Source organism: Pseudarthrobacter raffinosi, assembly GCF_023913835.1.
Lineage (GTDB): Bacteria > Actinomycetota > Actinomycetes > Actinomycetales > Micrococcaceae > Arthrobacter > Arthrobacter raffinosi.
The window spans coordinates 1-115,343 of the sequence record NZ_JAMXBG010000012.1 but is presented as its reverse complement, the minus strand read 5'-3'; the positions used below and the strand labels follow the sequence as shown (position 1 = coordinate 115,343).

Here is a 115,343-nt window from a genome sequence, read left to right as displayed (position 1 = left end):
CCGCTGTCCTTCTTGTGGATCGCTGTGGCACTTGCGGCCGCACTTCTCGGACATAATCTGTCGTCAATTCGCACAGTGCTGGTGACAAAGTCCTTCCAGCTGTCAGCACTAATTGTTGCTTTGTCGTGTCTCTTCGCACTTTGGTGGAGCATTACCGCCAGGAGCCTGGACAGTCTCTTTGCGGTGACGCCGCCAATCCCGGCTGACGAAGCAGCCCTCCTCATGCTGGACCGGACGGTCGGGTATATGCGCGAGTATGTTGGCGTGCTGGGCTCACTCGACACCAATCCTCCGATGGCCGTCGTGTACACATGGGTGCTCGGATTTGGGGCAATGCTCTTGTTGTCGTTCACTGCCCGACCCACCAGGCTCCGCTGGCCAGTTGCTTTGCTCACTGTAGCCCTCGTTGCAATCCCACCTGCTCTTCAGGCCGGCTCCAGCGAAACTATTGGGTGGATCTGGCAGGGCCGTTACGCGCTGGCACTGGTAGTCCTGCTGATTTTAGCTACAGGAGTCGCTGCGCGGTTCCTGCCCTTCAAAGTGACACCATGGTCGACTTCCATCGTCCGTTGGAGCCTAGTGCTCGGTGTCGTCGCACACACCTACCTCCTGCTCGAGGGTCTCCGCCGGTACACCGTTGGGATCCGAGGCGACCACATTAACTGGAGCGAAATGTTCGATCCAGAGTGGCAGCCGCCGTTTTCCTGGCAAGGTCTAACGGTCGCTTACATTGCGGTCCTCTCCGTTGCTGGCGTTTGCCTCTATCGTCTGCTGACAACTCGCCAGACCCCGGCTCTCAGCGGCCGGACTACTTCCGAAAGTTAAGACGAGCGGCGCCCCCACAACAGTGGGGGCGCCGCATTCATGCAATCTGCCTGGGCTCAGCGGTCCAGGCCGAAGGTCTTCCGCCAGGCTTCCATGGAAACCAACTCCGGCAGTGCTGAGCGGTATGCCTCCGCCAATGACTCCCACGACTTATACAAGCGCGCGTGCTGGCTCCCGGCCCGCGCGAGCATGGCCCTCATCTTCCGCGGGTCCCGTTTGTACCATGAGGCCGCTGTCCCCTCCGCATTGGAGACCACAACGGAATCGTAGTGAGCCAGGCGGAACCAGCGATTGTCCACATGGGCTAGGTGGCTTTGCGGCCTTGCCAGGGCCTCTTCGGACGGCCGGCTAACCAGTTGGCGTGCCACCGTTGTCAGGCCCCACTTGACCATGTCCTTCTTGTGGGGCATCCCTATCCGGGACGCGGTGGACGGGCCGCCACCCAATGACGGCGCCGGGAAATCGTCAAGGTCCTCCCGCATCTGGGCGTCGGAGTGTTCGGCCTGCATGCTAATGATATCGGGCAGTTTGGTCGCCAGCGACGGGTGAAGATGCCCCGGCCCCTCGAACAAGTCCGCCATCGCCTTCAGGCGGCTTTCTTCGGTGAAGTACTGCATGGAGACAAGGTGCTTGATGTCGGATTGCAGGGACTCACGGATTACGCCGCCACCTTTGGCGTGCGGGCTGTGTAAGAGCGCCGTGATCAGCCTGTTGCGGCTATGGAAATACGCCTGCCACCCGACGAGGTCGTCCTTGTCAATCCACGAAATATGCCACAAAGCGGCCCCCGGCAGGGACACCGTGCGGATACCTGCCGCCCTGGCGCGAAGGCCATATTCCGAATCGTCCCACTTGAGGAACAGCGGAAGCGGCAGCCCGATTTCCCTGATGACTGACGTCGGGACCAGGCACATCCACCACCCGTTGTAATCAACATCAAAACGGCGATGCATCCACGGTGTCTGCCGAAGGTTCGACACGCTGAAATCGTGGCGCATCTGCATGTCCTGGTGGGGCTGATCAGGCGAAATGCGGTGGGCATCGATGATCTCACCCATCGAATACAAAGTGCTACGGCTGTAGAGGTCGAACATGTGCCCGCCAACAATCGTTGGCGTCTTGCAGTGGGCTGCAAATGACATCAGCCGTGCGATGCTCTCCGGCTCAAGGACGACATCATCGTCCAGCAACAGGACGTAGTCGCTGCCGTTCTCTACGGCCTCGTACATTCCGCGTGCGAATCCGCCGGAGCCGCCCAGGTTGGCCTGCTCAATGATGCGCAGCTTCTCGCCGAGCCGACTGGCCAATTCTTCGAATCCCGGTTGATCAGCGACCTTGTTCGTTCCCTGGTCGACGATCAGTACTTCATGCGCCAGGTCCAGAGCTTCAGGATGATCCGCGAGGATCCGGGCATTTGCAAGGCAAAAGTCCGGCTTGTTCATCGTCGTAACCTGAATTGTCACGCTTTGGGCCGGTCCCGCGGTTTGCGGGCCCTCCCAGCGCGCACGGTCCAGCACCAGATCCTCCTGGCTTGAGGCCAGGTCAAACCAATACCAGCCGCCATCCCCGAATGGCTTCAGCGACAGCAGGAACTCGGTAGAAGATTCCCCTTCGAGCCTCGATCCGTCAACACGCTGAATGGTTCCCCGGGCATTGGACTTGTAGACGGAGATGGTCCCGTGGCCGCGTGTCTCTACGACGAGCCGCACCTCACGGACCTCGGTCCACCGCCGCCAATATCCTGCCGGGAAGGCGTTAAAGTACGTGCCCAACGAGAGCTGCTCCCCCGAACGCACCCTGATCGAGTGCCGGGACATAACGTCGTCAAAGTGCACCTCGCGTGGGCTTGAGCCAACGAGATGGAGTTTATCTTCGGTTCGCTTGGGATTCCGGGCAAACTCGTCGCTCTCCCTAATGCGCACACCCGCTGCCGGGCCGGCGTCGGCGTAGAGCGACATCGTGTCCACGCCTGACTCCGGGGGGAATATCACCCTTTGGAGCGTCGCCCAGCCCGGCGCTTCACTCACGCGTCTACGCCTCCGCTTTCGATCGCTGCGCCGCTTTCAAAGTGCGGACGGATCTTGTTGTCGAACATTGACAGCGCAGACCCAATGGCCATGTGCATGTCGAGGTACTTGTAGGTGCCAAGCCGTCCGCCGAAGAGGACGTCCTTCTCCGCAGCAGCGAGGTCACGGTACTTCAGCAGCCGTTCCCGGTCCGCGGCAGTGTTGATCGGGTAGTAGGGCTCGTCGCCCTTTTCGGCGGCACGCGAGAATTCGCGCATGACGACGGTCTTTTCCGTCTGGTAGTCGCGCTCGGGGTGGAAGTGACGGGGCTCAATGATCCGCGTGTAGGCCACTTCGGCGTCGTTGTAGTTGACCACCGACGTTCCCTGGAAATCGCCGACGTCGAGCACTTCCTTTTCGAAATCGATCGTGCGCCACGAGAGGTCGCCCTCTGCGAAGTCGAAGTAACGGTCCACCGGACCCGTGTAGATCACGGGGATGTTGCCGACGACCTTGTCCTTGCTGTATTCGTGCGACTCGTCGAAGAAGTCGGTGTTGAGCCGAACTTCGATGTTCGGGTGTTCCGCCATCTTTTCGATCCAGGCCGTGTAGCCGTTAGTCGGCAGACCCTCATACTTGTCGTTGAAGTACCGGTTGTCGTAGTTGTAGCGCACCGGGAGGCGGGAGATGATGCCCGCGGGCAGGTCCTTGGGATCGGTCTGCCACTGCTTGCCGGTGTAGTGCTTGATAAACGCCTCATAGAGCGGCCGTCCAATGAGCTGGATGCCCTTGTCGTTCAGGTTCTGCGGATCGGTCCCGGCGAGCTCGCCAGCCTGTTCCTGGATCAGAGCCTGCGCCTGGCCAGGCGTCAGGTTGGCGCGGAAGAACTGGTTGATAGTGGCCAGATTGATGGGCAGGGAATAGACCTCGCCCTTGTGCACGCCATAGACCTTGTGGACGTAGTTCGTGAAGGTGGTGAACCGGTTCACGTACTCCCATACACGCTCGTTGGAGGTGTGGAACAGGTGGGCGCCGTAGCGGTGCACCTCGATCCCGGTCTGTTCTTCCTTTTCGCTGTACGCGTTCCCACCGATGTGGTGGCGGCGGTCGAGGACGACCACCTTCAAGCCGAGCTCAGTGGCGGCCTGTTCTGCGATTGTCAGGCCGAAAAAGCCAGACCCTACGATGACGAGGTCAGCGGTCACAAAATCTCCTGGTTCGAATGCGGGCAGCGCAATGTTGCGCATTGTCTGCTGCACCAGCCTACCCGAGACCCCCTCGTGACCTACTAATCCGGCAGCTCAGTCCTTATCCACATACGGCACCTCGCCCCACGACACCGTCCCACGTGATGGCTAGTTTTAGAGACAAGCTGACCGTTAGGACGTACACATCATGCCGCTGCACTGCACGCTCGTTCGGAGCCCGGGCGCAGCTCTCCAGGCGCCGCCCGTGGAGCTGACCATCGAGGGTCCACACGGGGGTGCCGGTGCGGAACTGCAGGCCGCGCTGACGGCAAGCTTCGGGACCGGGATTGTCTCTGTCGCCGGCCAGCACGTCGCTGACCTCAGGCTCGGACAGCCTCCGCTTGTCAACGGAGCCACGCTCGTCGACGGGGCGGACCTGACGGCGCGCAGGTCCCGGCAGCGCACCTCCGAGCCTCCGGCGTCACTGGCATTGGCCGTCCACAGCGGTGCCGGTGCGGGGACGGTTGTGCCGCTGCGGCGGGGCATGTACACCATCGGCCGCAGCAATGCCGATATTCTCATCCCAGACGCCGACGTTTCGCGGGCCCACGCACACCTGGTGGTCACCGAGACAGCCATAGCGATTGTTGATCTGGACAGCGCCAACGGCACTGTTGTGGACGGCGAGCGCGTGCGGAATGCCTCGATTTCGACGGGCTCCACCATTCGTTGCGGCAACTCCACCATGTCGTTGGTGTTCCTTGAGCGTTCGGGTGACGGCCTGGCCGACGCGGGGATGGATGTCCATGAGCCGTTGGTTGTTAGCCGGCGCGACGATCCCACGAACCGCGCGGCCCTGCTTCTGACGGCTGTGTTGCCGGTGGTCATTGGCGTGGGGCTTGCCGTCGTGACCGGAATGTGGATGTTCCTGGCTTTCACGGCCGTCTCGGCGATCTCCATCTTGGTGCCGGTGATCGGCGGGCGCCGGCAACGCCGCGATCTCGCTGCCGCGGTCAGAGCCGCGGTCACCCAGGACCAGGAACGACGACGGCGGGCCGCGCCGCCGCTCTCGGACCTGACCATCGGGGATACAACAGGTAGGGACCGTGCCGGGCCGCGCACCAGCAAGGGCATCTGGCTGCGGCTGGGCCAGGCAAACCAGCCGGCCAACCTCCGGTTCGAGCCCACGGATCCGGGACGCGCTGTCCCTTCAGCCGGCATGCTGCCACTAACGCTGAGTCCGGCCAGACCCCTCACCACCATCCGCGGGCCACGCGCCGCCGTCGACGGGCTGGTGCGCGCACTCCTGATGCAGTTTGCCGGCTATCCGCTGGGCCGGAACACCCGGGTGGTCGTCCACGGCAAGGCGGAGCATCTCCCCCTCGCCGCACGGTATCTGGACGGTGTCACGCTTTCCAGTAACTCCAGGACCATCGGAGCCTTGCTCGAACGCGGCGTCGGGCCTGCCCATGGACACGGACTGCTCCTTCTTGTGGACGGCACGGAGTCCTCGGCCAGGATCACAGCAACGGCCTTGGAACACGGTTGGCAGGTCATCCATGCCCCCGAAGACGGGTCAGCGCTGACGAATGCTGACGTGGAACTCGGTGAACGCTTGTCTGTGTTCAATGACGGTGATAACAGCATCCGATTCGCTCCTGATCTGGCGCCCATTGAGGTCTTCAACAGGTTTTGCCGTCGACTGGCGCGGGAGGCAAACCAGCCAGTCGGTGCGGGACGGTCCATCCCCACGTCCTGCCGGCTTGCAGAGCTGCTCCCCCACTCCACGCCCGAAACATCCAGGCGATGGTCAGCAAACAACAGCTTGCCCGGGCTTACCGTTCCCATCGGGCGCGGTCTTGAGGGTCTACGGACACTCGATCTCCAAAACGACGGACCCCACCTGCTGGTCGCCGGGACCACCGGCTCAGGAAAATCCGAACTCCTGCGCAGCCTCACTGTTGCTCTCGCCCTCAGCTACGCGCCGGACCGCATCACCTTCCTCTTTGTGGATTTCAAGGGCGGCTCCGGACTCGGCCCCCTGACCGGGCTCCCGCACTGTGTGGGTATGCTCACCGACCTGAGCAGCCATGAGCTCGAACGCGCCCTGCAGTCCCTCCGCGCCGAGATCAGATTCCGGGAACAGAGCCTTGCGGCAGTTCAGGCACCGGACCTGACGTCATTCCGGGCAACGTCGGCGGGCCGCGCGTCGCCGCTCCCCCAGCTTGTAATTGTCATAGATGAGTTCCGGATGCTGGTGGAGGATGCTCCCGAATCGCTCCGGGAATTGATGAGGATCGCCGCCATCGGCCGTTCCCTGGGCATCCACCTGATCATGGCCACACAACGGCCCCAGGGCGCGCTGACGGCGGACATCCGCGCCAACGTCACCACCAGCATCGCGTTGCGCGTCCAGTCGGAGATGGAATCCGTGGACATCATCAATTCGAAAGCCGCGGCCGGGATCAGCGTCGATACTCCGGGCCGGGCTTATCTGGCTCGCGGAACGGAGGCTCCGCTGGAGTTCCAGGCCGGATCGCTGACAGCCGGAGCCATCCGATCCGAACCCGCCGGAATCTCGGTATGGTTGGCGTCCGAGTACATCGATGCCCATGCAGTGCTGGGGGGTTCCGGATCCGCCGGCGATGACCCGACGCCTGCCGAGGCAACCGCCCCGTTGATAGCTTCCATGTCCGCGTTGTGGGAGACCATGAACCGTCCGGCCATCCGGAAGCCGATTGCTGCACCACTCCCCTATCTCCTCCCCGAACCTGCAGGCTCGTCTACCCCCGGGACCGTTGAAGGCGACGCTGACGACCACGATGGCGCCAGTGACAGGACCAAGGCCGACGCCGGTGCCACCAGCTGGTCCGTAACGCTCGGCCTGATGGACCTGCCCGCCGAACAGCGAACCGCACCCTTGATCTGGGAACCTGCCGGCCACGGACACCTGGCCCTTGTTGGCGGACCGGAATCAGGAGTGCCCGAGGCCATCCTGCTGGCAGTCCTCGGTTTGGCATCCCACGCCCGGGAATCCCATTTGTATGTGCTGGACCCGGACAGTTCGTTCGTGGGGTTGGCTTCCCACTGCCGGGTGGGCGCCACGGCAGGACTGCACGAGCTTCGCCGTGCCGTACGCATCCTGGAGCGTCTGGCACGGGAGCAGTCACTCCGGCTGGGACGTCCCGCCGCTGACGACGACATACCGCTCGTGCTCGTGATCGCCGGCTGGGGATCCTGGCTCTCGACCTTACGTGCCGGGCCGTTGGTGTGGGCCGAGGACGTTCTCCATGACCTTGTCCGGGATGGAAACCGGGCCGGTATCACGGTGATCATCTCGGGACAGCGGGAACTGGTCACTTCCAGGTTCTTCGCAGCCGTACCCAACCGCGTGTACTTCCCGACGGGATCCAGCGACGACAGCCGGATTGCCTGGCCGAAACTGCCTCCGACAGCGCCCGCGGTGGGAAGAGGCGTCGCTGTGGGCGCGCTGTCGAATGGAAGAACTACAGTCTGCCAGTTCTTCACGGCTGGCGCTGAGGCCGCAGATCCGGGGGTAGCCCAAGCGCCGGAGCCCTCCCTGCGGCGTCGACCATTCCGAGTGGAGCCCCTGCCGGCCGTGGTTCCGGCGGCCCGGATCCTGAACCAAGCGGCCCCTCAGATCCCGGCTGAACTGAAAGGCAGGATCCCAATGTGGCAGCGCGTCCTCCGCATCGGCGTGGGCGGCGACGAACTTGAACCGATATCCGTCCGGGCGCCTGCGGGTGGGGTGCTGGCCGTGCTGGGCGGCCCTTCGTCTGGCAAGTCGTCCTTTCTCCGGCTCCTGCCAAAGGTCAACCCTGAAGCAGGACCGTGGCTTATGCCGGCGCAGGACACCGAACCGGGTGCCTATTGGTCCGGGATCCTCAGCCAAGCCACCACGGGCGGTCTGGAACGGAACTCGGTGGCATTGGTTGACGATGCGGACCTGTTGCTGCAGGACGTCACCCGTGACCTTGCCGACCTCAACACGCTTGGAATCACGGTGGTTATGACTGTGGGATACAGTCCGATACTCGCCCAGCGGGTTCCACTGGCGCTCCAGGCACGCAACTTGGGCTGCGGCATCCTGATCGCGCCCCGGACCTTTATGGACGGCGACCTCTTAGGGGTCCGCTTCGAGGTGGAACCCAACCCGCCACCGGGACGGAGCGTTCTCATCCAGAACGGCCGCGCCACCGCCGTCCAGTTGGGCTGGGTACCGCTTGATCAGTCGAAGGACGGATTGGCCGCCTAAAGTGCCGGTGGCGCCTAGAACGCCGGAGGCGAATCGCCTGTCCGGGATGCGTAGCTGATGACGCGTCTGTCGAACAGGAGCACTATGGCCGCAAGCGCCGGCACCACCATGGCGATCCCCGCCCAAATGACGCCGCCGGTAAGGGTCGGGACGCCGATAGTAAGGACAAACAGCTGGGCGACCAGCGCCGCTGCCCTCGTCCACCGGCGCCCACGGAAGAGGAAGTGCCCCACCGAATAGAGCCAGGCCGAGAAAGCGAGCAAGAGGACCAGAGTAAATACGGCTCCCCAAAAGGACAGGACCGGTGCACCGGTCAGGAGTTCGTAGCCGTACCAGGCGGCGGCAACCAATAGCGCGGTGGCCTCGGCGGCAACAACAAGAGCTATCGCCACAATGCCGCGCGGGCGCGTGGATGGCGACGGATCTGCAGGGTTCGTGGGGGGTCTTGACACACTGGCACCCTACCGGAGATAGTCGGACAGTGGCGGGGGTCGGCAATGCCCGTGTGATGTATCGCTCAGCTATCCGGGGATTTCAAGCTGTATTACCCCTTGTTTACACAGCGTTAACATGACAGGCTTGACTGAGATGACCAAGGGGGCCCCTCAGGGCCCTTTTCCTTTGTAGCTACTAGTGAATTATTTCACAAAGAGCTTTTCCCAGAATTGGAGCAACTGATCAGCATGGATTGGCGTAACCGCGCGGCGTGCCTCGACAAGGACCCGGAACTGTTTTTCCCCGTAGGAAACACAGGGCCTGCCCTCCTCCAGATTGAGGAAGCCAAAAGCGTTTGCCGCCGCTGCCCCGTCGTTGACACGTGCCTCCAGTGGGCTCTCGAGTCCGGCCAGGACGCCGGCGTCTGGGGCGGCATGAGCGAAGACGAACGCCGTGCCCTTAAGCGCCGCGCCGCACGGGCCCGCCGCGCCTCCTAGGCTCGGTCCTTAAGGCCCTAGCACCAACAGCCTCACACAACGATGGCCGCAACCCTTCCGGGTTGCGGCCATCGGCTGTTAAGTCACGTGCAAGGTCTCCGGGCTACCTGGCCGCCAGGCTGAGGCGGATCTGGACAGCCGTTCCGCCGCCGTCGCGCGGGTGCCACGCGATGGTGCCGCCCAGCTCACTGGTGACCAGCGTGCGGACAATCTGCAGCCCCAGCCCCTCGACGTGCGGCGTATCCGGCAGTCCCACACCGTCGTCGGCAATGGTGACGGTCAGCAGTTCCTCGCCGTCTTCCTCCTCGGAACGGTCCGCGATGAGCCACACGGTGCCGGTCCGTCCTTCGAGCCCGTGCTCGACGGCGTTGGTCACCAGTTCGTTAATGACCAGTGCCAGCGGGGTGGCGAAGTCGCTGGGCAGTTCCCCAAACAGTCCGGACCGCTCGGTCTTGACCTGCTGCGATGGCGAGGCGACCTCTGCGGAAAGCCTGAACTGGCGGCCGATCAGCTCGTCGAAGTCAACGCTCTGCGCCAATCCCTGTGAAAGGGTCTCGTGGACCAGCGCGATGGTGGCCACGCGCCGCATCGCCTGCTCCAGGCCCTGCTTGGCCTCGTCGCTGACCATCCGGCGGGACTGCATACGCAGCAGGGCCGCTACGGTCTGCAGGTTGTTTTTCACCCGGTGATGGATCTCGCGGATGGTCGCATCCTTGGTAACGAGTTCCATCTCCCGGCGCCGCAGTTCGGACACGTCCCGACACAGCACCAGCGCACCAAAGCGCTGCTGCTCATCCCGCAGCGGGATGGCCCGCAGCGACAGGCTCACACCACGGGATTCAATCTCACTACGCCACGGCATCCGCCCCGTCACCACCAGCGGCAGCGTCTCGTCCACCAGCCGCCGGTCCTTCAGCAGGCCGGCGGTCACCTCGGCCAGGGAACGGCCTTCCAGCGACTCGCCGTCGCCCAGCCGCCGGAAGGCCGATACCCCGTTGGGGCTTGCGTACTGCACAATTCCTTCGGCATCGAGCCTGATCAGGCCGTCCCCCACACGAGGCGCGCCGCGGCGCGAACCGGTAGGCGAGGCAAAGTCAGGCCACAGCCCCAGCGTTCCCATCCGGAGGAGATCGTAGGCGCACTGCCGGTACGTCAGCTCCAGGCGGGACGGCATCCGGGAACTGGACAGGTCCATGTGGGTGGTCACCACAGCCAGGGTCCGGCCGTTGCGCACCATCGGCACAGCCTCCACCCGCAACGCCATGTCAGTGCTCCAGTTGGTCTCACTGGACCGCTCGATGGCACGGCTGCTCCAGGCCTTGTCCACCAGCGGCTGCAGGTCCTGCCGGATGGGCTCGCCCACAAAGTCGCCGTGGAACACGGTGTGCGTGGTGGACGGCCTGACGTGGGCCAGCGCCACATAGCCGTGATCCGGGTGCGGGAACCATAACGCCAAGTCGGCGAACGCCAGGTCAGCGACCATCTGCCAGTCGCCCACCAGGAGGTGCAGCCATTCGGCATCGCCCGGCCCGAAATCAGCGTGTTCCCTGATGGGGTCCGTAAAGATTGCCACTGCACCTCCAGTTACGACGCCGGGATTCCTAGCGTCGGACGATTGACCTCAAGAGCCTCAATGCTACCGACAGTGAGGCCATGTCGTCGGCCTCGAGCGAGTTGACCTCGTCAAACATGCTCTTTGCCCTGCCCAGCTGCTCGGCATTCTGGCGTTCCCAGTCCTTCAGCCTGTCCTCCGCGGAGTCCCCTGACGCCGTCGACTCGAGTACCGCCGTCGTCATGTCCGACACAGTGGAATAGAGGTCATCCCGGAGTGCGGCCCTGGCCAGTGCCTGCCACCTGTCCTGGCGCGGCAGGCTGCTGATCCGTTCCAGCAGCCTGTCAGCGTGGAAGCGGTTGAACACTGTGTAGTAAACGGCCGCAATCTCCTCCACCGGCTCCTTACGGGCATGCACGATCTTGGCGATGTCCAGCAGGACAAAGCTCTCGAAGAGCTCCGCCCACCGGAAGGCAAGCCCCTCCGGGAGTTCCCACGCGCGCGCGGTCTCCAGCCAGTCCGCAACGCGGTCACGGTCATCGCCACGCAGGTAGTCCAGGAGCCGGGCCCGCATCGGGTCCAGGAGCGGCTTGAATTCGGCCACGGTGTCAGCGATGGGCCGGGACGTGCCGCCCTGCGCCAGCAGCCACCGGACAGCGCGGTCCAGCAGACGACGGATGTCCAGGTGGACGGTGCTCCAGTGCTCTGTGGGGAACGACGCCGGCAGGCTGTTCAGCTCCCCCACCATGGTGTTCAGGTCGAAAATCTCGCGGAGCGCCACAAAGGCCTTCGCCACAGCCACTTCCGTGGCCGACGTTTCCTCCATGGTCCGGAAGGCGAACGTGATGCCGCCCAGGTTGATCATGTCGTTGGCCACCACCGTGGCAATAATCTCGCGCCGCAGCGGATGGGTGTCCAGCTCGGCGTCGAACCGTTCGCGCAGCTGCTGCGGGAAGTACGCCCGCAGCGTCCCCCGGAACCACGGATCGTCGGCGAGGTCGCTGTCACGCAGCGCCGAGGCCAGCTCGATCTTCGCGTAGGCCGCCAGCACCGAGAGCTCTGGTGACGTCAGCCCCTGGCCCTGGCTTAGGCGCTCCCGCAGGGTTTCGGTGCTGGGCAGGGCTTCAAGGTCACGCTTCAGGTCAGCCGACTTTTCCAGCCAGTCCATGAGTCGCTCATAGCTGGGACTCCACTCGGCCACCCGCATCCGGTCGTTCAGGAGCAGGATGTTCTGGTCCACGTTGTCCTCGAGGACCAGCCGCCCTACCTCGTCCGTCATGGAGGCGAGGAAGCCTGCCCGTTCCTCCGGGGTCAGTTTGTCCGCAGCCACCATCCGGTCCACAAAGATCTTGATGTTCACTTCATGGTCGGAGCAGTCGACGCCGGCCGAGTTATCGATCGCGTCGGTGTTCAGGATGACCCCTTGCAGGGCGGCTTCGATGCGGCCGCGCTGCGTCATGCCCAGGTTTCCGCCTTCGCCAACCACCTTGACCCGCAGGTCCTTGCCGTCCACGCGAATGCTGTCGTTGGCCTTGTCACCCACGGAGGCGTTGGACTCGGTGCTGGCCTTGACGTACGTTCCGATCCCGCCGTTATAGAGCAGGTCGGCGGGGGCGAGCAGGATAGCGCGGAGAAGCTCCGGCGGGCTGAGCTCGGTGGTCGCCGCGGGCAGGCCCAGGGCCGCCCGGACCTGCCGCGAGACCGGAATGGACTTGGCCTGGCGGGCGTACACGCCGCCGCCTTCGCTGATGCGGGATTTGTCGTAGTCGTCCCACGAGGACCGCGGCAGTTCGAACAGCCTCCGGCGTTCCACGAACGACGATTCCGTTTCCGGTGCGGGGTCAAGGAAGATGTGCCGGTGGTCGAACGCTGCCAGCAGCCGGATATGCCGGGACAGGAGCATGCCGTTGCCGAATACATCGCCGGACATATCACCCACGCCCACTACGCTGAACGGCTGGGTCTGGGTATCAACGTCGAACTCGCTGAAGTGACGTTTGACCGACTCCCAGGCGCCACGGGCCGTGATGCCCATGGCCTTGTGGTCGTAACCCACCGAACCTCCGGAGGCGAACGCGTCACCGAGCCAGAACCCGTATTCTGCGGCCAGCCCGTTGGCAATATCCGAGAACGTGGCCGTCCCCTTGTCCGCCGCCACCACAAGGTAGGAATCGTCGTCGTCGTGCCTGACAACGTCCGACGGCGGCACAACAGTTTCGCCCTCGGCTCCGGTGACGAGGTTGTCAGTGAGGTCCAGCAGGCCCCGGATGAACGTCTTGTAGCTTTCAACACCCTCCGCCATCCAGGCGGCACGGTCCGCGGCAGGATCGGGCAGCCGCTTGGCGAAGAAGCCGCCCTTGGCCCCGGTGGGAACGATGACCGCGTTCTTGACGGTCTGCGCCTTCACCAGGCCAAGGATCTCCGTCCGGAAATCCTCGCGCCGGTCAGACCAGCGCAGGCCGCCGCGGGCCACCTTGCCGAAGCGCAGGTGGACGCCCTCAACCCGCGGGGAATAGACCCAGATTTCGAACATCGGCCGCGGGAACGGCAGCCCCTCAATCCGGGCAGGATCGAGCTTGAAGCTCAGGTGCGTTTTGTACTGGTAGTAGTTGGTGCGGAGGGTCGCCTCGATCAGGTTCGCCAAGGTCCGCAGCACACGGTCGGCGTCGAGGGTTGCCACCTCTTCAATGGCAGCTGACAGCTCGCCGCGGGCTTTCTCCTGCGCCGCAAGGCGCTCGGTCCCGCTCAGGGCGGGATCGAACCGGGCCTCGAAAAGAGCTGTCAGGGCCTTGGTGACATCGGGATTGGCGAGCAGCGTGTCCGCCATGAAGCCCACCGAGTTGGTATTTCCCATCTGCCGCATGTACCGGGCATAGGCCCGCAGGACAGTGATCTGCCGCCACTGCATCCCCTCACGCAGCACCAGCCGGTCAAAACTGTCCGACTCAACGGCGCCGGATACGGCGGCACCGAACGAGTCAGCCAGCAGCTGTCCCGTGGCCAGCGGATCAATGCCGGCAGGGTATTTAAGCCCGAGGTCATAGAGGAAGAAGTCCCGCTGGTCAGCCGTCTCGATCTCAAAGGGCCGCTCATCCAGCACCTCGAGTCCCAGATTGTGGAAGAACGGCAGGATCTGGCTCAGGCTCTTGGGCTCCAGCATGTACAGCTTGACGCGGGCGTCCTCCTCCAGGACTTCACCGGCGCCCTTGGGCAAGTACACATGGACGCCCGGCCGTTCCTGCCTGGCACCGGCCGTGCGTTCGGCTTCGGCCCCGTATTTCTCGAACCGGGCGATGTCCTCCAGCGCGTCTTCGACCTCGTAATCCACCCGGTAGCCGGCCGGAAAAGCCTCCGACCAGATCGCGGCAAGCTCCTTCGCCTGCTCATCGGCGCCGCGTTCCCGCAGGACTTCAGCGATGCCCTCACTCCACGAACGGGCTGCCCGGACCAGCCGCGCTTCAAGCTCGTCGGCGTTGAAGTGGCTGACCTCGCTGCCCTTGGGCAGGCGGATCCGGAAGAACAGGCGGGCGAGGGCCGATTCTGTCATCCGCGCCTCGTAGTCGATGGACTCAGCCTTGAACGTGGTCCGTAATTCTTCCTCGATGCGGAGCCGGACATTGGTGGTGTACCGGTCACGCGGAAGGTAGACCACCGCGGACATAAAACGGCCGTAGATGTCCGGCCGGAGGAACAGCCGGGTCCGCCGCCGCTCCTGCAATCTCTGGATGCCGGTTGCGGTGGCCGCCAGGTCCTCGGTCTCGATCTGGAACAGCTCGTCGCGTGGGTACGTCTCCAGGATCCCCAAAAGGTCCTTGCCGGAGTGTGAGTCCGGCGGGTAGCCGGCATTGCCCAGCACGGCGTCCACTTTTTCGCGCACGACGGGGATGTTCCGGACGGATCCGGCGTAGGCACTGGTTGCGAACAGGCCGATAAAGCGGCGCTCGCCGTTGACGTTGCCGGCCGCGTCGAAACTCTTCACGCCAATGTAGTCAAGGTACGCGGGGCGGTGGACGGTGGACCGTGAGTTTGCCTTGGTGATCACGAGCGCCCGCTTTTCGCGGGCCTTTTTTCGGCCGGCGTCGGTGAGATGCTGCATATGCGGCGCGCCCGGCTTCGCCCGGAGCAGTCCGAGACCGCTGTCTTCACGCAGTTCCAGTACATCTTCACCGTCGACGTTGACGAGGTGGTACTCACGGTATCCAAGGAAAGTGAAGTTGCCGTCGTCGAGCCAGCGCAGAAGATCCTGCGCCTGCCGCAGTTCGGCAATCTGGGCCGGGTGGGACACCTGGTCGAGGCTCGCGGCAATCTGTCGGGCCTTGTTGCGCATCTTGGGCCAGTCTTCGACGGCGGCGCGCACGTCTCCCAGGATGCGGTCCAGCCCGTCCAGCAACGACGCCTTTGCCTCGTCGGAGACACGGTTGATTTCCACGGCGATCCACGACTCCATGTGGGAGGCGTTTTCGCCCTGCGCGATGAGGTGCGACAGCACAGGCATCGCGGCCGTATCACCGCTGGAGAGACCGATGTGGGACGGGACGCGGTCAACTTTGACCAGCTGTCCCGTTTCCCGGTTCCGGGTCACCACGAACAGTGGATGAAGCACAAGTCCGATGGCGGCGTTCTGGCGAACAAGCTCGGCGTTGACCGAGTCAACAAGGAAAGGCATATCGTCCGTGACGACGTAGACGACGCTGCTGTCCGCCTCGTTGACGATGGAAACCTTCGCCTGGCCCGGCTGCCGGTTCGCGGCGACACCGCGGTGGGTTTCCGCCCGGCTGGCCAGCACCTCCGGGGAATAAGTCCGGGCATCTTCTTCGGCAAGGTGCTGGTAATAATCCGCCAGGAACCCCTCCCGGTCACCAATAGCCAAGGCTTGATCCTCCACGCTGGATCCAGACGACATCAACAAACGCCTCCATCACAAGTTTGATGCTGCACCGTTGCAGCTCCTACGGTGAGCCTAGCCCTTTCGCCGAAGCCTCGGTGTGGAAGAAAATACAGAGGATCGGGAAGATCGCTGGACAGCTGCACAAACCAAATCGGCGATCGCCCGCCTGAGCTTGGAATCCGGCGCTGTTTCGAGCAGCAAAGAGCCGCCGAGCAGCGCGGCGTCAGCTGCGGGGCTGTCCGCCGGCAGGAAGGCTGCGATCTCCGCCGACGGGCCATACCGCCCCCACGCATCCTTCAGCTGTCGTTCCGGGGATCTCCCCACCGCCGCCGCCCGGACCTTGTTCATCACTACAACAGGCGACACGTGCGGCACTGCCAGCTCGAGCTCCGCGAGTCCGCGGACCAGCCGGGGAACCCCCACCGGATCGGCGGCCCCCACGGCATAGACGGTGTCCGCCAGTTCCAGGGTCCGCAGGGTCGCGGCATTCCGGCGCGGAGCCATCGTGTCGAAGCTGAGTTCCTCGTCCGCCTCCAGGCAGAAGCCGGTGTCCACAACCACGACGTCGGCAACCTCCTTGGCGCGTTCCAGCACCAGCGACAGTGCTGCTGCCCGTAGTTCGGTCCACCTGTCCGCCCGGGTGATCCCGGTCAGGACCCGGAAAGTTCCAAGTTTGGTGGTGACAGGTGTGGCCACCTTCAGCAGCGCATCGGCGTCGAGCAGTCCCTGGTCCGCAAGCCGGCAGGCCTGCGCGATCCCCGCAGATTCATCCAGCAGGCCCAGGACTGCGGCGATGCTGGCCCCGTAACTGTCGGCGTCGACGAGGAGCACGGATTTCCCATCCGCAGCCAGTTCCCCCGCGATGTTGGCCGCGACGAAGGTCCGGCCGGGTGAACCGGCGGGACCCCACACGGCAATGATCTTTCCCGCCCCGGAGGCCGGCGGCACGTCCGCCTGGGCTGCGGGACGCTGACGCAACGCAGCGCTGGTGTCCCCCAGCCCGCTCCCGAACGTTGCATCCCTGGCGGTGCCTGTCAGCTGGTCAACGGCCTCGGCAATCCTGCCGGCCAGGGCGGCGGACTCTACGCGGGTCAGTGCGGAGGCCACACCGATCCCGCGCAGCCTGGCAGCCTCGTCGGCGTCATCCGTGAGGGCGATGATCGCCACGCCCACGGCACCGAGCCGATCAACGAGCGAAGCAGTCAGGCCCTCGCAGCCGTCAGCCACAACCGCGGCCCGTGCCAGGCCGCTCTGGCAGGCCGCCAGCAGTTCCGTCAGTTCAGTGCAGCGACGGACCACCGTGACCGGACCGTGGAGCCGCTCCAACCCGCCCACCACGTCCTCGCGGGCCTGGCCCACAGTGACCACGGGGATACTCATGAGGCCCCGCCCGGGTTCCACACCACTGAAATCTTGGCCTGGTTCGCCTGCGCGCCGAGGATGGCCGGCATCTGGCCGTCGGCAACCAGCACCATCAGCACTGTATTGCGGGAGGACCCCAAGGCCGTGGAGCCGGCGGTCACCTGTGCAATTTCCGCGCCGGGCAGCAGGAGCTTCGGCTCACTGAAGCCGTTGCGGGCATCCGGCAAGGCAACCCAGACGTCCACCCGGGTCCCGGCAACCGCCTGCGGCGGCAGTGCTTCCTCAATGGTCACGGCCACGGGCTTGCGGTCCAACGAATCCACGGTGGCCAGACTTTCCTTGGGCACCAATTGGTTCTTGCCGATTCTTTGGACTGCGACCAACCCGTCGGGGAGCCCTGCTTCAACGGTGACGTAATGCTGTTCGGTCTCACCCAGGCGGACCTTGGCCCGGACCACATTGTCCGCGGTCAGCTTCTCACCCACCGCAATGGAGTCCCGGGCGGCGTAAACCTCGGTGGTCTGATCAGCGCTGCCAACCAGCGAGATCACTCCCACCACCGATGCCAGGACCAGCAGCACGCCAACCAGCAGCCGGGGATCCTTCCACGACGGCGGTTTCAGCCTGGCACCTGTAGTAACAGCATCGTGGCTCATGCTCTTCTCCCCCTAGCTCCGGTCCAGGCGGCTGGCTGCGTCCGGACACCTCATTGTTACGGCATGGGCCCCGGAACAAAAGTCAAAAGACCAAACAACATCAAACTGTGGATAACCGCACCAGATGACGCCTTCAATGGCAAAATGGAGCTATGCCCAGATTCCTGACTCTCGCCGATGTTGCTGAACAGCTGCAAATCAACTCGCCGGCGGCCTATGCCTTGGTCCGCAGCGGAGAACTGAAGGCCATCCAGGTGGGTGGGCGCGGGCAGTGGCGCGTCGAGGAAAAGATGTTGGAGCAATACATCGAAGAGCGTTACGCCGAGGCCAGCCGCATGATCCTGGAAGCCAAAGCCAAGCAAGGCTGATTTTGGCTTTGCGAGTCAGCCCTCGCAACCGCTTGTCCGCTGAGTTTTTGTCCAGGTAATCGCCTCAACGGGCGGCAAAGTCCCATTAGGTGAACAAAGACTCCGGCTCGCGGCTACAGTTCCCCTGCACTCCGTGACCGCAGGGCACCCAGCGCCGCAAACGGAATCGTGGCTACCTGCCGAACCTGTGATGCACGCCGGGACTCCCCGGGGCTGACCAGCGCCAGGTCCAAAAAGTCACTGCCCACCCGGTCGATGACTCCGGCCAGCCCGGTATCCCTTTCCGGCGCGTGGCGCAGAGTGACTGCAAGTTCGGCCCGGTCCCGCGCCAGGCCCCGCAGCGCATGCGCCAATCCGATCCGGCGCCGCACCTGCGAAGTCTCGGCCACGGAGCCGCGGCCAAGGCCCGCATAGCGTGCCACCGCGCCGTACGGGACCAGGACCTGGCGACGCAACTCGTCCAGGACCAGCGCATCGGCGCCGGCATGGCTCAGGGTTCCTTCGAAGGCGCGCCCACACGCCAGGTACACGGCCACGTGGCTGTTCAGGGAACCCCGCAAGCGGTCGGCCAGAACGACGGAGGCCGTTTCCGCTCTTGCCCGCTCAGAGATCTCGGCATCGACGGCCAGCCGCTCGCCCTCGGCGAACTGTGCCTCCATATCACTGAACAGAGCATCCCAACGCATGGGGCCAAGCGTAGGGTGCGGGTTTGTTCGCGGTCAATTCACCAACGACTTCACTCCAGTCTCTGGACAAATCCAGCATAAGTGCCTCAAACTGAACCTAGATTTATCAAATGGCATCAAGCAGTATCAAACAGCATCAAACATGAGATAGGAACATCATGACGGCAGCTACAGCACGTGGGCTCCGCGCAGACGCCGTCATGGCGGCGTCCATCCTCCTGTTGGGATTCTTCCTCTGCGTTGCCGGCGGGGGCATGGTGGGCCGATGGCAACTGTCCACAGCACGCCGGCAAGGCCCGGACCTCGATGACCTACTCGGTGCCGTGGCTGTCGCCGCAGGGCTGGCCATCGTGGCGTGGTGGATCTTCTCGATGGTTTTGGCGTCAGCGGCTGCCGTCCTGGACAGGTGCGGCAGGCGGCGGGCCGCCGACAGGGCCGGCAAGTGCTGCCCGGCATTTATGCGCCGGCTCACTGTGGCCGCACTGTCGGTGCAACTACTGTCGGCACCGCTGGCTCACGCAGCCGTCCCACCGGCCGGACCCGCCTGGGTACCCACGCAGGAAGTGGCGGTCCAGGACGTACCGGTCCACGGCGCAGCCATCCAGGCCCAGTGGTCTCCCACAAGCGGCCACCGGCAGCTCCCGGAACCGGAGGGCAAACACCCTGCAGACACGGGAGGACAGACCACCGAAACTCCTGCGGCGGCGGTCCGGCCAGACTGGCGTCCCAGCCCGCCGGTCCCGGACCCCGGCCTGCTGGCGGCCCAGCCCGTCCGGGCGGAACAGGGCCCAAGGTCGCCATTGAGTGAGGTCACGGTACTGGCGGGCGACACACTCTGGGACATCGCTTCCCGCCACTTGGGCCCGGCGGCTTCGGATGTGGATGTCGCCTTGCACTGGCCCCGCTGGTACGAGGCCAACAAATCCCGGATCGGCGAAAGCCCGCATGTCCTGCTGCCCGGGCAGATTTTGAAAGCACCTTCCACGGCCTAACCGACGTTCCGATATTCATCAGCTCACGATTAAGGGGAATCACATGTACGCAGTTACGCCAATCCGCTCCGCCACGGTCAACCCGGGCGGCGCGGCAGCAGTCCGCCAGGTTCCTCCGCGCACCACTACCGCGCCGGTCGTGCCGCTGCGTGCGGCAGACGAAGCCTCCGAAATCCTGGCGATCACACGCAATACCGTGCAGGCGGCCATGGAAGTCCTCGCCGGCATCCGGCCGATCCACCAGCTCGCCCGCCGTCTGGATCCGCGCTGCCTCGCGGTGCTGCAGCACCGCGCGGCTTTGATCCGTCGCGAACAGTCGCGCTCTGCCTCGCCGTCCCTGGCCCGGCTGCACAAGAACTCCATCGTGCGTTCAGTCCGCGCCTGCGAGGTCGCCCCGGGCATCTATGAGGCAAGCGCCGTGGTGGTTGATGACATCCGGGCACGGGCTGTAGCGGTCCGGCTTGAGCGCAGCAAGCAGGTCTGGCGCGTGACCGAGTTTATGGTCGGCTGAACCGCTTGCCCACGAATGCAGAAGTGCCCGGAGCTGAGGCTCCGGGCACTTCCAGTGTCGAACTATTTCAGCGACGATCTATTGCAGTGCCGACCTATGGCTGATCAGCCACGATCCCTGCTGTCAGCGGCGCTTTTTCCTGGCCGGACGCTTGGTGGCGTCCTGCGCTGCAGCCTTTGCGGGATTTCCGGACCGTGAAGAGACACGACCCTCCACCCGGGTCTGGGATGCGCCGTCTTCGCCGGGAGCCGTGTACTGCAGCTGGGCCGGCTTCTCCGGCGCTTCCAGGCCGGCAGCGTGGATCTGCGGCTCAACGTGCTCGGTGTGGCCACCTGCTGCGTCGGGCACCACCACATCCTGGGCTGGGGTCACCTCAACTTCAAGGTTGAACAGGAAACCGACGCTTTCCTCGCGGATGGCCTCCATCATGCTCTGGAACATAACGAAGCCCTCGCGCTGGTATTCCACCAGCGGGTCACGCTGTGCCATGGCGCGCAGGCCGATGCCTTCCTTGAGGTAGTCCATCTCGTACAGGTGTTCCTGCCACTTGCGCCCGATGACCGAGAGCACCACGCGGCGTTCCAGCTCGCGCATGCTCTCTGCGCCGATGGTCTCTTCCCGGGCCTGGTAGACCACACGGGCGTCGGAGAGCAGCTCCTCCTTGAGGAATTCAACAGTGAGCTTGGACTTGCCGCCGGCTTCCTCGACGATCTCTTCCGCTGTGACGCTGACGGGGTAGAGCGTCTTGAGGTTGGTCCACAGCTGGGTGTAATCCCAGTCGTCGCCATTGCCTTCGGCCGTGGCGGAGTCGATCAGGGCGGTGATGGTGTCCTCCACGAAGAACTGGACCTTCTCGTGGAGGTCGTCACCTTCGAGGATCCGGCGGCGGTCACCGTAGATGGCTTCGCGCTGGCGGTTCAGGACGTCGTCGTACTTGAGGACGTTCTTGCGCTGCTCGGCGTTGCGGCCTTCAACCTGGCCCTGGGCAGACGCGATGGCCCGGGAAACCAGTTTCGATTCCAACGCCACATCATCCGGGACGGAACTGTTCATCAGCCGTTCGGCCGCGCCGGAGTTGAAGAGCCGCATCAGGTCATCGGTCAGGGAGAGGTAGAAGCGTGATTCGCCGGGGTCGCCCTGGCGGCCGGAGCGGCCACGGAGCTGGTTATCGATGCGGCGGGACTCGTGCCGCTCAGTTCCCAGGACATACAGCCCGCCGAGGTTCAGTACTTCCTCGTGTTCGTCCTTTACGGACTGCTTGGCCGCCTCCAGGGCAGCCGGCCACGCGGCCTCGTACTCTTCGGAATTCTCTTCCGGGTCCAGCCCGCGCTTGGCCAGATCGGCCACCGCAGTGAATTCGGCGTTGCCACCCAGCATGATGTCAGTGCCGCGGCCTGCCATGTTGGTGGCCACCGTAACAGCACCCTTGCGTCCGGCCTGCGCAACGATGGCCGCTTCACGGGCGTGGTTCTTGGCGTTCAGGACTTCGTGCCTGATGCCCTCCTTGGCAAGCAGCCCGGAAAGGTATTCGCTCTTTTCGACACTCGTTGTGCCCACAAGGATCGGCTGGCCCTGTTCGTGACGCTCGGCAATGTCCTTCACGACGGCGTCGAACTTCACCTTTTCATTCTTGAACACGAGGTCCGACTGGTCGATCCGCTGCATGTCCCGGTTGGTGGGGATGGCCACCACGCCGAGCTTGTACGTGCCCATGAACTCGGCGGCCTCAGTCTCGGCCGTGCCGGTCATGCCTGCCAGCTTGGAGTACATCCGGAAGTAGTTCTGGAGCGTCACCGTGGCCAGGGTCTGGTTCTCGGCCTTGATCTCCACGGCTTCCTTGGCCTCGATGGCCTGGTGCATGCCCTCGTTATAGCGGCGGCCAGCCAGGATTCGGCCAGTGTGTTCGTCAACGATCAGCACTTCGCCGTCGAGGATGACGTAGTCCTTGTCCCGCTTGAACAGTTCCTTGGCTTTGATGGCGTTGTTCAGGAACCCGATGAGCGGAGTGTTCGCGGATTCGTAGAGGTTCTGGATGCCCAGGTAGTCCTCCACCTTTTCGATGCCGCTCTCCAGGACACCGACCGTGCGCTTCTTCTCGTCCGCCTCGTAGTCCTCGCCGGCCTTCAGTCGCTGCACCACCTTGGCAAATTCGCTGTACCACCGGTTGGTGTCGCCCTGGGCAGGGCCGGAAATGATGAGCGGCGTGCGGGCTTCGTCGATGAGGATGGAGTCGACCTCATCAACAATGGCGAAGTTGTGGCCACGCTGGACCAGCTCTGACTGGTCCCACGCCATGTTGTCGCGCAGGTAGTCAAAGCCGAATTCGTTGTTCGTGCCGTAGGTGATGTCCGCGGCGTACTGCTGCCGGCGCACCGCGGGATCCTGGTTGGACAGGATGCAACCGCTGGTCAGGCCAAGGAAACGGTAGACCCGGCCCATAAGGTCTGACTGGTACTCGGCAAGGTAGTCGTTCACCGTGATGACGTGGACGCCGTTGCCGGTGAGGGCATTAAGGAAGGCGGGCGCGGTGGCCACAAGGGTTTTGCCTTCGCCGGTCTTCATTTCGGCGATATTGCCGAGGTGGAGGGCGGCGCCACCCATAAGCTGGACGTCGAAGTGACGCATGCCCAGGGTGCGGGATGAGGCCTCACGCACGGCCGCGAATGCCTCCGGGAGGAGATCGTCCAGGTGCTCGCCGTCCCGGTGGCGGGCGCGGAGGTGGTCAGTTTCCTCGCGGAGCTCAGCATCCGTGAAGGTTTTGAACGAGTCTTCGAGCGCATTGATGGAGTCGGCATAGTTCCGCAGTTGCCGCAGGGTTTTTTTGTCACCCGTGCGGAGAAGTTTTTCGATAAGTGATGCCACGTGAAGATACTCCCAGTCTTATGCTGCCGAATTCTGGCGTTTTTAGTCTACGGGAGAGACACAGGCCACGCGGCCGGTGTTCCCTGAGAGCGGACCGGCGCGGTGACGCAGGGCGGCGCCGAGGGACTCCGCCAGGTCCCCGATCGGGCTTACCACAATGTTGTCCAGCTCCAGCCATTCGGCCATCAGTTCCAGCTCGGCGGCGAGCTCGACGGCGGTCCCTGCCGGTGCGTCCGGCTCACCGTAGGCGGACCTCACCAGCAGATTTCCCGCCGCACGGTCCGCTTTAAGATCCACGCGCGCCACGATGGTGTCACCCAGGAGAAAGGGCAGGACGTAGTACCCGAAGCGTCGGAGGTGCGCGGGCGTGTAAATCTCGATCCGGAAATGGAACCCGAAGAGCTCCTCAAGCCGGCGCCGCTCGAAGACCAGGGAGTCAAAGGGACTGAGCAAGGCCCGCCCTGCCGCCCGCCGCGGCAATGTGGCGTCGGCATGGAGGAATACCTTCCGGTCCCAGCCTGCGACAGCCACCGGCTTCAGCCTCCCTATGCTGACCAGATGGTCCACAGAGGCGGCGGCCGCCTTGCCCGGTGTCCGGAAGTAGTCCGCGAAGCACTTCACGGTTCCGATGCCATGGGCTTGCGCGGCCGCGTCGATGAGCCGATGCATGGCCTCAACAGGGTCCGGCGTGGCTTCGAGGGCCAGTCGGCGCGGCAGCACCCTAGCCGTCAGCGTGTACTTTCGCTCGAACTGTTCGGTTCTGGACGCCGCGGAAATGGTGCCCGCCTCGAACAGGTCTTCAAGCACGCGTTTGACGGCGTTCCAGTTCCATCCCCAGTTGTCGTCCCGCCGGTCCTCCACGTGCCCGATGTCCACCGTCAGTTCCGCCGCCGTCATGGGCCGCCCTGTGGCGAGGGCATCGAGGATCTTTGCCGCCACCGCGTCGCGCAGGCCTGGGTCGAGGGCGGACGCACCCACCCACGTGCGTTTCTGCCACAATCGGAGGTCCTGGAAATGCTCGGGCCGGATGAAGCTGGCCTCGTGCGCCCAGTACTCCATCATGCGCCTGGGCGGCGAGCTGGCCATCCGCTGAAGAATGGTGCGGTCATAGTTGCCGAGCCTTGAAAAGAAGGGCAGAAAGTGACTGCGGGACAACACGTTGACGGAATCGATCTGGACAAGCTGGATCCGGGCAAAGGTACGGCCCACCGTCCGTGAGGTCACGGGGCCGGCGGGCCGTCCTTTGTCGAGTCCCTGAGCTGCCAGGGCGATCCGCCGGGCCTGGTTAAGGCTCAGCGTCGCTGGCACATCAGTCCTTTCATTGAGGGGTGTAAACCGCCCTAGACTTTTGCAGCCTCGTCATCGGAACGATAGGCGAGGATTTTTTCTTCGACGGCCGTCTCCCCCGGTTCGCATTCGTGGTCCAGGGTGATCACTCCGTACGTCCAGCCACGGCGCCGGTAGACCACCGAGGGCGTGTTGGTGGCCTTGTCCACAAACAGGTAGAAATCGTGGCCCACGAGCTCCATGTTGTCCACAGCATCGTCAAGGGTCAGGGAGGCCGCGGGGAAAACTTTGCGCCGGATCAGCACCGGGGAGTCCCCAGCCGGAATGTCGTTCTCGACCTCGTAGGGCGATCGTTCAACAGGTGCTGCCTGGGTTTCGCTGCGATGGCTCGCCTCGACATAAAGGGGCTCGCTGGTACTCGCGGGTTCCAGTGATGCGGTGGCTTCACGTACTGCCTTGGGGGTGTGGCGCCCGTGGTGGACCTTCTTGCGATCCTTGGCGCGGCGGAGACGTTCCAGCAGCTTGGTGTAGGCGAGATCGAACGCAGCGAATTTGTCTGCGGCGCTGGCTTCGGCACGGATTACGGGTCCCCGGCCCAGGACCGTCACTTCAACGGTGAGCTGGTCGCCGGTCTGGCGCGCATTCGTTTCCTTGGAAACCTTCGCGTCAACCCGCTGGACCTTGTCGCCAAGTGACTCGATCTTCGAGATCTTCTCACCGGCGTATTCGCGGAAGCGGTCTGAGACCGTCAGATTTCGTCCGCTGATCATAAACTCCATGGTGCCCTCCAAATGACTTCGGTGACACGACGGCGGCACATCCCACGGGCCGATCTGCTTGACAGTCAAGCCCCTTTCCGAGCCGCCATCGAAAGGTACAACTTGTTCTTGGTACCCACAACCGACGTTAGTTCATAGCCACCTGTTATTCATCCTTTCTTCGTTTATTTTTTTCTAAGACGGGCAGCGTTCCGCCAGCTCCCGGGGCGGGCTATTCGCCGCCAGCTGAATCCGGCGGGCGTGTCGCGGCGAGGACCACTGCACCCACCACCACGGCACCGCTGAGGTGCAGTGCGCGGGCTGCTTCGGCGAGTGTGGCCCCGGTGGTGAGGACATCGTCGACAATGATGCAGCGGCGTCCGGCCACCCGCGCGCGCTGGCGTTTCGGGACCTTCATGGACCCCTTGACCCGGCTCGCCCTGGCCCCGCGGCCGAGTCCCTTTTGGCCTCCAGGCAGCCGCTCCAGTGCGGCGCGGCGCCGGGATTTCCGGATCACGTCCAACACCGGTGTACCGCGGAAGGTGGTCCCCCGGCGCAACTCTGCGAGTAGGAGGTGGACCGGACTGAACCCTCTTTTGATGTAGCCGGCCGTACTGCTGGGCACCGGAACCAGGCAGACGCCGTCGACGTCGGCCACGGACGCGGCAATGCCCTGCCCCAGTCCGCGCGCCAGGACTGACGTGAGCTGGTGCTGGCCATGGCTCTTGAACGAAAGCACGGCCTGCGCCAGCTCCTCGCGGTACACCCCGGCCGCCACCACGGGAAGGATCAGGCCGCCGTCGACGTTCATCAGGGCCGGCGCCTGCTCCTCTGCCCGGAACGGGTGCCTGGTCAACAGGCGGACGTGGCGTTCGCACATGACGCACAGGGCCAGGTCCTCCGCACCGCAGCAGACGCAGTCCACAGGGACGGCAAGTGCCAGCAGCTCCGCGGCGGCCACGCCCATCTGGTCGGCGGCCCGCAGCCAGCGGCGGCGGTGGCCGCTGCGATGCTTGGCGGACTGCAGCGGAGGCGGCAGGAGGTCCGGATCCAGGCTTGCCGCATTTCTGGCGGGACCCCCCCGGGAGCGGCCCCCACCGCGGCCCCCGGACCGGCGCGCAGGCGCGTGGCGAGCAGACGGGTGGCGAGCAGGAGGACGTCCGGGCTGAACTTCGGTCACACCCCATGGTGGCCTGCGTATCGCAGCCCCGGAACCGCTGGTCCGCGCTATGTGGAAAGCTACCCAGGGAATGAGGGGTCAATGGGGCCCTTCAGCTGGGGCGACCAGCCGTTGCCGAGCCGCTGGAAGATGCCCTCGGCCGACTGGCCGTAAATTTCCTCCAGCCCGTTGCCGGCGCTGAGCCACACAAGGCCGGGCCACGGCGCCAACTGCTGGGGTTGTCCGGAGGTGAGGGACAGCAGCTCCGGCGTGACGTTCGAGCCTGCCGAGGCTTTCATCACGGCGACCGTTGTGTCGTTCACCCAGACGCCCTGGTCCGGGTCACCGGAAGCCACCAGGGTGATCGGGGCAGTCAGTTCCCGGGGTGTCCCGTCGGCGTTCCGGATGATCCCGGCAATCTGCACCTTCGTCTTGCCGTTTTGTTCCGAAATGACCAGCGCCCGGACGCCCTCGCGGGAGATCCTCAGCTCCTTGACGGTTCTTCCGGCCAACCACGACGGCGTGAGCGTAACGGTGGGAACGGCGGCACCTTCGGCAACTCCGACGGGCCGGTAGGCCACCACCTCCGTACCGCCGGTAGCTCCCGGCCCTGCGGCCCACACCCAGTCATGAATACTGAAGGACGGGTGCGTAATGGTGCTGCGCGTTGTCAGCGCACGGGCGGGCTGTCCCGGCACCATGCTGTAGAGCGTCGTCCGGCTTTCGTTGAGGAACGCAATGGTCTGGGACACCGGGGATTCCGACGGGTAGCGGGGCCCGAGCGATGAAACTGGCTGCATATCCGGCAGCGGGGACACCCTGTTGTTTTCGTAGCGAACCAGCTCATTGCCACTGACGGCGATCTCGCGGACCGGCACGTTTTTGTCCCGCACCGGGGGCAACACCGAACCGTTGTCTTCGACGCGGACCAGGTCCTGGTTGGCATGCAACTCCACATTAACGACGTCGGGCTGGCTGCGGAACGTGAGCGAAAGCTGCGTCTGCATCCGGAGCCTGTCCTCCGTGGACGCCTCGGTGAGTTCCTTGGCCGTGAGGTCCACCTGCGCGGCGCCGGACACCACCGGAACGGATTCGCGGGCGAGTTTGATGCCGGACGGGAAGGCGCTCACCACCGCGCCGCGAAGGTACGGCGCGGGGCCGGCCAGCAGCGCACTGGTCATGGCTTTGACCGTCTTGTTCTTGATGAACCAGCGGACGTCAGGCACGGCATAGGTGAAGCTGGGATCGTAGAAGTAGATAGGGTAGGCGCCGTAGATGACCTTGAAGGTTTCCTCCGGGATCGCTGTTCCGTCCGGGATCGCTGAGATCCGCCATTCGCCGTCCACCTGGGTGAGAGTGGCCGGAATGTTCTCGATGGTGCCTTCGGGCATCTGGGTGGCGATGCCGTCAACATCCACGCTGTACGCAACGTCCAGCTGGTAGTTGTAGACGTTGTCGACGCCGGTGCCCACCACTTTCGCCTCGCGGTACACCAGCGCGCGCTGGTCGGGTTTCCAGGATACTGACGCTGCCTGCGTCAGGTATTCGCGGGCCACCGCGTAGTCCCCCTCGTATCCGGTACCGGCACGGTAGAAGTAATCAATGATGTTTTCCGGAGTAGCGCCGGGCTGGGGAGCGGCCGGGAGGAACACCGGTGCGTTGACGTTGCCGGCGCTGCCTTCCGCGCTCTTCCCCACCGGCCCGGCCGTGGGAATGCGCGCGCAGGAGGCCAGCACCAGGGCAACGACGAACAGCACAACGCTCCTCTTCAGCATCGCCCGCACTTTTCGTCCCGTCATGAAGACTCCTTCGGTGTTGCGCCCGTCCCGGCAGGAGTGCGCCCGGCGCCCTGGCCACGCCCGCCGCCAGCGGGGACATCAGGCGCCCCAGTGGGGCCGGGCCCCAGGACCAGCATGTTTTTCGAATGTGGGACGTCGGGGAGGATGATGTCTTCCGGCTCAAGCTGCACAGGTGAGCGGTCGATCTCCTCGCCCTGGCGCAACGGAATGGTCAGCCGGAAGTTGGCCCCTCTACCCTTGTTTCCCCATGCCTGCAGCCAGCCGTTGTGGAGTTTGGTGTCTTCCATTGCGATGGACAGGCCCAGTCCGCTGCCTCCGGTGGTGCGGGCCCGCGCCGGATCCGCACGCCAGAACCGGTCAAAGACCCGGGCGGCCTCGGCCGGGGTCATGCCGATCCCCTGATCCCGGACTGCAACTCCCACTGCTGACTGGTTGGCTGAGACAGTCACGGTGACCGGCTTGCCTTCGCCATGCTCCACTGCATTCAGGATGAGGTTCCGTAGGATCCTGTCGATCCTCCTGGCGTCCATCTCCGCGACAATTCCCACGGCGGGAGCCCGGAGGATGATCTCCGAGCCGTATTCGGCCGCGACGGGCGCTGCCCCGTCAATGACATGGGCGATCACCTGCAGGATGTCCTCGGGCTCGGCGTCGAGCATGGCCACGCCGGCGTCGAAGCGGGAGATCTCGAGCAGGTCGGCCAGCAGGGACTGGAACCGCTCCACCTGGTTGTACAGGAGTTCGGCCGAGCGCTTGTTGATGGGGTCGAAATCGTGGCGGGCGTCGTACAACACTTCCGCGGCCATCCGGACGGTGGTCAGGGGCGTGCGGAGCTCGTGGGAGACGTCGGAGACAAACCGCTGCTGCATCTGGGACAACATGGCCAGCTGGGTGATCTGCTCCTGGAGGCTGGCGGCCATGTGGTTGAACGATGCCCCGAGACGGGCAACCTCGTCTTCGCCCTTGACCACCATCCGCTCCTGCAATTGGCCGGCCGCAAGCTTCTCCGACACCAGGGCAGCGTGGCTGACGGGGCTGACAACATTGCGGGTGACATACCAGGCGATGGCCCCGATCATCAGCACCAGCACCGCGCCGCCGGCCAGGAGGACGCCCTGGATTTCGTCGAGCGTCTGCTGGGCGGTGTTGACGTCATAGATCAGGTAGAGCTCGTACACGGTCCCGTTGAAGGTCACCAGGTTGCCCACGGCGATGCCCGGCCTGTCCTCGGTACCTACCGGAATCACGGTGGAGGCCCAGTACTGGTCCTTGCCTGAATCCTGTACCGCCGTACGGAGTGCAGGCGGGATGACGCTGACGGTCAGCTGGTCCGACGCCCGCGACTCCACCCAGCGGTTCCGGGGCTTGGTCTGTTCGGGCTTGGCTTCGAAAACGTAGCGGCGCTGGACGACGGAGCCGCGGCCCTCCACTGCGTTCAAAGTGTCGTAGACCAGGGTGATGACGCTGGACTGGTCGGTGACCTGGGCGCCGTCGAACGTCTCCTGGACCTGCTTGACGTAGTAACGGGTCTCGGATTCCGCCTGGGTGAGGCGCTCCTGGAACAGGTTGTTGGCGATCTGGTTGGACAGGTAGGCGCCCACGGCGCCAAAGGATGTCACGGCCAACAGCAGCGTGGTGAGAACTGTCCGGAACTGCAGGGACCGGCGCCAGCGTCGACGCATGGCCCGCCCGGCAAACCGGACCGCAGGGAAGAAACGGGTCACGCCGAGACGGACAAGACGGCCCACCCGTAGCCCCACGATTACTCCACGGCGCCGCCAGATCCGTGCCCGGAATGGCAGCGTTGCCAGCTCCAACGGCAGCGCATCCGTGTGCTCCGGGCCCTTGGCTGCGGGAAGGTCCGGGGCGCGGTGCGCTTCTGGTCCTGAGGGCTCAGGATCCTGCTTTGTAGCCGACACCACGAACCGTCAATACAACTTCGGGAGCTTCCGGATCCCGTTCAATTTTTGACCGGAGGCGCTGGACGTGGACGTTGACCAGCCGGGTGTCCGCCGCGTGGCGGTAGCCCCAGACCTGCTCCAGCAGCAGCTCACGGGTGAACACCTGCCAGGGCTTCCGCGCCAGGGCTACGAGGAGGTCAAACTCCAGGGGCGTGAGGGAAATCCGCTCATCGGCACGCTTCACGGTGTGGCCGGCCACGTCGATGGTGATGTCAGCGATCCGCAGCGTTTCAGGCGCCTTCTGGTCGCCGGGCCGCAGGCGGGCACGCACGCGTGCCACGAGTTCGGCGGGTTTGAACGGCTTGGGTACGTAGTCGTCTGCGCCGGACTCAAGGCCGCGGACGACGTCGGACGTGTCCGACTTGGCCGTGAGCATGACGATGGGCACGTCCGATTCGGAGCGGATCTGCCGGCAGACCTCGATGCCGTCCACGCCGGGCAGCATCAGGTCAAGCAGCACGAGGTCAGGCTTCGATGAACGGAAAATATCCAGCGCCTGGCTGCCATCGGCGCAAAAAACCGGCTCAAAGCCGTCATTGCGCAGAACAATCCCAATCATTTCGGCCAGCGCTTCGTCATCGTCAACTACCAGAATGCGTGCCTTCATAGTTATATATTCCCTTATTGAACAGGGTTTGTCCTGTTGAACGGCCTTACGGCATGGCGCCACGCTATGCCGCCCGACGCCGGAACTATAGGCTGGCAAGACGCGGACAGTCCCGCACGGGGGAAGGAACAGGGTGCCACACCAGGATCCGAACATGCAGCAGCCGCATCCTGCCGGCGAGGCTGGGAAAGGCCAGCCGCCAGGGAACCAGCCTCCGTGGGGGCAGCAGCCCGGCCCGGCACAGCAGCCCTGGGGCGGCCAGCCGGTTTGGGGACCTCCTCCGGGTGGCCCGCCGGCTTGGGACACTCCGTCGCACAATCCCTACGGCGCTCCGCCGCCCTACCAGCAGCCGCGTTATGTTGCCCCGCCCAAACCCGGCATCGTTCCCCTGCGGCCACTGATGTTCGGCGAGATCCTGGATGGCTCCTTCCAGGCGATCAGGCGCAACGCCAAAGCCATGCTGGGCGCCGCGCTGCTGGCGCAGACGCTCGCCGCAGTGCTCACGGCAGTTCTCAGTTCATTTTCCGCCACGTCCGCGGCGTCACTTGAAGCCTGGGCGGCGGGCCTGACGGAGCAGGACCTGGTCCCGCTGGTGGTGACCTTCGCGTCCGGGATCCTGCTCGTCTCGGTGCTCACCGTTTTTCTGTCCGCGGTGCTGCAGGGCGCCATGGTGGTTCCGGTCGCCAGATCCGTCCTCAACCGCCCCACCGGCTTCAGGCAGATGTGGACCCTGGCGCGGTCCCGCGCTGGTGCCCTGATCCGCCTTGCGGCCCTGCTGGTGGGCGGCGGGCTCCTCGTTGCGCTGCTGTTTTTGGCGCTGGCAGTGCTGCTGGTCAGCACCGTCGGCGGAGTGGGCGCCCTGATCCTCATCCCGCTGGGGCTGGTGTGCTTTGTGCTGTACGTATGGGTCTACATCAAGCTTATGGTGGCCCCTGCCGCCGTTGTCGTGGAGGAACTCGGTGCGATGGCCGGCATTCGGCGCTCCTGGGAACTGACACGCAGCAATTGGTGGCGGCTCCTGGGCATCACGCTGGTGGTGGGCATCATGGTGGGGGTCATCGCCCAGGTCGTCATGATTCCCGTCACGCTGCTCACCGGCTTTTACACCGGGGTGGTCTCACCCCACGGCGGTTCCGAGCAGGCCATGACGGCGGCCGTGGTGGCGGGCGTTGCCACCGCGGTCGTTACCGCAGTGGTCGCCGCAGCGGGTTTTGCCTTCCAGACCTCCGTGATGGCGCTGCTCTACCTCGACCTCAGGATGCGCCGGGACGGACTGGATATCGCCCTGCTCCGGCTGCTGGAATCCGGAGCAGATCCCGACGGCGTCCCGGGCCGAGGCGTTCCGGTCTACCGGGCGGGACGCGGCCAAAATCCGCTGCCGCCCTACGGGGCACCGCCCGGCGGGGCATGGCCGGATGGCCGCTGAACCACCGGTCCTGCCTGGCCGCGACGAGGCCCGCCGCTGGGCCGAAGAAGAACTCGCCAAGCCGGAATACCGTGACGCGGCCCCCGGCTGGCTGGACACTGTGTGGGCGGACATCCTGGACTGGCTGCGGTCCCTGGACGGCGGCTCCGGCCCGGACACCACCGTGGCGGCGCCGTGGATCGGTGTGGCCATCGCCGTGCTGATCGGCGCCGCGGTCGTCCTGGCCCGCCCGCGCCTCAACGCGAAGGCCAAGCGTGCCGGAGACGTATTCGACGCCGGCACAACAGTCAGTGCCGAGGCCTACCGTGGGCGCGCGGCGGCCGCTGCCGCGGCCGGCAACTGGAGCGCCGCCATCGTGGACTGTTTCCGTGCGCTCGTGCGCACAGCCGAGGACAGAACGCTTTTCGACGCGCGGCCGGGCCGGACCGCGGACGAGGTGGCGCACGAACTGGCCACACCGTTTCCGTCAGAGGCCGGCCGCCTGACGGAAGCTGCGCGGACTTTCGACGGGATCCGCTACGGAAATGAGTCCGCAGGCCAGGCTGACTTTGCCGCGGTGCGCGAACTGGACATTGCCCTGCAGTCCCTCACGCCGGCGAGCGCCGCCCTGCCCGCTGAACGTAACGAACCGGCGGTTCCGCGATGACGCAGGGTCCCACGATGCAGAACCCTTCGCCGGATCTTTTGACGCCCAAACTTCCGACGTCGGGTGCACCGGAGGCGCAGCCGGGTTCCGCCCCGGCACTCCGATCCGGGTCCGGGTCCGGCGCCGGTGCCGTGTCCGGTGCCCGTGCCTGGCTCCGGCGGCACCGCGGCGGGGCAGCGATCGGCGCGGCGGCCGCCGTCGGACTGGCGGTGGTTATTTCCACCCAACTCGCACCAAAGGGCGATTCCCTGCCCTTATCCGTGCATAACGCCGGGCCGGGCGGCGCCAGGGCGGTCACCGAGATACTGGGCCGCCACGGTGTCGAGGTCCAGGATGTTGACTCCTTTGACTCCGCCACGGCAGCACTCGCGGACCGGCCGGGTGCCACCCTCCTCCTGTACGACCGGAGCGGATTCCTGGACCAATCCCGGCTGGACGAGCTGGCCGCAAGTGCGGGTAGCGTAGTGCTGGTGACGCCGCGGCTCGGCACGCTGAAGGCCCTCGATACCGGCATCAGCCAGGCCGGTGTGGTGCCTGAGTCAACGGCGCTCCTGGAACCGGGCTGCGATCTCACCGATCCCGCGGCGGCAGGTGCTGTCTCCGGAACCGGCGGATTCCTGTACGACGGCGGCACAGTGTGCTTCAGCCCGCCGGGAAGCACCGCCGGGCTGCTTGCCCGCACGGATGACGGCGGCCTGACCGTCCTGGGCAGCACCGCCCTCCTCAACAACGGCGGGCTTGCCGGCCACGGCCATGCCGCACTGGCCCTGCGGACGCTGGGCCGCTCAGAAGTCGTTGTCTGGTACCTGCCCGGACTGGGCGACGCGGCCGCTGCGGAGTCAACGCAGACACTTGATGACCTCGCCCCTGACTGGGTGGCATTCCTGGGGCCCTGGCTGGTCTTTGTGACCGTGCTGACCATTGTGTGGCGCGGGCGCCGCCTCGGCCCGCTCGTGTTTGAACCACTCCCCGTGGTGGTCAAGGCCGTGGAGACCGCCGAAGGCCGCGCGCGCCTTTATCAGGATTCCCACGCACTGGACCGGGCACGGGACAACCTTCGGGCCGGCACCCTGGTTCGTCTGGCGCAAGCCCTTAGAGTCGGATCCCAGGCCACTGCCGACGACGTGGTGCAGGCAGTGGCCCGGCACATGGGCCGGCCGGTCAGAGATATCAGCAGCCTGATCCAAGAACGCCCCGGTACCGCAACCAGGCTGGTGCAATGGTCACAGGAACTGGACAAACTAGAGAACGAGGTCAGAACCCGATGAACGAAGCGTACGGCGCCCCGCAGATCATGGATTCCTCCCCGCGGACGCTGGATCCCGCCCGGCAGGCGCTTTTGGATGTCCGCCACGAGGTTGCCAAAGCCGTGGTGGGCCAGGATGCCACCGTCACGGGACTCCTGATCGCGCTGCTTTCCCAGGGGCATGTTCTCCTCGAGGGCGTGCCCGGTGTGGCCAAGACACTCCTGGTCCGTGCCCTTTCCGCCGCGCTGAGCCTGGACACCAAACGCGTACAGTTCACCCCTGACCTGATGCCCGGCGACATCACCGGTTCCCTGGTCTATGACTCGCACACCTCGGAATTCAGTTTCCGCGAGGGGCCGGTCTTCACCAACATCCTGCTGGCCGACGAAATCAACCGGACGCCCCCGAAGACGCAGGCCTCCCTGTTGGAGGCCATGGAAGAGCGGCAGGTCTCGGTGGACGGGGTGTCCCGGCCGCTGCCGGCGAACTTCCTGGTGGCGGCAACCCAGAACCCCGTGGAATATGAGGGAACCTATCCCCTGCCCGAAGCCCAGCTGGACCGGTTCCTGCTCAAGCTCACCATGCCGCTGCCCAGCCGGATTGACGAGGTGGAAGTGATCCGGCGGCACGCAGCCGGCTTCAATCCCCGGGATCTTGCTGCCGCCGGTGTCCGGGCGGTGGCCGGCGCCGAGGACCTCGAACGGGCGCGGCAGGCTGTGGCCACCGTTGCCGTCGAACGGGAAATCATCGGCTACATCGTGGACCTCGTGCGCGCCACCCGGCAGGCGCCGTCGTTCCAGCTGGGCGTCTCGCCCCGCGGCGCGACTGCACTGCTTAATACGGCCCGCGCCTGGGCCTGGCTGTCGGGCCGCAGCTTCGTCACCCCGGACGACGTCAAGGCACTGGCGCTGCCGTGCCTGCGCCACCGGGTGGCCCTGCAGCCTGATGCCCAGATGGACGGGGTCCGCGTGGACGATGTCCTGGGCAGCATCCTGGCGTCCGTCCCGGTCCCCCGCTGATTCGCTTGCACATGGCACTCTCCGGACGGTTCGTCGTGCTGGCACTGCTGGGCCTGGTGCCGGTGCTGCTGTTTCCTCGCGGAGGAACGGTCCTGGGCGTGGTCGTGGCACTCGCTGCTCTCCTGGGCCTGGACCTTGGCCTGGCCGCTTCCCCGCGGGCCATCATCGTCACGCGCGCCGAGCCCGGCAACGTGACGCTGCACGGCACGGCCGCTTCGGTCATCACGCTGCGCAACAGTGGCCGGCGACGCTTGCGCGCCACTGTTCGAGACGCGTGGCAGCCGTCTGCCGGGGCTGTGAATCCGGTCCAGGACCTGGATATCCCCGCCCTGGAAAGCCGCCGGATGACCGTCCGGCTACAGCCGGTCCGCCGTGGCGACGTGGGCGCCCGGCACGTCACTGTGCGCTCCCATGGACCCCTTCGGCTCGCGGCACGCCAGCGCACGTTTGACTGTGACGGCCTCCTGCGGGTCCTGCCGCCGTTCCATTCCCGCAGGCACCTCCCCTCGAAGCTCAGGAAACTCCGCGAACTCGACGGCAAGGCCGCCGTGCAGATCCGGGGTTCCGGCACCGAATTCGACTCGCTGCGTGACTACGTCCGCGGGGACGACGTCCGGTCCATCGACTGGCGCGCAACCGCCCGCCGGTCCGCCGTCGTCGTCCGCACCTGGCGCCCGGAACGCGACCGGCGCGTGGTGATCATGCTGGATACGTCCCGCACGTCAGCGGCGAGGATCGAGGACGAACCAAGGCTGGATACCGGCATCGAAGCGGCGCTCCTGCTGGCGGTGCTGGCAGAGCGTGGCGGTGACCGGGTGGATTTCCTTGCCTACGACCGCCGTCCGCGGGCCAGAGCCGGTTCCGCCACCACCGGCAACCTCCTGGGGCAGCTGGTGCAGGCAATGGCGCCCCTCGAAGCTGAACTGATCGAGCTTGACTGGTCCAGCCTCCCCGGCCAGATCCGGGCGGTCTCCGCCCACCGGTCCCTGGTGGTGCTGCTGACGGCGTTGGACGGCGGGGCGCCGGAGGAAGGACTCATTCCCGTGGCCGCACAGCTCGCCCAGCAGCACGTTGTGGTGGTGGCCGCCGTCCGTGATCCCATGCTGGGGCAGATGCTGCGGGAGCGTGAGAACGCCGCCGGTGTATTCCGGGCGGCAGCGGCTGAACGCGTACTCCTGGAACGGGCGGCGGTCAGCGCCGAGCTCCGGCACCACGGGGTGGAAGTGGTGGATGCGGAGCCACACCAGCTGCCGCCACAGCTTGCCGACATGTACATCCGGCTCAAGGCGGCCGGTAGATTGTGAATTACTGCAGCGCCGCTGACGGTACCGTCCAGGAGGTCACCATGAACGTCCCTATTTACCAGCAGGCCCTGGGCGAGGACTTCCACCGGCTGCAGCCTGAGCTGCAGGAGTACTTTTCGCTGGCGCCCGGTTCGGGGCACTACGGCGTCGGGGAGGGCGTGTTCGACGTTGTGGGCTGCCGGCAGGCGTGGCTGCGGCCGCTGCTCAAGCTGACCTCCGGGGAGGACGCGTTCTTCCCGGATTACGGGGAAGGCATCCCCTTCCGGATTGAAAACCATGCCCACCAGGATCCGTTCGGCCGCTCCAGCCTGACTGCCCGGCGGGAAATCCGTTTCCCCGGGCACCTGCGGATATTCCAGGACACCACCAGCCTCATGGATTCCGACGGCGGCCCGCGGCTGGTGGACTACCTGGGCCGTTTCCGGCGCATGGTGACCGACCTCAAGCTCAGTGTGACGAACGAGGGTAGGCTGCGCGGCGTTTCCGAAGCCTCGCGGCTGTTCCTGGGCCCCCTCCGCCTGCCGCTACCGGCCACCGTGGATGCCAGGGCTTACGCCGAGCAGTGGTGGGACGGCGCCGCAGGCGAGCACGGACAGCACCGGATCCAGGTCAAGGTCATCCAGCCGCAGATCGGGCTGGTCCTGGTCTATGCGGGCGGTTTTGACTACTGCCTGCGTCCCTACATCGGCGGCAGTTCGGCGCAGAGTTTCCTGCCCCGCTACGCCCAGCCGGACCGTTGGGAAAACCGGACATAGAAGTCTTGCGTCGCACGGCTGAGCGGTGGGCCCGCTCAGCCGTTCGCCCGCTCAGCCGTGCGCGCGCTGGTTCAGGCCGTCGGCCACCTGGGTGAGCCGGCCCAGCACTGCTGTGGCGGTGGCCGGCGTGTGGCCGGCAAGTCCCGCCGAGGGGGTGACCCGGATACTGCCCAGGGACGACGCCGGGAGCCCCAGCTCGTGCCATGGCCGCCAGACGGACTCCACGACGTCGGCCACCCTGGGCAGTGTGCCGCGGCTGACGTCCAGGGCGCCGGCCCAGATCCGCTTGCCTGCCTCCACTGCCGTGGCCAACTGCTCCCACTGCCGTGTGGTCAGGGCCCTCAGCGGCACGGCCACGCCGTCGGCACCGGCGGCCATGATCCGGTCGATGGGGGCCTCAATTTCAGGCACGGAGATGACGATTTCGGCGGCACCCGCGGCGCGCAGCGCGTCGATCACCACCTGCCAGGACTCGGTGACCTCCTGGCCACCCACCGCCCGAAGCGTGCGGTAACCGCTCGACGTCGGAATGGTGCCGGCCAGTACGGCGGCGATATCAGGCTCATCGACCTGGACCACCAGCCGTGCGCCCGGAACGGCGCTGGAGATCCGGGACAGGTAGCCGCCCACCCCTGCGGCAAGCGAGTCGGCAATGTCCCGGCGTGCGCCGTAGTCGATCAGTGCCCGTTCGCCGTTGTGCAGGTGCAGCCCGGCGGCAAGACCCAGCGGTCCCAGCAGCTGGACCTTGAGTTCGGGGGCCGGGGTGTCCTCGGCGCCGGCGACATCTGCCAGGACGTTGATGTCGGTGGACAGGGCCGACGCGGCCCGGCGGAAATCCTTGCCCGGACGGTCCACCAGCCGCCAGCCGTACGGCTGGACATCCACGGCCATTTCAACCAGGAGTGCGGCCGTCCGCCCCAGGGCGTCGGAACCGACTCCACGGTCCGGAAGCTCTGCCAGGAACGGCAGGTGCGGGCTTCCAAGCTCGCCGCGGATAATGCGGGCAGCCTCCACGGGGTCCTCCCCCGGCCAGGGCCCAAGCCCGGTGGATGTTACTTCCACTCTGCAGCGGCCTGGTGGTCCTCGGCGATGGCTTCATGATGGCGGATGACCTCGCCGATGATGAAATTCAGGAACTTCTCCGCAAACGCGGGATCGAGGTGTGCATCCTCCGCCAGCCGCCGGAGACGGGCGATCTGGGCGGATTCCCGGCCTGGATCCCCCGCCGGGAGCCGGTGCGCGGCCTTGAGGAAGCCCACTTTCTGGGTGGCCTTGAACCGTTCGGCCAGGAGGTACACCAGGGTCGCGTCGATGTTGTCGATGCTGGAGCGGATGGACAGCAGTTCCGCCATCACCGAGTTGTCCACGTGGCCTGCCAGCGAACTCGCGGCGGCATCGTAGGTGTCGGTGTCGGGAACATCGTGGTTTTGCTGCGTCATGGTCCAAGTCTATGGGGCGTCCGGAGAAATCCTTCCGGTGTTAAGCGGCGGACGGACACCCCGCCTGGTGGGGCGGGATGTCCGTCTGGTGATGCCGCGACTGTGGGGTCGCTGGTGGTGCCTACTGGGTCAGCAGCGCCCGGTGCGCTTCCCGGCGTCGTGCCTGTTCGTCCGGATCAGGGACCGGCAGCGAGGCAATCAGCCGTTTGGTGTAGTCGTGCTGCGGCGCGCCCATCACCTGGCTGCCGATACCCTGCTCCACCAGCTTGCCCTTGTACAGGACGCCCACCCACTGGGACAGAATGTCCACCACCGCGAGGTCGTGGCTGATGAACAGTGCCGCGAACCCGAACTCGGCCTGGATTTCCTTGAAGAGTTCCAGGACCTTTGCCTGCACCGAAACGTCCAGGGCCGACGTCGGCTCGTCAGCGATCAGCAACCGCGGGTTCAGGATCAGTGCCCGCGCCAGCGACGCCCGCTGGCGCTGGCCGCCGGACAGCTCGTGCGGGTACCGCTGGGCGTACGACGCCGGCAACTGCACTGATTCAAGCAGCTCAGCAACGCGTTTGCGCGCCTGCGCCGGGCTCGGGTTGGTGTGAATGATCATGGGCTCCGCTACGCAGTCGCCGATGGTCAGCTGGGGGTTGAAGGACGCAGCCGGATCCTGGAACACAAAGCCAATATCCTTCCGGAGGGGCTTGAACGTCCGCTCCTTGAGGTTCAGCATCTCGTAGCCGAGTACCTTCAGGCTGCCGCCCGTGGTCCGGTTCAGGCCCGCGATGGCCCGGCCGATGGTGGTTTTCCCTGAGCCGGATTCGCCCACCAGCCCAAAGACTTCGCCCGGGGACACGGTGAAGCTGACCCCGTCCACGGCCTTGAAGGCCGGAGTTCCCAGCCTGCCGGGGTACTCGATGGTCAGGTTGGTTGCCTCCACCAGCACCGGCGAACCCTGGTGGGCGCGTTCCCGCAGGCCCTCCGACGCCGAGTTCCGGCCCAGGTGGGGCACGGCGGCCAGCAGCTTCTTGGTGTAATCCTGCTTGGGTTCAGCAAAAAGCACGCGCACCGGCGCCTCCTCCACCACATCACCCTGGTACATCACCACTACGCGGTCCGCGAGATCGGCCACCACGCCCATGTTGTGGGTGATCAGCACGATCGAGGTGCCGTACTTGTCCCGGAGGTCCCGGAGCAGCTCCAGGATTTCGGCCTGGACGGTGACATCCAGGGCTGTGGTGGGTTCATCGGCGACAATCAGTCCCGGGTTCAGGGCCAGCGCGGCGGCGATCACCACGCGCTGCTTCTGGCCGCCGGAGAACTGGTGCGGATAGTAGTTAACCCGATGCTCCGGATCCGGGATCCCCACTTTGCGCAGCGCCTCAATGGCACGGACCTTCGCGTCCTTGGCCGAGACCCGCTTCCCGCCGGCCCCGCCGGCGTGGGCACGGATGCCCTCGGCGATCTGCCAGCCCACGGTGAACACCGGGTTCAGTGCCGTGGAGGGCTCCTGGAACACCATGGCCACATCGCGGCCACGGATCTGCCTCAGCTTCGCGGCGCTGACGCTGATCACGTTGTTCCCGTTGATCAGGACAGCCCCGCCGCTGGTGGCTGTCTCCGGCAGCAGCCCGAGGATGGTTTTCGCGGTCACGGTCTTGCCCGAGCCGGATTCGCCCACGATGGCCAGGACCTCGCCGGAGCGGACGTCCAGGCTCACATCCTTCACGGCGTAGACGTCTCCGCCATCGGTGGCGAACGTGACTTTGAGGTGGTCGATCTCCAGTACGGGCTGGTCTGCCGGCCTGGACTGGTCAGATGCCGAATCAATATTGATGGTCACAGTCCTCTCACATTCGCTGCGATGGCAGACTGCGCGGCCGCGGTTGATGGTCCCGGGGCGCCCTTGGCGCCGGCAGCCTTGCGTCCGCGCAAGCGCGGATCGTTCAGGTCGTTGATGCTTTCACCCACGAGGGTCAGGCCAACCACCGTCAGCACGATGGCGAGGCCGGGGAACACGCCGGTCCACCAAATGCCTGAGGAGGCGTCGGACATCGCCTTGTTCAGGTCAAAGCCCCATTCAGCGGCGGAGCTTGGCTCGATACCGAAACCGAGGAAGCCCAGGCCTGCCAGAGTGAGGATGGCTTCGGAGGCGTTGAGCGTAAAGATCAGCGGCAGGGTCCGGGTCGCGTTGGAAAAGATGTGCCTGCTGATAATCCTGGCGCTTGAGGCGCCAACAACCTGGGCGGATTCCACAAACGGTTCAGCCTTGAGCCGGATGGTTTCAGCACGGATCACCCGGAAGTACTGCGGTACAAACACTGCCGTGATGGCAAACCCGCAGGCGAGGATTCCGCCCCAGAAGCCAGACTGTCCCTTATTGATGGCAATCGACATCACGATAGCCACGAGGAGTGTCGGGAAGGCGTAAATCGCGTCAGCAATCACCACCAGCACTCGGTCCAGCCAGCCGCCGAAGTAGCCACTCACCAGTCCGAGGAACACTCCCAGGAAGATGGACATCAACACGGCAGCAACAATCACCGCCATGGCTGTCTGCGATCCCCAGATCATCCGGGACAGCACATCGTATCCGCCCACGGTTGTTCCCATCAGATGCTTGCCACCGGGTTCGGCCTGCGCCGGGAAAGAACCGGCGTCATCGGAAATCTGAGAATACCCGTAGGGCGCCAGCACCGGCGCAAATATCGCGGCCACCACAAAAACAGCGCAAAGGACGACGCCGATGAGCAGCATGGTCCGTTGCAGGCCAACGCTCTGGCGGATGTGGGACGAGACCGGAAGCCGGTCCAGCAAGGACTTCTTTTTCGGTTCCAAAACTGTGGTGCCCATCAGTACCTCACTCGCGGATCAATCAGGGCAGCGGCAATATCCACCACGAAATTGGTGATCGCCACAATGACGGCCAGCAGCATCACGATGCCCTGGACAGCCACAAAGTCACGCGCGGTAAGGTACTGCGCCAGCTGATAGCCAAGGCCCTTCCACTCGAAGGTGGTTTCGGTCAGCACCGCACCGCCGAGCAGCAGGGCAATCTGCAAACCCATCACCGTGATGATGGGGATCAGCGCAGGCTTGTAGGCATGCTTGGTCACCAGGCGGTATTCACTGACACCTCGGGACCGGCCTGCCTCAACATAGTCCCTGCCCAGCGTGCCGATCACGTTGGTGCGGACCAGACGGAGGAAGACGCCCGCGGTCAATAGGCCCAGCGCGACGGCCGGCAGGACTGCGTGGTGGACGATGTCGCCAAAGGCTGCCAGATTGCCGCTGCGAAGGGCGTCCAGCCAGTAGACGCCAGTGGGCGCTGCCAGCCGGCCCATCGCCAATTCCGTTGTGGTGGATGCACGGCCAGCTACGGGGAACCAACCCAGTCCTACAGAAAATGTCAGCTTCAGCAGCAGGCCGGCAAAGAAGACAGGGGTGGCATAGCAAAGGATGGCGAACATGCGCAGGACAGCGTCCGGAACCTTGTCGCGTTTGTGGGCGGCGAACATACCCAGCGGTATTCCCACGAGCAACGCCACCATCACGGCGTTGATGCTCAGTTCCAGGGTGGCTGCACCAAATTTCGCGAGCATCTCGATGACGGGCCGGCCATCTGAAATAGTCCGGCCGAAGTTTCCGGTGGCGATGTGGCCAAGGTACTCGATGTATTGGATGAACAGGTTCCGGTCATAGCCGGCCTGGTGAACCAAGGCGTCGATTTGTTCCTGCGGGAGGCGTCCGCCCTGGGCTGCGGTAATGGGATCGCCGGTGATCCGCATCAGAAAGAAAACGAGGGTGACGAGGATGAAGATCGTGGGGAAAATGAGCAGGAAGCGAATCAGGATATACCTCCCGAGGCCACCTCCCGCGGATTTGGATGTGGGGGCCGCTACAGTTGGCGGCGGCGCATCAATCAATGTGGCCATGCTGAACCTGCTTGGTCTGGAAAGCGAAAAGTGTGGAGCCAACACGTAGGAGGCAGGGCCGGCCGGCCCCACCTCCTACGCAGGTGTAACAGGTGTTACTTGGAAATGGTGCCGAGCCGGAACTTGAACGACGCATCCAGCGTCGAATCCACGCCCTTCACCTTGGTCCCCGAAACAGCCACCTGTGCCCCTTGCAACAACGGCAACGTGGAGATGTCCTTGGCAAGCAGGTTCTGGACCTCCTGTATGGTCTTCTCACGCTCTGCCTTATCAGCCGTCACAAGCTGCTTTGCGATCAGCGTTTCGACCTCGCTGTTGGAGTAGTGGTTGTTCATGAAGCCACCGCCCACAAAGAAGGGTGTCAGGTAATTGTCCGCGTCGCTGAAGTCCGGGAACCAGCCCAGCTGGAAGACGGGGTAGCTGTCTTTCTTCGACGCAGAGTTGTACGTGACCCACTCGGTGGACTGAAGGTCCACGGTGAACAGACCGCTCTTCTCCAACTGGTCCTTGACCATGGCGTATTCGTCACCGGATGACTTGCCATAGTGGTCAGGGTTGTACTGCAGTTTGATCGTTACCGGGCCGGTGATGCCGGCGTCGGACATGACCTTCTTGGCCTTGTCCAGGCTGGGCTTGCCGGAGCCGTCCCCATAGGCCTGCTTGAAGGATTCGTTGGCGCCCACGAAACCGGACGGGACGTTGGACCACATGGGCAGGTACGTGCCCTTGTAGACCTGGTCCGAGATGGCTTGGCGGTCAATGAGGTCAGCAACGGCCTGGCGGACGGCCAGCGCTTTCTTGGGGTCCGTTTCCGGGGTCTTGGCACCGAAGGGCATGGTGTCGAAGTTGAAGACGATGTACCGCATCTCGCCGCCGGGTCCGACATGGACCGTGACGTTGGAGTCCTTCTTGAGGTCATCGATGTCCGTGGCGCTCAGGCTGCGGTTGGCAACATCGATCTGCCCGCCCTTGACCTCCAACTTCATGTTGGTCTGGTCGGTGTAGTACTTGATGGTGGCCCCTGCGTTGGCGGGCTTTCCAAGCACGCCCTTGTAGTCCGGCCAGGCCTTGAGGCTGACCAGCGTGTTCTTGTTGTAGGAGTCGATGATGTACTGGCCGTGGAAGGCATTGGCCTTGACAATTTCCTCGTCGCTGAGGAGCTTGTCTGCCGGGAAGACTTCATCGTCGACGATCGGCGCGGCCGGGCTGGTCAGAATCTGCGGGAACGTCTGGTCGTTGGCATTCTTCAGCGTGAATACAACGGTGCTGGCATCAGGCGTGGCAATGGAATCGATGTTGGACAACAATGATGCCGGTCCATTGGGATCGTTGATGGCCACCTGGCGATCAAAGGAGAACTTGACGTCTTTGGAATCCAAAACGTGCCCGTTGGCCCACTTGAGGTCGCTCTTCAGCTTGACGGTGAATTCCGTAGGCTTGGTGAAGGACGACGATTCGGCAAGGTCCGGCACGGGATCGGCGCCACCGGGCTTGGAGTTCAACAAATAGGAGTAAATCTGGTTCATCACCATAAACGAACCGTTGTCGTACGAGCCCGCCGGGTCCAGTGCGGTGACTTTGTCTGTGGTGCCATATGCGATGACGCTGCTTGCATTCTCCGAAGCTGTGCTGCCACCGCCCCCGCCACCCGAGGGGCCCGTGCAGGCCGTCAATGCGAAGGCGGAAACGCCTGCGAGCGCGAGTGCGCTGCGCAAGGCTTGAGTGCTCTTGGTCATCTGTGAACTTTCTGTTCGATGAGTACGCGCTCGCCGCCCGCAAATGGGTGTCTTGGCTTGAGCGGGCAGCGCGCTGTCCTGATGCCTAGATTCAACCAGACGCCGGACTCATCAACCGGCTTTTTTGTGAGTTGAGACACAAAATTTACCTGACCGGGGTAAATTGCTCCGCCTCAGAGCTCCGCGCGCTGCAACGACCGGGCAGCGTCGATGGTGGCCTGGCCCAAGACGCGGCTGCCCTGGTAGAGGACCACTGTCTGGCCAGGTGCCACACCGCGCAGCGGATCGGTCAACGTGACCAGCAGCTGGGGTGCACCCTCGCCGGGCAGCATTCGCGCGGTTGCCGGCACGGGGTCTCCGTGGGCGCGGACCTGGGCATAGCAGTCAAACTCGGCGCCCGTTTCGATTTCCGCGATGGGCAGACCAGCCCACGAGACCTTGATGCCGCGGATCTCGTCAATGGCCAGCAGCGCCTGGGGCCCCACCACTACCTTGTTTTCCTTGGGCCGGATCTCCAGGACGAACCTGGGCTTGCCGTCCGCTGCGGGTGTGCCGAGCTTCAGGCCGCGGCGCTGTCCCACGGTGAACGCGTTGGCTCCCGGGTGCTCCCCCACCTTCGAGCCGGTCTCGTCCACAATGTCACCGGTGGTCATGTCGATCTTTTCGGCGAGCCAGCCCGCGGTGTCGCCGTCGGGAATGAAGCAGATGTCGTGGCTGTCGGGCTTGTTGGCCACTGACAGTCCACGGCGCTCGGCCTCGGCCCGCACCTCAGCCTTGGAGGGCGTGTCAGCCAGCGGGAACATGGAGTGCTTGAGCTGCTCGTGGGTCAGGACACCCAGGACGTAGCTCTGATCCTTGGCCCAGTCCGCCGCCCGGTGAAGTTCGGGGTTGCCTTCGGCGTCCTTGATGACCTTGGCGTAATGCCCGGTGCAGACGGCGTCAAAGCCCAGGGCGATGGCCTTCTCCAGCAGGGCGGCAAACTTGATCCGCTCGTTGCAGCGCATGCAGGGATTGGGTGTCCGCCCGGCAGCATACTCATCAATGAAGTCCTGGACCACGTCTTCCTTGAAGCGCTCCGAGAAATCCCAGACGTAATACGGAATGCCCAGCACATCGCAGGCCCGCCACGCATCGCGCGAGTCCTCGATGGTGCAGCAGCCGCGGCTGCCCGTCCGCAGGGTTCCGGGCATCCTGGACAGCGCAAGGTGAACGCCGACGACGTCGTGCCCGGCTTCAACGGCACGTGCTGCGGCAACGGCGGAGTCGACTCCACCGCTCATGGCTGCTAGAACTCGCATGCTGGCTTTCTTTAGGGTTCGGGGGATGCCGGCAGAGGGCGGCTGCCGTTCAACCGGCTGCCGCAGGAATAGCACAATGCCTGCCGCACCAGTCTATCGCCACGCCGAATCCTCCCCAAAAGACCCTTGACCCAGCGGGCCTTCACTTCTAAAGTCAGAATTAACAGTTTTAGACTTCGAGCACGCACCAGCGGGAATCGGACGGACATGGCTGAGGACATTGCGGCCGCGGGGGAAATTGTGATTGCCGGCGGCGGCCTGGCCGGTGCCACCGCTGCCAAGACCCTGCGGGCGGAAGGTTTCGAAGGCCGGGTGACCATCATCGGCGCCGAGCGCCATCACCCCTACTTGCGGCCGCCGCTGTCCAAGGAGTATCTGCTGGGAAAGGCTGACGAGGACGCCGTCCCGGTGGTGCCGCCAGGCTGGTACGCGGAGAACGACGTCGGCCTCCGCCTGGGCGCGCGCGTCACGGACATCCGGCCGGACGCCAGGACGGTGGAACTCGACGACGGCAGCACGCTGGCGTACGGCTCCCTGCTGCTCGCCACCGGGGCGGCACCCCGCACCCTCCGCCTGCCCGGAAGCGACCTGGCCGGGGTGTCCACCTTCCGCACCTTGGACGACAGCCGTCGGTTGCGCAGCAGCCTGGCGGCGGGCGGCAGGAACGTGGTGATGGTCGGCTCCGGCTGGATCGGCATGGAACTGGCTGCGGCTGCCGCCACGTACGGCAACAACGTCACGCTCCTCGGACAGGACGAGATCCCCCTGGCCGGGGCCATCGGCCCTGACCTCGGACGGTTCTTCCGCAGACTCCACGAAGCCAACGGCGTGAGCTTCCGGCTTCCTGCCTCAGCGCGGGAAATCACCGGCCACGGCGGCGCTGTCACCGGGGTGGTCACCGATTCCGGAGAGGCGCTCCCTGCGGACATCGTGGTCATCGCCGTCGGCGTGGTTCCCGAGACCGGACTCGCGCAGGCGGCCGGCCTCACCCTGGACAACGGGATCCTCACGGACGCGTCCCTGCAGACCAGCGCGCCCGGTATTTTTGCCGCCGGCGACGTCGCCAACGCCTTGCACCCCTTCACCGGCCAGCACCACCGCAGCGAGCACTGGTCCAATGCCCTGAACGGCGGAAAGGTGGCCGCCAGGGCCATGCTCGGCCAGGATGCAGTCCTGAGCACCATCCCCTACTTCTACACCGATCAGTACGACGTCAGCATGGAGTACTCGGGCTTCCCGGCCCTGGCGGCGGGCGCTGAGCCGGTGATCCGGGGGTCACTGGAGGGCAAGGAGTTCGTCGCGTTCTGGCAGCAGGATTCCAGGGTGATGGCCGGGATGAGCGTCAACTGGCCGCGGAAGCCACAGCCCGGCGCGCAGAAGACCATCAAGGCCCTCATCTCGGCCAGGACCCGAGTCACAGCGGAGCGCCTGGCCGACAGGTCCGTTGGGCTCGATCAGCTCCTGCCGGAGGACGCCTGACGCGCTACCGTTCCCGCAGTCTGGATCGAGGATTCATGCCCGGCCATCCCTGCCTGGCGGGCGCGTTGGTACGCGCCGGGGAGGGCTGCCAGCAAGGCATCCACGTCCGCGTCGGTTGAGGCATGTCCCAGCGTGAAGCGCTGGGCGCCACGGGCTGTCTCCTCGTCCAGCCCCATGGCCAGCAACACGTGGGACGGGCGCGGGACACCGGCCGTGCAGGCGGATCCCGTGGAGGATTCCACCCCCACCAGGTCCAGCAGGAACAGCAGCGAATCACCTTCGCAGCCAGGGAACGTGAAATGCGCGTTGCCGGGCAGCCGACCCTCCCCCGGGGCGCCGCGGAGTGCAGCTTCGGGCACCCGCTGCAGGACGCCGTCGATGAGCCTGTCCCGCAGGGCCGCGATCCTCGCGGACTCGGCGGCAAGCCGTGCGGTGGCGGCCTCGGCGGCAGCAGCGAAGGCGGCGATGGACGCCGTGTCCAGCGTCCCGGAGCGCACGTCGCGTTCCTGGCCGCCGCCGTGCTGCACCGGGGTCAGCTTGACGGCCCGCCCCAGCAGGAGGGCGCCGACTCCCACCGGTCCGCCGATCTTGTGCCCGGAAACGGACATCGCGTCCAGCCCGGAGGCCTTGAAATCAACCGGCAGCGAGCCGAAGGCCTGCACGGCATCCGAATGGACCGGCACCCCGGCGGCGTGCGCCAACTGCACAATCCTGTGCACCGGCTGGATAGTGCCCACTTCATTGTTGGCCCACATGACCGTCACGAGCGCAATGGTCCCGGGGTCCTGGGCCAGCTCGGCGGCGAGGACGTCCAAATCCACCACGCCCCCGCTGTCCACGGGAAGCCACGTGACAATGGCACCCTCGTGCCGCTCCAGCCATTCCACGGTGTCCAGCACGGCATGATGCTCGACGGCGGAGCAGAGGATGCGCCGCCGTGCCGGGTCTTCGCCGGAACGGGCCCAGTACAGGCCCTTGACGGCAAGGTTGTCGGACTCAGTGCCCCCGGACGTAAAGATGACCTCGGAGGGACGGGCGCCGGCCGCTTTCGCGATTGCTTCCCTGGCGTCCTCCACGGAGCGGCGGGCACGCCGGCCCGAGCCGTGCAGGGACGAAGGATTGCCGGTGCGGGCAAGTTCCCGGGTCAGGGCTGCCAGCGCCTCGGCGGAAAGTGGCGTGGTGGCTGCATGATCGAGGTAGACGGGCACTCCTCAATTCTAGCGGCGCCCAGGGCGGCACACCCGCGGCCCCGGCCCATCAGGTGTCAGGGCGGGGTGATCCTGGCGCAGCACTGGCCAGGCTCGCTGTTCGGCGCTATACGTTCCTCCGGCTCCCCGCACGCCGCAGCCGCGCCCTGCAGAAATGATCCGTTCATGGCGCAGACGACTTCCGGGTGCCCGTCCGAGAGCCGATGGAACGGGCAGTTCACCAGCACAAAGCCGCCGGTGCCGTCAGGCCTGGGCTCGTAGCCCTCCCCCGCCATGAAGTCCGTCAGGCTTGCGGCGCCGGCGGCCATCGCCTTGCCCTTGCCGTACGACGCGGCCAGCAGGGAATTGCCCACGGCTCCGCCGGTCGCTGTGGAGTGCTCGATCGCTGCGACCAGCAGCTCAGCGGCGAGGTCATAGTTGCGGTCCGGCACGGAAGCGCCGACCTCACTCGTTGATTGCCGGTACATCTTCGCCGGCCGCCCGGAGCCAGGACCTGACTTCCCGGCGGCCTTGTGGAATTCCACCGCCAGGAGTCCGTCCTGGACCAGCCTGTCAAGGTGGAAGGACGCAGTGCTTCTTGGCAGGCCGAGGGCCAGCGCAGCCTCATCGCGCCCGACTGCGGCATCGGAAGCGGCAACCAGTTCAAAAAGCTCCCGGCGCTTGTCGTCGCCCAAGGAAGCCACGGCCGCCATGCGGCGGCCCCACGGAAGTCTGCGCACCCTGTACCCCTAACTCTAAAAACAACATCCATTGCTTAATGGTGCTAATTTTTCTAAAATAATCATACCTACTTTTAGAAGGAGTCCACCATGACAACCAACGCGAAAATCACCGCAGGCAGTCGGCTACAGGCTATGGCACCGGACAGGCAGGCCTTCTTCCTGCTGCGCACCGTGTTCACCGTCGCACCGATTCTCTTCGGGCTGGACAAGTTCACCAACACCCTGACCGACTGGACCATATACCTCGCGCCGGTTGCCACCTCCGTGGTGCCCGTGTCGGCGCAGAGCTTCATGTACATCGTCGGCGTCCTGGAGATCGCCGCCGGTATTGCAGTGGCCGTCCGGCCCCGGTTCGGTTCCCTGCTGGTCGCCGTCTGGCTGCTGGGCATCATCATCAACCTACTGGTCCTGGGCAGCTTCTACGACGTTGCCTTACGGGACTTCGGCCTGCTCGTGGGCGCGCTGGCCCTGAACCGCCTTTCCCCCGCCGGGTCCTGGCGCAGGCATGGTAAGTAACCGACACCGCTAGTTCGACGGCGGAACCAACAGGAGGCGTTCTGCGATGTAGGCCCGGGCGGCTGCCAGTGTGGCATCGTCCGGGCAGGCCACCGAAATGTAGACCGACGATGCCGCAGTGCCGAACACCCGGGCCATAACGGCCGTGGGCCTGACGCCCGCTTGGCCGGGTTTCTCCAGGGCCAGCACCTCAGCCGATGGCCCCGGCTTGCCAACCTCACCGCCCCACCGCAGCGTCGCTGTCTTCAGATAGCCGGGCAGGATGGTCGGGTCCAGGTACGTGAAGAGGCCAACAGTCGACTCCTTGTCGTCCTGAAGCGCCAGCGGTGCCTGGTTGGTGCGGACCTTGGCCGCCACCAGACAGCCATCGGACTTCACGAATTGACTCTCGCCGGCCACGTTCTCCTTGACCTGCTGCCAGCCGGGTGCATCCTTGAGTCCGTCCGAGATCCCCACGGGGACCCCGGCGGCCAGGGAACCGCCAGCGGAGAACGGCATGTCCTTTGCGGCCACCGCTTCTGCGTCATGGCCCGGGGTGATGGTAGGGGTGGCCAGGGCGGTGACGGTTGGCGCCACTTTCGGGGCGGCCGGATCGGAAACGTCTACACTGCAGCCTCCCATTGCTGTCACGCCGAGCAGCGCCCCCGCCACGAGTACAGCCGCCTGCGCCTTCACGTCCACCCCAATATGTTCGCCCGGACGGCCCGCCTGCCGTCATCCTCAAAGAGTCTAGACGCCGGGCCGCGGGAACCACTGAGGCGTGCGCAGACGTTGTGTGGGCAGGCCGTAAACTGGGGCCCACCGGGCTGCATGCCGTGGACTGGCCAGCGAAGAAAAGGGATGAGTGCTTGACCGAGAGCAGCAACTCCTACTACGAGGTGCTCCGTGTCGCCGTGACGGCCACCGACAAGGAGATCAAGGTGGCCTACCGCCGGGCCGCGCGGAAGGCCCATCCTGACCATGGCGGGGACGCCGCTGCTTTCCGGCGAGTGACGGCAGCATACGAAACCCTCATAGACCCCACGCGCCGGAAGGCCTACGACCGCTCGTACGCCGCGGGAACCGCCCGCAACACCGACGATTCCGCCGCAGGGCCGCACTTTGATGCGCCGGCGGCGGGCAGCCATGCCTCGGCCACAGTGCACAGAACCACCACGCCGCGGAACACCGCAGGCGACCCGCCCCTTTATGTCCCGCCCTACGATGCCGCGGCTTTCGAGGCGTCCGGCACGGTGCCGCTCATCCCGTTCGCCCAGGCCAGCCAGCAGGTCCACGGGATGCCGCGCAAACGGGGTATTTTTGGCGCCGAGGCCCGAATCCAGCGCGAACTGCGCACGGTGCAGCTCATCACCCGCCAGGTTTTGCCTGCGATTCCTGCGGCCCGGCTGGTCAACGGCCTGCAGTCCCCGGCCGATAACAGCCACATCGACCACGCACTCCTGTCCGGCTACCGGCTGGCGCTGATCGGGTCCATGCTGCTGCCAAAGGGCGCCTACGCCTGGGACGGGCAAACCCTGAGGCACGGCGGACGTTCCATCGCGCCGCCGCAACTGGCCCACGTTGTCCGGGCCATGCAGGACATCTTCCCGGAACTGAACGTCACCGGCTGGACAGTCATCCACAGCGCCGACGGCAACCTCCACGAACCCGTCATCGACCGCCACCGGCGAACAGCCGGCACCTCCGAAACCATCCAGGTGGTGAACGCGGCAGGCCTGGTCCGCGGCCTCAAGCACTTCCTCTCCTCCGGCCCCACACCCAACACCGTCAATGTGTCCGTGCTGGCCAGGCTGCTTCGCGGCATGCACTGAACCGCTGCATGCGCTGGGAAGCGGGCACTGAACCGTTGACCCGGATTGGTTGACTAGGATTGGACCGTGTTCCGAATCCTCTTCCATGCCCCCGAAATCCCCGGCAACACCGGCAATGCGATCAGGCTGGCAGCCATAACCGGCGCCCAACTGCACCTGGTGGAACCCCTCGGCTTTGATTTCTCCGATGCCAAGCTCCGGCGCGCCGGCCTGGACTACCACGACCTCGCCGTCGTCACCGTCCACAAAAGCATCGAGGACGCCTGGCGCGAACTGCAGCCGGAGCGTGTGTACGCCTTCACCTCGGACGGCACCGCCAGCTACGCGGACATCGCCTACCGCCCCGGCGATGTGCTGATGTTCGGCCAGGAATCGGTAGGCCTGCCTGAGCACCTTAAGAGCGATCCGCATGTCACGTCCACGGTGCGGCTCCCCATGCTTCCGTCCGTGCGTTCCCTGAACCTGGCCAACGCAGCGTCCATTGCCGTCTACGAGGCCTGGCGCCAACAGAAATTTTCCGGCGCCCAGATCTGAGCGCCCGCTGCCCATCCGGACGGCTGCCGGCACCGAATAACTCCTGACAGCAATTCCAGGGCGAGGAAGGAGCGGGCAGGTGACACGGCTAGCGACTAGGCGGGCGGCGCCGTCGGCTCTCCCCTTTCCCCGGGGCAGCACCGGCCGCGATGCTCAGGTTTCACCGCCGGGCGACTTATGCTGGGTAGTGATGGAAACTCCCAACGCGCCAAACTCCGAGGCCCCGGCCGCAGTTACAAACTCACCGGCGGATCTCGGCAAGCGCTTGGCCGGGCTGCTCGCCCGCATAGCCGGCGGCGACCAGGCCGCGTTTGCCGAGTTCTACCAACTGACATCGCGCAGGGTGTTCGGCATGGCGCGGCGGGTCCTCATCGATCCCGAACTCAGCGAAGACACCACGCAGGAGGTTTTCCTCCAGGTATGGCAGAACGCCGCAAAGTTCAACCCGGAAGCAGGAAGCCCGCTCTCGTGGCTGATGACCATTTCGCACCGCCGGGCCGTGGACAAGGTCCGTTCCTCGCAGTCGGCCACCGACCGTGAGGCCAAGTACGGCGCCAGCAGCCAGGACGTGGACCACGACTCCGTCTCCACCGAGGTGGACAGCAGGCTGGAGGCCGAGGCGGTGGTCCGGTGCCTGGAAACGCTGACCGATACACAACAGGAATCCGTGCGGCTGGCCTACTACGGCGGCCTCACGTACCGCGAAGTCGCGGAGAAGCTAAACGCAGCAGTACCCACTATCAAGTCCCGCATCCGCGACGGACTGATCCGCTTGAAGACCTGTCTGGGGGTGAGTTGAGATGACAGAAATGAATAGTCAGGGAGGCACCCGCCGTCCCGGCTCGTTCGGAACTGAGATCGCCGCCGACCTGGAATCCGGGCGGGCCGTGGATCTCGCCGAGCTCTATGCCCTGGACGCGATCAGCGATGCTGAACGCGCCACCATTGACCGCTACATCTCCGCCGCCCCCGACGCCGAGCGCAGCGCCTTCCTTGAGCGTGTCCGCCAGGACAGGGAGACCCTCGCGGCGTCCTTTACGGCTGAGGCGGAACCTCCCGCGGATCTTTTCGCACGAATCGTGTCCCAGTTGCCGTCCCTCGCGCAGCTGCCTGCCGATGGGCCAATAACAGTCGTGGCTCCCGCCACCACGGCCATGCCGGCCGAGCAGTCGTCTGCAGAAGCCCTGGATGAGCTCGCCGCCGCCAGGGTCCGCCGGGAAGAACGGCGCCGGCCTGCCGGCGCCCGCCGCTGGCTCACCGCGGTGGCAGCCGCCGCCGTGATCGCCCTCGGTGGCGTGGGCGTGGGTGCCTACATTGCTGACCAGAACGATCCCCTGAACCAGGTGGTCCGGGCTGGCGACGTGCGCGAAGCATCCGTACCTGTCTCCGCCGGCGGCACCGCCACGGTGCTGATTTCGTCGTCGAAGGATGCCGTGGTGGTCAAGATGAACGGTGTGCCCGCGCCGCCTGCCGGCAAGGTCTACCAGATGTGGCTGATCCCGAAGGACGGCTCGGCACCGGTTTCCCAGGGCCTGATGGACGAAGCAGCCCTGTCGAAGCCTGCTGTAGTGAAGGGCATTGCATCCGCCGCAGCGCTTGGCATCACCGTGGAGCCCGTGGGTGGTTCGGCCACGCCGACGTTCCCCACCGTGGCTGCCGCACCGCTGGGCGCCTGAGCCCGGGGGCGGCTGCGCCAGAGGCCGGCCGCCCCAGCCGCCGGCGGTCCTAGAAGCCGGCGATGGTCCCCGGGCCGTTGACGGCGACCACATGGAAGGCTTCGGCGCTGCGGCCCTCGGCGAACCCCGCACGCCGGGCATTCACGTGCATGCCATTCCGCACCGCAGATTCCATGGCGCCGACGTCGGGATGCTGGCTCACATGCACGTGGATCGCCTCAAGCTTGGCGGCCACATGGTCGGTGACGTCCACAAAATGGTTATCCCGCTCGTCCGGCCCGGCGTAGAGCCACAGCCACGGCAGCTTGTACGCGGCGAGGCCTGCCTCAGCCAGTTCCGGATAGGCGAACGGGTTTTCGACTGCAGGGTAGACGGCCCGGGTCACGGCCTCACCCACGGCAAGGTGGTCCGGGTGGCTCTTCTGCAGGCGGCTCCAGTTCCGTTCCGGATGCATGGCAAGCACGACGTCGGGACGGATTTCCCGGATCAGCTTCACCACACCTTTCATCACCTCGTGCGTCGGTTCGAGGTAGCCGTCGCGCTCATGGAGGTAGCGGAGGTCAGTCACGCCCACGAGTTCGGCGGCCCGGCGCTGCTCGGCCGCCCTGAGGGCGATGATCTCCGCCCGGTGCGCCGGGTCGAAGCCGCCGGCGTCGCCGTCGGTCATGATGCAGTAGCTGACCTGGATGCCGGCGGCCGTCCAGGCGGCGATGGTGCCGGCCGCACCGAAGTCAATGTCGTCCGGGTGGGCGGCGAAACAGAGCACCCGCCCAACCCGGTGGATGTCCGGGTTGAACGGGCTCTGTGCTGAGGCAGCGGAGTGGGCCAAGGGTCAGCCTTTTCGCTTCTTGATTTCTTCGGTGGCCTGCGGAAGGACGTCGAAGAGGTCCCCGATGATGCCAAAATCGGCGATTTCGAAGATTGGTGACTCGGCGTCTTTGTTCACGGCCACGATGACCTTTGCTGTCTGCATCCCGGCTTTCTGCTGGATGGCACCGGAAATTCCTGCCGAGATGTAGAGCTGGGGCGACACGGTTTTGCCGGTCTGGCCTACCTGGGCGTCGTGGCTGATCCAGCCGGCGTCCGTGGCCGCACGGGAGGCGCCGACGGCAGCTCCGAGGGCGTCGGCAAGCTGCTCCACCGGGCCGAAGTCGCCGTCCACTCCGCGTCCGCCGGCCACCACGATGCGGGCGTCCGACAGATCCGGGCGTCCACTGGCCGCCTTCTGTTCGCGGGCGGTGATGCGGGCTGCCGTGGCCGTGCCGTCCGCCGGCACTTCGACGGTGGACGTCTCCGGGGCGGAAGCCACGGAGGCCGGCTCCGGCGTGACGTTGTTGGCCTTCACCGTCAGCACGGAAACCGCCGTGGTGGCCCTGGCAGAAGTGGTGTAGGACCCCGCGAGGACCGACTTGTGGGCTGTACCGTCGGCGTCGACCGCCACAACATCGGTGATGACGCCGGCGTTGAGCCGGATGCCGAGCCGCGCCGCGATCTCTTTGCCTTCGGGCGAGTTGTCCAGGAGGACCGTGCCGGCACTGGCGGCACCCGCGGCGGCCGCGAGATAGGCTGCCTTCGCCGAGACAAGGTAGTCATCCAGGTCCTGGGCGGAGGGCCGGAAAACGGCGGTGACGCCGTATTCGGCGAGCGTGGCCGAAACATCCTGGTGCAGATCGCCGTTCACGGCAACAGCGGTCTCTCCCAGGGAACGTCCCAGGGTGAGCAGTTCGAGGGTGCTCTTCTTCAGGGCATCGCCGGGGTTGTCAATGAATACGAGTACGTTTGCCATGTCTGTGATCCCTCTTAGAGCAGCTTCTGGGCGGCCAGGAAGTCGACGAGCTTGATGCCGGCGTCGCCTTCGTCGGTGATGATGGTTCCGGCGGTGCGCGGCGGGCGTTCCTCGGCAGCGGTCACTGTGGTCCACGATCCGGCGTGGCCCACGTGCGCGGGATCGACTCCGATGTCGGACAGCGAAAGCGTGGTGATGCTCTTGCGCTTGGCCGCGATGATGCCCTTGAAGTTGGGGTAGCGCGGCTCGTTGATCTGGTCCGTCACGGAGACCACTGCGGGCAGCGAAGCTTCGACGGTCTCCGAGTAGGTGTCGGCGTCGCGGCGCGCGGTGAGCCGGCCGCCGTCGACCGTCAGCGAGGACGCGAAGGTGACCTGCGGCAGACCGAGGCGCTCGGCGAGCTGGGCCGGGACCAGGGACGTTTCGCCGTCGGTGGACGCCATGCCCGTGAGGACAAGGTCCACCGGAGCGCCGGTGCCAATATGGCGGATGGCGGCCGCGAGCGCGAGCGAAGTGGCGGCGGCGTCTGAGCCCGCCAGGGCACTGTCCGTGAGGTGCACACCTTCGGTGGCGCCCATCTGGAGTGACTTCTTCACCGCGTTCACGGCACCGGACGCGCCCATGCTCAGCGCAATGACCTGGTTGCCGGCCTTGGCGCCACCGCGGGCCTCAGCCAGCTGCAAAGCCGCCTCCAGCGCGTATTCGTCCAGCTCGGAAAGGATGCTTTCGTTACGGTCCGTAGTGTAGCCCTCGCCGGTGAGGTGTCGGTCGAACTGTGCGTCCGGTACATGCTTGACCAGGACGATGATCTTCAATGTCTCTTCCACTGTATTTACAGCAGCCTTCCATGCTTGTGGACAGCCAGCCGGATGGGGTCATGGCCTCGGAACGCCCGGGGTACGGGTAGATCCTAGCTAACCATATAGCCGTCCCCCGTTGCCGTCCCGTTAACGCCTGTGTCACGGCCCTGCCCGGGCGCACGGGAACGCGGACGACGGCGGCGGCGGTCACCTTTGGTGACCTCCGCCGTCGTCGTGGATTGTTTGCCGTGCGCTCTGCTGTTCAGGCCTACTGGTCCGCCGCGGTGCCGAGCGTGACGTCCAGCGTCTGCTCCTGGCCGTTGCGCAGGACGGTGAGCTTGACGGTGGAGCCGCCGGCCTGCTCACGGACGGCCGCTGTGAGCTGGTTAGGCTCGCTGATGACCAGGTCGTTGAACTTGATCACCACATCGCCCACCTTTATACCGGCCTTTGCGGCAGCTGAATTCGGCTCTACCGTTGCCACGTCGGCACCTACGGAGAAGCCCGAGGACGAGCTGCTGGACGACTTTTCCTTGACGCTGACACCCAACTGGCCGTGGGAGGCCTTGCCGGTATCAATGATCTCCTGTGCCACCCGTTTTGCGTGGTTGATGGGGATGCTGAAGCCCACTCCGATATTTCCGCCGGTGGTCGAAGAATCGGAGCCGGCGGACGCGATGGCGACGTTGACGCCGATGATCTCTCCCTTGCTGTTGACCAGCGCTCCGCCGGAGTTGCCGGGGTTGATGGCGGCATCAGTCTGGATCACGTTGATGGAGATGGAACCCTGGTTGGCGGTGCTTTGGCCTTGGCCACCGTTTGGCGGGGCGAACTGGAAGCCCTGATCGCCGCCCTGGGAAGTGTCGCCTTCCTTCGGTGCCGCCGAGGACGCAACACTGATGGTCCGGTTCAGGGTTGAGACGATGCCGTCAGTGACTGTTCCGGTCAGGCCAAGTGGGGAGCCGATGGCGATGGCCGTGTCGCCGACGTTGAGCTTGCCCGAGTCACCGAGCGTGGCTGCGGTCAGCCCGGACGCGTCGTCCACCTTGATGACGGCAAGGTCAGAGAGGGGGTCAGTGCCCACCAGTGTGGCCTTGAGGACCTTGCCCGCGCTGGTCCGGACCTCCAGGGCTGCGTTGGCGCTCTGGCCATCGAGCGTCACCACGTGGGTGTTGGTCAGGATGTGCCCTTCGTTGTCCATAACGATGCCGGAGCCTGTGCCGCCCGAACTGCCGCTCGTGGCACTGATGGTCACCACGCTGGGCGACGCCTTGAGCGCCGCGGCCGTGATGGCGTTGACGTCGTCCTTGTTGTTAACAATCACGGTCTCAGACTGGCTGCCGCTGCTCGCGGCCGACGGCGAGCCATTGTTGAATAGGTTGCCCGAACCGACCGTGGCCACGCCACCACCCACAAGGCCTGCGGCCAGGATGCTTGCCACCAGGGTCCCGACGCCGAAGGAGGCTTTCTTGCGGGGCGCGTCGGCCGGGTTCGGGGCAGCGTTGTACTGGCCCGGGGAGTACTGGCCTGTTCCGTACTGACCCGGGTTGTGCTGACCCGGGTTGTGCTGACCCGCAGAGCCGCCGGGCGCTGCCGAATGCGCCCCGTGCTGGGCGTACTCGTGGCCGGGAGCCTGCTGGCCCGGCGTTTGCTGGCCGTATAAGGGCTCGCGGGGAGGAAAAACCGGACGGGGTGCACCCGGCAGCGGCTGGGTGGGGTTGTCGGGTGCCCCGGATCGGTCCAGCTGCTCGGTCGTATTAGCCTGACCGACAGCGTCACTGCGGACCTCCGCAGGGTTCTGGTCCGCATTCCGGTTCTCATCCGGATTGCGGTTCTCCGGCGCTGCACCCTGGGTTGGGTTCTCAGTCATTGGACTTCCTTTCATCCTCGTCTGCATTAACTATGTACCGTCTGGCTGGAACTGGGACGAACGTTGGCTGGGAGGTTGCTGGGAGACCGAATTCCGCTGCCAACAGGCACTTCCAAGGGTTTCGCTGGTGGCATATTCGCCGCTGTGGACGCACCAAGAGGTGCACCATAGAATCAAAAGGAAATGCCACAGCGACCTGCGGCTTTACACCACGCGTGGGGGCGCTGCTGCATTCTGAGACGCTTATTCGTCCCGAATCGGTGTCAGGCGTGCTGAAGGGTTGCACATGCGGTCAAAGTTCAAACGTATCCTCGCCGTGATCGGCCTGACCGGGCTGCTAGCGGTTCCTGCCGGCGCGGCCTGGGCTGAAGACCCGGTGACCATCCCACCCGGAACCAACATTGTGGACAACGCCAAGGTTCTCGGCGGACGCAGTGGCGAGGTCCAGGAAGCCATCCAGAAGCTCCTGAAGGACCACAAGTACAACCTCTATGTGGTGACCGTGGACACGTTCACCAACCCAACCGTTCCAGCTGACTGGGCCGCGGCCGTTGCGACGAACAAGGGCATGGGCAGGTCCGACGCCGTCCTGGCGATAGCCAAGGATGACGGCAAATTCAGCTTCGTCCTGAACTCTGCCAGCCCTATCAAGTCCAAACAGGGAGCCATCAGCCAGAACGCCGTCACAGCCAACCTGGCTGGCGGCAAGAGGGACTTCGCCCAGGCTGCCATTGACACCGCTGGAGCCATCGGGGATGCGGCAGGCGGCGGCAGCGGCAATGTCCCCTCGGGTGATGGCGCCGGGGCTGCGGTCCTGGTAGGAACGGGTATTGCAGTTGCCGGTGGGGCCGGCGCGTACCTTTACTTCCGCAACAAGCGCAAAAAGGCAGCCTTGGCATCCAGCGCCAGCTACGGTCCCCAGGGTGCCGAGCTCGATCCGCTGGCTTCGCTCAGCATCGAGGAACTCCGGCGCAAGAGCGGTTCCCTCATCATCGAGGCCGACGACGCTATCAAGTCCAGCGAACAGGAACTCGGCTTCGCGGAGGCCCAGTATGGCGATGCCGCGGTGGGGAACTTCACCAAGGCCCTGGCCGAGGCCAAAGCCCACATGTCCGAATCCTTCAAGCTCCAGCAGCAGCTTGACGACCACATCCCGGATACCGAAGAACAGCAGCGCAGTTGGCTCGGCGAGATCATCCGCCGTTCAGAGGCAGCGCTCGGCTCGCTCCAGGAGCAGAAGGCCGACTTCGACTCGCTCCGGGAGCTCGAGAAGAACGCCCCGCAGGCACTGGCAGCCATCAGCGCCGGAGCCCACGAAGCCGATGCCAAGATCGCCAGCGCCAAACAGTCACTGACGGCCTTGCGCGCCAAGTACGCGGACAGCGCTCTGGTGCAGGTCGCTGACAACATCACCCAGGCCAAGGAACGGCTGGCTTTTGTGCAGAATGCCACGGCCACCGCCCAGGAGAAGCTCACCGCAGGCGAGGGTAGCCTCGCCGCGGTCGCCGTGCGGGCATCTGAAGAGAGCCTGCACCAGACCAACGTTCTGCTGGACGCCATCGCCAAGGTGTCCACCAACCTGGACGAGGCCCGCAATGGGCTGGAGGCGGCCGTCGTTGAAACCTCCCAGGACCTCGCGCAGGCGAAGGCCATGATCCAGTCCGGCGAACACCCCGAACTGGCTGGCCCGGTTGCCGGTGTTGAAGCCGCTCTGGGCCAGGTCAAGGCCGAAATCCAGGGCGGAAAGATCGATCCCATCGCCACCCTGCAGCGCGTTGAAACAGCGCACCAGGCCCTGGACCAGTCCCTCACCGGCATCCGGAACCAGCAGGACCAGGCCCGCCGTGCCCAGGCGTCGCTGCAGCAGACCATCATGTCGGCGCAGGCGCAGATCAGTGCCACGTCGGACTACATCACCGCCCGCCGCGGCGGCGTAGGCACCGAGGCCCGCACGCGGCTCGCCGAGTCCCAGCGCAACCTCGACTACGCGTTGTCCATCTCCCGCAACGATCCGGTTACTGCCCTCACATACGCCCAGCAGGCCCACGCCCTCGCGGCCCAGGCAGCGCAGCTGGCCCAGGCAGACGTCGACAACTTTGGTGGCTACGCCAACCAGGGCTTCGGCGGCGGTGGCATGTTCGGCGGGCGCGGCGGAGGCGGTGGCGGCCTCGGTGGCGCCATCCTTGGCGGTATCCTCATCAACTCCATCCTCAACGGCGGCAGCGGCGGAGGCTGGGGCGGAGGCCACAGCGATGGTGGCGGCTGGGGCGGTGACTCCGGGGGAGGGGACTTCGGCGGAGGAGATTTCGGCGGCGGAGACTCGGGAAGTTTCTGATCCGACAAAGCTAGGCGCCAACAGGAACCAACCTGCAGGCGAAAAGAAGCGGTACAACAACTGTTCACTGATCTCAGTGGCCACCATTGAGCAGGACGAAAGGTAACACCATGGTTAAGCAGTCCATTTTCGGCCGGATCGCACAGCTGGCAAAGGCAAACATCAACACTTTGCTGGACAACGCTGAGGATCCGCAGAAGATGCTGGACCAGATGGTCCGGGACTACACCAACAACATTGCGGAGGCTGAATCCGCAGTCGCCCAGACCATCGGTAACCTCCGTATGCTCCAGGATGACTACCGCGAGGACATCAAGAATGCCCAGGACTGGGGCAACAAGGCCCTCGCCGCGTCTCGCAAGGCTGACGAATACCGCAGCGCCGGCGACAGCGTAGACGCCGAGAAGTTCGACAACCTCGCGAAGGTAGCGCTGCAGCGCCAGATGTCCGCGGAAAGCGAAGCCAAGGGTGCTGAGCCGAGCATCGCGTCGCAGACCGAGGTAGTGGACAAGCTCAAGTCGGGCCTGGACCAGATGAAGGGCAAGCTCAACGAACTCACCAGCAAGCGCAACGAGCTGGTTGCGCGCTCCAAGACGGCCGCGGCACAGTCCCAGGTGCATGATGCCATTAAGAGCATCGACTTCATGGATCCCACCAGCGAAGTTGGCCGCTTCGAAGAGAAAATCCGCCGCGAAGAGGCCAAGGTCCGCGGACAGCAGGAGCTTGCCGCGTCGAGCCTGGACGCCCAGTTCAACCAGCTGGAAGACCTCGGCGAGCAGGTGGAAATCGAAGCACGCCTGGCAGCCCTGAAGTCCGGCGGGGCCAAGCCGGCCATCGGCGCTTCCGGCACCCGGTCCGAGTCCACAGTCGACGAGGCCGACTTCGACAAGCTGTAGCCAGCCGCGTCCGCCGCTGAGCGGGCAGCAGGGGCCGGGGTTCATCACGAACCCCGGCCCCTGCCATGCCCGGACAGAATCCTGCAAACGACCGTGCGGCTCCTGACTCGGGTGTGTAGCGTGGAGGCCATGGTCTCCCCCGTTGCGTCCTCCATCGTCTGGCTCCGTGATGACCTTCGACTGGACGATAACCCCGCTCTTTCCCACGCCGTCGAACTCGGCCTGCCGCTTACAGTGGTCTACATTCTCGACGAGGAATCCCCCGGAATCCGTCCCCTGGGAGGCGCGGCCCGCTGGTGGCTGCACCACTCGCTGACTTCGTTGGCGGGGGCGCTTGCTGAGGCCGGTTCCGCACTCATCCTCAGGCGCGGACCTGCCAGCTGTGTGATCCGGGACCTGGCCGAGGAGACCGGCGCAAAGCACGTGCTGTGGAACCGCCGCTACGGCGGTCCCGAGCGGTCCCTGGACGCGGACATCAAGGCCTGGGCGGCGGAGAACGGCATCGAAGCGGCCAGCTTCCAAGCCAACCTGCTGTTCGAGCCGTGGACCATCACCACCGGCAGCGGCGGTCCCTACAAGGTGTTCACGCCCTACTGGCGGGCCTGCACAGCGTCCGGCGAGCCCCGTCCGCCGCTGGATGCGCCGGCCCGCCTGCCCTCCCCCGCCGTCGCCGGTTCGATGAAGCAGGCCTCCAGCGACGCGCTGACAGAGTGGTCGCTGCTGCCCGTGTCCCCGGACTGGAGCGGCGGACTGGCTGAGACCTGGCAGCCCGGGGAATCCGGAGCGCACAGCAGGCTTGAGGACTTCCTGGACGGGCCCGCACAGGACTACGGCACTGGGCGGGACATTCCCGGTGTGGAAGGCACTTCCAGGCTGTCCCCGCACCTCCGTTTTGGTGAAATCAGCCCGTTCCGGGTCTGGCACGAGCTCCGCCGCCACTTCCCCCGCGAGGCGACGCCCGACGTCGGGATCTTCCGGTCCGAGCTGGGCTGGCGGGAGTTCTGCTGGCAACTGCTTTACGCCAATCCCCAGCTGGCTACCCGAAACTACCGGCCCGACTTCGACCGCTTCGAATGGCAGCAGCCCACCGCCGCGGAACTGGAGGCGTGGGAACAGGGCCGGACCGGGTATCCGCTGGTGGATGCGGGGATGCGGCAGCTCTGGCAGACCGGTTGGATGCATAACCGGGTCCGGATGGCGGCGGCGTCATTCCTCGTCAAGAATCTCCTGGCCGACTGGCGTCTAGGCGAGGCATGGTTCTGGGACACCCTGGTGGATGCCGATGCAGCCAGCAACCCCGCCAACTGGCAATGGGTTGCAGGCTCGGGCGCCGACGCGTCCCCGTACTTCCGGATCTTCAATCCCGTCACGCAGAGCAAGAAGTTCGACGCCGACGGCCGGTACCTTCGCGAGTTCATTCCGGAACTCGCCCACATGGACCGCAGAGCCATCCACGAACCGTGGAAGCAGCCCGATGTCCAGGGCTACCCCGCGCCCGTGGTGGGACTCCCCGAGTCCAGGGAGCGTGCGCTGGCCACCTACCAGAGGCTTCGGGAGGACCGGCAAGGCCTGGACAACGTCACCGGCCCGGAAATTAGCGGCTGACTTTGCCCATCAGGGAGGCGATGGGGCGAAGGAAGAGGGGACGCGCCAGAAACCAGGCTGCCACCATGGCTGCCACCGAGGCGACGAAGACCCAGAAGCCGAACCAGCCGGCGTCGTCGCTGCCGCCGTACATGTGGTTCAGGTTCCGCAATGCACCGGTGGCGAGCACCAGGAAGACATGCACCACGATGAACGCCACGAAATAGATCATGACCGGGAAGTGGATGGCCCGCGCGAGCTCAATGGGGTAGGCCTTATTGAGAGCGGTGGCCTTCTTGGGCCAGGCGGAGGACGTCCGAATACCGGAGATGAAGGCAAGCGGTGCGGCGATGAAGACCGTGGCGAAATACGTCAGCAGCTGCAGCGCGTTGTAGTTGACCCAGCCGTTGTCGGTGGGCCAGTTCAACGAGGCGTACTGAAGCGCTGCGGAGAGGGCATTGGGGATAACGTCCCAGCTCGTGGGCACGATCCGCATCCATTGGCCGGTGGCGAACAGCAGGATGGCGAACACCAGGCCGTTGAGGATCCAGAGCGCGTCCAGCGTCAGGTGCAGCCAAAGCTCCAAGGTGATCTTGGTGGGCGCATTCCTGGTCTTGATCAGGCCCTTGTTGTTGCGCGTCCAGTGGCCGCTGGGCCGCGTGGTGGTCCGCACCTGCCAGCCGGTCCTGATGATGAGCAGCAGGAAGAAGCCGTTCAGGAAGTGCTGCCAGGCCAGCCACGCCGGGAATCCCACAGGCGCGCCGTCAGGCAGTTCCGAATGGCCCGGATAGTCAGCCAGGAACGAGGCCACCGCAGGAAGGCCGGTCATCCACTTGGCCAGCAGCACCACGAGCACCAGCACTACGAGCGCGGCAGGAACACCCCAGTAGAGTCTTGACCGCTTGCTCGTGGACGAGCCGGGCTTCTTCGTGGGTGTGGACATCGAACAACATTCCTCTCGAGAATGACTGACCAGGTGCTCAAATCGCTTTGCGAACGAGAATACTAGGAACCAGCTGTAATCGGGCAAAAAAAGACCCCGGCCGGCGTTATGCCGGTCNAAAAAAAGACCCCGGCCGGCGTTATGCCGGTCGGGGTCTTCTGCATGGTTGCGGGGACAGGATTTGAACCTGTGACCTCTGGGTTATGAGCCCAGCGAGCTACCGAACTGCTCCACCCCGCGTCGCAAGATCAACACTACCGTACTTTGGAGTAGGTAAAAACCAATCGTGATTGAGGGTCCCCACGACGCCGAGGTTGCCTGCCTGGGACGGGTCCGCTTAAACCAAAAAGTCCGGATTCTGTTTCCAGAATCCGGACTTTTCGCCAGTTGCGGGGACAGGATTTGAACCTGTGACCTCTGGGTTATGAGCCCAGCGAGCTACCGAACTGCTCCACCCCGCGTCGCAAGATCAACTCTACCGTCCGGTGAACGGGAGGCCAAATCCTGGTGGCGTGATGTGCGTCTCGCTGGGTCAAACCCCTTAGTTGCTGGCCGCCGGCGAGGGCGTCGCCGTCGGTGTGGCTTCCGGCGACGGTGTCGCCTCGGGCGATGGCGTGGCTTCAGGGGCCGGCGCCGGGATCTTGCCCTCGGCGTCAATAGCCTTCTGCAGGGCCGCCGCGAGCTTCTTCTGCTCTTCCCCATAGGCGGCAAAGTCGCCAGCCGCCAGGGCTGCCTGGCCCGCCTTGATGGCTGCGTTCGCCTCATCCAGCGCGGCCTTCAAGTCAGCTTGGGCACCCGCACTTACCGGCGGTGTGGTGCCAGGAGCAGGCGGGGTCTGGCCGGTGTTGTCGGAGTCGCCCGCGGCAGCGCCTGAGTCGCCTCCGAAGAGTTGCTTCAGGGCACCGTCCAGGGTCGGCGCAAAGCCGACCTTGTCACCGAAGGCCACCAGCACACGCTGCAGGGTGGGGTAGGACGTCTCGCCGGTCGACTTGAGGTAAACCGGCTGGACGTACAGGATGCCGCCGCCCACGGGCAGAGTCAGCAGGTTGCCGTTGAGCACCTCGGAAGCGCCCTGCCTCAGCAGGTTCAACGCCTGGGACACCGTGGGATCGGAGTTGAACTTGTTCTGGGCCTGGCCCGGCCCGGGAACCTGTGTTTCCGGCGGAATCTGCAGCAGCCTCAACTTGCCGTAGCTGTCCGCTTTGACGCCCTTCTCGTTTCCTGCGTCAGAGTCGGCCGCCAGGAATCCGTAGAGCACGTTCCGGGCAGTGCCGTTGACGATCTGCGGGATGAAGGACGACGTGAGCTGGAAGGCCGGCTTCTCCTGGTCAGGCATCTGCAGTGACATGTAGAACGGCGGCTGCTTGACTTCGGTATCCACGGTGGGATCGTTCGGCACGCTCCATACTTCGTCACTCTTGTAGAAGCTCACTGGTTCCGTGACGTGGTAGCGGCCCAGCAGTTCGCGCTGCACCTTGAACAGGTCTTCCGGGTAACGGACGTGGCTCATAACATCGCCGGACATCTCCGAGTACGGCTTCACGGACGCGGGGAAAACTTTCTGCCAGGCCTTCAGGACGGGGTCCTGATCGTCCCATGCATAGAGGGTCACCGAGCCGTCATAGGCGTCGACCGTGGCCTTGACCGAGTTCCTGATGTAGTTCACCGAGCTGTTCGGCAGGGCAACCGTCCGGCCTGAAGTGGTCTGGGAGTCCGCGGTGGCAGCCGAGAGCTGCTCCTGCTGCGAGTACGGGTAGTACTGGCTAGTGGTGTACCCGTCCACGATCCACTTGACGCGGCCGTCAACAACGGCCGGATAGGAGTTGCCGTCAACGGTGAGGTACGGGGCAACCTTCTCCACGCGGTCACGCGGACTGCGGTCGTACAGGATCTGGGATTCTGCGTTAACTCCGTCGGAGAGGAGGAGGTCCGAGGACTGGAACTTGATGGAGTAGAGGACCTTGTTGAAGAAGCTGCCCACGTTGGGCCCGCCGTTGCCGGTGAAGGTGTACTGGGTTTCCCCGTCCCCTTCCTTGCCGGAAGGCCTGTCCTGTTCGCGGTGCGGTGATCCCGAAGGCGCCCCGACAATGGAGTACTCCGGGGAGTCTTCGCCGAAGTAGATCCGCGGCTCGTAGGTGGAGTCATCGCCAAGTACACCGGTGGACGGGATACCCGACTGGAGGAACTCCGGCTTGCCGTCGACGGTGAACTTGTTTCCCTTGGCCGCCACCACGCCGTAGCCGTGGGTGTAGACGACGTGCTGGTTGAGCCAGCCCTGCTGGTTGGTGGCAACGTTCGCCGGGTTCAGCTCACGCACGGCGATGACCGTGTCCTGGATCTTGCCGTCCACCTCGTAGCGGTCGACGTTCAGTGCCTCCGGGAACTGGTAGTACGGGCGGTACTGCTCCAGCTGGGAGAACGCATCGGAGATCAGGTTGGGGTCCAGGAGCCGGATGTTGGCCGTGGTCTGGGCGTCCGGGGCCAGCGCCCCGGTGCTGGCAGTGTTCGTCGCGTCATAGCGGTCCACCTGAATCTGGTCCAGGCCGTAGGCCGCCCGAGTCATCTCGATGTTGCGCTGGATGAACTCCTTCTCCAACGTCTGCTCGGAAGGCCGCACCTGGAACTGCTGGATAACCCACGGGTAAACGCCGCCGGCCAGGATCGAGGTGATGATCAGCATGGCCGTGCCGATGACCGGCAGGCGCCAGCGGCCGATGACCGCCGCAACGATGAAGAGGATGGCCACCAAGCCTGCCGCCACGGCGAGGATCGCCTTGGTGGGGATCACGGCGTTCACGTCCGTATACAGCGCACCGGCCCAGCGCCCGCCGTTGCCCTGAAGGGCGGCATAGCGGTCCAGCCAGAAGTTTGCGCCGAGCAGGATCAGGAAGGCTGCGCCGGTTACCGCGAGGTGGATCTGTGCCGCGCGGCTGGTGAACACGCCGCGTTCCATCAGCCGGATGCTGCCGTAGAGGTAGTGGGTGAGGATTCCGGCGATGCCGGCCACCACAACCACGCTGATCAGGAAGCCTGTGACGAATCCCAGGAACGGAAGAGTCATGAGGTAGAAGCTGATGTCCAGGCCGAACTCAGGATCGCTCTGGCCGAACGGTTCCTGGTTGAAGAACAACAGCACTTTCTGCCATTGGCTGGCCGCGGCGCTGCCCGCGAACAGCCCGAACAGGATGGGCAGGCCCACCATAACGACGCGGCGGACCGGTTCAAGCTGGGCCTGGTAGCGGTTCAGGTTGTCGCGCATCTCCGAGTCCGGCGCGTACACGGGCCGTGCGTGGTAGGCAACCCGGATGGCAAAAAAGACGGCCAGGAACATAAGCGCGAAGCCGGCGAGGAAGATCCCGATCCGCGAGAGGTTTTCTGTCACAAACACTTCGAAGTAGCCGAGCTGCCGGTACCAGAGGACGTCAGTCCACACGTTGGCGAAGAGGATGAAGCCCACCACTGCGATGGCAACAACAATCAGCGTGGGCGTTAGGGCCCCGCGTCGCGAGGGGGGTCTTCCGGGCGGGATGGGGCTGGTAGGACGGGACAAACTCGGTACCTCATAGCTGGTCGTCAGGTTTACATAAGAAGCGTGCGTGCGGTTGACGTCCGGCACCGGTCAAGCGTGTGGCAACGTCCGTCATATCTGCCACGAGTGGCGGTAAAGCTTAGTTCCTGGCCTCAGTCTAGTTGCTGGCGCAGACCGGCAAAGCGCCCGTGTCCTGCCCGGATCCGGCGAGTTCGACGGCGCGACGCGCGTCTGCGATGTTCTCCACTTTGAGCACCTGCAGTCCCTCCGGCACATGGCCCACAACATCGTCGCAGTTTTCTGCCGGGGCAAGGAATACGGTGGCTCCCCCGGCACGCGCGCCCAGCATCTTCTGCCGGATGCCGCCGATGGGACCTACGGTGCCGTCGGGGGTGATGGTCCCCGTTCCGGCGACATGTTTGCCGCCAGTCAGGTCCCCCGGCGTCACGGTGTCGATAATGCCCAGCGAAAACATCAGCCCGGCACTGGGTCCGCCAACCTTGTCCAGTGAAATCTTCACGTCGAACGGAAACGTGAACAGGTACTTGAGCATGACTCCGAGAATGTAGCGGCCTGCACCGTTGTTCATGGGGGTGATGGTCTGTGTGACGGATTCCCCTGCGCGCTGCACCACCAGGGTGGCCGGCGCCCCCTGGCCGGCGGCCAGTTCCTCCTGCACCACGGCGAGCGATGTGATGGGTATGCCGTTGATCGATCCGAAGATGTCGCCGTTTTCAACCTTGCCGGCGGACGGCGAACCATCGGGCAGCCCCGCGGCCTGGAGCTGCTGGCCGAAGGGAATGTCGAGCTCCTTGAGTGCTGACGCCACCGCATTCTCCTGCGACGACGTCATGGCCACGGAGCTCTGCTCGTCAGCCTCCTCCTTTGTGGTGCCGCTGGGGTAAAGCATCTCCACCGGGTGAACGGACTTGGACCCGTCCAGCCAGGCGGTGAAGGCACCCAGGACGCTCACCGGGCCGTTGGGGCCGCCGTCGACATAAACGGTGGTTAGATCCAGATTGCCGTTCGCCGGGTAGGTTTCGTGGCCCGTGACGCTGATGACAGCGCTGCCCTGGCTCTGGCCCAGAGTGTTGAAGGTGGGTCCGGGTGATTCCACAACATAAGGCACCGGGACAGTGACGGCCGCGATCCCCAGACCCAGCGCCAGGACGCCGGAAAGCATCATCACGGACACCCGCCGGTCCCCCGGCGCGGAGTTGCGGGGGGCAAACTCCCCGGTTGGCAGGGCGCCGGCCGCACCCGTTCCGGGTGCTGGGGCACCCGCTGTAGCGCCGGCGTCGAACTCTGGAGCGTGGTCCTCATGCGGATGATCGCCGCGGGTTGTAGTCACGGAATCAACACTACGCGGTGCCGCCCCCGGCCAGCTCTTTGCCTACAGCGAACGTGACGCCTGTCCGGCAGACAGCCGCCCCTGCCCGGGGTACCGTGAAGTGAACAGTCACACCGACGATCGGCGGGATCATGACCTCCAACCCACTCAATCCGTCCAACGGCGACGATACGCCGAAGGATCCGTTGACCGAGATGCTGCAGAACCTGATGGGCGGCAAGGGCATGGAAAACTTCGACCCCGCCGAACTCGCAAAGGCAGCCGGCCTGCCGAACGACCCCAATCTCCTGGCCCAGATGTTCTCCCAGGTCCAGGCCATGATGAGCGCCCCTTCCGAAGGGCCCGTCAACTGGCAGCTCGCGCACGAGAACGCCCGCCGGGTTGCCGCCAGCAGCGCCGACCCGTCCGTCACAGCCCTGCAGACCCGCGAAGTCGACGAGGCCCTGCGGCTTGCCGAACTGTGGCTTGATCCCGTGACCGACCTTCCTGCCACCGGCCTGATCGGCCGTGCGTGGTCGCGTGCCGAGTGGGTGGAAGCCACCCTTGGAACATGGAAGCGGCTGACCGAGCCCGTAGCCAACAGCATCGCCAACGCGCTCTCCAGCGCCATGACCGAACAGATGCCCGAAGAGATGAAGTCCATGATGGGCGGGGCCTCTTCCATGCTGCAGAACATGGGCGGCGCGATCTTTGGGATGCAGCTGGGGCAGGCGATCGGTGCCCTGTCCGCCGAGGTTGTCAGCTCCACGGACATCGGTGTTCCCCTGGCTGACCTGGAAATGGCGCTCCTGCCGGCCAACGTGTCCAAGTTCGGCGAGGGCCTGGGCCTGCCGGAGAACGACATCCGGCTGTTCCTGGCCGTCCGCGAGGCAGCCCATGCGCGGCTGTTTGTCCAGGTACCCTGGCTGCGCGGCCACCTGCTCGGCGCCATCGAGGCCTACGCCCGCGGCATCCATATCGACACTTCCAGGATTGAAGAGCTGGCCCGCGACCTGGACCCCAGCAACCCTGAAGGCATCCAGGAAGCGCTGTCCCAGGGAGTCTTTATGCCGCAGCGGACCCCTGCCCAGGAGCAGGCGCTTGAAAAACTTGAGACGGCCCTGGCCCTCGTTGAAGGCTGGGTGGACGAGCTCACCGCTTCGGCCACGGAGAAACTGCTGCCCTCCGCCGGTGCGCTCCGGGAAACAGTCCGGCGACGCCGTGCCACCGGCGGTCCGGCGGAACACGCTTTCTCTTCCCTGGTGGGACTCGAACTGCGTCCCCGCCGCCTGCGCGAGGCTGCCACGCTGTGGGCCACGCTGAAGGACGAACGGGGCATTGCCGGACGCGATGCCATCTGGCAGCACCCGGACCTCCTCCCCACCGCCGAGGACCTCGATGACCCGCAGGGGTTCAGTGGCCGCCGCCAGCTGGCCGAGGCCAGCGACAGCGAAGTGGACGACGCCCTACAGAAGCTGCTGAGCGGCGGCTTCGACGACGCGCCGCAGGATGATTCCGACGCCGGCGACGGGGAACAGCCCACCGGCGACGGTGAGCAGCCCAAGGGTTAACCAGACTGCAAGGTACGGCGGCGGCCCTACCGCTTGTCGCCGCCGCTGGAGGTACTCGGATGCGCAAGGTCATCCTGCTGATGTCGGTGTCTTTGGACTGATTCTTCGAGACGATCAACCGGGACATCAGCTGGCACCTGGTGGATGACGAACTCCTCCGCCACTTGAACGGGCAGTTCCGGACGACCGGGGCCTTCATGTTCGGGCGCGTCACCCATGAGCTGATGGCCGGTTACTGGCCCACTGCCGATCAGGATCCGGACCTCTCGGCGCCCATGGTCGAGTTCGCCGGGGTCTGGCGCGAGATGCCCAAGTTCGTCTTTTCACGCACCCTCACGCAGGCCGACTGGAATACCACGGTGATTCACGATGTCGTGCCTGAACAGATCGCGGAACTGAAGGCGCAGCCCGGCGGCGACATCGTCCTGAGTGGCGCCAACTTGGCCTCCACCTTCATGCGGCACGGCCTGATCGACGAATTCCAAATCCTCGTCCATCCCGTGGTCCTCGGGCAGGGCCGGCCGCTGTTCGAGGCCCCTGACGTCCGGATGGACCTCAGGCTCGAAGGGACACGGACGTTCGGCAATGGCGTGGTACAGCTGAATTATTCGAGCGACGGCGCCTAGCGTGTGTTGCGGCGCAATGTCGTGGAATGCAGCTTCAGCCTAACCTTCCTGGTCGCTGGCAGACATATCGCCGACCCCAGGGGTGCCATCGGCGAGCGCGTAGCGCTGCAGCACTGCACCCTTCGGTGAGGCGACGACCGGCTCGATGAGTCTGAGGTTCGTCGGAACCACCCCGTCGGCGAAAACCTTCTTTCCACCGCCGAGGAGGATCGGATACACCCAGAGCGTGAGCCGGTCAAAGAGCCGCTCGGCGAACAGGGTCTGCACGAAGTCGAGACTGCCAATGACGTGGATGTTCGCGTGCCGGTCGCGCAGTTCGCGCACGGCAGCGACGACATCAGGACCCAGCAGTGTTGAGTCGGCCCACTCGAGGACCGGCGACTGGCGCGAGGCCACGTATTTCGGGAGGCGGTTGAACAGCCGCGCAATTCCCCCGTCCGCGTGCGGCCTGTACGCGGCGAAGATGTCGTAGGTCCGTCGCCCAAGCAGCAGCGCGTCCATCCCCACCATCCCGGAGTCGACCTGCTCGCCGACGACTTCATCTAGGAGGGGCGCCTGCCAGCCGCCAAACGCGAAGCCGCCGTCAGCATCCTCGTCCGGCCCGCCGGGCGCCTGCGCGACGCCGCCGTCAGCATCCTCGTCCGGCCCGCCGGGCGCCTGCGCGACGCCGTCGAGCGTGGTGAACAGGTCGATATGGATGAGTCCCATGCCGTGCTCTTTTCCCTGTTGCCCGTCGTCGCCCCGGCGACGGGATCACTTTCGAGGCTGACACATGATCCCCCTGCGAAGCAACCATTCCCCGGCTCGACCCGATCATTAGGCGACGGCTAGGAGAGACGCTCTAGTCGGCGTCGCCCGGCTCTGAATCAGTGCTGCCCGCGGTCAGGCCCCGGGACGTGGCGAACGAGACGCCTTCCAGGAACGCCTTGGCCCGCATCGTCTCGGGGTAAGCCTCCAACAGCTTCCAGAACGCGGCATTGTGCCCGGCCACCAGCAGGTGCGCGAGCTCATGCAGCAGGACATAGTCGATGACCCACGGCGGCATGGGCCGGAGCTTGTCGGAGAGCCGGATGGATCCTTCCGACGGTGTTGCGGAGCCCCAGCGCGAGTTCTGGTTGCTGACCCAGCGGACCGACGTCGGGACTGCCCTGCCGCCGAAGTACCGGGCCGAAAGGGCTGCGGCGTGGGCGGCCAGGGCAGTGTCAGTGGCCGGCTGTTTGCTTCCTTTGCGGGAGCGCCGCTCCCCCTGGCGGTGCAGCTTCTCCAGCATGCGGTGCACCCATTCAGACTCCTGCGCGGCGGTGAACCGGGCCGGAATGGCCACCACTGCCGTCCCGTTCTCCCAGAAGGCAGCCACTGTCCTGGTCCGGCGGGCCGACCGCCGCACCTCAACCGGTGATCCGTCCGCCGTGGTGACGGGGAGGGTGTCCTGTCCTGCCGGCCGGCGGGTCACAGGGTGGTGCTTTCGACGAGCACCCGCAGCACGTCTTCGCCGTAGCGTTCCAGCTTGGACGGACCCACGCCGGCCAGTGCCGCCAGTTCCTCCAGCGTGGACGGTTTGGCCTCTGCGATGGCCGTCAGCGTGGCATCTGTGAAGACGACAAATGCTGGCACTTCGGCCGCCAGCGCAATTTCCTTCCGCCATTGCCGAAGGGCATCAAATGTCTGTTCTTCGTAGCTGGGAGGACAGTCGTTGCAGCGGCCCACCTTGCGTTCGGCGCCGCTGGCCAGCATGCTCCCGCAGACCCTGCAGGTGGCGGGGGCCGCCGATTTCCGGCGCGGCGCCGGCCCTTTTCCGCGGGCGCTGGAGCTGGCCACCGAGTTGGGCCGGAGCCCGTCGAGGAAGCGTGAGGGTTTGCGGTTGGCCCGGCCGCCCGGTGTCCGTGCCGTGGACCAGGACAGAGACAGGTGCTCGCGGGCGCGGGTGATGCCCACGTAGAGCAGGCGGCGCTCCTCATCCACGGATTCGGGTGTGTCCGCGAAGGAAATGGGCATCAGGCCTTCGCAGAGTCCCACCAGGAACACGGCGTCCCATTCGAGGCCCTTCGCGGCGTGCAGCGATGCAAGCGTCACGCCCTGGACAGTGGGAGCGTGCTGCGCCAGCGACCGTTCCTGGAGTTCATTAACAAAGTCACTGAGACTGAACTGCTCGCCGCGGACGTGGACCAGCTCGTCCGCGAGCGCCACCAGCGCTGCCAGGGACTCCCAGCGTTCGCGCAGCGCGCCGCCGTTGTGGGGCGGGGCGTCCGTGTAGCCGAGCGAGGCCACGATATCGCGGACCAGCTGGCCGAGCGGTTCCGGCGTCGCCGTTTCAGCGACGGCCCTGGTTGCCGCGCGCAGCTGAAGAATGGCGTCGCGCACTTCCTTGCGGGCAAAGAACCGCTCACCACCGCGCAGCTGGTAACTGATGCCGGCCGCCGCAAGCGCCTGTTCGTAGGCCTGGGACTGCCCGTTGGTGCGGAAAAGGACAGCCACCTGGCTGGCGGGAGTGCCGGCGTCGAGCAATTCCTGGATCTTGATGGCGACCGTGGCGGCTTCGGCTTCATCGTCGGAGCACTCGGTGAACTGTGGGACAGGCCCCGCCGGCCGCTGCGCCACCAGCTGCAGCGGAGCCGCCCAGGCCGCATCGGCCACCGGCCCGCCGCCACGCCGCGCGGCCAGGAGATCGTTGGCCAGCTTGACCACCTGCGGCGTGGAACGGTAATCCCGGATCAGTTTCACCACATTGGCCTCAGGGTACTGGGCCTTGAATCCCAGCAGGTGTTTGGGCGAAGCGCCGGTAAACGAGTAGATCGTCTGGCTCGCATCGCCCACAACGCACAGCTCGTCCCGCCCGCCCAGCCACAGCTCCAGGAGGCGCTGCTGCAGCGGCGAAACGTCCTGGTACTCGTCCACCACAAAATGCCGGTACTGCTCACGAACGGTGGCCGCGACTTTCTGGTCCTCCTGCAGGATCCCCACCGTGATCAGGAGTACGTCCTCAAAATCAATGACGTTGCGGTCCGTCTTGACATCCTCATAGGACTGGAAGACCCGGGCGACGGCGGTGAGGTCGAACCCGCCGGGCGTTCCCCTGCCCTGTGCGTTCTCCAGGTAGTTGGCCGGGGTCAGCATGGAGACCTTGGCCCACTCAATTTCGGAGGCGAGGTCCCGGATGGACGCGCGGTCAGTGCTGAGCCGCAGGCGGCGGGACGCTTCGGCGATCATCTGGGCCTTGTGGTCCAGCAGGTTGGGCAGCGTGCCGCCGACCGCCTGCGGCCAGAAAAACTGCAGCTGCCGCAAGGCGGCGGCGTGGAAGGTGCGCGCCTGGACATTGCCCACGCCGAGATCCCGCAGCCTGCTGCGCATTTCCGCGGCGGCCCGGGCCGTGAACGTCACGGCGAGGAGCCGCTGGGGACTGTACACCCCTGAGTGCACGCCATACGCAATCCGGTGCGTAATGGCCCTGGTCTTGCCGGTGCCGGCACCGGCAAGGACGCACAGCGGCCCGTTCAGGGTGCTGGCGACCTCGCGCTGTTCAGCGTCAAGTCCCCCAAGGATTCGTTCCTCAAGGGACTCTGCACTGTCAAAATTCTCTGTGGTCACTTCTGCTGCTCTGTTGTCGCGACTGCCACGTGCTGGCGTCTGGCCAATGGTGATGCCTGTTCCGGGTGTCAGGTGTCCGTGCGGTCCATGATCCGGCCGCCATACCAGTGCTCAATCAGCGAGCGTGCAATGGACAGCCGGCTGGAGATGGTGATTTCGCCGGTGAGCACGGCATCCTGGAGTTCCTCCCGGCTGAACCAGCGCGCACGGGTTACCTCCACGCCGTCGGGCTTTGCCACGGCGTCTTCGGTGATGGCGGTAAATCCAAGCATAAGGGAGGCCGGGAAAGGCCATGACTGCGAGCCCAAGTACTGGCAGCCCGTGACCCGGACGCCCACTTCCTCGTGGATTTCCCTGACGACAGCCTGTTCCAGGGATTCGCCTGGTTCAACGAATCCGGCCAGCGTGGAGTAATTCTTCGCGTCAACCGGCCCGCCGCCACCGAGCAGCAGCCGTCCGTCCGGCCCCACCACCGTGACGATGATGGCCGGATCCGTCCGGGGGTAGTGTTCCGAGCTGTCCTGGGGGCAGCGGCGGACCCAGCCGCCGGCCTCCACGGCAGTGCGGGCCCCGCACCGGGGGCAATGCGTATGGCCGGCATGCCAGTTGGCGATGGCGCTGGCCTCGACGAACAACGCCGTATCAGTGGGGTTCAGGACGGCGGCGATGTCGCGGAAGCCGGCCCACTGCGCGCCGGCCGGGATTCCGGCAGTGCCGGGCTCGGCAGGTTCAGGAAGGACAACAAGGACCACTTCGGTGCCGGCGGCAAGATCCGAGCCGTCCAGCGCGGCGCCAAGATAGATGACCTGTTCCGGGGCTGAGCCACGGTCCCGCAGGTCAGCCAGCAACTGGGCGGCTGCGGGCAGCAGAAGCTGGTTGCCCTGCACCAGGGCCTGCCGCCCGGCAAGGACCACTGCCCGGGTGTGTTCGCTGTCCAGCAATTCCTCAACCATGCCTGGCCGGACACGGTCTGCGGAGCCCCGGTCCACCGCGGCAGGGAGAACCGGCAGTACGGTATCGAACAGGTGGTTGGCCGGCAGCTGGGCTGCCTGCGGCTGGTAGGCCGGTATAGCGGACTCCGCATGACTCATGTGTCCACCGTACTGATTCGGACTGACAATTTACATTCGGCGGGGACATTCGGCAGGACAGGTGGTGTGGACGTCCGGACCGGGTGCGGAGCCGACTTTTGCAGCATATCTGGAGACTCGCCGCCGCACATCGTTGTCTTGGACGCCACTCAATCTACCGTGGAACGGTGAGAAGAAAACCGATCGAACTGGCAGCCGTAGCAACCGCGGCAGTCCCCGGGCTGACCCCAACCGCCGTTAGCTCCGCTGCGGACGATCCCGCGGATTTTGACTCCGCGCTGCTGCTGGATTCCGAAGACAAACAGTGGCGGGTCAGGTCCCCGCGGCATGCGGAAGCAAGCGCCAGGCTCGAGACGGAGTTCCTCGTCCTCCGGGCATTCGTACCGGCCATCCGGGCCGAGCTGCCCTTCCTGATGCCCACGGTTGCCGGCAGCGTCCGGCTTGGTAACCTCAGCACCTTTGTGTACTCCCATCTGGCCGGAAGCACCCAAAGTGTGGAAGAACTCACCGCGGGTCCGGCCGCGCTCGCCCGGGAAATCGGGACAGCGCTCGCGGCCATCCATGATCTTCCGCACTCCCTGGTCAGCAATGCCGACCTGCCCAGCTACACGCCCAACGAATTCCGCCAGCGCCGGCTCAACGAGCTCGACCAGGCGGCCACAACCGGAAAAATCCCGGCGTCGCTGTTGCTCCGCTGGGAACATGCCCTTGAAGACGTCTCACTGTGGCGGTTCAACCCGTGCGTTGTCCACGGGGACCTCCATGAGGACAACCTGCTCGTGGAAAGCAGCCGCGTCACGGCCGTTACGGGCTGGACGGACCTGCGGATCGGGGATCCCGCCGACGACTTCGCCTGGCTGGTTGCCTCGAACGAACAGGATTTCGTGGACGCAGTTCTTGCCAGCTACACCGGCAGCCGCCGCGACTCCCCGGACCAGCACCTGCTCCGGCGAGCTGCCCTGTCTGCCGAGTTCGCGTTGGCGCAATACCTGGTCAAGGCCATCGCTGCCAGCGACGCGGGTATGGTTGCCGAAGCCGAAGGCATGCTGGAAACCCTCGCGGCCGACGTCGAAGAGCACGGCGGCCAGGCCATCAGTGTCGAGCCGCTGCCAGCCCCGGCTGCCCTGGCCGACGACGCCGCCCAGTCCCCCGCAGCCCAGTCCCACGCGGTGGGTGTGGCCGCTGCTCCGGCGGTGACCGTCGTCCCCGTGCCCGTCCCGTCGGTGGAGCCTGTTCCGGTGGTGCCCGCAGTGGAAGTCAGCCCTATCCCGGCTGAGCACCTCCCGGCCGACGAAGCACCGGCGGACGAAGACTCTGCAGACGAGTCACCGGCGGACAAGCCGTCAGTGCGCCCGTCCGCCGAGGACACGTCCACCGCGGCCATCAGCATCGTCGACGTCAGGAAGCACTGACACCCGGGAACGCTTCCTGAGGTCAGCCTGCGCTGACCTCAGGAAGCACTGACGTCGAGGGCGGTGGCCACGATCTGTTCAAGCTCCTCAGCGGAGCCCAGATCGTGCGGGCGCACGACTTGGTTGTCCGCAACGTAGAAGAAGGCGGCCCTGACGTCCTCCACTGCCACGCCCTTGAGCCGGGCCCAGGCCAGCCTGTACGCGGCGAGCTGCACCGATTTGGCCCGCAGCTGGGCGGCAGAGGGCCGGCGGCCGGTTTTCCAGTCCACGAGGTCCCACCTCCCGTCCGCGTCCTGGAAGACGGCGTCGATGCGCCCGCGCACCACGACGTCTCCCACCCGCGTTTCCACCGGAACTTCGACAAAAGCCGGTGACCTGTCGGCCCATTCCGAGGCTTTGAAGGTGGCCACCATGGTGTCGAGGTCGTAGGCGGCATCAATGTGGTCGTCGGATCCGGGGGCCTCGCCGAGATCCAGCATTCCGGCTGCGCCGAAGTACTCTTCAACCCAGGCGTGGAATGCCGTTCCCTTTCTCGCCAACATGCCGGGCTCACGCGGTACAGGCCTTCGCAGCCTGCCCACTACCCCCGCCGGGTCCTCTCCAAGATCCACCAGCGTGGACGCCGAGATGTGGCCGGGCAAATGAACGTCCTGCCCGGAGGCACGCCTGGACCGCCGTTCCAGCAGCAAGGCAGCTTCCCTGGCCCAGCCCGCCGCAGTGCCCCGGATCCTTGGCCCGGACTCATTGGCGGATGCAGGCTCAAGGACCGGCACAGAGTCCTCGGGCTCCAACGCGGCCCGGACGCGTGCCGCGGCGCCCTCCATGGCCAGCCGCCTGCCGGGAACCACCCGCAGGCGCTCCCCGGTCCGCGCATCCACGGGACCTTCGAGGGGGTCATAGGGCCATCCGGCCACCTCCGTTTCGGTAGTCAACGGGCTCTTTTCAGGCAGGGAGGTTTCGTCCACTGACGCCGGGTGCACTATGGCGGGACAGATTTCCGCGGCGTCCACCGGGGCCGTGTTGGGGCCGGAGCCGACAAGCTGTTCCAGTTCAGCGAGGAAAGGTGACATCTCAGCACGGCCTGCCCTGGAGCCCACCCATGCCGCGCTGGAGACCCAGAGGACGTGCTTTGCCCTGGTGTAGGCCACATATGCCAGGCGGCGTTCCTCGCCCTCACCATGGACCTGGACGGCTGATTTGAAGTCCTTCTCGGCGTCCAGCCAGCCCTTCTGGTCCGGCTGGTCGGTATCCCATTGGGGCAGGTCCGAACGGTCCCCCCGCAGCGGCCACGGCAGGGCCGCCGCGCCGCTGCTCCAGCGCGAGTCCTTGTTGCTGGGGAAGGCGCCGGCGTTGAGGCCCGGTACAAAGACGACGTCCCATTCCAGGCCCTTTGACGCATGGACGGTCAGCAGTTGCACAGCCTCGCGGTTGATATCCGACGGCGGAGCTTCGAGGCCGTTTTCCTCGGCCGCGGCAGCTTCCAGCCAGGCAAGGAAGGCGAGGATGTCCACTCGGTGCGAGGTCCGCAGGAAGCCGGCCGCCGCGTCCTGGAAGGCGTCCAGGTTTCGGCGGGCCTGGTGGATGCTGGTCCCCGGGCGTGCTGCCACTTCGATATCGAGCAACATAACGCGTTCCACTTCGCCGAGCAGAGTGGTGAGGTCGTCCCCGAGGTAGCCGCGCAGCTGCCTGAGCTCCGCCGAAAGCCTGCCGAGGCGGTCGCGGGCCACTTCGGTCAGCGACCGACCGTGGGAAGAGGTCCAATCTTCGCGTGGCAGCCAGTCCAGCGCTTCAACCAGGCTGGCACCGTCCGTCAGGTCGCTTTCGATGACGGCCTCGTCGGACGCGTCAGCAGGCCCGTCCTCCGGCGTGGCCGCGCCTGCGGGGCGGCCACGCCGGCGTGCGAGGTGGCTGGACCAGTCTCGGAAGGCCATCAGGTCTGCCGGCCCGATCCGCCAACGGGCGCCGGCCAGGAGGCGCATCAGGGAGTCCGAGCGTCCGGGATCGGCAAGCACCCGGAGCGTGGCCACCAGATCAACGATTTCGGGAGTGTCGAGCAGTCCGCCGAGCCCCACGATTTCGTAGGCAATCCCCCGCGCCTCAAACTCCCGCCGGATGGTTTCCATCTGGGCCCGCCGCCGGCACAGGACAGCCAGTGCCGGCGGCACCGGTGTGCCGTCGGCCTCACGTTCAAAGTCCGTGACCCGGTACTTTATGACGTCCTCGGCAAGGGCGGCCGCTTCGTCGAGGTCTGTGCCGAAGCGGCCCAGTACCACCCGTCCCTCCACCGCGAAGGGACTGGGCTGCAGGGGCGGCACATTCGCCGCCGCCGTAGCCGTGCCCACCGGGATAGTGCCTTCCGCGGCGGTGCCCGCCGGGGTACTGCCTGCCGAGCTGCCCTCAGCGGCGCTGCCGGCAGTGGCCTTCTGCGCCTCGGCGCGCCCTAAGGCCTCTGACATGATGTTGGCGGCGGACAGGATGGCCCGGCCGTTGCGCCACGCCGTTGTGAGGTACGACGTAGGGGCCAGCGTGAAACGTCCCGGCCCGTCGTCCCCGTCCACGCGGACAGGGAATTCACGGACAAAGTGGAAGAGCTGACCTGCCGAAGCACCCCGGAAGCCGTATATCGACTGGTTGGGGTCCCCCACGGCGGTGACCGCGTGGCCCGCGCCGAAAAGCCGCGAAAACAGGACCAACTGCGCATACGACGTGTCCTGGAACTCGTCGAGGAGCACCACTTTGTAGCGCTGGCGTTCCATGTCCGCAGCAAGGGGGATTTCCGTGGCCACACGGGCCGCGAGTGCCACCAGGTCGCCGAAGTCCAATGCCCCGCGTGACTTCTTGGCGGCGGCGTAGCGGCCCACCATGTCAGCCACGCTTGCCCTGGTGCGCAGCATCGCGGCCAGTTCACCGGCTGCCTGGGGGGCGTTCTTGTTCGCCCCGGCCACGTAGGGACGTTCTTCAAACTCAGCGAGTCGCGCCAGAAGCCAGGCCTCGACGTCGGCCGGTTCCTGCAGGTGCTCTGCGCACTCCCCCGCCAGCTGGATGACTGCCTTGACCAGTGTGGACTTGGCTGCCTTGAAGTGGCTGTACTCGCCGTCGAACGCTTCCACTACTTCGCTGGCGAGCTGCCAGGCTTGGGCTCCGCCGAGCAGCACAACGTCGCGTTCCACGCCCAGCCGCAACCCGTAGTCAGAAACGATGCCACTCGCAAATGAGTGGTAGGTGGACACCTTGGGCTCCAGGGCGTCGCTGCTGAGTAGCCCCTCGGGGAACAGTTCGTGCTGAGTGTCCTGGGCAGCGACGCGCTGCAGTGCCGCCAGCTTGGACCGGATCCGCGTGGCCAGCTCGCCTGCTGCCTTCCTGGTGAAAGTTACGCCCAGGACTTCCTCAGGCCTGACCCAGCCGTTGGCAACGAGCCAGACGACGCGGTCGGCCATGGTGGCGGTCTTGCCGGAACCCGCCCCGGCGATCACCAGCCGGGGAGCCAAGGGTGAGGAAATGATGGCCGACTGTTCGGGGGTCGGCGTGTTCTTTTCACCCAACAGCATGGACAGCTGCTCCGGGCTGAACAGGGGCTCTGGAACCTGGGGCTGGCTCATTCGGTGACCTGCTTTCCGCGGACACAGAGTGGACAGACCTCAGGGAGCCTGCAGCCGTGCCCCCCATGGCTGCTCTTTGCCGGGTCATGCCTGGCTTCGAAGCTGCTGCCGGACATTACCGCGGCCGCATCGGTGACCATGTCCAGCGCCCAGTTATCCTGGGCCTCCAAGGGTTCCTGTTGCTGGACGCCGGGACTTTTGGTAGTTGTTCCGAGCTGCGCCAGTACTGCGCCGCCCGGCACGAGTGAGCCCGGCGCTGGTGAGTCCGGCACTGGTGCACCGGGTTCTGCTGCGCTGAATTCTGCTGCGCCAGGCAGTCCGTGTACGTCCGTGAAACCGCCGGCCAGGACCGCCGCCTGGTAGGCCCCCAGCTGCGGATGGCGGGACAGCTCTGCCTTGCCAGGCTGCCTTTTGCCCGTCTTGAGGTCCACAATGACCAGCCTTCCTTCGGCGTCGATCTCCAGCCGGTCAACCTGGCCGCGGAGCACGGCGGCGCGGGGAAGGTCGGTCCCGCCAGCCAAATCTCCGACGGACTCGGCATCGTCCTGCCCGGCGTCCGCCGGCGGAACATCGGGCAGCCGGACCTCAAAGTCCTGCTCGACGCCCAGCAGGCTCCGGCCCTCGCTCCGCATCACCAGGACGTACTGGGCGAGCTTGCGCACCATTGTTTCGGCACGCTGGAAGTCGAGTTTGCCTTCCCAGTTGTCCTTCATCCCCAGGGTTGGCCACCGGCGGATGAGTTCGGCGACGTATTCGCCCCCGGAGGCTTCCGGCAGGTCCTGCGCGATGGCGTGCACCAGGGTGCCCAGGCTCCGGGCGAAGTCCGTGGCGGCTTCTCCGCCGGCCGCCTGCATAAACCAGTCGAGCGGTGATTTCTGCACGGATTCCACCTTCGAGGGCGAGACGTAAACCGTCCCTCCGGGCGGGACAACCGGTTCCGATGTCGTCAAAGGGGGCAGGCCCCACCAGCTGTCCGGATGCGCTCCCGGGACCGCCGGTTCCGCGGCGGCAAGTCCGGCCAGGACCCTGGCGGCCTCGGCGGCTTCGGGCTCATACTTTCCATCCAGCTGCGCGTATTGCCGCAGCTCGGCCACCAGGGCACGCAGCGTCATGGGCCGTTCCACCGGCGTGAACCCCCTGCCCTCGGCGCCCGGCTCAACCGGCGCCACATAGTCGAGGAAGGACGACGGCTGGTCGTCCTCAGACGAAACAGCGGTGCAGATCAGCATCTCGCAGGCCCTGGAAACGGCCGTGGAGAAGCTCCGGAGTTCGTCGTAGCGGATTTCCCGCAGCCGGCTCAGCGGGTCCAGCTGCAATGCATAGCTGACCCCATGCTCGACGGCGTCAGCGTACAGGCTGCTGCCCAGCAGCTCACCGCGGAGCCGGGTATTGGGCCAGACGCCTTCCTGCAGCCCCGCCACAATCACCACCGGCCACTGCCGCCCGGCAGCACTGGCCGGGGTCATCAGCTCGACGGCGTCGTCCACCTGGGCCCGCGCGGCCAGGGTATCCATCGGCAGCTCCTGGTTCAGGAGGTACTCGAGGAACTGCTCCGGCCCGGCGCCCGGCATCTGGTCCACGTAGCGCTCGGCTGTATGGAAGAGCGCCATCATGGCATCAAGGTCCCGGTCGGCGCGGGCTCCATGGGAACCGCCGATGAGGGCGGATTCGGTCCACGCATTGGCCAGTCCGGTGGAATGCCACAGGGCCCAGAGCACGGTCTCGGCATTGGCGCCGGGCGCGGCGGCGGCGCTCCGCCCTGCCTGGATCATGCGTGCGGTCCGGCGCGCGGAACGGCCTTCCAGGCCCAGCGTCCCCAGGGCGCCGGGTTCCGATAATGCTTCAACCAGCAGGGCGTCGCTGGTCCGTCCGCCGCCGCCCAGCAGCTCTTCCCGCCTGAGCGACTGGCGTAGCCGGCGCAGTTCAATGGACGTAGCGCCCCCGATGCGCGACGTCAGCAGGGCGACGGCGGCTTCCGGAGTCAGCAGTTCAGGATCCAGCGCAATGGCGTAGGCGTCCAACAGCGGGCGTACGGCCACTTCATCTCGGACCGCGGACTCGGCTACCGGAACGCGCACCGGGATCCCCTGGCCCGTGAGGTAGCGCTGCAGCTCACTGAGCTGTCCGCCGTTTCGTACAATCACGGCGATCTCTGCCAGGTCGCGGCCATGGTTGACGTGCTGGTCCAGGATGCGCTGCGCAACGTACCGCAGTTCGTGGACCGGGGACGGCACCAGGTGTGCTTCCACCGTGCCGGCGGGCTGAGTTTGGGGTTCGACGACGGCGTTGGGCCCGTGCGCGGTTCCGGCCAGGGGTTCGGGCTGCTCGAGCCGTCTGGCAAGCTGGCCGCCCGCACGCTGCGAGATCCTGCCCGCGACGCCGAGCCAGGCCGCCGCGATGGCGGGGGCGTGCCGATGGGTGTGCCACAGCGGCCGCTCGACGACCCCGGCGTCCGCAGAAAGCAGGCGCGGCAGCTCCGCGACCAAGTCGGGCCTGGCCCCGCGGAAGCCCTGCACAACGGTGTCCGGGGAGTAGGCGACATAGCAGTCCTTGCCGGCGGCGATATCGGCGAGCAGTTCGAACACGGCAGGGTTCGCCTCCTGCACATCGTCCACCAGCACCAGCTGGAGGCGGTCCCGTTCCGCGGCCAGGAAGTCAGGCGTGTCCTGGAAGATCTGCCGGGCCGTAGTGATGATGCCGGCGGGGTCGAAGGCCTCGGGCATTCGCATATCCAGGACATCCCGGTACTCGGTGTACAGCGCCGCGGCGGCGATCCAATCGGGCCGACCGCACTGGTGGCCCAGCTCCTCCAGGTCGCCGGCGGTCCGGCCGGATTCGATGATCCGGTCGAAGAGTTGGCGTACCTCGTGCCGAAAACCCCGCGTCTCCAGTGCCGCTTCCAGGTCGGCAGGCCACGGAAGTTCCAAGCCCGGCATCCGGTGGCCCTCCAGGAGTTCGCGGATGATGAGGTCCTGTTCCGGGCCTGACAGGAGGCGCGGCGCGCGGGGAAGCGGAAGGATTCCCTCAGCCTTGGCCCGGCGGATCAGGTCAAACGCATAGGCTGCCCAGGTCCGGGCCGGTGTGGTGCTCAGGCTCCTGTCCAGCCGTGCGGTGAAGCGGTCGCGGAGTAAGTCGGCGGCGAGGCGTCCGGGTGCCAGGATGAGGATCCGCTCGGGGTCCACGCCGTCCTGCAGGGCCCCACGGACGGCGGCTTCGATCAGGACCGTTGATTTTCCGGTTCCGGGTGCGCCGGGAACCAGGACAGGCCCCGAGCCGTGGGGCACGTCGACGGCGTCGCGCTGGTCCGCAGACAACGCCGGCACGTCCGCGTGCAGCTGCCGCGGCGGGAGAAGCCGGAGGCCCGTTCCGCCGGATCGTCCGGCCGCGGACGCGGGCCTCGCTGACGTGCGTGCGGACTCGGCGGTATCAACATCGGGGATTGTTACGGTCACACAGACATTTCATCATCAGCCACCGACAATCTATGCAGCCGCCGCTCCAGCTGCTCCGCAATAGCGTCAACCCGGTCGAAGTCATCCTCGCCCGGGGCCCAGCGTACTGCCATCAGGTCTACCCGCCATTTGCCTTCGCCGGTACGCAGGAAGGCATCGTGGTTGCCGAGCAGCGGCGTCCCCTCCTGCAGGTAGTGGCGGAGGGCTTCGGCCTCGTGGCCTTCCGGACCCTGGCCGCTTGCCTTCAGGATGCGCCACCACGCGACGTCGCTGCCGTAGTGGCTCATGGCGTGGCCCACCTGCCGCGGACCGCCGGATCCCAGCAGCTCGGCCACATCGCCGTAGGCCAGTGCGGTGCCGGGTGGAACCAGCTCGACCAGCGCGAGCACCGCCTCAATGTACTCAGTCCGCATACATCAAGGTTAGCGGCAGTGGCGCTGCACGATCCTGTCGGTGCTGGCCGGTAGCGTTGAAGCATGACCACCTGGAACACCCTTCCCCGCGCAGCCTTCGATCTCGAAACCACCGGACGGAATTCGCGTGCCGCGCGCATCGTCACGGCGTCGGTCACCGTGGTGGACCACAAGGGGGACGTGATCACCGAACACGAATGGCTGGCCGATCCCGGCGTCGAAATCCCTACCGAGGCCAGCGATATCCACGGCATCACCACGGAGCAGGCCCGGCGTGAGGGACGGCCTGTCCATGAAGTCACCGCGGAGCTCGCCACTGTCCTGCAGGACCTGTTCGACGCCGGCATTCCGGTCATTGCCTTCAATGCCAGCTACGACTTCACCGTCCTGGCCGCTGAGTCCGCCCGCTACGGCGTCCGGCAGTTGAGCCGGTTCCCTGTCCTGGACCCGTTCATCATGAACAAGCAGGTGGACCGGTACCGCAAGGGAAAGCGCACGTTGACGGCGTTGTGTGAGGAATACGGCATCACGCTGGACAACGCCCATACGTCGGCCGCGGATGCTTTGGCCACGCTCCGGATGCTGGATGCGATGGCCATCAAGTTTCCCAAGCTCAAGATGCCGGCCAGCCAGCTTCACGAACTGCAAAAGGACTGGGCTGTCAGCCAAGCTGCGGACTTCCAGAACTACCTGCGCAAGACCAAGCCCGCCGCCGTGATCGAAGGGGAATGGCCCGTCCTTCCACCGGAAGACGCCAGCGGTGACTTCTAGTTGAGAGCTAACTCACATTTAGCCCGGAACCGCTGACTGCGGCTGCCGGAACCCGCAGATTCGGCCGCGCGGGAAGCTTTCATTCATCAGATGTTCAGGAAGAGTCAACTGCAGCCACTAATTCGGCAAGAGGCGCATTGAAGCAAGGTCTTATTCGTCCGAAGGCGCTGAAAGCCGGAAATGAGATGATTAAGTTCAGCGGTAATCCCGCCCCGGCCGGCCGGCATTTGGGAGCAAGGCGCCAGGCGCCTGACGCGCAGCCTTCGGCCCGGTTGATCTTATGACTCTGATGAAAGTGACTTTCTCATGAAGACCAAAGCCATGAAGTGGCTGACCAGCGTTCCGGTCGCGGTTGCGCTGGCTGTCTCGCTGGCCGCCTGCGGTAGCGGGACTGCCCAGCCGAGCGGCACGCCCACCGATGCCCTCGCCGGCAGTGACCAGCAGACGCTGGACAAGTACACCACCGCCGACGTCACGCCGTTGGACCAGATCGACAAGACCAAGCTGGGCCTCAACACCGAAGGCAAGCTTGAAGTTGGCACGCTCTCCGACGCCCCGCCGAATATCTTCATCGACCCCGCCGGCAAGTTCACCGGCTACGACAACGAGCTCCTGCGCGCCGTTGCCGGCAAGCTTGGCCTCGAGGTCGAGTTCGTAGCCACCGACTTCTCGGCGCTGCTCTCCCAGGTACAGACTAAGCAGTTCGATGTGGGATCGTCCTCGATTTCCACCACAGACGCCCGCCGCGCCAACGTGGGCTTCACCAACGGCTACGACTTCGGCTTTATGGCTGTCGTTGCCAAGACCGACAGCGACGTCAAGGGCTTCGCAGACCTGGATGCCAATGTCCGCATCGGCGTTGTCCAGGGCACGGTCCAGGACGACTACGCCACCAACACCCTGAAGCTCGAGCCGGTCCGTTTCCCGGACTACGCCACCGTGTACGCCAACGTGCGCAACGGCCAGATCGATGCCTGGGTGGCACCCTCGCAGCAGGCCACCGGCCAGGTGAAGGACGGCGACGGAACTGTCATCGCCGAGTCTGTTGTGAACACCCAGAACTTCACCGCTTACGCCGTGAACAAGGACAACAAGGCCCTGATCGACGCTTTGAACTCCGGCCTTGATGCCGTAATTGCTGACGGCACCTGGTCCAAGCTGACCAAGGAATGGTACCCGGACCGCGAGACCCCCGCCGACTGGAAGCCGGGAAGCAAAGCTGCTCCGGCTCCCCAGAGCTGATCTGGACTTAACCGCTTATGGATCTCCTGGACCAGCTGGGTGAAACCTTCCTCAACTGGGAGGAAATGGCGAAAGTCGTTCCTTCCCTTCTCACGGTGGGCTTGCCCAACACCCTGATCCTGGCCTTGGCCTCGGGCATCCTCGGCTCCTTGCTGGGGCTACTGCTCGCGCTGATGGGCATTTCCCGGAATCCCGTCGCCCGCTGGGCAGCTCGGATCTACACCGACCTGTTCCGCGGCCTGCCCGCCATTTTGGTCATCCTGGTGATCGGTATTGGGCTCAGCCCCATCGCTCGGGAACTCACCGGTAACCGGAACCCCTATCCGCTCGGGATCCTGGCTCTGACGTTGATCGCCGGCGCCTACATCGGCGAGATCTTCCGTTCCGGAATCCAGAGCGTGGAGAAGGGCCAGTTGGAGGCCTCGCGCGCTTTGGGGTTCAGCTACGGCAAGTCCATGCGCCTGGTGGTGGTGCCACAGGGCATCCGCCGCGTGCTGCCTGCCTTGGTGAACCAGTTCATCTCGCTGCTGAAGGATTCCTCCCTGGTGTTTGTGCTGGGCCTGGCAGCCTCCGACCGCGAGATTTTCCGGATCGGTAACGATGCCATGGCCAACACTGGGAACCTTTCGCCGCTGGTGGCCGCCGGCGTTCTGTATCTGATCCTGACCGTGCCGCTGACACACTTCGTGAACTTCATCGACAACCGGCTCCGTACTGGCCGGCCGGAGAAGAAGGAACCGGACGAGCTGGCGGCACCTATCGGCAAGGGGGCACAGGCATGACGGAGTTTACTTCCGGCACCCTGACCGGCAAGAACCTGCACCTTTCGTTCGGGCATAACCATGTGCTCCGCGGCATCGACCTCCACGTGGAGAAGGGCACTACGGCTTCGGTCATCGGCCCGTCTGGCTCTGGAAAGTCGACGCTCCTGCGCGTCATGAACCGGCTGATCGAACCGGACCAGGGCGACATCCTGCTGGATGGCCGGTCGGTCCTGAAGGACAACCCGGACGAGCTGCGCCAGCGGATCGGCATGGTGTTCCAGCAGTTCAACCTGTTCCCGCACAAGACGGTGTTGGACAACGTCTCGCTCGCGCTGCGAAAGCTCCGGAAGCTCTCCAAGGACGAGGCGCGCGCCGAGGCCCTGGAGCAGCTGGACCTGGTGGGCCTCAAGCACAAAGCCGATGCCCGCCCGGCCAACCTCTCCGGCGGCCAGCAGCAGCGCGTTGCAATCGCCCGTGCGTTGGCCATGAAGCCTGAGGTGATGTTCTTTGACGAGGCCACCTCCGCCCTCGACCCCGAGCTCGTTAAGGGCGTCCTGGCGCTGATGACCGACCTCGCCAAGGGCGGCATGACCATGGTGGTGGTGACCCACGAGATGGGCTTCTCCCGCAACGTCTCGGACACTGTCACGTTTATGGACGCCGGCGTGGTGGTCGAATCGGGTCCGCCCGAGCAGATCTTCACGGCGCCCGCAACTGACCGCCTGAAGGGCTTCCTTTCGGACGTGCTGTAGACGCGCCAACAGGAAATCCCCGTCTCCCGGACATTTCCCCCACGCTTTGTGCGGGGATTTGTCCGGGAGACGGGGATTTTCTTGCTTCAGCCGTTGCGGGCGCCGGTCAACGGCCGACGGCGGCGCTAGGCCTTCGCGGCAGCTGCAGCCTTCGCGGCGGCCGGGAGGGCGTCAAAGATTCGGTTCATCGCGGCGTCGTCGTGGGCGGCCGAGAGGAACCAGGCCTCGAAGACCGACGGCGGCAGGTAAACGCCGGTTTCCAGCATGGAGTGGAAGAACGGCGCGTACCGGAAGGTTTCCTGGGCCTGGGCGTCAGCGTAGTTGTGGACGCCGTTGGCGGACGTGCCGAATGCCACGGAGAAGAGGTTTCCGGCGAACTGGACGGAGTGGTCCACACCGGCACTGTCCAGGGCAGCGGACAGCGCCGAGGAGAGTTCCAGCGAGCGGGCGTCCACAAAGGAGTACACGTCGCGGGTGGCGTGCGTCAGCGTGGCTACGCCGGCTGCCATGGCCACGGGGTTCCCGGAGAGTGTCCCTGCCTGGTACACCGGGCCGAGGGGTGCAAGGTAGTCCATAACGTCCGCACGCCCGCCGAGGGCCGCCGTCGGCATTCCGCCGCCGATGACCTTGCCGAACGTGAGCAGGTCGGGGGTCCACGGCTCCGTCGCGTCAGCAGCACCGCCGGTGAGTCCCCAGTAGCCGGAGTAGCCGGTGCGGAAGCCGGTGAGCACTTCGTCCAGGATCAGCAGGGCGCCGTGCTCGCGGGTGATGCGGGACAGGCCCAGGTTGAAGCCCTCCCTCGGAGTCACCACGCCCATGTTGGCGGGGGCGGCTTCGGTGATGACGGCTGCGATGTTCGGCCCGTGCGCAGCAAAGGCGGCTTCGACGGCGGCGAGGTCGTTGTAGGGCAGGACCAGCGTTTCGGCGGCAGTGGCTGCGGTGACGCCGGCCGAGCCCGGCAGCGCCAGGGTTGCAACACCCGATCCTGCAGCGGCGAGCAGCCCGTCCAGGTGGCCGTGGTAGCAGCCAGCGAACTTGATGATGAGGTTCCGGCCGGTGAAGCCGCGGGCCAGCCGGACGGCCGTCATGGTGGCCTCGGTGCCTGTGGAGACCATACGCACGCGTTCGGCGGCCGGCACGCGCTCGTGGACGATGGCGGCCAGGTTGGCCTCGTCCGGGGTGGACGCGCCGAAGGACAGGCCTCGGTCCACCGCCGCGTGGACCGCCTCCAGTACGGCCGGATGGGCGTGCCCCAGAAGGGCCGGGCCCCAGGAGCAGACCAGGTCGACGTACTCTTTGCCGTCGGCATCGGTCAGGTATGGGCCCTGGGCCGACACCATAAACCGCGGGGTACCGCCCACCGAGCCGAAGGCACGGACGGGTGAGTTGACGCCACCGGGCATCAGGGTCTGGGCACGGGCGAAGAGGTCTTCGGAACGAGTCATGCCCCTATTCTTCCATCACGTGCGGTGGCATCCGGCGCCACGCCATGGTGCGGGCGCCGGATACAGTAGCTGCCGGATCAAGTGGCCGCCTGACTCAGCGGTCCGCGAGCATGTCCGCAAGCTTGTCCGCAACGCGTGGCGCCACCTTGGAACCGAACAGTTCGATGGAGCGCAGCATCTGCTCGTGGGGCAGCGTGCCGCTGCTGTACTTCATCTCGAAGCGGTCCGCACCGAGGGTGCCCTTGAGCCGGGCGATCTTCGCCGCCACGGTCTCCGGGGAACCAACGAACAGGGCGCCGTCCTCGTCGGCCGCGGCTTCGTATTCGCCGCGCCCGGCCGGTCCCCAGCCGCGTTCCGCGCCGATCTTGTTCCGCGTGGCGAGCCAGTGCGGGTAGTACTCCTCGAGGGCCTGCTCGTCAGTTTCGGCCACGTAGCCGGGCGAATGCACGGAGAGTGCCTGCGGTTCCTTACCGGCTTCGGCCAGCGTGCGCCGGTACAGATCGGCATACGGGCGGAAACGCTCGGGCTCGCCGCCGATGATCGCCAGGACCATGGGGTACCCGTAGGTGGCCGTGCGGACTACGGACTGGGGTGAGCCGCCCACTCCGATCCAGGTGGGAAGCAGGCGGCCTTCCACGTGCGGATAGACCATCTGGCCCCGAAGCGACGCCCGGGTGCGGCCGTCCCAGTTCACCGGGTTCTGGGAGCGGACGCGGTCATAGATGTCCAGCTTCTCCTCGAACAGCGCGTCGTAGTCGCCCAGGTCGTAGCCAAAGAGCGGGAAGGACTCGGTGAACGAACCCCTGCCCAGGATCACTTCGGCGCGGCCGTTGGAGACGGCGTCGAGTGTGGCGAAGCGCTGGAAGACGCGGATGGGATCGTCCGAGCTCAGGACCGTGACAGCACTGCCGAGCCGGATGTTTTCCGTGGCCGTGGCGATGGCTGCGAGCACCACGTCCGGCGCACTGACGGCGAAGTCCCTGCGGTGGTGCTCCCCCACGCCGAAGGAGTGCAGTCCGACGGCGTCGGCCACCTTGGCCTGTTCCACCACCTGGCGCAGCACCTCCGCGTGGTGCTTGGGTGCGCCGTCGGCAGCCAGGTCGACGTCGCCGAAGGTACTGACGCCCAATAGGATGGTGTCCGCGGGGACAGGGGCAGTGGGGTTGCCCGGGGTGGACAAAGTGGTTACGGAAGGCTCACTGTTTTCATGCATACGCATACAAACCACCGAGCATCCGGAAACATTCCCTGCCGCGTCAGGATTCCTTGAGCCAGCCTGCTACTTCGGAGGCCCAGTAAGTCAGCACGGTGTTGGCGCCGGCCCGCTTGATGCCGAGGATGGATTCCGTGATGGCACCCCGCCGGTCAATCCAGCCGTTGGCGGCGGCGGCCTCGATCATCGCGTATTCACCCGAGATCTGGTAGGCCGAGACGGGCACGGGACTCATGGCGGCGACGTCGGCCAGGATATCCAGGTAGCTCATGGCCGGCTTCACCATCACCATGTCTGCGCCTTCCTCAAGATCCAGCTCCACCTCAAGGAGGGCTTCGCGGCGGTTGGCGGCGTCCATCTGATAGGTGCGGCGGTCGCCCTTGAGCTGCGAATCCACGGCTTCCCGGAAGGGACCGTAGAAGGCGGAGGCGTACTTGGCAGCGTAGGCCAGGATGACGGTGTTTTTGTGGCCGGATTCCTCAAGGGCCTGGCGGATCACGGCGATCTGGCCGTCCATCATGCCGGAGGGCCCCAGCACATGGGCGCCCGCGTCAGCCTGGGCCATGGCCATCTGGCCGTAGATCTCCAGCGTGGCGTCGTTGTCCACATAGCCATCGGCGTCCAGGACGCCGCAGTGGCCGTGGTCGGTGAATTCGTCCAGGCAGACATCGCCCATGATGACCAGGTCGTCGCCCACCTCGGCGCGGACGTCGCGGATGGCTTTATTGAGCACGCCGTCCGGGTCCAGGGAGGCGGTGCCGCGGGCATCGCGCACGGCGGGCACGCCAAAGAGCATGATGCCGCCGACGCCCAGTTCCACGGCTTCCGCGGCGGCGCGCTTTAGCGAGTCGGTGGTGTGCTGGACGACGCCGGGCATGGAGGTGATGGGCGACGGTTCGCTGAGGCCTTCGCGGATGAACGCGGGCAGGATCAGGTCGGCAGGCGCCAGGCGGTATTCGGCGGTGAGCCGGCGCATGGCGGGCGTGGTGCGGAGGCGGCGCGGGCGGTGGTTCGGAAAGCTCATCGGGTGTTCCCTTCGTTGGCAAATACGGTGCCCAGCGCGGCCACTATGCCGTCCGGGGTGGGGACTTGGGCGGTGGCGGCCACCGGGATGCCAAGGGCGGCAGCTTCTGCCGCCGTCGGGCGTCCGATGGCGATGAAACGGCAGCGGCCCAGCGGCAGGAGGGTCGCTGCAATGCGCCGCGCGGCGCTTGGCGAGGCGGCCACGACGGCGTCGAGCGTCCCGGCGTCGAGCTCCCTGCGGGTCTGCGACTGACTGAGCTCACGGGGAGCGAAAGCGTGGGAGATTCCGACGGCGGACGGCAGTTCCGCCTCCAGGCGGAGTTCTTGCCGGGCCGGGTAGTCCACGGTGTGGTAGGCCACAACTGCGGTGACGTCGGCACCCTTGGCTGCCAGGCCATCGCGCAGTTCAGGGGCCGCGATGTCGGCCTGTGGCAGCAGCACGCGCGCCGGCGCGGCGGTCCACAGTTCCACGAGCCCTTCGGCGGACTGGATATCCACCGGGGCCAGCGCCACAGGAATGCCCGCGGCCTCGAGGATCCGCCGGGAGGACGGTCCGATGGTGGCCACCCTCGTTCCCGCCGGCACCAGTCCGGCCGGCGTGGTGCCGCGCTCAACCGCTTTTTCCACGAGCACACGCACCGCGGTGATGCTGCTGACCACCAGCCAGTCGAAGCCCCCGGCCACCAGATCATCCAGCGCGGCATCGAGAGCCGACTGGTCCGCGGCCCGTTCAAAGTCGATGAGCGGCAAAAGCAACGGTTCGGCCCCCAGACCGCCGAGCAGCGCGGCCAGCGGCCCGGCACGGTCGGCGCTACGGGTGATCAGGACGCGCCGGCCACCCAGAGCGCCCGCCAGGTCATCAGGAGGCTGCAAGGTCCGCGATCTCCGCGGCGCCGGCAGCCAGCAGGAGCTCGGCCACCTCGATGCCGAGCAGCGTGGCACCAACCTCGGTGAGACCGTCGGTTGCCTTCTTTTCGCGCACAGTCTTGGTGCCGTCCACGGCGCACACCGCCGCCTCGAGGTACAGCATGCTGCCCTTGCGGTACGCGAAGGCACCCACGGGGGCGGCGCAGCCGGCCTCGAGGCGGGCCAGCACGGCACGCTCGGCGGTCACGGCGAGGCGGGTGTCCTCATCGTTGAGCGCGGCCAGGGCCTGCGCCAAAACACTCTGCGACCCCTCGGTGGAACCTGCCTTGCGCGGGGCGTCAGCCGTCCGGCATTCGATGGCCAGCGAACCCTGTCCGGGCGCCGGCAGCATCACGTCCATCTCGAAAAATTCGCTGACGGCGTCCAGGCGGCCGATGCGTTCCAGGCCTGCGGCGGCCAGTACGACGGCGTCCAGGTCACCCGGTGCGCCGGCGGCGTTTCCGGGCAGGCCGGGCACGCGGCCCAGACGGGTATCCACATTGCCGCGGATGTCCTGCACTTCCAGGTCAGGGCGGGCGGCACGCAACTGGGCAGCTCGGCGCGGAGAGCCGGTGCCCACCTTGGCGCCTTGAGGCAGATCAGCCAGCTTTAGGCCGTCGCGGGCGCACAGGACGTCCCGCACGTCCGCACGCTTGGGCGTTGCGGCGATGGTGAGGCCCGGCGCGGCGCCCGTGGGAAGGTCCTTGAGTGAGTGCACAGCGACATCGCAGGTGTCCTGCAGGAGGGCATCGCGCAGGGCGGCGACAAACACCCCGGTGCCGCCCATCTGGGACAGGGACCCTGTCCTGACGTCGCCCTCGGTGGTGATGTGCACCAGCTCCACGGGGAAGCCTCCGACGGCGGCCAGCTGGTCCGCCGTCTGCTGGGTCTGGGTCAGGGCGAGCTTGCTGGCCCTGGTTCCGATCCGTACGGTCACGGGGTTCCTTCTCTCCCGGGAGCGCCCGCAGATGCGCCCGGGTATGCGTCGTGTCCGGTGCCGACGGTGGTGTCGGCTCCGGCGATGGTGGGCTTTTCGCCGCGGAAGTTCGCGCAGCATCCCGGCCGGCAGACGTCGTACCAGGGGCCCAGTCCGGTCACGGCGGGCCGGTCGCTGATGTTGTTGGCGAGCGTCCGTTCGGAGATGAGGTCCACCAGGCCGTTCACAAACTTCCGGTGGTTGCCGGGGGTGGGTACACGCGTGGCAGCCAGGCCGAGGTTACGGCTGGTTTCCAGAGCTTCGGTGTCCAGGTCCCAGACAACTTCCATGTGGTCGCTGACAAAGCCCAGCGGGACGATGACGACGCCTTTGATGCCCTGGCCAGCCAGGTCGGCGATGGCGTCGTTGATGTCCGGTTCCAGCCAGGGCACGTGCGGCGCGCCCGAGCGGGATTGGTAGACGAGCGACCAGGGTGCGGTCAGGCCTGACTCGGCCTGCACTCGGCTGATGACTGCGGCGCCGGTGGCCAGGTGCTGGGCCACGTAGGCGGAACCTTCGTCGAACTCGCGCGGTTCGTCCGCAGACCGTCCGGCGGCCTCGGCATCCCGGGTGGGGATGGAGTGGGTGGCAAAAAGGATGTGCACGGGGGCGTCCGGTGTTCCCGCGGCCGCAAGCTGCGCCCGCACGTCCGCCAGCCCGGCTGCGGTGCCTTCGATGAAGGGCTCCACAAAGCCGGGGTGGTCGAAGTACTGGCGGACCTTGTCCACCTCAAGCCGGCCGTCCAGTCCTGTCTCCGTCAGGGCGATGCCGATGTCCTCGCGGTACTGGCGGCAACTGGAGTAACAGGAGTAGGCACTTGTGGTGACCATCAGCAGTTTGCGGTGGCCGGCGTCGTACGCGTCCTGCAGGGTCTGCGGAATGTAGGGGTCCCAGTTGCGGTTGCCCCACAGCACGGGAAGCTCAATGCCGCGGGCGCTGAGCTCCGCTTCCAGGGCTGCCTTGAGCTCGCGGTTTTGCTGGTTGATGGGGCTGATGCCGCCATTTGCCCGGTAGTGCCGGGAAACCTCTTCCAGCCGCTCGTCCGGGATGCCGCGGCCGCGGGTGACATTGCGTAGGAACGGGATGACGTCGTCCTGGCCTTCGGGCCCGCCAAAGGAGGCCAGCAGGACGCCGTCATAGTTTTTGGGCGCCATCCGGCCGGCTTCGGTGACCGGGTTGATTCCGGTGAGCACGGCGCCCGCCGCAGGATCGGGCTGGGTCATGCGAGGACCTCAGCGACCTCGGCTGCGGTGATGCGGCGGCCGGTGTAGAACGGGATTTCCTCCCGTACGTGGTTGCGTGCTTCGGTGGCGCGGAGGTGGCGCATGAGGTCCACGAGGTCCACCAGTTCTGGGGCTTCCAGTCCCAGGATCCATTCCCAGTCTCCCAGGGCGAAGGAGGATACCGTGTTGGAGATGACCTGCGGGAACTCCCGGCCCAGCATACCGTGGTCGCGCAGCATCTTGCCGCGTTCTTCCTCGGGCAGGATGTACCACTCATAGGAGCGCACGAACGGGTAGACGCAGAGCCATTCGGCCGGGGCCACACCGCGTGAGTAAGCGGGGGTGTGGTTCTTGGCGAACTCGGCTTCCCGGTGCACGCCCATGGCGGACCAGACAATCTCGGTTCCGGCGAAAAGCGTGCTGCGGCGGATGTCGCGGATGGCCTGCTGCAGCGCTTCGGGCTTCGGGCCGTGGAGCCACACCATGATGTCGGCGTCGGCGCGCATCGCGGAGACGTCGTAGCTGCCGCGGTGCGTCACGCCGGCCTCGGCCAGGCGGACCAACAGGGCATCGAAATCGGCGGCAGCATCAGCGCTGCGCACCAGTTCCTCGGACCGCTTGAAAACAGTCCAGAGAGTGAAGAACTGCTCGGCTGATTCTTCGGTTTTAGTGACAGATTCGGCAGAAGTGTGGCTCATGGTTACCAGTTTGCCCCTTCCCTACCGCCAAGTCGAAACCAGCGACTTCTACAAGACGTAGAAGTGCTCAATGTCACACGTTCGGCGAAGCGTGGGTTGTGAGCCAATCCGGCACTGAGGTCAGATCTGGCGGATCCGGGCAAAAAGGAGGCCAGCGGCTCCGGCGGACCCCACCAGTCCCACACCAAGCCAGACCTTCGCGGGTTCGGCGGCCGCGGCTGCTGCCGTGGCGGACGCCATGTTGTCCCGGCTGGCAGGCGCGTTTCCGTGGCGCCCCGGTCCCGAAACAGGCGTGGCGTTGGTGCTGTGGGTGTCCGTGGGCTGGTCCGCAGCAGGATCGGCTTCCTGCGTCGCGTCGGCTGGGGTGCCGGGCTGGCCGTTCGGCTGCGTGCCTGCCGCTGAACCTGCGGCATCCGGGGACGTGCTGAGCGGCGCCGGAGCGCTCGACGTCGGGACGGCACCTTGGGGAGCCGTGCCCTGCGGAGTGGTGCCCTGCGGCGCTGGGCTGGCAGATGTCGACGGAGCGGACGACGTCGGCGCAGTTGACGTGGGGGCCGTGGACGTGGGGGCGGGAGACGGTGTAGCCGTGGCCGTCGGAGTGGACGATCCTGAGGGGGCCGGAGTCGGTTCCGGTGAGGCTTTGGCCTGTCCGCCGGAACCGCCCAGGAGTCCATTCAGCAGGCCACCGACCCCGGCGAGGTCCCCGTCGGCCGCAACCTCGGCGGACCCTGGGGGTTCGGCGCTGCCGTCAGCCGCCTGGGATGCCGGCACGCCGGCGGACAGGACCAGTACCGCTCCGACGGCAGCCGCTGCAGCGCCACGCCGGAGTCCCCCATGGATACTGGTCCGGGAACGGGAAAATTCGGACCTGTAAATAACCATAGTTATCGACCCTAGCCACATCAGGGGGTGGATTGAAAACCGGAAACTGCACCCCGGAGTGGTCCCTTCAAGGCCCATATTCCACTGAACAGGAGCGATGGTCAGCTGAGCAGGCTGCGAATTTCTTTTCGGGTATCGGCCACCACGGCGGCGAGTCCGTTGCCGGCCACCCATCCGCCCACAATGCCGAGGCCAGCCTCTGCCGCGCAGAGCTTCCTGACCTCGGCCACCCGGGCTTTGTGTCCTACGGCCGCGAACGGCAGGGCCCCTTGCCACCTGACAACATCCCAGCCAACGACGTCGGTCCCCTGCACCGGGACGTCCAGCAGGGCCGAAGCGTCGTGCAAGGCAGCAGCCAGGAGTTCAGTGTCGGCGGCTGGGGCGGAGCCGCCGGTTTCTGCGGTCGCGGGTTCCGAGGCTTCCAGGCGGCCGTACGAGAGCCGCAGCACGTGCGTCCCGGGACCTGCCGCAGCGGCGAGCCAATCCCACTTGGCGGTTGCATGCGTGAGGGCTTTAGCCTGGATGCCCGGCGTTTGGGGGGCCACGAGGATCCCGGTGCCCCGCGGCCGGCGGTCAAGTTCGGGCAGGTCCACCACCAGGGTAACGAGCCGGACGTCCGGCCCGCTTTCGGGGCTCCTGCCGGCGAGGGCGGGTACGGCCGCCTGAAGCAGCCCCACTGCGGCCGGGCCGGGCAGCGCCACCACCAGCAGGCCGCCGTCGTACGCTGCGTCACCGGCGGTGACCCGCCACCCGTCCGGCGTCCGTTCGACGGCGTCCGCGGCTGTTCCACTCATCAGGGTGACCCCGCGGCTGCGGAGATCGCTGAGCAGGGCCGACACCAGGGTGTGCATCCCGCCGTTGAGGCCGGCGACGGCGGAACCCGCCTTCGCAACGGACGGCTGGGTGGAACCGCGCCGCTGGGCGGCCACCGCGGCTGCGAGGGAACCGTGCTCACGGATTCCGGCCCGGAGGCCGGGGGCCACCATGTCCACGTCCAGGAGTCCGGGGTCCGCGGAGTGCACGCCGCCCACCACCGGGGCTACGAGGCGGTCCAACACGCGGCGGCCCATCCGGGCCCGCACCAGCGCCGCGACGCTGGTGACGTCCGCCGACGCGCCGATCGACGCCGGCAGGTACTTGTCCAGCGACGCCCGCAGCGAACCCGCAAATCCGAGGGACCGCCTGACCTCCGGGTCCCAAGGGTTGGCGGGAATGCCCAGGACTCCGGTCTTGGGCAGTTCGCGGGGGCCGTCCGGAAGCTGCACCCAGGCGCCGCCCGGGCGGGGCGGCACAACGTTGCCGCCGAGTCCCAGTTCAGCAGCAAGGTCCGCCACGGCTGAGGAGCGTGTGGCGAAGGACTCTGCTCCGCTGTCCAGGGTGAGGCCGGCCACCACGTGGCTGCCCACGCAGCCGCCCCAGGATGCTGTGGCTTCCAGGACGGTGACGGTGCGTCCGGCAGCTGCCAGCTCGCGTGCGGCCAGCAGGCCGGAGATGCCGCCGCCCAGGACGACGGCGGTCTGGGCCGGTGTCACGGAACTGCTCACGGTCCTACTCCGGGGAAATGGAGTGGATGAGTTCTACAACGCGGGTCAGGACCGTGGGGTCGGTTTCCGGCGGCACCCCGTGTCCAAGGTTGAGCACGTGGCCCGGCGCAGAAGCGCCGGCCGCAATGACCGCACGGACATGGGCTTCCAGCACGTCCCACGGCGCGGACAGCAGCGCGGGGTCGATGTTGCCCTGCAGCGGCACCGTTCCGCCCAGGCGCCGGTTGGCCTCATCCAGCGGAAGGCGGTAATCCACGCCCACCACGTCCACGCCGACGTCGCGCATGGCAACAAGCAGTTCGGAGGTTCCGGTACCAAAGTGGATCAGCGGCGCGCCGAGGTGGCGGACATGATCCAGCGCACGGGCCGAGGCCGGTGCCACGAACTTGGTGTAGTCGGCCAGGCCCAGCGATCCAGCCCAGGAGTCAAACAGCTGTCCGGCGGAGGCGCCGGCTTCCAGCTGGGCGCGGAGGAACATCCCCGAGGCGTCGGCGGCCCAGTTGGCCAGCGCCGTCCAGGTTTCCGGGTCCGCGTGCATCATGGTGCGCGGGCCCAGGTGGTCACGGGAGGGCTTGCCCTCCACCATGTAGGCGGCGAGGGTGAACGGGGCACCGGCAAAGCCGATCAGCGGGGTTTTGCCCAGCTCGGCGACGGTCAGCCGCACGGCTTCGCGGATCGGTTCCAGCGCTTCCCAGGTCAGCTGGGGCAGGGCAGCAACGTCTGCAGCCGTGCGCACCGGTTTGTCCAGCACGGGGCCCACGCCCGGCACAATGTCCACGCCGACGCCGGCGAGCTTGAGCGGAATGACGATGTCGGAGAAGAAAATGGCAGCGTCCACGTCATGGCGCCGGACGGGCTGCAGCGTAATCTCGGCCGCGAGCTCGGGCCGCAGGCAGGAATCCAGCATGGCCACGCCGTCGCGCACCTTCAGGTATTCCGGCAGGGAGCGTCCGGCCTGGCGCATGAACCACACCGGCCGCCGTGAAGGCTTGCCGCCACGGTAAGCGGTGATGAGCGGCGAATCTGCGGTGCGGCCGTCCATCAGCGGATGGCCGGCAGCAAGGGCTCTGTCGTTAGACGGGACACTAGACACGGCATTGGACACGGCGGAGCTGGAAGTCATGCCTTTGATTGTGCCCAAAATCGGCCCTAAAAGATAACGACAGCCTGTCACCTGGAGCCGCCCAGGACGCACCGTGGCAGGAATCACGGCCCTTCGCCGCCCGTTGCCGTTGGGCGGGTTGTTCTACCGGGCTACGAAAAAGCTATGATTGATCTGCTGTGGTTCTTTTTTCATTGGTGGCTACACACGCCGACATCGACCTTGAGACCGTTGCTCAACTGAGCAACGGTGCTTCCGGGATCGCTATATCCGCACTCTCCGGATCGCCGGCAGTGACGGGTGCGGTGGTGCTTGCCACCTGCAACCGGTACGAAATCTACGGTGAAGCGCCCCACGCTGACGATGTTGAGGCTGCCCGGGCGGCCCTCGTGTCCGAGATCAGCGGCCTCAGCGGACTCAACGAACAGCTCGTGTCTCGCTCCTTCAGCACACGCACCGGCCCCGAAGTCAGCCAACACCTTTTCGCCGTCAGCGCCGGGCTGGACTCCGCCGTCGTGGGTGAACGTGAAATTGCCGGCCAGGTCCGCCGCGCACTCATCACTGCCCAGCACGAGGGCACTGCCAGCTCCGGCCTGGTGCGCCTCTTCCAGGCCGCCTCCAAAACGGCCAAGGACGTCGGGGCGCAGACCGCCCTCGGCTCCAGGGGCCTGTCCATCGTTTCAGTGGCACTGGATCTGGCCACCGATCTTTCCGAGAGCCACGACTGGTCAGCGAAGAAGGCGGTGGTGTTCGGCACAGGCGCCTACGCCGGCGCCACCATGGCGCTGCTCCGCGAACGGGGCTGCACCGACATCTCCGTGTTCTCCTCCTCGGGCCGTGCCGAAGCGTTCGTCGCCACCCGCGGCGGAACAGCGTTGGACAGCGAATCCTTGCCGGTAGCCGTGGCCGCGGCCGACGTCATGATCGGCTGCAGCGGCTCCGACACCCGGGTCGAGGCCGGCGAACTTGCCGAGATCCGCGCCGGGTCTCCCCAGCCGCTGATCGCCATTGACCTCGCCCTCACCCATGATTTTGACCCGGAAGTCGGCCAGCTCGACGGCGTTGAGCTGCTTACGCTCGAATCCGTGCGTTTGGCGGCACCCCAGGAACAGGCCGAGTCACTGAACCAGGCCAGCGGCATTGTGTCCGGCGCTGCCCGGGCTTTCGAACAGGAACGGGAAGCGCGCTCGGTGGATTCCGCCATCGTGGCGCTCCGCCGGCACACCATGAACGTCCTGGACGCGGAGATGGAGCGCGTCCGTGCCCGCCACGGCTGCACGGCCGCCGCCGAGGAAGTGGAGTTCGCCCTCCGCCGGATGGTCAAGCAGCTGCTGCACGTTCCCACCGTCCGTGCCCGTGAGCTCGCCGCCAACGGCCAGCAGGACGACTACGTGTCCGCGCTCGAAACCCTGTACGGCATCACCGTGGAGCAGCCGGCCACGGCAGCGCAGGCGGAGTGCCCCGTGGACCACCGGGGCCTCGAAACCGCCTGACCCGCCCGGTCAGTAGACCGGCTTCTGCGGTTCCACGTCGCGCACCCAGGCCAGGATTCCGCCGTCGAGGTGGCTGACCCGCTGGTAGCCGGCCTTCCGCGCAGCCTCCAGCACTTTAGCTGACCGGGTGCCGGCCTTGCAGTGGAACACAATGTCCTTGTCCTGCGGAAGTTCCGCCCAGGCCTCCCCCGCGAGGATCCTGCCCTGCGGGATCAGCACCGAGCCGTCGATGCTCACGATGTCGTGTTCGCCGGTTTCCCTGACGTCCACCAGCTCGAAGTCCTTCAGGCCTGCCTTCCGGGATGCCAGCATGGTGGCCAGCTGGGTGGCCGTCACGGTGTGCTCGATGTCCGCGGCCGCGGCCGGGGTGATGCCGCAGAAGGCTTCGTAGTCCGTCAGCTCCGTAATGGGTTCGGCCGCCGGGTCCTTGGACACCCGGATCTCGCGCCAGCTGCCGCCCAGCGCGTCAAACAGTGCCACCCGGCCCAGGAGTGAACGCCCGACGCCGGTGATCAGCTTGACTGCCTCGGTCACCATGAGTGATCCCACAGCTGCGCAGAGCATGCCGAAGACGCCGCCCTCGCCGCAGGAGGGCACGGATCCGGCCGGCGGAGCCTCCGGATAGAGGTCCCGGTAGGTGGGTCCGTGCTTTTCCCAGAACACGCTGACCTGGCCGTCGAAGCGGAAGATCGAGCCCCACACATAGGGCTTGCCGAGGATGGCGGCGGCATCGTTGACCAGGTAGCGGGTGGCGAAGTTGTCCGCCCCGTCCAGGATCAGGTCGTAGTCCGCGAACAGCTCCAGTGCATTAGTGGCATCCAGCCTGACGTTGTGCAGCCGGACCTCCACGAGCGGGTTCAGAGCCGTGATGGCGTCCCGCGCGGATTCGATCTTGGGCCGTCCTACGTCGGTGACGCCGTGGATCACCTGGCGCTGCAGGTTGCTGAGGTCAACGTCGTCGTCGTCGATGATTCCCAGGGTTCCCACGCCCGCTGCCGCCAGGTAGAGCAGCGCCGGCGAGCCCAGTCCCCCGGCACCGATGACCAGCACCTTGGCGTTCTTCAGCCGGCGCTGCCCCACCGCTCCGATTTCGGGAATGATGAGGTGCCGAGAGTAGCGTTCCACCTCGGCCGGCGTCAGTTCACCGGCGGGCTCCACGAGCGGGTTAAGCGAGACAGAGGAATCATTTGCGGTCAAAGTCGAAGCCATACTTCAATGTATGCCCCGAGATGCCGCACGGTCATATTACCGCGCAGTATTGTGTAGGTAACGGCAAGGGAAAGTAGGGCAACTGTGGTCCATGAAGCACGGGCTGACCGGGCGTCCGGCGGGGAACCGCCAACACCTCAACGCACTACAGGGCAGCGCTCCGCCCGGCTTCCCCGGGACGAGCGCCGGGCGCAGCTCCTCGCGGCGGCCCAGGAGGTTTTTGTCGCCAATGGATACCACGGCGCCGCCATGGATGAAATCGCCGAAACGGCCCATGTCAGCAAACCGGTGCTGTACCAGCACTTCCCGTCCAAACGCGAGTTGTATCTTGCCCTGCTGGACAGCCATCTCGCGTCGCTGACGGACCTGATGCTCGGCGCGCTGAGCTCCACAACCGACAATGACGAACGTGTCCAGGCGGTTATGCGCGCTTACTACCGCTTTATCGCCAGCGACGACCAAGCCCACCGCCTGGTCTTCGAATCGGACCTCATCAACGATCCCGATGTCAGTTCACGCCTCGAGACATTCAACAAGACGTTCGCGGACGCCGTTGCCCGCGTGATTGCCGAGGACACCAAGCTGCCCCAGCTGGAGGCGCAGCTCCTGGGCCGCGGCCTGGCCGGTATGGCCCAGGTCAGCGCGCGGTATTGGCTTGAAACGGACGGGAACCTGGACCTCGATGTGGCCAGCGACCTCATTTACCGTTTAGCTTGGCGCGGAATCTCACGCTTCCCCAAAGAGTCCTAGACTACAAATGAGAGAACCCAAGAAACTTTGATTGGCTGGGAGGCCCCCTGTTGGAAATTAAGATCGGCATTCAGAACATCGGCCGCGAAATCGTCCTGGAATCGGCTCAGGATGCTGAGGCTGTAGCCACGGTCGTTGAAGAAGCCATCACCAAGGGCACCGACCTCCGCCTCAAGGACGACAAGGGACGCATCATCATCGTTCCCGGCAACGCCCTGGGCTACGTGGAAATCGGCGCCGAAGAGGCCCGCAAGGTCGGTTTCGGCCAGTTCTAGCACGTCCGTGGCCAGCCGCTTTGGCGGCTGGCCACTGCTTTCCGAGGAGATTCCATGCTTTCGCTGACCATCGTTGTCCTGGTCACTGTGGCCGCAGGCTTTGTTGTCTGGGCCAATGACAAGCGCCATACCCGGTACGGGACGGGGTTGCCCGCAGGGGTCGCCGTTGTGGTGGGCGCGGTCAGCTGGACCATCTTCATGGCGGCAGGTCTTGGCTACCAGCCGGGCCTGACGTGGATTCCCTGGGTCCTGCCCATGGCGCTCGGCACCGTCGCTGCCATCGGGACGGTCATCTACCTGGGACGGACGCGCCAAAGCCACGATGCGCAGCGGCTGACGCAGGCGCTCAAACTGTAGTTCGGGCTCGTTTCTTAAGTACCGGTGACCACCACCCAGCAGGGTGGTGGTCACCGTCGTTTAACCCACCGGTTGGGCAGTGGCGCCGAGCCGGGCTGCAGCAGCACTCACAGCCGCCGCAGCAGCGGCATCCCGCTCCGTGACCTCGCCGCCGGCGTCGTGGGAGGTGTAGCGGAGATGCACCTTGTTGTAGCGCCATTCAAGGTCCGGATGGTGGTTCTGCTCTTCCGCCAGGCGTCCGACGGCGGCAATCAGCTCCAGTGCGGCTGCCGCCGTCGGCGTCTTATAGACAGCGACCAGCCCGCCCAGCCGGTACTGCCAGCCGGGCAGCGCGGCGAGGACGGCGTTGATCCGCTCGCGCGTGAGTGTGTCTTTCCTGCCGGCCACAGGGGCCTCCTTGGCTCGTCTGGTGAGCCCGCCCCGGCGTTTGATCGACGGCGCCTGGCCTGGGGAAGCCGGCCTAGAGAAACTCTGCCCGGCCTTCCAAGGCCGATGACGCCAGGGCGTGCTCGCGGCGCGGAATCCTGCCGGCCGCTTTCGCCAGCCTACCGGCGATGACGGCGTGTTTGAAGGCCTCCCCCATAAGTGCCGGGTTCTGCGCACGCGTGACCGCGGTGGCCAGCAGCACGGCATCACAGCCAAGCTCCATGGCCAGTGCGGCGTCGGATGCCGTGCCGATGCCGGCGTCCAGCACCACGGGCACCGAGGCGCGCGAGACGATCAGTTCGATGTTGTGTGGATTCAGGATTCCCAGGCCGGTGCCGATAGGCGCTCCGAGCGGCATGACCGCGGTGGCACCCAGGTTTTCCAGCCGCAGGGCCAGGACCGGGTCATCGTTGGTGTAGGCGAACACTTTGAAGCCCCGGTTTACCAGCTGTTCCGTGGCGTCCACGAGCTCCACGGCGTCCGGCAGCAGCGTCTGTTCGTCGGCGATGACTTCCAGCTTGAGCCAGTCGGTTTCCAGCGCTTCGCGGGCGAGTTCCGCCGTCATGACCGCGTCCCGGGCGGTGAAGCAGCCTGCGGTGTTGGGCAGGATCCGGATCCCGCGGTCCACCAGGAGCTGGAAAAGGGACCCAGATTCGGCCGGCGAATAGCGCCGCATGGCCACCGTGGTCAGTTCGGTTCCGGACGCCAACAGGGCAGCGCCCAGCCCGTCCAAGCTCGGGGCTCCCCCGGTGCCCATGATGAGGCGGGAGCCGAGCTCGACGCCGTCGATGACCAGCCTGTCGGCGGCCTCGGGCGAGTTCTGTGTGCTGATATTGCTGGTTACTGTCATGGTGTCAGCCTCCCTGGACTGCTGTGACCAGTTCGACGTCGTCACCTTCGGCGAGCGCCGTGACGAACCACTGGCTGCGGGGTACTACTTCGGAGTTATGGGCGACGGCGACGCCGAGTTTCTGCCCGTCTGTTGCCTGGCCGTTGGCTGCAAGCGGACGGCCTGTGATCTGGCTGATGAGGGTGGTGATGGAGGCGTCGTCCGCCACGGAATGGCGCGAGCCGTTGAGGGTGATGTTCATGCTGATTCCTTCTGTGGGTCGAGGTCCTTCATGCTGCTGATGTCCTTGGGTGGGGACTGTGTGCCGGCTACGTGGTGCTTTCCTGAAAAGCGGGCCGGGCTGAGGGCCCCCCATCGAGGATCCGTCCGGCCGTCCAGCAGGTCCCGGCAGATGGCCGCCGCCGCCGGCGCAAGCAGCACTCCGTGGCGGAAGAACCCGGTGGCAACGATCAGCCCGGCAACGTTCCCCGCGTTCCCCCTCCCTGGTGCGGAAACCGGTACGCGGCCGAGGAGAGGTGCGTTGTCCGGGGTCGCCGGCCTTGCCCGGGCCGTGCATTCCAGGAGTTCAAGCTCCGAGACGGCCGGCACCAGGACTTGGGCGTCACGCAGCAACTGATAGACGCCGCCGGCCGAGACAGCGGCGTCGCCCGTCCCTGCGAGGGCATCCTCTCGCTGCGTAGCCCCGATCACCACCGTGCCGTCCTGCCGGGGAACGATGTAGACCGGCACACCATGGACCATTCCGCGGACAGTGGAGGTGAGGAGCTGGCGCAGGTGCCGCGGAACAGCCAGCCGCAGGATGTCACCGTAGACGGGCCGCAGGGGCAGGTGCAGTCCAACCGGGAGGCCATCCAGCGACCCCGCCTGCAATCCGTTGGCCACGATGGTCTCCCCGGCCTGGACGCTTCCGCCGTGGGCGAGCCTCGCCCCGCTGACACGGCCGTCCTCCCAAAGAAGGGAAGCAGCCCGTTGGTCAACGGCGAATCCCCCGCGGGCACCTGCCACGGCTGTTCCTGCTCCCGGTTCGTGGATGGCCAGGACTTCCTGGAGGCACGCCACCAGCTTCCGTGGATCCACCTGGTGGTCGGCGGGGATGTCCAGGGCGCAGGATATGGCCGGGCTGAGCAGGGATTCCCTGGTCCTGGCCTCACGGACAGTCAGGGGTTCCACCACCAGGCCGCTGGCCTGCTGCACGGCCCGGAGGTCCATCAGCGCCCGGCGGTCCGCAGCGTCCGCGCCGATGGCGAGGGTCGGCGTCGTCAGATATCCGGTATCGCCAGCCCCGGCCAGGGCGAGGTCCGCCGCAAAGGCAGGCCACAGGCCGGAAGATGCAAGCATCAGCTCAAGGAGGTCTTCCTCCTGGTAATGCAGTTCGCTCACAGGGGCCAGCATGCCGGCGGCTGCCCAGCTGGCGCCGTTGCCGGGCGCGTCATCGATCAGCACGACGGAACGGCCGGATCGTCGGGCCTCCCAGGCTACGGCGTGGCCGATGACTCCGCCGCCGATGACTGCCACGTCGGCATGCAGGACGGCGGCGGTGCTGGCTGGTGCAGGCCCAGGTGGGCTGCTTATTGCGGGGGGCATATGTTCCTTCCCTACGCCGGTACTAGCCGGATCAGGTCAAGCGGTCGGCTCTGACGCCCTCTCAGCCCGGCCGCTTTGTGACGGCTGCAACGGGCTCCCGCAGTACCCGCCCAGTTTAGGGGACTTAGGCTGGTTTCCATGAACGCGCAATCCTTCGCCGCTGCAGGCACGCCCTCCGCCCCCTCCGCCGCTCCCGAATCCTTGACCGGAACAGACCCCGCCGGCGGCACAAACACCGGCCTCCCGCACAGCGTCAAGCTGTACCTGTGCACCGACGCGCGCCGGGACCGCGGGGACTTTGGCGAGTTTGTGGACGCGGCGTTTGCCGGCGGCGTGGACATCATCCAGCTCCGGGACAAGGCCATCGAGGCAGCCGAGGAGCTGGAGCTGCTGGCCGTGCTTCAGGCCGCGGCCGAACGCCACGGAAAGCTGTGGGCAGTCAATGACCGTGCCGATATCGCGCTGCTGTCCGGCGCCCCCGTCTTCCACATCGGGCAGAAGGATCTGCCGGTCGCTTCCGCCCGCACGCTGCTCGGGGCACCAGCCGCGATCGGCCTTTCCACGCACACCGCCGAGCAGATCGAAGGGGCCATCCGGCTGTCCGGTGGGCTGACTGACCAAGGCGGCCTGGACTACTTCTGCGTAGGACCGGTCTGGGCCACGCCGACGAAACCGGGCCGGGCCGCCGTCGGCCTTGACCTGGTGCGGTACGCGGCCGAAGCCGTCCGCGCTGCCGGTGGCACCCAGGCCACGCTGCCCTGGTTTGCCATCGGAGGCATCGATCTCGGCAACGTGGAGCAGGTGGTGGAGGCCGGCGCCGGCAGGATTGTTGTGGTGCGTGCCATCACCGAAGCCTCGGACCCCGCAGCGGCGGCCGTGGCACTTCTGGCGGCCCTGGACGCCGGCGCATCCTGACAATCCACCGCGTGGCGTGCGGCGGGCGTGCACGATCCGTGGAAATCGAGCTAACCTGATTTTCGTGTCACATCATAGGTTGGCCCCCAATGTCCACGAGCAGACGAACGACCTCGCGGCGGCGCTGAGCGCCCTGCGGACCGAGCTGGAACTGCCGGGGCCCTACCCGGCGGAGGCGGTCCGGGACGCGGAAGCGGCAGTGGCCGCGCACGAGTTGCCGGGTGCTGACCTGACGGAAGTGGCGTTCCTCACTATCGATCCGGCGTCGTCCACTGACCTGGACCAGGCGCTGTTCATCGAGCGTGCGGGCACTGGCTACCGGGTGCTTTACGCCATCGCTGACGTGCCGTCCTTTGTCCGCCCTGGAGGCGGACTGGACGCAGAGACCCGGCGCCGCGGCCAGACGTTCTACGCCCCTGACGGCCGTATCCCGCTGCACCCGGAAGTCATCAGCGAAGGGGCAGGCAGCCTTCTGGCCGGCCAGCTGTGTTCCGCCTACGTCTGGGAGTTCGGGCTGAACGACGCCGCGCAGGTCTCCACTGTGAGCGTCCAGAGGGCCACCATCCGGAGCCGGGCCAAGCTGAGCTACAAGGGAGTCCAGGCCGAATTCGACGCCGGGACGGCCGGCCCTGTCCTGCAGCTCCTGAAGGAAGTGGGCCTCAAGCGCGTTGAACTGGAGCGGCAGCGTGGCGGCGCCAGCCTGAACATGCCCGAGCAGGAAATCGTGCAGCTGCCCGACGGCGGCTACCGGATTGCCGCGGCGCCGCAGCTTCCGGTGGAGGACTGGAACGCCCAGATCTCCCTGATGACGGGGATGGCGGCGGCAGACCTGATGCTGGCGGGAGAAGTGGGCATCCTGCGCACCATGCCCGCCCCGGACGAGCGCTCCCTGCGTCACTTCCGTCTCCAGACTGAGGCATTGGGCAAGCCGTGGGACGGCAAGATCAGCTACGGCGAATACCTCCGCAGCCTTGACCCGACCGAACCCCGGCAACTGGCCATCCTGCACTCCGCCGGCATGCTGTTCCGCGGTGCCAGCTACACGGCGTTCGACGGCACAGTCCCGAAAGACGCCATCCAGTCCGCCATCGGCGCTGCCTATGCCCACACCACGGCACCGCTCCGGCGTCTGATCGACCGTTTTGTCCTGGTGATCTGCGAAGCCCTGAGCAATGGCAAGCCTGTACCGGCCTGGGCTCGGGAAGCCCTGCCGTCCCTGCCGGAGATCATGGCCGGATCCGACCAGCTGGCATCGCGGATGGAACGCATGGCGCTGGATACCGTGGAGGCCGCACTCCTGGTCAACCATGTGGGCCAGGAGTTCGAGGCGATCGTGATTTCCGGCTCCAAGCCGCAGAAGGACAACGGCAACGGGAAAAACGGCAACGGCACCAAGAACGGAGCCGCAAAAAATGGAAACGGCCCCTCGGGGATCATCCAGATCGCCGAACCCGCCGTGACGGCCCGGTGCGGCGGCGACCTGGAATCCGGCACCAAAGTGCGGGTCCGCCTGATCTCGTCCGATATCGCCGCCCGCGAGGTCCACTTCGAGCTGCTGGCCTGAACGATTTCCGCGCTGCCTGATCGGCCCAAAGCCGGGATTCAGGGTCCGTGCGGCTAGACTGAAGAAGTAGATATGGATGCCCGGTCGTTGATTTCCTTGATTTGAATTCAACAAGCCCGCCCCTACGCGATCTTGAGATGCACCCGTTGGTCACCAGTGCCAGCATTTTGATAGCCCGCGATCGGCTTCCACTGGATTTGCTTGCGCGCTTCGAGCGTGCTCCGGAACGGCCACTTTGGCCGGCCCGTTGAGCAGGCAGCGCCAATGCCCGAATGAATAAGGAAACTCCCCTGTGAGTGAATTGCATACCCACCAGATCCTGACTGACGACTCCGGCATCGAGACGATCGAACCTGAAGAAACCATCATCTCGGACGAGAAGCCGCACGAGATCGAGGAGAAATCCTTCGCTGACTACAACGTCCGCGCCGACATCGTGGAGTCCCTCGCCGACGCCGGGATCACCCACCCCTTCCCCATCCAGGCCATGACCCTGCCGGTGGCGCTTTCGGGCCACGACATCATCGGGCAGGCCAAGACCGGCACCGGCAAGACCCTCGGCTTCGGCATTCCCGCGCTGCAGCGCGTGGTGGGTCCGGACGACGCCGGCTACGACAAGCTCGCCGTTCCGGGTGCACCGCAGGCCCTGGTTATCGTGCCCACGCGCGAGCTGGCCGTCCAGGTGGCCAATGATCTCCAGAACGCTTCCCGCAAGCGGAACGCCCGTATCACCACCATCTACGGCGGCCGTGCCTACGAGCCCCAGGTGGAGGCCCTGCAGAACGGCGTCGAGGTAGTTGTCGGTACTCCCGGCCGCCTCATCGACCTCTACAAGCAGAAGCACCTGGTCCTGAAGAACGTCAAGATGGTCATCCTTGACGAGGCCGACGAAATGCTGGACCTCGGCTTCCTGCCGGACGTGGAAACCCTCATCGCCGGTACCCCTGCAGTCCGCCAGACCCTGCTGTTCTCTGCCACCATGCCCGGCCCGGTCATCGCCATGGCCCGCCGCTACATGACGCAGCCCACCCACATCCGGGCCGCTGATCCGGACGACGAGGGCCTCACCAAGCGCGACATCCGTCAGCTCATCTACCGTGCGCACAGCATGGACAAGATCGAGGTCGTTGCCCGCATCCTGCAGGCACGCGGCCGCGGCCGGACCATCATTTTCACCAAAACCAAGCGCACCGCCGCGAAGGTTGCCGAGGAGCTCGTGGACCGCGGCTTCGCCGCCGCCGCCATCCACGGTGACCTGGGCCAGGGCGCCCGCGAGCAGGCGCTCCGTGCCTTCCGCAACAACAAGGTGGACGTCCTGGTGGCCACTGACGTCGCCGCCCGCGGCATCGACGTCGACGACGTCACGCACGTCATCAACTACCAGTGCGTTGAAGACGAAAAGATCTACCTGCACCGGGTGGGCCGCACCGGCCGCGCCGGCAACAAGGGCACAGCAGTGACCTTCGTTGACTGGGACGACATGCCGCGCTGGGGCCTGATCAACAAGGCCCTGGGACTCAGCGTTCCGGAGCCCGTGGAAACGTACTCCTCGTCGCCGCACCTGTACGAAGAGCTGGACATCCCGGAAGGCACCAAGGGCCGCCTGCCCCGCAACAAGCGCGTGCTGGCCGGCGTCGACGCCGAGGTCCTCGAGGACCTGGGCGAGACCGGCAAAAAGAACACCCGTCCCAGCGGCGCCCGTGATGGCGGGCGCGACAACAGCCGCGACGCCGGCCGCTCCGGTGCTCGCGACAGCAGCAGCCGCCGCACCAGCGAGCCCGGCGGACGCTCCGGTGACCGCCGTCGTCGTACCTCTGATGCGGCGACCGCCGGCACCAGCCCTGCCCCCGAACCGGTTGCTGCGGCTCCGGCCGAAGGCGAAGTGGACCCCCGTGCCCGCCGCAGCCGGACCCGCACCCGCCGCCGCAACGGCGAAGTGGTGGCCGGTGCCGACAACGGCCCGCAGCAGCGCAGCACCGAGGCATAACAGCCTCGATGACTGACACCGTCTGGGCGCCGGACGGCAGCAACCTGGTGGTTCACGCGGACAACGCGGAGTTCCTCCCCTCGCTGCCGGACGGCGCCTTCACCTTGATATACGTTGACCCGCCGTTCAACACCGGCAGGGTCCAGAAGCGCCAGGAAACCCGGATGGTGCTGAACACCGACGGTGACGGCGACCGCGTGGGCTTCAAGGGGCGTTCCTACGACACCATCAAGGGCGCCCTGCACCGGTACGATGACGCCTTCAGTGACTACTGGTCATTCCTGGAACCCCGGCTCGTGGAGGCCTGGCGGCTGCTGGCTGACGACGGCACGCTGTACCTCCACCTGGATTACCGGGAGGTCCATTACGCCAAGGTGATGCTTGACGCGATCTTCGGCCGGGAATGCTTCCTCAATGAGATCATCTGGGCCTACGACTACGGTGCCCGCGCCAAGTACCGCTGGCCCACCAAGCACGACAATATCCTCGTGTACGTCAAGAACCCGGCGAAATACCACTTCGACAACGCCGAGGTGGACCGCGAGCCGTACATGGCGCCGGGCCTGGTGACACCGGCGAAGCGGGAGCTCGGGAAGCTGCCCACCGACGTCTGGTGGCACACCATCGTCTCCCCCACAGGCAAGGAAAAAACCGGCTACCCCACGCAGAAGCCCGAGGGCCTCATCCGCCGTGTGGTGTCGGCGTCAAGCCGGCCCGGTGACTGGTGCCTGGACTTCTTCGCCGGTTCCGGAACCCTTGGCGCCGTGGCGGCCAAACTGGACCGGAAGTTCGTGTGTGTGGACCAGAACCAGCCGGCCATCGATGTGATGGCCAAGCGGCTGGGCGCCAAGGCAACCTTTACGTCGTTCCCGCCCAACTGATCACGCACGCACCACAGCGGTTCCCGTGCCGAGTTCCTCAATCCGCGCCAGCACATCCGCGGTGGTCAGGTTTTCTCCCAGCAGGTTCGGTTTGCCCGCTCCGTGGTAATCCGACGAGCCGGTGATCAGCAGCCCGTGCTTGGCTGCCAGGCCCCTGAGGAATTCCCGCCCCTCCTCGGGGTTGTCGCGGTGGTCGATCTCCAGGCCGGCCAGGCCGGCGTCGATCATGTCGCGGTAGGTGCGCTCCCCCACGATCCGGCCCCGGCCGGACGCCACGGGATGCGCGAACACGGGAACACCACCAGCGGCACGGACCAGTTCGACGGCGGTGGCGGGGTCGGGCGCGTAGTGCTGGACAAAGTAGCGCGAATGGGACGTCAGGATGGACGTGAACGCCTCCGAGCGGTCTGCCACCACACCGGCCGCCACCAAGGCATCAGCGATGTGCGGCCGGCCCAGCGTAGCCCCGGGAGCCACATGGTGGATGACGTCGTCCCACGTCAGCGGGTAGTCTTCGGCGAGCAGGGTCACCATGCGTTCGGCCCGGGTTAGGCGTGCGTCCTTGGCCTTGGTGATCTCTTCAAGCAGCCCAGGGTGGGCAGGATCGTGCAGGTAACTCAGCAGATGCACACTGATGCCTTGCGCGGTCCGGCAGGAGACCTCCATGCCGGGGACCAGGGCCACCCCGTTTTCCAGCGCCGCGAGGGATGCTTCGGCCCAGCCGTCCGTGGAGTCGTGATCGGTCAGCGCCACCACGTCCAGGCCCGCCCGGGCAGCCGAAGCCATCACGTCGGCGGGGGTTTCGGTGCCGTCCGAAACGTTCGAGTGGGCATGCAGGTCAATCCTCACTTGCCCAGCCTAGTTGACCGCGTCCGCGCCGGTATTGGCCCCCGGCTCGGTGCTGGTGAGACGATGGTGCCGTGAACGATGCCGAAAACACCCCGACCTCTGTCTCCCAGCCCCTCGACGAGCGCGTCAACAACCGCTCTCAGCGGCCCAGTTCCGCTGCTTTCAAGGCCTTTATGGCGAGTAACTGGGCGCCGTCCGGGCAGCACGTACCAGCGCTCGACGCCGTGGCCAACTACGCCGCGGCCCGGCGCAAGGCCATCTCAGAGAAGTTCAAAGGCGAACGCCTGGTCATCCCCGCCGGTCCGCTGAAGGTCCGCTCCAACGACTGCGACTACCGGTTCCGTCCGCATTCCGGCTTCGCGCATCTCACCGGACTGGGCCTGGATCATGAGCCGGATGCCGTGCTCATTCTGGAACCGGCCGGTGAAGGAAAGGGCGACGGCGGCAGTCACCACCGTGCCACGCTGTACTTCCGTCCGCTGGCCGGCCGGGATACCGAACAGTTCTACGCTGACTCCCGTTCCGGCGAGTTCTGGATCGGTACACGGCCCACCCTGGCCGAGTTCGAAGCGCGCCTGGGCCTGGCCACAGCCCACATCGATGGACTTGAATCGGCGATCACCAAGAACGTGGGTGCCCCGGAGATCGGCGGCATCTCCATCCGACTGGTTCGCAAGGTGGACGAGAACATCGACGCCCTGGTGGATACTGCCCGGTACAACACTGCCAAGGACCCGGACAACCTGGATCTGGCTGTCCTGGATGCACTGGATGAAAAGCTTTCCGAAGCGCTGTCTGAACTCCGCCTCCTGAAGGATGAGTGGGAAATCGAACAGATGATGACTGCAGTAGCTGCGACTGTCGAGGGCTTCGTGGAGGTAGTTAAGGCCCTGCCCCGCGCCTTGACCCATGCCCGCGGCGAGCGCGTGGTGGAAGGCGCGTTCTTTGCCCGTGCCCGCGAGGTAGGCAACGAACTCGGCTACGACACCATCGCCGCCGCCGGCAACAACGCCACAGTCCTGCACTGGACGCGGAACACCGGTAGGATCAACGCCGGCGAACTGCTGCTGCTGGACGCCGGCGTTGAAGCGGACTCGCTCTACACCGCCGACGTCACGCGGACCCTGCCAGTCAACGGCACGTTCACCCCAGTCCAGCGCAAGGTCTACGAGGCGGTCCTGGATGCTGCCGACGCCGGATTCGCCGCTGCCCAGCCAGGTGCCAGGTTCCGGGACATCCACACCGCGGCCACCAATGTGTTGGCGGAACGTCTAGCCGAGTGGGGGCTGCTCCCGGTGAGTGTCGAGGAAGCCGTCAGCACGGAAGGCCAGCAGCACCGCCGCTGGATGCCGCACGGCACCAGTCACCACCTTGGCCTGGATGTCCACGACTGCGCCCAGGCAAAGCGCGAACTGTACCTCGACGGCATCCTGACGGAGGGCATGGTCTTCACCATCGAACCCGGCCTGTACTTCAAGAACGAGGACCTGGCCATCCCGGCGGAGTACCGCGGCATCGGGGTGCGGATCGAGGACGACATTCTCATGACGGCCGATGGTCCGGTGAACCTCAGCGCCGCGCTGCCCCGCAAGGCCGACGACGTCCAGTCCTGGATGGCAGGCATCTACCAGGAGCTGGACGGTGGTTTGGCAAGCGGAGACTTCCGCTAGATGAGTAATTCCGATTGTCTGCGGCGGTGTGGAGGCTTTTAAAGTCAGGCGGAGAGTGTTAAACCTGTGATGTCTCGAAACATCGGTGACAGTTCTGCCTCAGGACAATGGTGACACTCCATGTCTCCGGACATCGGTGACGGTCCCCTGTCTGCGGCTATTTTCGGAAGCGGGCGCGTGCCTTGCTGATGCCCATGTAGGCAGTGCCTTCCGGGGGCCAGAGGTACTCCACGATGATTTCCCCCTCGGTGCTGACGAAGACGATACCCTCGGCGTCCCAGTCGGCGATGACGATGCGGCCGCCCATCGCCGTGGTCAAGGAGAACAGTGTTCTGCCGATGTTGACGACGCCGTTGGGATAGACCCGCAGTTTTCGGCTGCCAGTGGTTGCCGGATGGGCGATGCTGCCGGTGATCGTGCTTAATGCCGCCTCCGGAGGTGCTTCTGGTTGCTGGTTCATTGAGATACTCCCGGCCGCGTCGCCGGCGGGGTCGGGCGCTGCTTCGACGGCACCCACCAGCGGGAACACCGGGCCTGGGCCCTGGGGCTCGGGAAGAACCGGAACGGGTTTCGGCCTCGGCGCCTCGGCGATGACCGTGGCGTCCCAGGACTGCTGCGGGGTGATGCGCCCCGGCAGTCCCTGATGCGGGCGCTCGGTGTTGTAGATCTGGTCGAAACGGTCGACCTGGGCCTGCAGCTCTGCGTGGGACCGGGCGAAGGGCTGCTTGTCCAGCCACCTGAACAGGGTTTGATGGAACCGCTCGTTCTTGCCCTGGGTGGTCGGCTTGTACGGTTTGCCGGTAATCGGCTCGACGCCGAGCGAGGTCACGTAGGTGACCAGCTGTCCTTCCCATCCGCGGCGTGAGGGATTTAGGGCCACTCCGTTGTCGGTGAGGATCCTTTGAGGTACCCCGCGGGCGGCGATGCCCTTCTTGACGACCGTCAGGGCCGCCTCGCTAGTTTCCCCGCCCGCCACGTGGGTGGCCAATGCGAGGCGGGAATGGTCGTCCTGCAGCTGGAAGATCACGCACTTGCGTCCGCCGCTGAGGACGTATTCGGTGGCGTCCAGCTGCCAGCAGGCGTTCGGGGCGGGGTAGACGAACCGGCGGTATGCGGCCCGGGGCTTCTTCTTTGGTTCGAGCCGTGCCACGTTCTTTTCCCGGAAGATCCGTGCCAGGGAGGCCACGGACGGGGCCTGCATTTTCAGGGACACCATCTTGTCGTGCACGCTGATCGGCCCGTGGTCCAGTCCGGAGGATTCCAGGGCGGCACGCACGTTCAGCGCTTCTTGTTTGAGGGCCTCGGTGAGTTTCGTGGGCGAGGTCTTCGGGCGGCGTGAGCGCGGCTCCAGGGCTGCGGCCTGGCCCTCGTTCCGTGCCCTGGCACGGATCGCGTAGAACGTCTTGCGGGTGATGCCATGCTCGACGCAGAACGAGGTGACGGACCCGCGCGGCGCGTCATCGGGCCACTGGGCGATCGCAAGGCGGATACGGGCATCGACAGGCTCATTCTTATTCACCAGTCATTCTTCATGCCCCGCGCCCTGCCGCTCAAAGCCGCGTTAACCCTCTGGAAGTGTCACCACCAAGAAAGGCCGAAGTGTCACTATTGTCCTGAGGCAGAACTGTCACCGATGTCCTGCGACATAACAGGAGAGTGTTAAACCCGGTATGTGAACCCCGAACTAAACACTCTCCTGACCACACTCTATGTCCTTCTCACCGACCGTGTCCTGCCTGATCTTGGCGTGT

Annotated in this window: 93 protein-coding genes, 2 tRNA genes and 1 riboswitch (1 of these 96 running past the window's edge); of the genes, 37 read left to right on the top strand and 58 right to left on the bottom strand. The window is 65.9% G+C overall.

The window, feature by feature from the left end:
• Positions 1-825, top strand: partial view of a DUF2142 domain-containing protein gene (locus tag NG697_RS13280; RefSeq protein WP_308293020.1) — the 3' portion only. The gene continues 744 nt to the left of window position 1, outside the view; 825 of the gene's 1,569 nt are visible here — the last part of the coding sequence; the start codon falls outside the window, past its left edge; its stop codon occupies positions 823-825.
• Positions 826-881: 56 nt separating this feature from the next.
• Here the strand turns inward: NG697_RS13280 and NG697_RS13275 are convergent, their stop codons facing one another.
• The gene (locus NG697_RS13275) at positions 882-2,642 is read right to left on the bottom strand and encodes a glycosyltransferase (protein WP_308293091.1); all 1,761 of its coding nucleotides are present in this window, start codon (positions 2,640-2,642) and stop codon (positions 882-884) included.
• 206 nt (positions 2,643-2,848) lie between these two features.
• On the bottom strand, positions 2,849-4,036 hold the full coding sequence (gene glf / locus NG697_RS13270; RefSeq protein WP_252614458.1) for a UDP-galactopyranose mutase: 1,188 nt from the start codon (positions 4,034-4,036) through the stop codon (positions 2,849-2,851).
• A gap of 190 nt (positions 4,037-4,226) precedes the next feature.
• On the opposite strand from glf, the gene NG697_RS13265 reads away from it, so the two are divergent.
• Positions 4,227-8,294 (top strand): type VII secretion EssC family protein, encoded by a 4,068-nt coding sequence (locus NG697_RS13265; RefSeq protein ID WP_252614457.1) that lies wholly within the window; start codon positions 4,227-4,229, stop codon positions 8,292-8,294.
• Between the two features lie 14 nt (positions 8,295-8,308).
• Here NG697_RS13265 and NG697_RS13260 read toward each other — a convergent pair whose 3' ends face one another.
• Positions 8,309-8,746, bottom strand: coding sequence for a hypothetical protein (locus NG697_RS13260; protein ID WP_252598223.1), 438 nt, complete (start codon positions 8,744-8,746; stop codon positions 8,309-8,311).
• 231 nt (positions 8,747-8,977) lie between these two features.
• Between NG697_RS13260 and NG697_RS13255 the strand changes: the two genes are divergently transcribed.
• The gene (locus tag NG697_RS13255) at positions 8,978-9,226 is read left to right on the top strand and encodes a WhiB family transcriptional regulator (RefSeq protein WP_003804966.1); all 249 of its coding nucleotides are present in this window, start codon (positions 8,978-8,980) and stop codon (positions 9,224-9,226) included.
• Between the two features lie 103 nt (positions 9,227-9,329).
• Here the strand turns inward: NG697_RS13255 and NG697_RS13250 are convergent, their stop codons facing one another.
• The 4 genes from NG697_RS13250 to NG697_RS13235 are packed head-to-tail and all read right to left on the bottom strand — an operon-like array spanning position 9,330 to position 17,684.
• Positions 9,330-10,799 (bottom strand): sensor histidine kinase, encoded by a 1,470-nt coding sequence (locus NG697_RS13250; RefSeq protein ID WP_056343739.1) that lies wholly within the window; start codon positions 10,797-10,799, stop codon positions 9,330-9,332.
• Positions 10,800-10,827: 28 nt separating this feature from the next.
• Entirely contained in the window at positions 10,828-15,681 is a 4,854-nt protein-coding gene (locus tag NG697_RS13245; protein ID WP_252614456.1) for an NAD-glutamate dehydrogenase, read from the bottom strand.
• A 57-nt stretch (positions 15,682-15,738) separates the two neighbouring features.
• Entirely contained in the window at positions 15,739-17,046 is a 1,308-nt protein-coding gene (locus NG697_RS13240) for a CpaE/TadZ family protein (RefSeq protein WP_252614455.1), read from the bottom strand.
• Positions 17,043-17,684 (bottom strand): SAF domain-containing protein, encoded by a 642-nt coding sequence (locus tag NG697_RS13235; protein WP_058931940.1) that lies wholly within the window; start codon positions 17,682-17,684, stop codon positions 17,043-17,045. The genes NG697_RS13240 and NG697_RS13235 overlap by 4 nt, the downstream gene beginning before the upstream one ends.
• A gap of 152 nt (positions 17,685-17,836) precedes the next feature.
• Here NG697_RS13235 and NG697_RS13230 point away from each other — a divergent pair, with 152 nt between their 5' ends.
• Positions 17,837-18,052 carry a helix-turn-helix domain-containing protein gene (locus NG697_RS13230; protein WP_252567261.1) on the top strand — a complete coding sequence of 72 codons (216 nt, stop codon included), beginning with the start codon at positions 17,837-17,839 and terminating at the stop codon, positions 18,050-18,052.
• A gap of 113 nt (positions 18,053-18,165) precedes the next feature.
• Here the strand turns inward: NG697_RS13230 and NG697_RS13225 are convergent, their stop codons facing one another.
• Positions 18,166-18,738: a hypothetical protein gene (locus NG697_RS13225; RefSeq protein WP_252614454.1), complete on the bottom strand. Its 573-nt coding sequence runs from the start codon at positions 18,736-18,738 to the stop codon at positions 18,166-18,168.
• Between the two features lie 158 nt (positions 18,739-18,896).
• Between NG697_RS13225 and NG697_RS13220 the strand changes: the two genes are divergently transcribed.
• Positions 18,897-19,730, top strand: a complete 834-nt coding sequence (locus NG697_RS13220) for a LysM peptidoglycan-binding domain-containing protein (RefSeq protein WP_252614453.1) — start codon at positions 18,897-18,899, stop codon at positions 19,728-19,730.
• A 43-nt stretch (positions 19,731-19,773) separates the two neighbouring features.
• Positions 19,774-20,241 carry an Rv3235 family protein gene (locus tag NG697_RS13215; protein WP_252598229.1) on the top strand — a complete coding sequence of 156 codons (468 nt, stop codon included), beginning with the start codon at positions 19,774-19,776 and terminating at the stop codon, positions 20,239-20,241.
• Between the two features lie 123 nt (positions 20,242-20,364).
• Here NG697_RS13215 and secA read toward each other — a convergent pair whose 3' ends face one another.
• The 7 genes from secA to mtrA form a co-directional block, all read right to left on the bottom strand.
• Positions 20,365-23,103 (bottom strand): preprotein translocase subunit SecA, encoded by a 2,739-nt coding sequence (gene secA, locus NG697_RS13210; RefSeq protein WP_252609060.1) that lies wholly within the window; start codon positions 23,101-23,103, stop codon positions 20,365-20,367.
• 42 nt (positions 23,104-23,145) lie between these two features.
• Positions 23,146-24,411: a winged helix-turn-helix domain-containing protein gene (locus NG697_RS13205; RefSeq protein WP_252598231.1), complete on the bottom strand. Its 1,266-nt coding sequence runs from the start codon at positions 24,409-24,411 to the stop codon at positions 23,146-23,148.
• Between the two features lie 32 nt (positions 24,412-24,443).
• The gene (hpf, locus tag NG697_RS13200; RefSeq protein ID WP_252598232.1) at positions 24,444-25,169 is read right to left on the bottom strand and encodes a ribosome hibernation-promoting factor, HPF/YfiA family; all 726 of its coding nucleotides are present in this window, start codon (positions 25,167-25,169) and stop codon (positions 24,444-24,446) included.
• Positions 25,170-25,380: 211 nt separating this feature from the next.
• The gene (locus tag NG697_RS13195) at positions 25,381-26,115 is read right to left on the bottom strand and encodes a ComF family protein (RefSeq protein WP_252614452.1); all 735 of its coding nucleotides are present in this window, start codon (positions 26,113-26,115) and stop codon (positions 25,381-25,383) included.
• A 272-nt stretch (positions 26,116-26,387) separates the two neighbouring features.
• On the bottom strand, positions 26,388-28,106 hold the full coding sequence (locus NG697_RS13190) for an LpqB family beta-propeller domain-containing protein (RefSeq protein ID WP_252614451.1): 1,719 nt from the start codon (positions 28,104-28,106) through the stop codon (positions 26,388-26,390).
• Positions 28,103-29,866 (bottom strand): MtrAB system histidine kinase MtrB, encoded by a 1,764-nt coding sequence (gene mtrB / locus NG697_RS13185; RefSeq protein ID WP_374209927.1) that lies wholly within the window; start codon positions 29,864-29,866, stop codon positions 28,103-28,105. Before mtrB ends, NG697_RS13190 begins: the two co-directional genes overlap by 4 nt.
• Positions 29,867-29,999: 133 nt before the next feature.
• Positions 30,000-30,674, bottom strand: coding sequence for an MtrAB system response regulator MtrA (gene mtrA / locus NG697_RS13180; RefSeq protein ID WP_056343773.1), 675 nt, complete (start codon positions 30,672-30,674; stop codon positions 30,000-30,002).
• Positions 30,675-30,828: 154 nt separating this feature from the next.
• On the opposite strand from mtrA, the gene NG697_RS13175 reads away from it, so the two are divergent.
• The 6 genes from NG697_RS13175 to NG697_RS13150 are packed head-to-tail and all read left to right on the top strand — an operon-like array spanning position 30,829 to position 37,071.
• Positions 30,829-32,100 (top strand): DUF7847 domain-containing protein, encoded by a 1,272-nt coding sequence (locus NG697_RS13175; RefSeq protein WP_252598235.1) that lies wholly within the window; start codon positions 30,829-30,831, stop codon positions 32,098-32,100.
• Entirely contained in the window at positions 32,090-32,746 is a 657-nt protein-coding gene (locus NG697_RS13170) for a DUF4129 domain-containing protein (protein WP_252598236.1), read from the top strand. The genes NG697_RS13175 and NG697_RS13170 overlap by 11 nt, the downstream gene beginning before the upstream one ends.
• A 14-nt stretch (positions 32,747-32,760) precedes the next feature.
• Positions 32,761-34,014, top strand: coding sequence for a DUF4350 domain-containing protein (locus tag NG697_RS13165; protein ID WP_252609055.1), 1,254 nt, complete (start codon positions 32,761-32,763; stop codon positions 34,012-34,014).
• Positions 34,011-35,012 carry an AAA family ATPase gene (locus NG697_RS13160; RefSeq protein ID WP_374209926.1) on the top strand — a complete coding sequence of 334 codons (1,002 nt, stop codon included), beginning with the start codon at positions 34,011-34,013 and terminating at the stop codon, positions 35,010-35,012. Before NG697_RS13165 ends, NG697_RS13160 begins: the two co-directional genes overlap by 4 nt.
• 11 nt (positions 35,013-35,023) lie before the next feature.
• The gene (locus NG697_RS13155) at positions 35,024-36,316 is read left to right on the top strand and encodes a DUF58 domain-containing protein (protein WP_252598238.1); all 1,293 of its coding nucleotides are present in this window, start codon (positions 35,024-35,026) and stop codon (positions 36,314-36,316) included.
• A 41-nt stretch (positions 36,317-36,357) separates the two neighbouring features.
• Positions 36,358-37,071, top strand: coding sequence for a DUF4166 domain-containing protein (locus tag NG697_RS13150; RefSeq protein ID WP_252614450.1), 714 nt, complete (start codon positions 36,358-36,360; stop codon positions 37,069-37,071).
• A gap of 51 nt (positions 37,072-37,122) precedes the next feature.
• Here NG697_RS13150 and NG697_RS13145 read toward each other — a convergent pair whose 3' ends face one another.
• From NG697_RS13145 to mnmA, 7 genes are all read right to left on the bottom strand, one after another.
• Positions 37,123-38,133, bottom strand: a complete 1,011-nt coding sequence (locus tag NG697_RS13145) for a uroporphyrinogen decarboxylase/cobalamine-independent methonine synthase family protein (RefSeq protein ID WP_252598240.1) — start codon at positions 38,131-38,133, stop codon at positions 37,123-37,125.
• Positions 38,124-38,510 (bottom strand): chorismate mutase, encoded by a 387-nt coding sequence (locus NG697_RS13140; protein ID WP_058931921.1) that lies wholly within the window; start codon positions 38,508-38,510, stop codon positions 38,124-38,126. The genes NG697_RS13145 and NG697_RS13140 overlap by 10 nt, the downstream gene beginning before the upstream one ends.
• A gap of 121 nt (positions 38,511-38,631) precedes the next feature.
• The gene (locus NG697_RS13135; RefSeq protein WP_252598241.1) at positions 38,632-40,347 is read right to left on the bottom strand and encodes an ABC transporter ATP-binding protein; all 1,716 of its coding nucleotides are present in this window, start codon (positions 40,345-40,347) and stop codon (positions 38,632-38,634) included.
• Complete coding sequence (locus NG697_RS13130) at positions 40,344-41,357, bottom strand: ABC transporter permease (RefSeq protein WP_252598242.1); 1,014 nt, start codon at positions 41,355-41,357, stop codon at positions 40,344-40,346. Before NG697_RS13130 ends, NG697_RS13135 begins: the two co-directional genes overlap by 4 nt.
• Entirely contained in the window at positions 41,357-42,439 is a 1,083-nt protein-coding gene (locus NG697_RS13125; RefSeq protein WP_252598243.1) for an ABC transporter permease, read from the bottom strand. The genes NG697_RS13130 and NG697_RS13125 overlap by 1 nt, the downstream gene beginning before the upstream one ends.
• A 95-nt stretch (positions 42,440-42,534) precedes the next feature.
• Positions 42,535-44,175 (bottom strand): ABC transporter substrate-binding protein, encoded by a 1,641-nt coding sequence (locus NG697_RS13120; RefSeq protein ID WP_252598244.1) that lies wholly within the window; start codon positions 44,173-44,175, stop codon positions 42,535-42,537.
• Positions 44,176-44,348: 173 nt separating this feature from the next.
• Positions 44,349-45,473, bottom strand: coding sequence for a tRNA 2-thiouridine(34) synthase MnmA (gene mnmA, locus NG697_RS13115; protein ID WP_256472968.1), 1,125 nt, complete (start codon positions 45,471-45,473; stop codon positions 44,349-44,351).
• A gap of 207 nt (positions 45,474-45,680) precedes the next feature.
• Here mnmA and NG697_RS13110 point away from each other — a divergent pair, with 207 nt between their 5' ends.
• Entirely contained in the window at positions 45,681-46,952 is a 1,272-nt protein-coding gene (locus tag NG697_RS13110; RefSeq protein WP_252614449.1) for an NAD(P)/FAD-dependent oxidoreductase, read from the top strand.
• On the opposite strand, the gene NG697_RS13105 is transcribed toward NG697_RS13110, so the two are convergent.
• Both NG697_RS13105 and NG697_RS13100 read right to left on the bottom strand, forming a co-directional pair.
• A complete protein-coding gene (locus tag NG697_RS13105) occupies positions 46,928-48,160 on the bottom strand; it encodes a cysteine desulfurase family protein (protein ID WP_252614448.1) in 1,233 nt (410 codons plus the stop codon). The genes NG697_RS13110 and NG697_RS13105 overlap by 25 nt on opposite strands.
• Before the next feature lie 56 nt (positions 48,161-48,216).
• Positions 48,217-48,879: a helix-turn-helix transcriptional regulator gene (locus tag NG697_RS13100; protein ID WP_252598247.1), complete on the bottom strand. Its 663-nt coding sequence runs from the start codon at positions 48,877-48,879 to the stop codon at positions 48,217-48,219.
• 90 nt (positions 48,880-48,969) lie between these two features.
• On the opposite strand from NG697_RS13100, the gene NG697_RS13095 reads away from it, so the two are divergent.
• A complete protein-coding gene (locus tag NG697_RS13095; RefSeq protein ID WP_252614447.1) occupies positions 48,970-49,398 on the top strand; it encodes a hypothetical protein in 429 nt (142 codons plus the stop codon).
• A 9-nt stretch (positions 49,399-49,407) separates the two neighbouring features.
• Here the strand turns inward: NG697_RS13095 and NG697_RS13090 are convergent, their stop codons facing one another.
• A complete protein-coding gene (locus NG697_RS13090) occupies positions 49,408-50,079 on the bottom strand; it encodes a hypothetical protein (RefSeq protein ID WP_308293089.1) in 672 nt (223 codons plus the stop codon).
• A gap of 167 nt (positions 50,080-50,246) precedes the next feature.
• On the opposite strand from NG697_RS13090, the gene NG697_RS13085 reads away from it, so the two are divergent.
• From NG697_RS13085 to NG697_RS13070, 4 genes are all read left to right on the top strand, one after another.
• On the top strand, positions 50,247-51,209 hold the full coding sequence (locus NG697_RS13085) for a J domain-containing protein (RefSeq protein WP_252614446.1): 963 nt from the start codon (positions 50,247-50,249) through the stop codon (positions 51,207-51,209).
• 66 nt (positions 51,210-51,275) lie between these two features.
• The gene (locus NG697_RS13080) at positions 51,276-51,743 is read left to right on the top strand and encodes a tRNA (cytidine(34)-2'-O)-methyltransferase (protein WP_252614445.1); all 468 of its coding nucleotides are present in this window, start codon (positions 51,276-51,278) and stop codon (positions 51,741-51,743) included.
• A 190-nt stretch (positions 51,744-51,933) separates the two neighbouring features.
• Positions 51,934-52,542: a sigma-70 family RNA polymerase sigma factor gene (locus NG697_RS13075; RefSeq protein ID WP_252598251.1), complete on the top strand. Its 609-nt coding sequence runs from the start codon at positions 51,934-51,936 to the stop codon at positions 52,540-52,542.
• A gap of 1 nt (position 52,543) precedes the next feature.
• Positions 52,544-53,419, top strand: a complete 876-nt coding sequence (locus tag NG697_RS13070; RefSeq protein WP_252598252.1) for an anti-sigma factor — start codon at positions 52,544-52,546, stop codon at positions 53,417-53,419.
• A 49-nt stretch (positions 53,420-53,468) separates the two neighbouring features.
• On the opposite strand, the gene NG697_RS13065 is transcribed toward NG697_RS13070, so the two are convergent.
• The 4 genes from NG697_RS13065 to NG697_RS13050 form a co-directional block, all read right to left on the bottom strand.
• Positions 53,469-54,248, bottom strand: a complete 780-nt coding sequence (locus NG697_RS13065) for a PIG-L deacetylase family protein (RefSeq protein WP_252598253.1) — start codon at positions 54,246-54,248, stop codon at positions 53,469-53,471.
• 3 nt (positions 54,249-54,251) lie between these two features.
• On the bottom strand, positions 54,252-55,205 hold the full coding sequence (locus NG697_RS13060) for an electron transfer flavoprotein subunit alpha/FixB family protein (RefSeq protein WP_252598254.1): 954 nt from the start codon (positions 55,203-55,205) through the stop codon (positions 54,252-54,254).
• Between the two features lie 14 nt (positions 55,206-55,219).
• Complete coding sequence (locus tag NG697_RS13055) at positions 55,220-56,020, bottom strand: electron transfer flavoprotein subunit beta/FixA family protein (RefSeq protein ID WP_252598646.1); 801 nt, start codon at positions 56,018-56,020, stop codon at positions 55,220-55,222.
• A 253-nt stretch (positions 56,021-56,273) separates the two neighbouring features.
• Entirely contained in the window at positions 56,274-57,875 is a 1,602-nt protein-coding gene (locus tag NG697_RS13050) for a trypsin-like peptidase domain-containing protein (RefSeq protein ID WP_252614444.1), read from the bottom strand.
• Positions 57,876-58,161: 286 nt separating this feature from the next.
• Between NG697_RS13050 and NG697_RS13045 the strand changes: the two genes are divergently transcribed.
• The 3 genes from NG697_RS13045 to NG697_RS13035 all read left to right on the top strand — a co-directional run bounded on the left by NG697_RS13045 (position 58,162) and on the right by NG697_RS13035 (position 62,711).
• Complete coding sequence (locus NG697_RS13045; protein ID WP_252614443.1) at positions 58,162-60,210, top strand: TPM domain-containing protein; 2,049 nt, start codon at positions 58,162-58,164, stop codon at positions 60,208-60,210.
• A gap of 110 nt (positions 60,211-60,320) precedes the next feature.
• Complete coding sequence (locus NG697_RS13040) at positions 60,321-61,106, top strand: PspA/IM30 family protein (protein ID WP_056343844.1); 786 nt, start codon at positions 60,321-60,323, stop codon at positions 61,104-61,106.
• 129 nt (positions 61,107-61,235) lie between these two features.
• Entirely contained in the window at positions 61,236-62,711 is a 1,476-nt protein-coding gene (locus NG697_RS13035; protein ID WP_252614442.1) for a cryptochrome/photolyase family protein, read from the top strand.
• Here NG697_RS13035 and NG697_RS13030 read toward each other — a convergent pair.
• The 5 genes from NG697_RS13030 to NG697_RS13010 form a co-directional block, all read right to left on the bottom strand.
• A complete protein-coding gene (locus NG697_RS13030) occupies positions 62,701-63,633 on the bottom strand; it encodes a cytochrome b/b6 domain-containing protein (RefSeq protein WP_252598258.1) in 933 nt (310 codons plus the stop codon). The genes NG697_RS13035 and NG697_RS13030 overlap by 11 nt on opposite strands.
• Positions 63,634-63,796: 163 nt before the next feature.
• Positions 63,797-63,873 (bottom strand) — tRNA-Met (locus tag NG697_RS13025).
• A gap of 147 nt (positions 63,874-64,020) precedes the next feature.
• Positions 64,021-64,094, bottom strand: a tRNA-Met gene (locus NG697_RS13020).
• Positions 64,095-64,174: 80 nt separating this feature from the next.
• Positions 64,175-67,183 carry a UPF0182 family membrane protein gene (locus tag NG697_RS13015; protein WP_252598259.1) on the bottom strand — a complete coding sequence of 1,003 codons (3,009 nt, stop codon included), beginning with the start codon at positions 67,181-67,183 and terminating at the stop codon, positions 64,175-64,177.
• Positions 67,184-67,319: 136 nt separating this feature from the next.
• On the bottom strand, positions 67,320-68,513 hold the full coding sequence (locus NG697_RS13010; RefSeq protein WP_374209925.1) for a YlbL family protein: 1,194 nt from the start codon (positions 68,511-68,513) through the stop codon (positions 67,320-67,322).
• Between the two features lie 131 nt (positions 68,514-68,644).
• Here NG697_RS13010 and NG697_RS13005 point away from each other — a divergent pair, with 131 nt between their 5' ends.
• Both NG697_RS13005 and NG697_RS13000 read left to right on the top strand, forming a co-directional pair.
• Entirely contained in the window at positions 68,645-70,063 is a 1,419-nt protein-coding gene (locus NG697_RS13005) for a zinc-dependent metalloprotease (protein WP_252598260.1), read from the top strand.
• Positions 70,064-70,176: 113 nt separating this feature from the next.
• Entirely contained in the window at positions 70,177-70,689 is a 513-nt protein-coding gene (locus tag NG697_RS13000) for a dihydrofolate reductase family protein (RefSeq protein ID WP_308293090.1), read from the top strand.
• 39 nt (positions 70,690-70,728) lie between these two features.
• Here NG697_RS13000 and NG697_RS12995 read toward each other — a convergent pair whose 3' ends face one another.
• The 4 genes from NG697_RS12995 to nudC form a co-directional block, all read right to left on the bottom strand.
• Positions 70,729-71,397, bottom strand: a complete 669-nt coding sequence (locus NG697_RS12995) for a dihydrofolate reductase family protein (RefSeq protein WP_252614441.1) — start codon at positions 71,395-71,397, stop codon at positions 70,729-70,731.
• Between the two features lie 133 nt (positions 71,398-71,530).
• Entirely contained in the window at positions 71,531-72,142 is a 612-nt protein-coding gene (locus NG697_RS12990) for a M48 metallopeptidase family protein (protein ID WP_252598262.1), read from the bottom strand.
• The gene (locus tag NG697_RS12985) at positions 72,139-74,274 is read right to left on the bottom strand and encodes an ATP-dependent DNA helicase UvrD2 (protein ID WP_056343866.1); all 2,136 of its coding nucleotides are present in this window, start codon (positions 74,272-74,274) and stop codon (positions 72,139-72,141) included. The genes NG697_RS12990 and NG697_RS12985 overlap by 4 nt, the downstream gene beginning before the upstream one ends.
• Positions 74,275-74,342: 68 nt before the next feature.
• Entirely contained in the window at positions 74,343-75,365 is a 1,023-nt protein-coding gene (gene nudC, locus NG697_RS12980; RefSeq protein ID WP_252598263.1) for an NAD(+) diphosphatase, read from the bottom strand.
• A gap of 167 nt (positions 75,366-75,532) precedes the next feature.
• On the opposite strand from nudC, the gene NG697_RS12975 reads away from it, so the two are divergent.
• On the top strand, positions 75,533-76,777 hold the full coding sequence (locus tag NG697_RS12975) for a macrolide 2'-phosphotransferase (RefSeq protein WP_252609027.1): 1,245 nt from the start codon (positions 75,533-75,535) through the stop codon (positions 76,775-76,777).
• 38 nt (positions 76,778-76,815) lie between these two features.
• Here the strand turns inward: NG697_RS12975 and NG697_RS12970 are convergent, their stop codons facing one another.
• Genes NG697_RS12970 through NG697_RS12960 form a run of 3 tightly spaced genes read right to left on the bottom strand, consistent with a single transcriptional unit; the run spans position 76,816 to position 84,241 of the window.
• Positions 76,816-80,376 carry an ATP-dependent helicase gene (locus tag NG697_RS12970; protein WP_252614440.1) on the bottom strand — a complete coding sequence of 1,187 codons (3,561 nt, stop codon included), beginning with the start codon at positions 80,374-80,376 and terminating at the stop codon, positions 76,816-76,818.
• Positions 80,373-83,828 (bottom strand): ATP-dependent helicase, encoded by a 3,456-nt coding sequence (locus NG697_RS12965; RefSeq protein WP_374209924.1) that lies wholly within the window; start codon positions 83,826-83,828, stop codon positions 80,373-80,375. The genes NG697_RS12970 and NG697_RS12965 overlap by 4 nt, the downstream gene beginning before the upstream one ends.
• Positions 83,825-84,241 carry an MGMT family protein gene (locus NG697_RS12960; RefSeq protein ID WP_252614439.1) on the bottom strand — a complete coding sequence of 139 codons (417 nt, stop codon included), beginning with the start codon at positions 84,239-84,241 and terminating at the stop codon, positions 83,825-83,827. Before NG697_RS12960 ends, NG697_RS12965 begins: the two co-directional genes overlap by 4 nt.
• Before the next feature lie 63 nt (positions 84,242-84,304).
• Between NG697_RS12960 and NG697_RS12955 the strand changes: the two genes are divergently transcribed.
• The 4 genes from NG697_RS12955 to NG697_RS12940 all read left to right on the top strand — a co-directional run bounded on the left by NG697_RS12955 (position 84,305) and on the right by NG697_RS12940 (position 87,770).
• Positions 84,305-85,012 carry a 3'-5' exonuclease gene (locus tag NG697_RS12955; protein ID WP_252598267.1) on the top strand — a complete coding sequence of 236 codons (708 nt, stop codon included), beginning with the start codon at positions 84,305-84,307 and terminating at the stop codon, positions 85,010-85,012.
• Positions 85,013-85,318: 306 nt separating this feature from the next.
• Positions 85,319-86,254 carry an ABC transporter substrate-binding protein gene (locus NG697_RS12950; protein ID WP_252598268.1) on the top strand — a complete coding sequence of 312 codons (936 nt, stop codon included), beginning with the start codon at positions 85,319-85,321 and terminating at the stop codon, positions 86,252-86,254.
• 17 nt (positions 86,255-86,271) lie between these two features.
• Positions 86,272-87,036 carry an amino acid ABC transporter permease gene (locus tag NG697_RS12945; RefSeq protein WP_056343886.1) on the top strand — a complete coding sequence of 255 codons (765 nt, stop codon included), beginning with the start codon at positions 86,272-86,274 and terminating at the stop codon, positions 87,034-87,036.
• A complete protein-coding gene (locus NG697_RS12940) occupies positions 87,033-87,770 on the top strand; it encodes an amino acid ABC transporter ATP-binding protein (protein WP_252598269.1) in 738 nt (245 codons plus the stop codon). The genes NG697_RS12945 and NG697_RS12940 overlap by 4 nt, the downstream gene beginning before the upstream one ends.
• A gap of 125 nt (positions 87,771-87,895) precedes the next feature.
• On the opposite strand, the gene hemL is transcribed toward NG697_RS12940, so the two are convergent.
• The 10 genes from hemL to hemE all read right to left on the bottom strand — a co-directional run bounded on the left by hemL (position 87,896) and on the right by hemE (position 98,803).
• On the bottom strand, positions 87,896-89,215 hold the full coding sequence (hemL, locus tag NG697_RS12935) for a glutamate-1-semialdehyde 2,1-aminomutase (protein WP_252614438.1): 1,320 nt from the start codon (positions 89,213-89,215) through the stop codon (positions 87,896-87,898).
• 94 nt (positions 89,216-89,309) lie between these two features.
• Positions 89,310-90,428 (bottom strand): LLM class flavin-dependent oxidoreductase, encoded by a 1,119-nt coding sequence (locus tag NG697_RS12930; RefSeq protein WP_252614437.1) that lies wholly within the window; start codon positions 90,426-90,428, stop codon positions 89,310-89,312.
• Between the two features lie 43 nt (positions 90,429-90,471).
• On the bottom strand, positions 90,472-91,452 hold the full coding sequence (gene hemB, locus NG697_RS12925; protein ID WP_252614436.1) for a porphobilinogen synthase: 981 nt from the start codon (positions 91,450-91,452) through the stop codon (positions 90,472-90,474).
• Entirely contained in the window at positions 91,449-92,324 is an 876-nt protein-coding gene (locus NG697_RS12920) for a uroporphyrinogen-III synthase (protein ID WP_252609021.1), read from the bottom strand. Before NG697_RS12920 ends, hemB begins: the two co-directional genes overlap by 4 nt.
• The gene (gene hemC, locus NG697_RS12915; RefSeq protein ID WP_252598273.1) at positions 92,311-93,294 is read right to left on the bottom strand and encodes a hydroxymethylbilane synthase; all 984 of its coding nucleotides are present in this window, start codon (positions 93,292-93,294) and stop codon (positions 92,311-92,313) included. Before hemC ends, NG697_RS12920 begins: the two co-directional genes overlap by 14 nt.
• Positions 93,291-94,556 carry a ferrochelatase gene (locus NG697_RS12910; RefSeq protein WP_252598274.1) on the bottom strand — a complete coding sequence of 422 codons (1,266 nt, stop codon included), beginning with the start codon at positions 94,554-94,556 and terminating at the stop codon, positions 93,291-93,293. The genes hemC and NG697_RS12910 overlap by 4 nt, the downstream gene beginning before the upstream one ends.
• On the bottom strand, positions 94,553-95,254 hold the full coding sequence (hemQ, locus tag NG697_RS12905) for a hydrogen peroxide-dependent heme synthase (RefSeq protein ID WP_252598275.1): 702 nt from the start codon (positions 95,252-95,254) through the stop codon (positions 94,553-94,555). The genes NG697_RS12910 and hemQ overlap by 4 nt, the downstream gene beginning before the upstream one ends.
• Before the next feature lie 120 nt (positions 95,255-95,374).
• A complete protein-coding gene (locus tag NG697_RS12900; protein WP_252609017.1) occupies positions 95,375-96,136 on the bottom strand; it encodes a hypothetical protein in 762 nt (253 codons plus the stop codon).
• 101 nt (positions 96,137-96,237) lie between these two features.
• Positions 96,238-97,680: a protoporphyrinogen oxidase gene (gene hemG / locus NG697_RS12895; RefSeq protein WP_252614435.1), complete on the bottom strand. Its 1,443-nt coding sequence runs from the start codon at positions 97,678-97,680 to the stop codon at positions 96,238-96,240.
• A gap of 4 nt (positions 97,681-97,684) precedes the next feature.
• Positions 97,685-98,803 carry a uroporphyrinogen decarboxylase gene (gene hemE / locus NG697_RS12890; RefSeq protein ID WP_252614434.1) on the bottom strand — a complete coding sequence of 373 codons (1,119 nt, stop codon included), beginning with the start codon at positions 98,801-98,803 and terminating at the stop codon, positions 97,685-97,687.
• A gap of 158 nt (positions 98,804-98,961) precedes the next feature.
• Between hemE and NG697_RS12885 the strand changes: the two genes are divergently transcribed.
• On the top strand, positions 98,962-100,275 hold the full coding sequence (locus NG697_RS12885; RefSeq protein WP_252614433.1) for a glutamyl-tRNA reductase: 1,314 nt from the start codon (positions 98,962-98,964) through the stop codon (positions 100,273-100,275).
• Between the two features lie 9 nt (positions 100,276-100,284).
• On the opposite strand, the gene moeB is transcribed toward NG697_RS12885, so the two are convergent.
• Positions 100,285-101,484 (bottom strand): molybdopterin-synthase adenylyltransferase MoeB, encoded by a 1,200-nt coding sequence (moeB, locus tag NG697_RS12880; RefSeq protein ID WP_252614432.1) that lies wholly within the window; start codon positions 101,482-101,484, stop codon positions 100,285-100,287.
• A gap of 84 nt (positions 101,485-101,568) precedes the next feature.
• On the opposite strand from moeB, the gene NG697_RS12875 reads away from it, so the two are divergent.
• From NG697_RS12875 to NG697_RS12865, 3 genes are read left to right on the top strand one after another with little or no spacing between them, the layout of a single operon-like run.
• The gene (locus NG697_RS12875; protein WP_252614431.1) at positions 101,569-102,234 is read left to right on the top strand and encodes a TetR/AcrR family transcriptional regulator; all 666 of its coding nucleotides are present in this window, start codon (positions 101,569-101,571) and stop codon (positions 102,232-102,234) included.
• A gap of 50 nt (positions 102,235-102,284) precedes the next feature.
• Positions 102,285-102,509, top strand: a complete 225-nt coding sequence (locus NG697_RS12870) for a DUF3107 domain-containing protein (protein ID WP_252614430.1) — start codon at positions 102,285-102,287, stop codon at positions 102,507-102,509.
• A gap of 54 nt (positions 102,510-102,563) precedes the next feature.
• Positions 102,564-102,866, top strand: a complete 303-nt coding sequence (locus NG697_RS12865) for a hypothetical protein (RefSeq protein WP_252598283.1) — start codon at positions 102,564-102,566, stop codon at positions 102,864-102,866.
• A gap of 60 nt (positions 102,867-102,926) precedes the next feature.
• Here NG697_RS12865 and NG697_RS12860 read toward each other — a convergent pair whose 3' ends face one another.
• From NG697_RS12860 to thiO, 4 genes are all read right to left on the bottom strand, one after another.
• Positions 102,927-103,253: a 4a-hydroxytetrahydrobiopterin dehydratase gene (locus tag NG697_RS12860; protein WP_252614429.1), complete on the bottom strand. Its 327-nt coding sequence runs from the start codon at positions 103,251-103,253 to the stop codon at positions 102,927-102,929.
• Positions 103,254-103,326: 73 nt separating this feature from the next.
• The gene (locus tag NG697_RS12855) at positions 103,327-104,142 is read right to left on the bottom strand and encodes a thiazole synthase (RefSeq protein WP_256472965.1); all 816 of its coding nucleotides are present in this window, start codon (positions 104,140-104,142) and stop codon (positions 103,327-103,329) included.
• Between the two features lie 4 nt (positions 104,143-104,146).
• Complete coding sequence (gene thiS / locus NG697_RS12850) at positions 104,147-104,383, bottom strand: sulfur carrier protein ThiS (protein WP_058931870.1); 237 nt, start codon at positions 104,381-104,383, stop codon at positions 104,147-104,149.
• On the bottom strand, positions 104,380-105,726 hold the full coding sequence (gene thiO, locus NG697_RS12845; protein WP_252614428.1) for a glycine oxidase ThiO: 1,347 nt from the start codon (positions 105,724-105,726) through the stop codon (positions 104,380-104,382). The genes thiS and thiO overlap by 4 nt, the downstream gene beginning before the upstream one ends.
• A riboswitch (TPP riboswitch) is annotated at positions 105,717-105,837 on the bottom strand. Its footprint overlaps the gene before it by 10 nt.
• 27 nt (positions 105,838-105,864) lie before the next feature.
• Here thiO and thiE point away from each other — a divergent pair.
• The 4 genes from thiE to NG697_RS12825 all read left to right on the top strand — a co-directional run bounded on the left by thiE (position 105,865) and on the right by NG697_RS12825 (position 111,073).
• Entirely contained in the window at positions 105,865-106,641 is a 777-nt protein-coding gene (gene thiE, locus NG697_RS12840; protein WP_252598286.1) for a thiamine phosphate synthase, read from the top strand.
• Between the two features lie 64 nt (positions 106,642-106,705).
• Complete coding sequence (locus NG697_RS12835) at positions 106,706-108,205, top strand: RNB domain-containing ribonuclease (RefSeq protein WP_252598287.1); 1,500 nt, start codon at positions 106,706-106,708, stop codon at positions 108,203-108,205.
• Between the two features lie 292 nt (positions 108,206-108,497).
• A complete protein-coding gene (locus NG697_RS12830) occupies positions 108,498-110,192 on the top strand; it encodes a DEAD/DEAH box helicase (protein WP_252598288.1) in 1,695 nt (564 codons plus the stop codon).
• 8 nt (positions 110,193-110,200) lie between these two features.
• Positions 110,201-111,073, top strand: coding sequence for a DNA-methyltransferase (locus tag NG697_RS12825; protein WP_104062147.1), 873 nt, complete (start codon positions 110,201-110,203; stop codon positions 111,071-111,073).
• On the opposite strand, the gene NG697_RS12820 is transcribed toward NG697_RS12825, so the two are convergent.
• A complete protein-coding gene (locus NG697_RS12820) occupies positions 111,074-111,922 on the bottom strand; it encodes a PHP domain-containing protein (RefSeq protein ID WP_252614427.1) in 849 nt (282 codons plus the stop codon). It lies immediately after the preceding gene.
• A 71-nt stretch (positions 111,923-111,993) separates the two neighbouring features.
• Between NG697_RS12820 and NG697_RS12815 the strand changes: the two genes are divergently transcribed.
• Positions 111,994-113,592 carry an aminopeptidase P family protein gene (locus tag NG697_RS12815; RefSeq protein WP_252614426.1) on the top strand — a complete coding sequence of 533 codons (1,599 nt, stop codon included), beginning with the start codon at positions 111,994-111,996 and terminating at the stop codon, positions 113,590-113,592.
• A gap of 157 nt (positions 113,593-113,749) precedes the next feature.
• On the opposite strand, the gene NG697_RS12810 is transcribed toward NG697_RS12815, so the two are convergent.
• The gene (locus NG697_RS12810) at positions 113,750-115,111 is read right to left on the bottom strand and encodes an integrase core domain-containing protein (protein WP_445260450.1); all 1,362 of its coding nucleotides are present in this window, start codon (positions 115,109-115,111) and stop codon (positions 113,750-113,752) included.
• Positions 115,112-115,343: the final 232 nt, after the last annotated feature.

What these genes read in the sequence shown, in the direction of transcription:
- NG697_RS13095 (WP_252614447.1), top strand. Translation starts at nt 48,970, where the DNA reads ATGACAACCAACGCGAAAATCACCGCAGGCAGTCGGCTACAGGCTATG.
- NG697_RS13160 (WP_374209926.1), top strand. Translation starts at nt 34,011, where the DNA reads ATGAACGAAGCGTACGGCGCCCCGCAGATCATGGATTCCTCCCCGCGG.
- mnmA (WP_256472968.1), bottom strand. Translation starts at nt 45,473, where the DNA reads ATGCGAGTTCTAGCAGCCATGAGCGGTGGAGTCGACTCCGCCGTTGCC.
- NG697_RS13155 (WP_252598238.1), top strand. Translation starts at nt 35,024, where the DNA reads ATGGCACTCTCCGGACGGTTCGTCGTGCTGGCACTGCTGGGCCTGGTG.
- NG697_RS13190 (WP_252614451.1), bottom strand. Translation starts at nt 28,106, where the DNA reads ATGACGGGACGAAAAGTGCGGGCGATGCTGAAGAGGAGCGTTGTGCTG.
- NG697_RS13050 (WP_252614444.1), bottom strand. Translation starts at nt 57,875, where the DNA reads ATGACTGAGAACCCAACCCAGGGTGCAGCGCCGGAGAACCGCAATCCG.
- NG697_RS12930 (WP_252614437.1), bottom strand. Translation starts at nt 90,428, where the DNA reads ATGCATGAAAACAGTGAGCCTTCCGTAACCACTTTGTCCACCCCGGGC.
- NG697_RS13040 (WP_056343844.1), top strand. Translation starts at nt 60,321, where the DNA reads ATGGTTAAGCAGTCCATTTTCGGCCGGATCGCACAGCTGGCAAAGGCA.
- NG697_RS12960 (WP_252614439.1), bottom strand. Translation starts at nt 84,241, where the DNA reads ATGCGGACTGAGTACATTGAGGCGGTGCTCGCGCTGGTCGAGCTGGTT.
- mtrA (WP_056343773.1), bottom strand. Translation starts at nt 30,674, where the DNA reads ATGAAGGCACGCATTCTGGTAGTTGACGATGACGAAGCGCTGGCCGAA.
- NG697_RS13245 (WP_252614456.1), bottom strand. Translation starts at nt 15,681, where the DNA reads ATGTCGTCTGGATCCAGCGTGGAGGATCAAGCCTTGGCTATTGGTGAC.
- NG697_RS13125 (WP_252598243.1), bottom strand. Translation starts at nt 42,439, where the DNA reads ATGGCCACATTGATTGATGCGCCGCCGCCAACTGTAGCGGCCCCCACA.
- NG697_RS13275 (WP_308293091.1), bottom strand. Translation starts at nt 2,642, where the DNA reads ATGTCCCGGCACTCGATCAGGGTGCGTTCGGGGGAGCAGCTCTCGTTG.
- NG697_RS13045 (WP_252614443.1), top strand. Translation starts at nt 58,162, where the DNA reads ATGCGGTCAAAGTTCAAACGTATCCTCGCCGTGATCGGCCTGACCGGG.
- NG697_RS13215 (WP_252598229.1), top strand. Translation starts at nt 19,774, where the DNA reads ATGTACGCAGTTACGCCAATCCGCTCCGCCACGGTCAACCCGGGCGGC.
- NG697_RS13220 (WP_252614453.1), top strand. Translation starts at nt 18,897, where the DNA reads ATGACGGCAGCTACAGCACGTGGGCTCCGCGCAGACGCCGTCATGGCG.
- NG697_RS13265 (WP_252614457.1), top strand. Translation starts at nt 4,227, where the DNA reads ATGCCGCTGCACTGCACGCTCGTTCGGAGCCCGGGCGCAGCTCTCCAG.
- NG697_RS13120 (WP_252598244.1), bottom strand. Translation starts at nt 44,175, where the DNA reads ATGACCAAGAGCACTCAAGCCTTGCGCAGCGCACTCGCGCTCGCAGGC.
- NG697_RS13165 (WP_252609055.1), top strand. Translation starts at nt 32,761, where the DNA reads ATGCAGAACCCTTCGCCGGATCTTTTGACGCCCAAACTTCCGACGTCG.
- NG697_RS13150 (WP_252614450.1), top strand. Translation starts at nt 36,358, where the DNA reads ATGAACGTCCCTATTTACCAGCAGGCCCTGGGCGAGGACTTCCACCGG.
- nudC (WP_252598263.1), bottom strand. Translation starts at nt 75,365, where the DNA reads ATGAGTCATGCGGAGTCCGCTATACCGGCCTACCAGCCGCAGGCAGCC.
- hemE (WP_252614434.1), bottom strand. Translation starts at nt 98,803, where the DNA reads ATGACTTCCAGCTCCGCCGTGTCCAATGCCGTGTCTAGTGTCCCGTCT.
- NG697_RS13240 (WP_252614455.1), bottom strand. Translation starts at nt 17,046, where the DNA reads ATGAGTATCCCCGTGGTCACTGTGGGCCAGGCCCGCGAGGACGTGGTG.
- NG697_RS13130 (WP_252598242.1), bottom strand. Translation starts at nt 41,357, where the DNA reads ATGGGCACCACAGTTTTGGAACCGAAAAAGAAGTCCTTGCTGGACCGG.
- NG697_RS13140 (WP_058931921.1), bottom strand. Translation starts at nt 38,510, where the DNA reads ATGACGCAGCAAAACCACGATGTTCCCGACACCGACACCTACGATGCC.
- hemQ (WP_252598275.1), bottom strand. Translation starts at nt 95,254, where the DNA reads ATGAGCCACACTTCTGCCGAATCTGTCACTAAAACCGAAGAATCAGCC.
- NG697_RS12910 (WP_252598274.1), bottom strand. Translation starts at nt 94,556, where the DNA reads ATGACCCAGCCCGATCCTGCGGCGGGCGCCGTGCTCACCGGAATCAAC.
- NG697_RS13170 (WP_252598236.1), top strand. Translation starts at nt 32,090, where the DNA reads ATGGCCGCTGAACCACCGGTCCTGCCTGGCCGCGACGAGGCCCGCCGC.
- NG697_RS13235 (WP_058931940.1), bottom strand. Translation starts at nt 17,684, where the DNA reads ATGAGCCACGATGCTGTTACTACAGGTGCCAGGCTGAAACCGCCGTCG.
- NG697_RS13070 (WP_252598252.1), top strand. Translation starts at nt 52,544, where the DNA reads ATGACAGAAATGAATAGTCAGGGAGGCACCCGCCGTCCCGGCTCGTTC.
- NG697_RS12950 (WP_252598268.1), top strand. Translation starts at nt 85,319, where the DNA reads ATGAAGACCAAAGCCATGAAGTGGCTGACCAGCGTTCCGGTCGCGGTT.
- NG697_RS13195 (WP_252614452.1), bottom strand. Translation starts at nt 26,115, where the DNA reads ATGGGCGTGGCCGCCGCGGAGCTGCTGGCACTTGCCGTCCCTGTGGAC.
- thiE (WP_252598286.1), top strand. Translation starts at nt 105,865, where the DNA reads ATGAACGCGCAATCCTTCGCCGCTGCAGGCACGCCCTCCGCCCCCTCC.
- NG697_RS12940 (WP_252598269.1), top strand. Translation starts at nt 87,033, where the DNA reads ATGACGGAGTTTACTTCCGGCACCCTGACCGGCAAGAACCTGCACCTT.
- NG697_RS12900 (WP_252609017.1), bottom strand. Translation starts at nt 96,136, where the DNA reads ATGGTTATTTACAGGTCCGAATTTTCCCGTTCCCGGACCAGTATCCAT.
- NG697_RS13255 (WP_003804966.1), top strand. Translation starts at nt 8,978, where the DNA reads ATGGATTGGCGTAACCGCGCGGCGTGCCTCGACAAGGACCCGGAACTG.
- NG697_RS13230 (WP_252567261.1), top strand. Translation starts at nt 17,837, where the DNA reads ATGCCCAGATTCCTGACTCTCGCCGATGTTGCTGAACAGCTGCAAATC.
- NG697_RS12970 (WP_252614440.1), bottom strand. Translation starts at nt 80,376, where the DNA reads ATGAGCCAGCCCCAGGTTCCAGAGCCCCTGTTCAGCCCGGAGCAGCTG.
- moeB (WP_252614432.1), bottom strand. Translation starts at nt 101,484, where the DNA reads ATGGCTTCGACTTTGACCGCAAATGATTCCTCTGTCTCGCTTAACCCG.
- NG697_RS12955 (WP_252598267.1), top strand. Translation starts at nt 84,305, where the DNA reads ATGACCACCTGGAACACCCTTCCCCGCGCAGCCTTCGATCTCGAAACC.
- NG697_RS12865 (WP_252598283.1), top strand. Translation starts at nt 102,564, where the DNA reads ATGCTTTCGCTGACCATCGTTGTCCTGGTCACTGTGGCCGCAGGCTTT.
- NG697_RS13030 (WP_252598258.1), bottom strand. Translation starts at nt 63,633, where the DNA reads ATGTCCACACCCACGAAGAAGCCCGGCTCGTCCACGAGCAAGCGGTCA.
- hemL (WP_252614438.1), bottom strand. Translation starts at nt 89,215, where the DNA reads ATGACTCGTTCCGAAGACCTCTTCGCCCGTGCCCAGACCCTGATGCCC.
- hpf (WP_252598232.1), bottom strand. Translation starts at nt 25,169, where the DNA reads ATGGAGTTTATGATCAGCGGACGAAATCTGACGGTCTCAGACCGCTTC.
- NG697_RS13035 (WP_252614442.1), top strand. Translation starts at nt 61,236, where the DNA reads ATGGTCTCCCCCGTTGCGTCCTCCATCGTCTGGCTCCGTGATGACCTT.
- NG697_RS12995 (WP_252614441.1), bottom strand. Translation starts at nt 71,397, where the DNA reads ATGGGACTCATCCATATCGACCTGTTCACCACGCTCGACGGCGTCGCG.
- hemB (WP_252614436.1), bottom strand. Translation starts at nt 91,452, where the DNA reads ATGAGCTTTCCGAACCACCGCCCGCGCCGCCTCCGCACCACGCCCGCC.
- NG697_RS13110 (WP_252614449.1), top strand. Translation starts at nt 45,681, where the DNA reads ATGGCTGAGGACATTGCGGCCGCGGGGGAAATTGTGATTGCCGGCGGC.
- NG697_RS13075 (WP_252598251.1), top strand. Translation starts at nt 51,934, where the DNA reads ATGGAAACTCCCAACGCGCCAAACTCCGAGGCCCCGGCCGCAGTTACA.
- NG697_RS13060 (WP_252598254.1), bottom strand. Translation starts at nt 55,205, where the DNA reads ATGGCAAACGTACTCGTATTCATTGACAACCCCGGCGATGCCCTGAAG.
- thiS (WP_058931870.1), bottom strand. Translation starts at nt 104,383, where the DNA reads ATGAACATCACCCTCAACGGCTCGCGCCATTCCGTGGCGGACGACGCC.
- NG697_RS12945 (WP_056343886.1), top strand. Translation starts at nt 86,272, where the DNA reads ATGGATCTCCTGGACCAGCTGGGTGAAACCTTCCTCAACTGGGAGGAA.
- NG697_RS12825 (WP_104062147.1), top strand. Translation starts at nt 110,201, where the DNA reads ATGACTGACACCGTCTGGGCGCCGGACGGCAGCAACCTGGTGGTTCAC.
- NG697_RS13005 (WP_252598260.1), top strand. Translation starts at nt 68,645, where the DNA reads ATGACCTCCAACCCACTCAATCCGTCCAACGGCGACGATACGCCGAAG.
- NG697_RS12855 (WP_256472965.1), bottom strand. Translation starts at nt 104,142, where the DNA reads ATGACAGTAACCAGCAATATCAGCACACAGAACTCGCCCGAGGCCGCC.
- NG697_RS13175 (WP_252598235.1), top strand. Translation starts at nt 30,829, where the DNA reads ATGCAGCAGCCGCATCCTGCCGGCGAGGCTGGGAAAGGCCAGCCGCCA.
- NG697_RS13225 (WP_252614454.1), bottom strand. Translation starts at nt 18,738, where the DNA reads ATGCGTTGGGATGCTCTGTTCAGTGATATGGAGGCACAGTTCGCCGAG.
- thiO (WP_252614428.1), bottom strand. Translation starts at nt 105,726, where the DNA reads ATGCCCCCCGCAATAAGCAGCCCACCTGGGCCTGCACCAGCCAGCACC.